This is a genomic window from Piscinibacter sp. HJYY11, from assembly GCF_016735515.1.
Classification (GTDB): Bacteria; Pseudomonadota; Gammaproteobacteria; order Burkholderiales; family Burkholderiaceae_C; genus Rhizobacter.
This window is the reverse complement of record NZ_JAERQZ010000001.1, coordinates 4,395,870-4,506,627: the sequence shown is the minus strand read 5'-3', so window position 1 is coordinate 4,506,627 and position 110,758 is coordinate 4,395,870. Positions and strand designations below refer to the sequence as shown.

108 protein-coding genes and 2 tRNA genes (1 of these 110 running past the window's edge) are annotated in these 110,758 nt (G+C 67.2%); 51 read left to right on the top strand and 59 right to left on the bottom strand.

Features of this window, described 5'->3' with window-relative positions:
- A protein-coding gene (locus tag JI745_RS21160; protein ID WP_201811503.1) for a phasin family protein crosses the window boundary here: on the top strand, positions 1 to 37 show its 3' end. The gene continues 488 nt to the left of window position 1, outside the view; only the last 37 of its 525 coding nucleotides appear in the window; its start codon lies off the left edge, out of view; the stop codon is at positions 35 to 37.
- A gap of 64 nt (positions 38 to 101) precedes the next feature.
- Here the strand turns inward: JI745_RS21160 and JI745_RS21155 are convergent, their stop codons facing one another.
- Together JI745_RS21155 and JI745_RS21150 are read right to left on the bottom strand one after the other, a co-directional pair.
- The gene (locus tag JI745_RS21155) at positions 102 to 659 is read right to left on the bottom strand and encodes a hypothetical protein (protein ID WP_201811501.1); all 558 of its coding nucleotides are present in this window, start codon (positions 657 to 659) and stop codon (positions 102 to 104) included.
- Positions 660 to 776: 117 nt separating this feature from the next.
- The gene (locus JI745_RS21150; RefSeq protein WP_201811499.1) at positions 777 to 1,262 is read right to left on the bottom strand and encodes a YqaA family protein; all 486 of its coding nucleotides are present in this window, start codon (positions 1,260 to 1,262) and stop codon (positions 777 to 779) included.
- Between the two features lie 108 nt (positions 1,263 to 1,370).
- On the opposite strand from JI745_RS21150, the gene dusB reads away from it, so the two are divergent.
- Genes dusB through ruvC form a run of 6 tightly spaced genes read left to right on the top strand, consistent with a single transcriptional unit; the run spans position 1,371 to position 6,381 of the window.
- On the top strand, positions 1,371 to 2,414 hold the full coding sequence (dusB, locus tag JI745_RS21145) for a tRNA dihydrouridine synthase DusB (RefSeq protein WP_201811497.1): 1,044 nt from the start codon (positions 1,371 to 1,373) through the stop codon (positions 2,412 to 2,414).
- Positions 2,411 to 2,647: a Fis family transcriptional regulator gene (locus JI745_RS21140; RefSeq protein ID WP_201811495.1), complete on the top strand. Its 237-nt coding sequence runs from the start codon at positions 2,411 to 2,413 to the stop codon at positions 2,645 to 2,647. Before dusB ends, JI745_RS21140 begins: the two co-directional genes overlap by 4 nt.
- Before the next feature lie 14 nt (positions 2,648 to 2,661).
- The gene (gene purH, locus JI745_RS21135) at positions 2,662 to 4,233 is read left to right on the top strand and encodes a bifunctional phosphoribosylaminoimidazolecarboxamide formyltransferase/IMP cyclohydrolase (RefSeq protein ID WP_201811493.1); all 1,572 of its coding nucleotides are present in this window, start codon (positions 2,662 to 2,664) and stop codon (positions 4,231 to 4,233) included.
- A 2-nt stretch (positions 4,234 to 4,235) separates the two neighbouring features.
- Positions 4,236 to 4,856, top strand: coding sequence for a lysophospholipid acyltransferase family protein (locus tag JI745_RS21130; protein ID WP_201811491.1), 621 nt, complete (start codon positions 4,236 to 4,238; stop codon positions 4,854 to 4,856).
- A complete protein-coding gene (locus JI745_RS21125) occupies positions 4,856 to 5,836 on the top strand; it encodes a phosphatidate cytidylyltransferase (RefSeq protein WP_236675077.1) in 981 nt (326 codons plus the stop codon). Before JI745_RS21130 ends, JI745_RS21125 begins: the two co-directional genes overlap by 1 nt.
- Positions 5,833 to 6,381: a crossover junction endodeoxyribonuclease RuvC gene (gene ruvC, locus JI745_RS21120; RefSeq protein WP_201811490.1), complete on the top strand. Its 549-nt coding sequence runs from the start codon at positions 5,833 to 5,835 to the stop codon at positions 6,379 to 6,381. Before JI745_RS21125 ends, ruvC begins: the two co-directional genes overlap by 4 nt.
- On the opposite strand, the gene JI745_RS21115 is transcribed toward ruvC, so the two are convergent.
- The 5 genes from JI745_RS21115 to JI745_RS21095 are packed head-to-tail and all read right to left on the bottom strand — an operon-like array spanning position 6,378 to position 11,922.
- Positions 6,378 to 7,166 carry an enoyl-CoA hydratase gene (locus JI745_RS21115; RefSeq protein WP_201811487.1) on the bottom strand — a complete coding sequence of 263 codons (789 nt, stop codon included), beginning with the start codon at positions 7,164 to 7,166 and terminating at the stop codon, positions 6,378 to 6,380. The genes ruvC and JI745_RS21115 overlap by 4 nt on opposite strands.
- Positions 7,163 to 8,263, bottom strand: coding sequence for a DUF3108 domain-containing protein (locus tag JI745_RS21110; RefSeq protein WP_201811485.1), 1,101 nt, complete (start codon positions 8,261 to 8,263; stop codon positions 7,163 to 7,165). The genes JI745_RS21115 and JI745_RS21110 overlap by 4 nt, the downstream gene beginning before the upstream one ends.
- The gene (locus tag JI745_RS21105; RefSeq protein WP_201811483.1) at positions 8,248 to 10,002 is read right to left on the bottom strand and encodes a M61 family metallopeptidase; all 1,755 of its coding nucleotides are present in this window, start codon (positions 10,000 to 10,002) and stop codon (positions 8,248 to 8,250) included. The genes JI745_RS21110 and JI745_RS21105 overlap by 16 nt, the downstream gene beginning before the upstream one ends.
- Positions 10,003 to 10,012: 10 nt before the next feature.
- A complete protein-coding gene (locus tag JI745_RS21100; RefSeq protein ID WP_201811481.1) occupies positions 10,013 to 10,792 on the bottom strand; it encodes a DsbC family protein in 780 nt (259 codons plus the stop codon).
- Between the two features lie 11 nt (positions 10,793 to 10,803).
- On the bottom strand, positions 10,804 to 11,922 hold the full coding sequence (locus tag JI745_RS21095) for an FAD-dependent oxidoreductase (protein ID WP_201811479.1): 1,119 nt from the start codon (positions 11,920 to 11,922) through the stop codon (positions 10,804 to 10,806).
- 128 nt (positions 11,923 to 12,050) lie between these two features.
- On the opposite strand from JI745_RS21095, the gene JI745_RS21090 reads away from it, so the two are divergent.
- The 3 genes from JI745_RS21090 to JI745_RS21080 are packed head-to-tail and all read left to right on the top strand — an operon-like array spanning position 12,051 to position 16,271.
- The gene (locus tag JI745_RS21090; protein WP_201811477.1) at positions 12,051 to 14,492 is read left to right on the top strand and encodes an AsmA family protein; all 2,442 of its coding nucleotides are present in this window, start codon (positions 12,051 to 12,053) and stop codon (positions 14,490 to 14,492) included.
- Positions 14,489 to 15,343, top strand: coding sequence for an MOSC domain-containing protein (locus JI745_RS21085; RefSeq protein WP_201811475.1), 855 nt, complete (start codon positions 14,489 to 14,491; stop codon positions 15,341 to 15,343). Before JI745_RS21090 ends, JI745_RS21085 begins: the two co-directional genes overlap by 4 nt.
- Positions 15,344 to 15,353: 10 nt before the next feature.
- Complete coding sequence (locus JI745_RS21080) at positions 15,354 to 16,271, top strand: DMT family transporter (RefSeq protein ID WP_201811473.1); 918 nt, start codon at positions 15,354 to 15,356, stop codon at positions 16,269 to 16,271.
- Here the strand turns inward: JI745_RS21080 and JI745_RS21075 are convergent.
- Positions 16,243 to 17,112, bottom strand: a complete 870-nt coding sequence (locus tag JI745_RS21075) for a pirin family protein (protein WP_201811471.1) — start codon at positions 17,110 to 17,112, stop codon at positions 16,243 to 16,245. The two genes, JI745_RS21080 and JI745_RS21075, sit on opposite strands and share 29 nt — an antisense overlap.
- An 81-nt stretch (positions 17,113 to 17,193) precedes the next feature.
- Here JI745_RS21075 and JI745_RS21070 point away from each other — a divergent pair, with 81 nt between their 5' ends.
- The 4 genes from JI745_RS21070 (at position 17,194) to rpoH (ending at position 24,601) form a co-directional block, all read left to right on the top strand.
- Entirely contained in the window at positions 17,194 to 19,065 is a 1,872-nt protein-coding gene (locus tag JI745_RS21070) for an ATP-binding protein (RefSeq protein WP_201811469.1), read from the top strand.
- Between the two features lie 68 nt (positions 19,066 to 19,133).
- A complete protein-coding gene (gene ychF, locus JI745_RS21065) occupies positions 19,134 to 20,228 on the top strand; it encodes a redox-regulated ATPase YchF (RefSeq protein ID WP_201811467.1) in 1,095 nt (364 codons plus the stop codon).
- Between the two features lie 106 nt (positions 20,229 to 20,334).
- Positions 20,335 to 23,550, top strand: coding sequence for a CHASE domain-containing protein (locus JI745_RS21060; RefSeq protein ID WP_201811465.1), 3,216 nt, complete (start codon positions 20,335 to 20,337; stop codon positions 23,548 to 23,550).
- A 127-nt stretch (positions 23,551 to 23,677) separates the two neighbouring features.
- The gene (gene rpoH, locus JI745_RS21055; protein WP_201811463.1) at positions 23,678 to 24,601 is read left to right on the top strand and encodes an RNA polymerase sigma factor RpoH; all 924 of its coding nucleotides are present in this window, start codon (positions 23,678 to 23,680) and stop codon (positions 24,599 to 24,601) included.
- Positions 24,602 to 24,648: 47 nt separating this feature from the next.
- Here rpoH and JI745_RS21050 read toward each other — a convergent pair whose 3' ends face one another.
- The 5 genes from JI745_RS21050 to JI745_RS21030 are packed head-to-tail and all read right to left on the bottom strand — an operon-like array spanning position 24,649 to position 28,706.
- Entirely contained in the window at positions 24,649 to 25,257 is a 609-nt protein-coding gene (locus JI745_RS21050; protein ID WP_201811461.1) for an SCO family protein, read from the bottom strand.
- The gene (gene cyoE, locus JI745_RS21045) at positions 25,254 to 26,165 is read right to left on the bottom strand and encodes a heme o synthase (protein ID WP_201811459.1); all 912 of its coding nucleotides are present in this window, start codon (positions 26,163 to 26,165) and stop codon (positions 25,254 to 25,256) included. Before cyoE ends, JI745_RS21050 begins: the two co-directional genes overlap by 4 nt.
- Positions 26,166 to 26,187: 22 nt before the next feature.
- Positions 26,188 to 27,300 carry a heme A synthase gene (locus tag JI745_RS21040; protein WP_201811457.1) on the bottom strand — a complete coding sequence of 371 codons (1,113 nt, stop codon included), beginning with the start codon at positions 27,298 to 27,300 and terminating at the stop codon, positions 26,188 to 26,190.
- Positions 27,301 to 27,304: 4 nt separating this feature from the next.
- Positions 27,305 to 28,003 (bottom strand): hypothetical protein, encoded by a 699-nt coding sequence (locus JI745_RS21035; protein WP_201811455.1) that lies wholly within the window; start codon positions 28,001 to 28,003, stop codon positions 27,305 to 27,307.
- Positions 27,957 to 28,706 (bottom strand): SURF1 family protein, encoded by a 750-nt coding sequence (locus JI745_RS21030; RefSeq protein WP_201811452.1) that lies wholly within the window; start codon positions 28,704 to 28,706, stop codon positions 27,957 to 27,959. Before JI745_RS21030 ends, JI745_RS21035 begins: the two co-directional genes overlap by 47 nt.
- Before the next feature lie 32 nt (positions 28,707 to 28,738).
- Here JI745_RS21030 and JI745_RS21025 point away from each other — a divergent pair, with 32 nt between their 5' ends.
- Positions 28,739 to 28,960, top strand: coding sequence for a twin transmembrane helix small protein (locus JI745_RS21025; RefSeq protein ID WP_201811451.1), 222 nt, complete (start codon positions 28,739 to 28,741; stop codon positions 28,958 to 28,960).
- Between the two features lie 69 nt (positions 28,961 to 29,029).
- Here the strand turns inward: JI745_RS21025 and JI745_RS21020 are convergent, their stop codons facing one another.
- The 7 genes from JI745_RS21020 to JI745_RS20995 form a co-directional block, all read right to left on the bottom strand.
- A complete protein-coding gene (locus JI745_RS21020) occupies positions 29,030 to 29,914 on the bottom strand; it encodes a cytochrome c oxidase subunit 3 (RefSeq protein ID WP_201811449.1) in 885 nt (294 codons plus the stop codon).
- Positions 29,915 to 29,977: 63 nt separating this feature from the next.
- A complete protein-coding gene (locus tag JI745_RS21015) occupies positions 29,978 to 30,211 on the bottom strand; it encodes a DUF2970 domain-containing protein (RefSeq protein ID WP_201811447.1) in 234 nt (77 codons plus the stop codon).
- Positions 30,208 to 30,804 carry a cytochrome c oxidase assembly protein gene (locus tag JI745_RS21010; protein ID WP_236675076.1) on the bottom strand — a complete coding sequence of 199 codons (597 nt, stop codon included), beginning with the start codon at positions 30,802 to 30,804 and terminating at the stop codon, positions 30,208 to 30,210. Before JI745_RS21010 ends, JI745_RS21015 begins: the two co-directional genes overlap by 4 nt.
- Positions 30,805 to 30,816: 12 nt before the next feature.
- Positions 30,817 to 30,927, bottom strand: coding sequence for a cytochrome oxidase small assembly protein (locus JI745_RS26515; RefSeq protein ID WP_236675075.1), 111 nt, complete (start codon positions 30,925 to 30,927; stop codon positions 30,817 to 30,819).
- Positions 30,928 to 30,945: 18 nt separating this feature from the next.
- Entirely contained in the window at positions 30,946 to 32,583 is a 1,638-nt protein-coding gene (gene ctaD, locus JI745_RS21005; RefSeq protein ID WP_201811446.1) for a cytochrome c oxidase subunit I, read from the bottom strand.
- Between the two features lie 29 nt (positions 32,584 to 32,612).
- A complete protein-coding gene (gene coxB, locus JI745_RS21000) occupies positions 32,613 to 33,797 on the bottom strand; it encodes a cytochrome c oxidase subunit II (protein WP_201812713.1) in 1,185 nt (394 codons plus the stop codon).
- Between the two features lie 235 nt (positions 33,798 to 34,032).
- Positions 34,033 to 34,944 carry a trans-aconitate 2-methyltransferase gene (locus JI745_RS20995; RefSeq protein ID WP_201811444.1) on the bottom strand — a complete coding sequence of 304 codons (912 nt, stop codon included), beginning with the start codon at positions 34,942 to 34,944 and terminating at the stop codon, positions 34,033 to 34,035.
- Between the two features lie 132 nt (positions 34,945 to 35,076).
- Here JI745_RS20995 and JI745_RS20990 point away from each other — a divergent pair, with 132 nt between their 5' ends.
- Both JI745_RS20990 and trmL read left to right on the top strand, forming a co-directional pair.
- Positions 35,077 to 35,667: a ComF family protein gene (locus tag JI745_RS20990; protein WP_310738723.1), complete on the top strand. Its 591-nt coding sequence runs from the start codon at positions 35,077 to 35,079 to the stop codon at positions 35,665 to 35,667.
- A 9-nt stretch (positions 35,668 to 35,676) separates the two neighbouring features.
- Positions 35,677 to 36,147, top strand: a complete 471-nt coding sequence (gene trmL, locus JI745_RS20985) for a tRNA (uridine(34)/cytosine(34)/5-carboxymethylaminomethyluridine(34)-2'-O)-methyltransferase TrmL (RefSeq protein ID WP_201811440.1) — start codon at positions 35,677 to 35,679, stop codon at positions 36,145 to 36,147.
- 6 nt (positions 36,148 to 36,153) lie between these two features.
- Here the strand turns inward: trmL and JI745_RS20980 are convergent, their stop codons facing one another.
- The 4 genes from JI745_RS20980 to JI745_RS20965 all read right to left on the bottom strand — a co-directional run bounded on the left by JI745_RS20980 (position 36,154) and on the right by JI745_RS20965 (position 38,369).
- Positions 36,154 to 37,143 (bottom strand): NAD(P)H-dependent glycerol-3-phosphate dehydrogenase, encoded by a 990-nt coding sequence (locus tag JI745_RS20980; protein ID WP_201811438.1) that lies wholly within the window; start codon positions 37,141 to 37,143, stop codon positions 36,154 to 36,156.
- 16 nt (positions 37,144 to 37,159) lie between these two features.
- A complete protein-coding gene (gene secB / locus JI745_RS20975) occupies positions 37,160 to 37,624 on the bottom strand; it encodes a protein-export chaperone SecB (protein ID WP_201811436.1) in 465 nt (154 codons plus the stop codon).
- Positions 37,625 to 37,712: 88 nt separating this feature from the next.
- On the bottom strand, positions 37,713 to 37,973 hold the full coding sequence (gene grxC, locus JI745_RS20970; protein ID WP_201811434.1) for a glutaredoxin 3: 261 nt from the start codon (positions 37,971 to 37,973) through the stop codon (positions 37,713 to 37,715).
- A 21-nt stretch (positions 37,974 to 37,994) separates the two neighbouring features.
- Positions 37,995 to 38,369, bottom strand: coding sequence for a rhodanese-like domain-containing protein (locus JI745_RS20965; RefSeq protein WP_201812712.1), 375 nt, complete (start codon positions 38,367 to 38,369; stop codon positions 37,995 to 37,997).
- A 164-nt stretch (positions 38,370 to 38,533) separates the two neighbouring features.
- Between JI745_RS20965 and gpmA the strand changes: the two genes are divergently transcribed.
- A complete protein-coding gene (gene gpmA / locus JI745_RS20960) occupies positions 38,534 to 39,238 on the top strand; it encodes a 2,3-diphosphoglycerate-dependent phosphoglycerate mutase (protein ID WP_201811432.1) in 705 nt (234 codons plus the stop codon).
- 9 nt (positions 39,239 to 39,247) lie between these two features.
- Here gpmA and JI745_RS20955 read toward each other — a convergent pair whose 3' ends face one another.
- The 3 genes from JI745_RS20955 to JI745_RS20945 form a co-directional block, all read right to left on the bottom strand.
- Positions 39,248 to 40,387, bottom strand: a complete 1,140-nt coding sequence (locus JI745_RS20955) for an HD-GYP domain-containing protein (RefSeq protein WP_201811430.1) — start codon at positions 40,385 to 40,387, stop codon at positions 39,248 to 39,250.
- Positions 40,388 to 40,512: 125 nt separating this feature from the next.
- Positions 40,513 to 41,901 carry an MATE family efflux transporter gene (locus JI745_RS20950; protein ID WP_201811428.1) on the bottom strand — a complete coding sequence of 463 codons (1,389 nt, stop codon included), beginning with the start codon at positions 41,899 to 41,901 and terminating at the stop codon, positions 40,513 to 40,515.
- 54 nt (positions 41,902 to 41,955) lie between these two features.
- Positions 41,956 to 42,894, bottom strand: a complete 939-nt coding sequence (locus JI745_RS20945) for an ornithine cyclodeaminase family protein (protein ID WP_201811426.1) — start codon at positions 42,892 to 42,894, stop codon at positions 41,956 to 41,958.
- A 28-nt stretch (positions 42,895 to 42,922) separates the two neighbouring features.
- Between JI745_RS20945 and JI745_RS26510 the strand changes: the two genes are divergently transcribed.
- Entirely contained in the window at positions 42,923 to 43,408 is a 486-nt protein-coding gene (locus tag JI745_RS26510; protein ID WP_310738721.1) for a pilin, read from the top strand.
- Here JI745_RS26510 and JI745_RS20935 read toward each other — a convergent pair.
- From JI745_RS20935 to JI745_RS20910, 6 genes are read right to left on the bottom strand one after another with little or no spacing between them, the layout of a single operon-like run.
- The gene (locus JI745_RS20935) at positions 43,395 to 44,135 is read right to left on the bottom strand and encodes a 1-acyl-sn-glycerol-3-phosphate acyltransferase (RefSeq protein WP_201811424.1); all 741 of its coding nucleotides are present in this window, start codon (positions 44,133 to 44,135) and stop codon (positions 43,395 to 43,397) included. The genes JI745_RS26510 and JI745_RS20935 overlap by 14 nt on opposite strands.
- A gap of 7 nt (positions 44,136 to 44,142) precedes the next feature.
- The gene (locus JI745_RS20930) at positions 44,143 to 45,438 is read right to left on the bottom strand and encodes a dihydroorotase (protein ID WP_201811422.1); all 1,296 of its coding nucleotides are present in this window, start codon (positions 45,436 to 45,438) and stop codon (positions 44,143 to 44,145) included.
- Positions 45,439 to 45,454: 16 nt separating this feature from the next.
- A complete protein-coding gene (locus JI745_RS20925; protein WP_201811420.1) occupies positions 45,455 to 46,411 on the bottom strand; it encodes an aspartate carbamoyltransferase catalytic subunit in 957 nt (318 codons plus the stop codon).
- On the bottom strand, positions 46,408 to 46,920 hold the full coding sequence (pyrR, locus tag JI745_RS20920) for a bifunctional pyr operon transcriptional regulator/uracil phosphoribosyltransferase PyrR (protein ID WP_201811418.1): 513 nt from the start codon (positions 46,918 to 46,920) through the stop codon (positions 46,408 to 46,410). The genes JI745_RS20925 and pyrR overlap by 4 nt, the downstream gene beginning before the upstream one ends.
- A 58-nt stretch (positions 46,921 to 46,978) precedes the next feature.
- Entirely contained in the window at positions 46,979 to 47,389 is a 411-nt protein-coding gene (gene ruvX / locus JI745_RS20915) for a Holliday junction resolvase RuvX (RefSeq protein WP_201811416.1), read from the bottom strand.
- Positions 47,386 to 47,973: a YqgE/AlgH family protein gene (locus JI745_RS20910; protein WP_201811414.1), complete on the bottom strand. Its 588-nt coding sequence runs from the start codon at positions 47,971 to 47,973 to the stop codon at positions 47,386 to 47,388. Before JI745_RS20910 ends, ruvX begins: the two co-directional genes overlap by 4 nt.
- Positions 47,974 to 48,008: 35 nt before the next feature.
- Between JI745_RS20910 and JI745_RS20905 the strand changes: the two genes are divergently transcribed.
- On the top strand, positions 48,009 to 49,475 hold the full coding sequence (locus tag JI745_RS20905; protein ID WP_201811412.1) for a deoxyribodipyrimidine photo-lyase: 1,467 nt from the start codon (positions 48,009 to 48,011) through the stop codon (positions 49,473 to 49,475).
- On the opposite strand, the gene JI745_RS20900 is transcribed toward JI745_RS20905, so the two are convergent.
- The 7 genes from JI745_RS20900 to JI745_RS20870 all read right to left on the bottom strand — a co-directional run bounded on the left by JI745_RS20900 (position 49,472) and on the right by JI745_RS20870 (position 60,845).
- The gene (locus JI745_RS20900) at positions 49,472 to 50,500 is read right to left on the bottom strand and encodes a GGDEF domain-containing protein (RefSeq protein ID WP_201811410.1); all 1,029 of its coding nucleotides are present in this window, start codon (positions 50,498 to 50,500) and stop codon (positions 49,472 to 49,474) included. The two genes, JI745_RS20905 and JI745_RS20900, sit on opposite strands and share 4 nt — an antisense overlap.
- A gap of 26 nt (positions 50,501 to 50,526) precedes the next feature.
- Entirely contained in the window at positions 50,527 to 56,811 is a 6,285-nt protein-coding gene (locus JI745_RS20895) for an Hpt domain-containing protein (protein ID WP_236675074.1), read from the bottom strand.
- A gap of 77 nt (positions 56,812 to 56,888) precedes the next feature.
- The gene (locus JI745_RS20890) at positions 56,889 to 59,207 is read right to left on the bottom strand and encodes a methyl-accepting chemotaxis protein (RefSeq protein ID WP_201811405.1); all 2,319 of its coding nucleotides are present in this window, start codon (positions 59,205 to 59,207) and stop codon (positions 56,889 to 56,891) included.
- Positions 59,208 to 59,266: 59 nt separating this feature from the next.
- Positions 59,267 to 59,785 (bottom strand): chemotaxis protein CheW, encoded by a 519-nt coding sequence (locus JI745_RS20885; RefSeq protein WP_201811403.1) that lies wholly within the window; start codon positions 59,783 to 59,785, stop codon positions 59,267 to 59,269.
- A 41-nt stretch (positions 59,786 to 59,826) separates the two neighbouring features.
- Positions 59,827 to 60,192: a response regulator transcription factor gene (locus JI745_RS20880; RefSeq protein ID WP_201811401.1), complete on the bottom strand. Its 366-nt coding sequence runs from the start codon at positions 60,190 to 60,192 to the stop codon at positions 59,827 to 59,829.
- 51 nt (positions 60,193 to 60,243) lie between these two features.
- Entirely contained in the window at positions 60,244 to 60,609 is a 366-nt protein-coding gene (locus JI745_RS20875) for a PleD family two-component system response regulator (protein ID WP_201812709.1), read from the bottom strand.
- A gap of 83 nt (positions 60,610 to 60,692) precedes the next feature.
- Positions 60,693 to 60,845, bottom strand: coding sequence for a rubredoxin (locus JI745_RS20870; protein WP_201812708.1), 153 nt, complete (start codon positions 60,843 to 60,845; stop codon positions 60,693 to 60,695).
- Between the two features lie 177 nt (positions 60,846 to 61,022).
- Between JI745_RS20870 and JI745_RS20865 the strand changes: the two genes are divergently transcribed.
- The gene (locus JI745_RS20865) at positions 61,023 to 61,952 is read left to right on the top strand and encodes a bifunctional hydroxymethylpyrimidine kinase/phosphomethylpyrimidine kinase (RefSeq protein ID WP_236675073.1); all 930 of its coding nucleotides are present in this window, start codon (positions 61,023 to 61,025) and stop codon (positions 61,950 to 61,952) included.
- A complete protein-coding gene (gene hemL, locus JI745_RS20860) occupies positions 61,942 to 63,231 on the top strand; it encodes a glutamate-1-semialdehyde 2,1-aminomutase (RefSeq protein WP_201811399.1) in 1,290 nt (429 codons plus the stop codon). The genes JI745_RS20865 and hemL overlap by 11 nt, the downstream gene beginning before the upstream one ends.
- On the opposite strand, the gene JI745_RS20855 is transcribed toward hemL, so the two are convergent.
- Positions 63,228 to 63,695, bottom strand: coding sequence for a DUF6152 family protein (locus JI745_RS20855; RefSeq protein ID WP_201811396.1), 468 nt, complete (start codon positions 63,693 to 63,695; stop codon positions 63,228 to 63,230). The genes hemL and JI745_RS20855 overlap by 4 nt on opposite strands.
- 19 nt (positions 63,696 to 63,714) lie before the next feature.
- Positions 63,715 to 64,131, bottom strand: a complete 417-nt coding sequence (locus tag JI745_RS20850; protein ID WP_201811394.1) for a hypothetical protein — start codon at positions 64,129 to 64,131, stop codon at positions 63,715 to 63,717.
- 52 nt (positions 64,132 to 64,183) lie between these two features.
- Between JI745_RS20850 and mpl the strand changes: the two genes are divergently transcribed.
- Entirely contained in the window at positions 64,184 to 65,536 is a 1,353-nt protein-coding gene (mpl, locus tag JI745_RS20845) for a UDP-N-acetylmuramate:L-alanyl-gamma-D-glutamyl-meso-diaminopimelate ligase (RefSeq protein ID WP_201811392.1), read from the top strand.
- On the opposite strand, the gene JI745_RS20840 is transcribed toward mpl, so the two are convergent.
- Positions 65,526 to 68,279 carry a zinc-dependent metalloprotease gene (locus JI745_RS20840; protein ID WP_201811390.1) on the bottom strand — a complete coding sequence of 918 codons (2,754 nt, stop codon included), beginning with the start codon at positions 68,277 to 68,279 and terminating at the stop codon, positions 65,526 to 65,528. The genes mpl and JI745_RS20840 overlap by 11 nt on opposite strands.
- Positions 68,280 to 68,434: 155 nt before the next feature.
- Here JI745_RS20840 and JI745_RS20835 point away from each other — a divergent pair, with 155 nt between their 5' ends.
- The 13 genes from JI745_RS20835 (at position 68,435) to JI745_RS20775 (ending at position 80,054) form a co-directional block, all read left to right on the top strand.
- Positions 68,435 to 69,025 (top strand): YqiA/YcfP family alpha/beta fold hydrolase, encoded by a 591-nt coding sequence (locus JI745_RS20835; RefSeq protein ID WP_201811388.1) that lies wholly within the window; start codon positions 68,435 to 68,437, stop codon positions 69,023 to 69,025.
- A gap of 18 nt (positions 69,026 to 69,043) precedes the next feature.
- The gene (locus JI745_RS20830; RefSeq protein WP_201811386.1) at positions 69,044 to 71,107 is read left to right on the top strand and encodes a ribonuclease catalytic domain-containing protein; all 2,064 of its coding nucleotides are present in this window, start codon (positions 69,044 to 69,046) and stop codon (positions 71,105 to 71,107) included.
- 8 nt (positions 71,108 to 71,115) lie between these two features.
- The gene (locus tag JI745_RS20825; protein WP_201811384.1) at positions 71,116 to 71,970 is read left to right on the top strand and encodes an energy transducer TonB; all 855 of its coding nucleotides are present in this window, start codon (positions 71,116 to 71,118) and stop codon (positions 71,968 to 71,970) included.
- Between the two features lie 3 nt (positions 71,971 to 71,973).
- Complete coding sequence (gene aroE, locus JI745_RS20820) at positions 71,974 to 72,807, top strand: shikimate dehydrogenase (protein WP_201811381.1); 834 nt, start codon at positions 71,974 to 71,976, stop codon at positions 72,805 to 72,807.
- Entirely contained in the window at positions 72,804 to 73,583 is a 780-nt protein-coding gene (locus JI745_RS20815) for a transglycosylase domain-containing protein (RefSeq protein WP_201811379.1), read from the top strand. The genes aroE and JI745_RS20815 overlap by 4 nt, the downstream gene beginning before the upstream one ends.
- Before the next feature lie 33 nt (positions 73,584 to 73,616).
- Positions 73,617 to 74,219, top strand: coding sequence for a hypothetical protein (locus JI745_RS20810; RefSeq protein WP_201811377.1), 603 nt, complete (start codon positions 73,617 to 73,619; stop codon positions 74,217 to 74,219).
- A complete protein-coding gene (locus tag JI745_RS20805; RefSeq protein ID WP_201811375.1) occupies positions 74,216 to 74,752 on the top strand; it encodes a TlpA disulfide reductase family protein in 537 nt (178 codons plus the stop codon). Before JI745_RS20810 ends, JI745_RS20805 begins: the two co-directional genes overlap by 4 nt.
- Positions 74,753 to 74,815: 63 nt before the next feature.
- Entirely contained in the window at positions 74,816 to 75,259 is a 444-nt protein-coding gene (gene aroQ, locus JI745_RS20800) for a type II 3-dehydroquinate dehydratase (protein ID WP_201811373.1), read from the top strand.
- A gap of 67 nt (positions 75,260 to 75,326) precedes the next feature.
- On the top strand, positions 75,327 to 75,803 hold the full coding sequence (gene accB / locus JI745_RS20795) for an acetyl-CoA carboxylase biotin carboxyl carrier protein (RefSeq protein WP_201811371.1): 477 nt from the start codon (positions 75,327 to 75,329) through the stop codon (positions 75,801 to 75,803).
- Positions 75,804 to 75,813: 10 nt separating this feature from the next.
- Positions 75,814 to 77,163 (top strand): acetyl-CoA carboxylase biotin carboxylase subunit, encoded by a 1,350-nt coding sequence (accC, locus tag JI745_RS20790; protein ID WP_201811369.1) that lies wholly within the window; start codon positions 75,814 to 75,816, stop codon positions 77,161 to 77,163.
- Positions 77,164 to 77,166: 3 nt separating this feature from the next.
- Positions 77,167 to 78,057, top strand: coding sequence for a 50S ribosomal protein L11 methyltransferase (gene prmA, locus JI745_RS20785; RefSeq protein WP_201811367.1), 891 nt, complete (start codon positions 77,167 to 77,169; stop codon positions 78,055 to 78,057).
- 22 nt (positions 78,058 to 78,079) lie between these two features.
- Positions 78,080 to 79,099 (top strand): zinc-ribbon and DUF3426 domain-containing protein, encoded by a 1,020-nt coding sequence (locus JI745_RS20780; protein WP_201811365.1) that lies wholly within the window; start codon positions 78,080 to 78,082, stop codon positions 79,097 to 79,099.
- A gap of 46 nt (positions 79,100 to 79,145) precedes the next feature.
- Positions 79,146 to 80,054, top strand: coding sequence for a carbohydrate kinase family protein (locus tag JI745_RS20775; protein WP_201811362.1), 909 nt, complete (start codon positions 79,146 to 79,148; stop codon positions 80,052 to 80,054).
- Positions 80,055 to 80,105: 51 nt separating this feature from the next.
- Here the strand turns inward: JI745_RS20775 and JI745_RS20770 are convergent, their stop codons facing one another.
- The 8 genes from JI745_RS20770 to JI745_RS20735 form a co-directional block, all read right to left on the bottom strand.
- A complete protein-coding gene (locus JI745_RS20770; RefSeq protein ID WP_201811360.1) occupies positions 80,106 to 80,576 on the bottom strand; it encodes a histone H1-like DNA-binding protein in 471 nt (156 codons plus the stop codon).
- Positions 80,577 to 80,798: 222 nt separating this feature from the next.
- Complete coding sequence (locus tag JI745_RS20765; protein ID WP_201811358.1) at positions 80,799 to 81,980, bottom strand: ribonucleotide-diphosphate reductase subunit beta; 1,182 nt, start codon at positions 81,978 to 81,980, stop codon at positions 80,799 to 80,801.
- A gap of 182 nt (positions 81,981 to 82,162) precedes the next feature.
- The gene (locus JI745_RS20760; RefSeq protein ID WP_201811356.1) at positions 82,163 to 85,072 is read right to left on the bottom strand and encodes a ribonucleoside-diphosphate reductase subunit alpha; all 2,910 of its coding nucleotides are present in this window, start codon (positions 85,070 to 85,072) and stop codon (positions 82,163 to 82,165) included.
- A gap of 525 nt (positions 85,073 to 85,597) precedes the next feature.
- Positions 85,598 to 86,188: a 1,6-anhydro-N-acetylmuramyl-L-alanine amidase AmpD gene (gene ampD / locus JI745_RS20755; RefSeq protein ID WP_201811354.1), complete on the bottom strand. Its 591-nt coding sequence runs from the start codon at positions 86,186 to 86,188 to the stop codon at positions 85,598 to 85,600.
- A complete protein-coding gene (locus tag JI745_RS20750) occupies positions 86,185 to 87,744 on the bottom strand; it encodes a sigma-54 dependent transcriptional regulator (RefSeq protein WP_201811352.1) in 1,560 nt (519 codons plus the stop codon). Before JI745_RS20750 ends, ampD begins: the two co-directional genes overlap by 4 nt.
- A gap of 2 nt (positions 87,745 to 87,746) precedes the next feature.
- Positions 87,747 to 89,618: an ATP-binding protein gene (locus JI745_RS20745; protein ID WP_236675072.1), complete on the bottom strand. Its 1,872-nt coding sequence runs from the start codon at positions 89,616 to 89,618 to the stop codon at positions 87,747 to 87,749.
- 53 nt (positions 89,619 to 89,671) lie between these two features.
- Positions 89,672 to 89,917 (bottom strand): PP0621 family protein, encoded by a 246-nt coding sequence (locus JI745_RS20740; RefSeq protein WP_201811348.1) that lies wholly within the window; start codon positions 89,915 to 89,917, stop codon positions 89,672 to 89,674.
- A gap of 12 nt (positions 89,918 to 89,929) precedes the next feature.
- On the bottom strand, positions 89,930 to 90,712 hold the full coding sequence (locus JI745_RS20735) for an inner membrane protein YpjD (RefSeq protein ID WP_236675071.1): 783 nt from the start codon (positions 90,710 to 90,712) through the stop codon (positions 89,930 to 89,932).
- 93 nt (positions 90,713 to 90,805) lie between these two features.
- On the opposite strand from JI745_RS20735, the gene ffh reads away from it, so the two are divergent.
- Together ffh and JI745_RS20725 are read left to right on the top strand one after the other, a co-directional pair.
- Entirely contained in the window at positions 90,806 to 92,215 is a 1,410-nt protein-coding gene (gene ffh / locus JI745_RS20730; protein WP_201811337.1) for a signal recognition particle protein, read from the top strand.
- On the top strand, positions 92,199 to 93,077 hold the full coding sequence (locus tag JI745_RS20725) for a DUF2726 domain-containing protein (protein ID WP_255545772.1): 879 nt from the start codon (positions 92,199 to 92,201) through the stop codon (positions 93,075 to 93,077). The genes ffh and JI745_RS20725 overlap by 17 nt, the downstream gene beginning before the upstream one ends.
- Before the next feature lie 10 nt (positions 93,078 to 93,087).
- Here the strand turns inward: JI745_RS20725 and ftsY are convergent, their stop codons facing one another.
- Positions 93,088 to 94,200, bottom strand: a complete 1,113-nt coding sequence (gene ftsY, locus JI745_RS20720) for a signal recognition particle-docking protein FtsY (RefSeq protein ID WP_201811335.1) — start codon at positions 94,198 to 94,200, stop codon at positions 93,088 to 93,090.
- A 60-nt stretch (positions 94,201 to 94,260) separates the two neighbouring features.
- On the opposite strand from ftsY, the gene JI745_RS20715 reads away from it, so the two are divergent.
- The 3 genes from JI745_RS20715 (at position 94,261) to miaB (ending at position 96,198) form a co-directional block, all read left to right on the top strand.
- A tRNA-Met gene (locus tag JI745_RS20715) sits at positions 94,261 to 94,337 on the top strand.
- Positions 94,338 to 94,441: 104 nt separating this feature from the next.
- On the top strand, positions 94,442 to 94,825 hold the full coding sequence (locus JI745_RS20710) for a hypothetical protein (protein WP_201811333.1): 384 nt from the start codon (positions 94,442 to 94,444) through the stop codon (positions 94,823 to 94,825).
- An 11-nt stretch (positions 94,826 to 94,836) separates the two neighbouring features.
- A complete protein-coding gene (miaB, locus tag JI745_RS20705; RefSeq protein WP_201811331.1) occupies positions 94,837 to 96,198 on the top strand; it encodes a tRNA (N6-isopentenyl adenosine(37)-C2)-methylthiotransferase MiaB in 1,362 nt (453 codons plus the stop codon).
- A gap of 13 nt (positions 96,199 to 96,211) precedes the next feature.
- Here miaB and JI745_RS20700 read toward each other — a convergent pair whose 3' ends face one another.
- Positions 96,212 to 96,490: a hypothetical protein gene (locus JI745_RS20700; RefSeq protein WP_201811329.1), complete on the bottom strand. Its 279-nt coding sequence runs from the start codon at positions 96,488 to 96,490 to the stop codon at positions 96,212 to 96,214.
- Positions 96,491 to 96,557: 67 nt separating this feature from the next.
- Here JI745_RS20700 and hemA point away from each other — a divergent pair, with 67 nt between their 5' ends.
- From hemA to JI745_RS20670, 6 genes are all read left to right on the top strand, one after another.
- Positions 96,558 to 97,865: a glutamyl-tRNA reductase gene (gene hemA, locus JI745_RS20695; protein WP_201811327.1), complete on the top strand. Its 1,308-nt coding sequence runs from the start codon at positions 96,558 to 96,560 to the stop codon at positions 97,863 to 97,865.
- 89 nt (positions 97,866 to 97,954) lie between these two features.
- Entirely contained in the window at positions 97,955 to 99,037 is a 1,083-nt protein-coding gene (gene prfA / locus JI745_RS20690) for a peptide chain release factor 1 (protein WP_201811326.1), read from the top strand.
- On the top strand, positions 99,037 to 99,855 hold the full coding sequence (prmC, locus tag JI745_RS20685) for a peptide chain release factor N(5)-glutamine methyltransferase (protein WP_201811324.1): 819 nt from the start codon (positions 99,037 to 99,039) through the stop codon (positions 99,853 to 99,855). The genes prfA and prmC overlap by 1 nt, the downstream gene beginning before the upstream one ends.
- 146 nt (positions 99,856 to 100,001) lie before the next feature.
- Positions 100,002 to 100,562: a hypothetical protein gene (locus JI745_RS20680; RefSeq protein WP_201811322.1), complete on the top strand. Its 561-nt coding sequence runs from the start codon at positions 100,002 to 100,004 to the stop codon at positions 100,560 to 100,562.
- Positions 100,563 to 100,661: 99 nt separating this feature from the next.
- Positions 100,662 to 100,979, top strand: a complete 318-nt coding sequence (grxD, locus tag JI745_RS20675) for a Grx4 family monothiol glutaredoxin (RefSeq protein WP_201811320.1) — start codon at positions 100,662 to 100,664, stop codon at positions 100,977 to 100,979.
- A 2-nt stretch (positions 100,980 to 100,981) separates the two neighbouring features.
- Positions 100,982 to 101,560, top strand: a complete 579-nt coding sequence (locus JI745_RS20670; RefSeq protein WP_201811318.1) for a UbiX family flavin prenyltransferase — start codon at positions 100,982 to 100,984, stop codon at positions 101,558 to 101,560.
- A gap of 9 nt (positions 101,561 to 101,569) precedes the next feature.
- Here the strand turns inward: JI745_RS20670 and JI745_RS20665 are convergent, their stop codons facing one another.
- Complete coding sequence (locus JI745_RS20665) at positions 101,570 to 102,202, bottom strand: lytic transglycosylase domain-containing protein (protein ID WP_201811316.1); 633 nt, start codon at positions 102,200 to 102,202, stop codon at positions 101,570 to 101,572.
- On the bottom strand, positions 102,199 to 103,944 hold the full coding sequence (locus JI745_RS20660) for a proline--tRNA ligase (RefSeq protein WP_201811314.1): 1,746 nt from the start codon (positions 103,942 to 103,944) through the stop codon (positions 102,199 to 102,201). Before JI745_RS20660 ends, JI745_RS20665 begins: the two co-directional genes overlap by 4 nt.
- Before the next feature lie 126 nt (positions 103,945 to 104,070).
- Between JI745_RS20660 and JI745_RS20655 the strand changes: the two genes are divergently transcribed.
- Complete coding sequence (locus JI745_RS20655; protein ID WP_201811312.1) at positions 104,071 to 104,661, top strand: RNA pyrophosphohydrolase; 591 nt, start codon at positions 104,071 to 104,073, stop codon at positions 104,659 to 104,661.
- 3 nt (positions 104,662 to 104,664) lie between these two features.
- On the opposite strand, the gene proB is transcribed toward JI745_RS20655, so the two are convergent.
- The 4 genes from proB to rplU form a co-directional block, all read right to left on the bottom strand.
- Entirely contained in the window at positions 104,665 to 105,783 is a 1,119-nt protein-coding gene (proB, locus tag JI745_RS20650; RefSeq protein ID WP_201811310.1) for a glutamate 5-kinase, read from the bottom strand.
- Positions 105,780 to 106,859, bottom strand: coding sequence for an Obg family GTPase CgtA (cgtA, locus tag JI745_RS20645; RefSeq protein ID WP_201811308.1), 1,080 nt, complete (start codon positions 106,857 to 106,859; stop codon positions 105,780 to 105,782). Before cgtA ends, proB begins: the two co-directional genes overlap by 4 nt.
- A 127-nt stretch (positions 106,860 to 106,986) precedes the next feature.
- Positions 106,987 to 107,247 (bottom strand): 50S ribosomal protein L27, encoded by a 261-nt coding sequence (gene rpmA / locus JI745_RS20640; protein WP_201811306.1) that lies wholly within the window; start codon positions 107,245 to 107,247, stop codon positions 106,987 to 106,989.
- Between the two features lie 13 nt (positions 107,248 to 107,260).
- Positions 107,261 to 107,572 (bottom strand): 50S ribosomal protein L21, encoded by a 312-nt coding sequence (gene rplU, locus JI745_RS20635; protein ID WP_201811304.1) that lies wholly within the window; start codon positions 107,570 to 107,572, stop codon positions 107,261 to 107,263.
- 243 nt (positions 107,573 to 107,815) lie between these two features.
- Here rplU and ispB point away from each other — a divergent pair, with 243 nt between their 5' ends.
- From ispB to pilB, 3 genes are all read left to right on the top strand, one after another.
- A complete protein-coding gene (ispB, locus tag JI745_RS20630; RefSeq protein ID WP_201812705.1) occupies positions 107,816 to 108,757 on the top strand; it encodes an octaprenyl diphosphate synthase in 942 nt (313 codons plus the stop codon).
- A gap of 38 nt (positions 108,758 to 108,795) precedes the next feature.
- Positions 108,796 to 108,872, top strand: a tRNA-Pro gene (locus JI745_RS20625).
- A gap of 153 nt (positions 108,873 to 109,025) precedes the next feature.
- Entirely contained in the window at positions 109,026 to 110,747 is a 1,722-nt protein-coding gene (gene pilB, locus JI745_RS20620) for a type IV-A pilus assembly ATPase PilB (RefSeq protein ID WP_404932828.1), read from the top strand.
- Positions 110,748 to 110,758: the final 11 nt, after the last annotated feature.

Below are 110,758 nucleotides of genomic sequence, written 5' to 3'. Positions count from 1 at the left end.
GCCGGCCGCCAAGAAGGCCGCCCGCAAGACGGCCTGAACACGCTGCAGCAACGACAAAGGGCGCCTCGGCGCCCTTTGTCTTTTCCGCGGCGGCGTTGCCGTCAGCGCCCGCCGGTCAGCGAGGTTTCCCAGCGTGCCCGCGCTTCCATGAAGACGGAGACGCTGGCTTCGTTCACCTGCAGCCGGCTGTTGTCGAAGTCGGTCGACTTCTTCGAGGAGGTGCCGCGCACGTCGATGCGGCCCGGCTTGGCCATCGCGGCCTTGATCTGCGCACGCAGGGCAGCGATGCCCGCTTCGGACCAGTCCGACACCAGCATCTCGAGCTGCGACAAGGCCTTGCCGAGCACATCGGCCGGCACGTCCTCCAGCGCGTGCAGGCCACCGTGCCCGAGCGCCTGCTCCACCACGCTCAGGTGCGCCAGCACCGAGCGCGAAGCCCCGTGCTGGTCGAGCACCACCTTCAGGGCCTTGAGCATGTGCGACACGTTCGCGGCGTTCTTGCCGGGGGCCTTGCCGCTCTTGCCGCTGCGGCGCGAGCCGGCCTTGCCGAGCACCTGGGTCAAGCTGGGCGGCGCGGCCTCGGACTTCTGGAACAGGCTCTTGAGCCGATCGAACCAGTTCATGCGTCTGGCGCGAGGCTGCGGGGACTTGATGGGCATGGAGACCTCTTGGTCAAGGGCGACCGTTTCATCGTGCCATGCACAAGCCACGCCGATACGACGCCATGCCGGCGAAGCGTCGACTTTCTGACAAATCGCGCGCCGCCGAACCCTCGCTCACCCGCCGTACTGCCCCGGCCACATCCACAGCAGCACCGCCGTCATCACGAGGTAGCGCCCGAACTTGCCGATCGCCATGTAGAGCACACACGGCCAAAACGGCAGCCGCATCCAACCGGCCACGCCACACAGCGGGTCTCCAAAGAGAGGCAGCCACGACATCAGGCAGGCCTTGGCACCGAACTGGCGCAGCCACGTGAGCACTCGCGCTTCGCGTGGCTCATGGTGTGCCACCTTCTCGTAGGCACGCTCCGCGCCATAGCCCATCCAGTAGGTGACCATGCCGCCAAGCGTGTTGCCGGCAGTGGCCACCAACACCGCGGGCCAGAAGAGCTCGGGGTTGAGTTTCACGAGCCCGAACACGGCGGGCTCGGAGCCCACGGGGAGCAAGGTCGCGGAGATGAAGGCAACGATGAAGACGGTGCTCAACCCGAACTGGGGCAATGCCAACAGAGACAACAACGACTCGATCCAGGCTTCCATCCCACGCATTATCTAGAGCGGGTTTTGGACACAAAGCCTGTAGGTTTCAGGGCTTATACTCTGCCTCCTTTTTGAGCAGCCCGGCCGACTCTTCATCTCTTCTCACCCATGCAGATCGGCCACATCCACCTCGCGAACAACCTGTTCGCCGCCCCGATGGCGGGCGTGACCGATCGGCCGTTCCGCCAGCTGTGCAAGCGGCTGGGCGCAGGCTACGCGGTGAGCGAGATGGTCACCTCGCGCCGCGACCTGTGGACGAGCCTCAAGACCTCGCGCCGCGCCAACCATGACGGCGAGGTCGCACCGATCGCGGTGCAGATCGCGGGCACCGAGCCGCAGATGATGGCCGAGGCCGCGGCCTACAACATCGACCGTGGCGCGCAGATCATCGACATCAACATGGGCTGCCCGGCCAAGAAGGTGTGCACGAAGTGGGCGGGCTCCGCGCTGATGCAGGACGAGCCGCTCGCCACGGCGATCATCGAAGCGGTGGTCGCCGCGTGTGCACCGCACAAGGTGCCGGTCACGCTGAAGATGCGCACCGGCTGGTGCCAGGCCGAGCGCAATGCCGTGCGGCTTGCACGCGTGGCTGAATCGGCCGGCGTTGCGATGGTCACAGTGCACGGCCGCACGCGCGAGCAAGGCTATGGCGGCCATGCCGAGTACGACACCATCGCGGCGGTGAAGGCCGCGGTCGACATTCCGGTCGTGGCCAATGGCGACATCGACAGTCCCGAGAAGGCACGCGACGTGCTCGCCGTGACGAAGGCCGACGCGATCATGGTCGGCCGCGCCGCACAGGGCCGGCCGTGGATCTTCCGCGAGATCGCGCACTTCCTCGAGACCGGCGAGCACCTGCCGGCGCCCGAGGTGCTGCAGGCCAAGACCTGGCTGCTCGAGCACCTGCACGAGCATTACGACCTCTACGGCGAATACACCGGCGTGCGCACCGCCCGCAAGCACATCGGCTGGGCCGTGCGCGCGCTGCCAGGCGGCGAAGACTTCCGCGCTTTCATGAACAAGCTGGAAACCTGCGACACGCAGGTCCAGGCGGTGACCGACTGGTTCGACCAGCTCGCCGACAAGCACCCACGGCTGCCGGCCACGAGCCACGCAGCAGACGACGACCTCCTCATCGAACAAGAAGCATGAGCAAAAAACACATAGAAGAGTGCGTGAGGGACAGCCTCGAGGCCTATTTCAAGGACCTGCGCGGCGTGGAGCCCACCGCCATGTACGACATGATCCTCAAGGTGGTTGAGAAGCCGTTGCTCGACGTGGTGATGAAACACGCCGACGGCAACCAGAGCCGCGCCGCCGAATGGCTGGGCATCAACCGCAACACGCTGCGGCGCAAGCTGCTCGACCACAAGCTCGTTAAATAAAGAAGACGCCTCTCATGCAAGCCCTGATTTCCGTTTCCGACAAGACCGGCGTGCTCGACTTCGCACGCGAGCTGAACGCGCTCGGCGTGAAGCTGCTCTCGACCGGCGGCACCGCCAAGCTGCTGGCCGACGCCGGCCTGCCCGTGACCGAGGTGGCCGACCACACCGGCTTTCCCGAGATGCTCGACGGTCGCGTGAAGACCCTGCACCCGACCATCCACGGCGGCCTGCTGGCCCGCCGCGACCTGCCCGAGCACGTGGCCGCGATCCAGAAGCACAACATCGCGCCGATCGACATCCTCTGCGTCAACCTCTACCCCTTCGAAGCCACCGTCGCCAAGCCCGGCTGCACGCTGGAAGACGCGATCGAGAACATCGACATCGGCGGCCCGGCCATGGTGCGTTCCGCTGCCAAGAACTGGAAGGACGTGGCGGTGCTCACCGATGCGTCGCAGTACGCGCAGGTGATCGCCGAGCTGAAGGCGAACAAGAGCGTGAGCAAGGAAACGAAGTTCGCCTTGTCGGTGGCGGCGTTCAACCGCATCTCGAACTACGACGCCGCGATCAGCGACTACCTGTCGTCGCTGCAGCCCGACGGCTCGCGCGCCGAGTACCCGGCGCAGAGCAACGGCCGCTTCGTCAAGCTGCAGGACCTGCGCTATGGCGAGAACCCGCACCAGACCGCCGCCTACTACCGTGACCTGAACCCAGCGCCCGGCTCGCTCGTGACCGGCAAGCAGCTGCAGGGCAAGGAGCTCTCGTACAACAACATCGCCGATGCCGATGCGGCATGGGAATGCGTGAAGTCATTCGACACGCCCGCCTGCGTGATCGTCAAGCACGCGAACCCCTGCGGCGTGGCCCTCGGCGCCAACGCGGCCGAGGCCTATGCCAAGGCCTTGAAGACCGATCCGACCTCGGCCTTTGGCGGCATCATCGCCTTCAACACGGAGGTGGATGCGTCGACCGCCGAGCACGCCACGAAATTGTTCATGGAAGTGCTGATCGCCCCGTCGTTCACGCAGGATGCACTCAACATCTTCGCCGTCAAGAAGAACGTGCGCGTGCTGCAGATCGCCTTGCCGAAGGGCGGCACCACCGCGTGGGAGCAAGGCCGCAATGCGCAGGACGTGAAGCGCATCGGTTCGGGCCTCCTGATCCAGAGCGCCGACAACCATGAGCTCAAGCTCTCCGACCTGAAGGTCGTCACCAAGACCCAGCCCACCAAGCAGCAGCTCGAAGACATGCTCTTCGCCTGGACGGTGGGCAAGTACGTGAAGAGCAACGCCATCGTCTTCTGCGCTGGCGGCATGACGCTCGGCGTGGGTGCCGGCCAGATGAGCCGGCTCGACTCGGCGCGCATCGCCGGCATCAAGGCCGAGGCCGCGGGCCTGTCGTTGAAGGGCTCGGCCGTCGCGAGCGACGCCTTCTTCCCGTTCCGCGACACGCTGGATGAGCTGGTGAAGGCCGGCGCGACCAGCGTGATCCACCCGGGCGGCAGCGTGCGCGACGAGGAAGTGATCGGCGCTGCAAACGAACATGGCATCGCCATGGTCCTGACGGGCGTGCGCCACTTCCGTCACTGAGCATGACGCTGCCCGAACTGGCAGGCCTGATCCTCGCCTTTCTCGCCCGTCTCATCACGGGCGCGCAAGGCCACTGGTACGGCAGCCCGCCCAAGGCCGAGCAGCGCATCTACTTCGCCAACCACCAGAGCCACTTCGACTGGGTGCTGATCTGGGCCTCGCTGCCGCGCGACCTGCGGGCGGTGACCCGGCCCATCGCGGCGCGCGACTACTGGACCTCCTCGCCGCTCAAGCACTGGATCACGCGCGAGATCTTCAACGCGGTCTATGTGAGCCGCGTGCGCACCGCTGACGAAGACCCGCTGGAGCCGCTGGTCGAGGCGCTGAAGAACGGCGACTCGCTGGTCATCTTCCCCGAGGGCACGCGCGGCAACAAGGGCGAGCCGCAGGCCTTCAAGGCAGGCCTGTTCCACCTGGCCGCGCAGTTCCCCGAGGTGCAGCTGATCCCGACCTGGATCGACAACGTGCAGCGCGTCATGCCCAAGGGCGAAGTGGTGCCGGTGCCCATCCTGTGCTCGGTGACCTTCGGCGCGCCGCTGCAGCTGCAGCCGGGTGAAGACAAGCGCGCCTTCCTCGCCCGCGCACGCGAGGCGGTGATGGCCTTGGCCAAGGTGGCGTCGTGATGGGCTCGAGCATCGGCCAGTGGCTCAGGGGCCTCACGATCTCGCAGCAGATCGGGCTGCTCTTCGTCATCGTCTTCGGCATCCTGTCGTTTGCCACCGCGGTGGCCTTCATGAAGTCGCTGCAGGCCACGCCCGACAAGCAGGAAGCCACCGATGCGATGTGGCGCGACATGCGCGCGCTGTGGGTCGGCACGCTGCTGTTCTGGATCTCGTGGGCCACCGGCGCCGTCGTCTCGACGCTGCTCTTCGCCATCATCTCGTTCCTGGCGCTGCGCGAGTTCATCACGCTTACGCACACGCGCCGCGGCGACCACCGCGCGTTGCTGATGGCCTTCTTCTTCGTGCTGCCGGTGCAGTACTGGCTGGCCGGCGGGCGATTCTTCGACCTCTTCAGCGTGTTCATCCCGGTGTACGCGTTCGCCGCGCTGCCGATCCTGGCCGTGTTCGGCAACGACGCCACGCGCTTCCTCGAGCGCACCGCCAAGATCCAGTGGGGCACGATGGTGTGCGTGTACGGCATGAGCCATGCACCCGCGCTGCTGCTCCTCGAGTTCCCCAACTACGAGGACCGGGGCGCCTTCCTGGTGCTCTACCTCGTGGTGGTGGTCGTCACCGCGCAGATCGCGCAGCACACGGTCAAGCGCCGCATCCGCACGCTGCCGGCCGCGCGCCACATCAGCCGCACCTTCTCGTGGCGGGCCTGGGCGCTCGGCGCGCTGGCCGCGGGCCTGGTCGGCGGGCTGCTGTACTGGATCACGCCGTTCAAGGCACCGCAGGCGATCTTCATCGGCTTCGTCGCGGGCGGCTGCGGCACGCTGGGCGAGCTGGTGATGCAGGCGCTCAAGCGCGATGCCGGCGTGCGCCACTGGGGTGGCCGTGCCACGGTGACGGGCGCGGTCGGCCTGCTCGACCGGGTCGCGCCGCTTTGTTTCGCCGCACCTGTTTTCTTCCACTCGCTTCGCTGGTACTTTGGCGCATGAGGATTCTGGGCATCGACCCCGCCCTGCGCACCACCGGCTTCGGCGTGATCGATGTCGAGGGCAGCACGCTGCACTACGTGGCCAGCGGCACCATCAAGACCGACGCCGTCGCCGTGGGCGACCTGCCCGGCCGCCTGAAGGTCATCTACGACGGCGTGCGCGAGGTGGCCTCGCGCTATGAGCCGACCTGCGCGTCGATCGAGATCGTGTTCGTCAACGTCAACCCGCAGAGCACGCTGTTGCTCGGGCAGGCGCGTGGCGCGGCGATCACCGGCCTCGTGTCGTGCAACATCGAGGTGTCGGAGTACACCGCACTGCAGATGAAGAAGGCCATCGTCGGCGCGGGCCATGCGCGCAAGGAGCAGATCCAGGAAATGGTGAAGCGCCTGCTCAAGCTGCCCGGCCTGCCGGGCAAGGACGCGGCCGATGCACTGGGCCTCGCGGTGTGCCACGCGCATGCGGCGCGTTCGTTCTCGGCCATTGAAAAGGCCACCGCCCGCACGCGCAGCACGCGAGGGCAGTTCAAGGGCGGGCGAAGCTTCTAGCGTTGCTTGAACTCAGGCTTGCGCTTGTGCAAGAAAGCGTCCATGCCTTCCTTCTGGTCCTCAGTGGCAAAAAGCGAGTGGAAGACCCGGCGCTCGAAGGTGACGCCGTCCGACAGCGGCGACTCGTAGGCGCGGTTCACGCACTCCTTGGCCATCATCACGCTCGGGCCGCTGAATTCGCAGATGGTCTGCGCGGCGGCGAGCGCCACGTCGAGGAGCTCGGCCGCCGGCACCACGCGGGAGACGAGCCCGGCGCGCTCGGCTTCGGCCGCGTCCATCATGCGGCCGGTGAGCACCAGGTCCATCGCCTTGGCCTTGCCCACCGCACGCGGCAGGCGCTGCGTGCCGCCGGCGCCGGGGATGATGCCGAGCTTGATCTCGGGCTGGCCGAACTTCGCGGTGTCGGCCGCGATGACGATGTCGCACATCATCGCGAGCTCGCAGCCGCCACCGAGCGCAAAGCCGGCCACCGCGGCGATCACGGGCTTGCGGATGCTGCGGATGGTCTCCCAGTTGCGGGTGATGTAGTCGGACTTGTAGACGTCCATGTAGCCCCACGTCGCCATCGCACTGATGTCGGCGCCGGCGGCGAAGGCCTTTTCGCTGCCGGTGACGACGATGCAGCCCACGCTGTCGTCGGCCTCGTAGGCCTTGAGGGCAGTGCCCAGCTCGTTCATCAGCGCGTCGTTGAGGGCGTTGAGCTGCTTGGGGCGGTGCAGCGTGATGAGGCCCGTTTTCAGGGCACCGCTGCCGTGCAGCTCGGTGAGGATGTTCTCGAAGGTCATGGTGGTGTTCGCGTGGAGGGGTCGGGGGCGGCCAGTTCGGGGCGCCGGTCGAGCATCAGATCGACGTAGTTCTCGGCGTCCTGGCGGATCACAAAGCGTATCGGCAAATGGCGCAGCTGCGGCGCAATCCAGAGCTCGGTGACCAGGTCTCCGCCGACCCGCGGCTCGCGGCGCGGCTTCAAGTGGTAGGACGGCACCTCGCCGAAGGGCGTGTGGAGCAACTCTTCCTTCACCACGTCGTAGACCCACGCCGACACGTTGCGCGGCATCGCCAGCACCACCTCGACCACCGCGCCCACGCGCAGGCGCTGCGGCTCGCGGTCGAAGAGGTAGGCGAGCTGCACGAACTGGCTGGCGGTGTCCTGCACGCCGGGGAGCTGCACCATCGAGTTGCCGTTGGACATCCACACCCGGCTGCCGTCGAAGCGCACGATGGCGCGATAGGGCCCGTCGAAGGCGAGGCGCGTCTCCTGCTCATAGCGATGCGGAAGCAGGCCGTCGGGCGTGATCTCGCCTTCGCTGCTCATGCGGCGCGAGGCGATGGGCGCGAAGCTCGGGCCGACCTGCACGTCCAGGTGCACCTGGTAGCGCGGGCCGGCGCGGATCCACTCCACCTGCGCCTGGCCGTGCACCTCGCCGCGCACGTGGCCGGTGAGCAGGTAGCGCAGGCGGGTGGAGACCGGCCACTCGAAGGCGGCTGGTGCGCTGGACGCCAGCTCAGGGGCGGACGCCGCGGCCACCACGGCCGGCTCGGGAGCGGTCACCTCGACAACCGAAGATGGCGAGGAAGCGGGTTCGGCAGCCGGAAGCGGTGCCGACGCCGCAGGCTCGGGCGCCGCAGGCGCCGGTGCCGGGGTGCGCCGCTGCGCCGGCGCCGCCTGCGCCACGGCGCGTGGTGCCGGCGCCGTGAAGGGCATCTCGCGCACGTAGGCGACTTCGATGCGCTGCACCTCGGGCGGCGACGACAGGTCGAATGCCGCGGCCTGCTCGGCCATCCACCCGGCCACACCGACGTGGGCCCAGCTCACCAGCAGCAGCAACCCCAGCGCCGCCCATGCACGCGGCGCCGCGAGCCGCTGTGTCAGGCGGTGAGCCATGCGCGCCGCAGCGCCATGGCCGCCGGCGGGGTCTTGTCGGCGCCGGCCAGGGTGAGCGACACCGCGCCGGCCTCGGGCGCAGGCGGCAGCGAGAGGGTGAGCGTGCGCAGCCGCTGGTCGCGCGAGACCAGCAGCTGCACGCTGCGCGCATCGGCCATGAGGCGCGGCAGCTCGTCGAGGCGTCGCAGGCGCCAGCTGTCCGCACCCAGCACCTCGTCGCCAGCGGCCAGGCCGGCCGCTTCGCCGGCGCCCCCGCGCAGCACATGCGTGACCTTGATGCCGGTGAGCGCACTCTCCGACACACGCAGGCCCAGGCGCTGCGCGACGGTGGGCGCCTGCTGGCTCCAGTCGACACCGGCGCGGGCCAGCTGCAGGCGCCACGCCGGGTCGTCGGTGCCATGCACCCAGGCCTTCAATTCCTTCTCGTACGAACGGCCGCCGACCTGCGCCAAGGCTGCCGCGATGTCGGCCTCGCTCACCGGCCCGCCCTCGCTGCGCTCCCACAGCAGGCGCATCACGTCGTCGAGCGAGCCGCGGCCTTCGTGGCGCAGCGTGAGGTCGAGCGCGAGCGCGACCAGCGAGCCCTTGGTGTAGTAGCTGATGGTGCTGTTGGGCGTGTTCTCGTCGGTGCGGTAGTACTTCACCCAGGCATCGAAGCTCGCCTGCGCCACGCTCTGCACCTGCCGGCCCGGCATGCCGAGCACGCCCGAGAGTGTCTTGGCCACGAGCTTCAGGTAGCGCGGCTCGTCGATGAGGCCGGCGCGCAGCAGCAGCAGGTCGTCGTAGTAGGAGGTGAAGCCTTCGAAGAACCACAGCAGCTCGGTGTAGTTCTCCTGCGTGTAGTCGTAGCGGGTGAACTCGCTCGGCCGCAGGCGCTTCACGTTCCAGGTGTGGAAGTACTCGTGGCTGATGAGCCCGAGCAGCGTGACGTAGCCATCGCTCAGGTCCTTCGACTCGCGGCGGCTGCGCTGCGGCAGGTCGCGCCGCGAGGCGATCAATGCGGTGCTGGCACGGTGCTCGAGGCCGCCGTAGCCATCGTCGACCGCGTTGAGCATGAAGACATAGCGCTTGAAGAAGGTCTTCTTCTTGCCGTGCCAGAAGGCGATGGCGGTCTCGCAGATGCGGCGCGCATCGGCCAGCAGTCGCTCGCCGTCGAAGTCGGGCAAGGCACCGGCGACGATGAACTCGTGCGGCACCCCGGCCGCCTTGAACTCGCCGCGCCAGAAGTCGCCCAGCTCGACCGGGTGGTCGACGAGCTCGTCGTAGTCGGCCGCTTCGTACGTGCCCTGGCCGCGCCCATCGATCTTGACGCTCGGCAGCGCAGTGCCCGCCTTCCAGCCCTTGGGCAGGGCCTTGATCTCCATGCGCTGCGGCTCGGCCTCGCGGCCGTGCACGCGCACGAAGACGCTGGTGCCGTTGAAGAACGCTCGCTGCGCATCGAGGTAGGCGGCGCGCACCGACGGGTCGAACGCGTAGACCTGGTAGCTGAGCGTCAGTGCTGCACGGCCGGTGCAGCGGGCCACCCACGTCGCCTTGTCGAGCTGCTGCAGCGGCAGCGCACGATCGCCCTGCCGGGCTGACAGGCCCGACAGGTGGCGCGCGAACTCGCGCACCAGGTAGCTGCCGGGAATCCACGCCGGCAGGCTGAAGTGCTGCTCGGCAGCCGGCTGCGGGATGGTGACGGTGACGGCGAAAAGGTGGGCGTGCGCGTCGGCGATCTCGATGCGGTAGGTGACCATCGATCGGCGATCAGTTGCTCGTCGCAGGCGGGGTGGTGGTGAGGCCGGGCTTGGTGGCCGCAGCGCTCGCGACGAGCTGCTTCTCGAGCCGCTCGGCGTCGATGGCGCCGGGGATGCGCGTGCCGTCGGTGAAGATGATCGCCGGCGTGCCGTTGATGCGGTACTTGCGCGAGAGCTCGAGGTTGCGCTCGATCGGCGTGGAGCAGGTCCCCATGTAGCGCGGCGGCGTCTTGTTTTCGAGCATCCACGACAGCCAGGTCTTGGCCTGGTCTTTCGCGCACCAGATGTTTTCCGACTTCTGCGGCGAGTCGCCGCCGAGCACCGGCAGCAGGAAGGTGTAGACGGTGACGTTCTTGATCTTCTGCAGGTCCTGCTCGAACTTCTTGCAGTAGCCACAGTTCGGGTCGGCGAAGACGGCGATCTTGCGGGCGCCGGTGCCGTTCTTCCAGACGATGGCGTCCTTCAGCGGCAGCTGGTTGAACTCGATCGCGGTGAGCTTGTTGATGCGCGCCTCGGTGAGGCTGGTGCGGGTCTTGGTGTCGATCAGGTGGCCCTGGAGCACGTGGTTGCCGCTCTCGTCGGAATACAGGATCTCGGTGCCGATGCGCACTTCGTAGAGGCCGGGGATCGGCGTCTTGGTCACCTCGTCGATGGGCGGCAGGTTGGGCAGGCGCTCGGGGAGTGTCTTGCGGATGGTGGCTTCGTCGGCGAAGGCGGCGTGCGACAACAGGGTGCCGAGGGCCACCGCGGCGGCGGTGCGGCTGGCGCGGGAAATGAGGGAGGACAACATGGGAGTCTCTTTCAGGAACCCAGCGCACGCGAGGCGAGCCAGCGCTTGAGCGGTGGAAGGTGGTTGACGAGAGTCATGCCTCGGTTGCGGAGTTCCCGCAGCGCCGGCTGCTCATGTGAAAACAAGCGCAACAAGCCATCGGTGAGCTGGCCCATCGCGATCGTGGGCGCCTGGCGCTGCCGCTCGTAGCGGCGCAGCAGGCGCGCATCGCCCAGCTCGCGCCAGGCTTCGCGTTGTGAGATGACGGTGGCGAGCGTGGCCACGTCGGCCAGGCCCAGGTTGAGGCCCTGCCCGGCGAGCGGGTGCACCACGTGGGCAGCGTCGCCGAGCAGCACCCAGCCGGGGCCGCACCAGCTGCGCGCGCGTGCCAGCATCAGCGGCCAGGCTACGCGTTCGCTGGCAAGGTGCAGCGTGCCGCAGGCGCCGCCGGTGGCCTCGTTCAAGGCCTGCTCGAAGGCGGCGGCGTCGAGTGCCATCAACTCCTGCGCACGCGCTTCCGGCATCGACCAGACCAGCGCATGTGACTGACCGGGCTGCGGGGCATCGAAGGGCAGCAGGGCCAGCACATCGGGCTGGCGGAACCACTGCCGCGCGGTGTTCGCGTGCGGCGCGTCCCCGCTCAGGCGCGCGGCGATGGCGGTGTGGCCATAGTCGTGGCGGTCCCATGTCACGCCGAGCGCTTCACGCGTGGCCGAGGCCTTGCCTTCGCAAAGGGCGGTGAGCGAGGCCTCGACCTTCTCGGTCACCTGCGTCACATGGGGCGCATAGCGCACGGCCGCGGCCATCGATTGTTCGAGCACGGGTGCATCGACGATCCACGCGAGCTCGCCGAAGCGCTGCTGCCAGGCCGAGAACTCGAGCAGGCCCGAGGCCGCATCGCCCTCGATGTGCATGTCGTAGACCGGCGTGGCCGCATGCGGGGGCAGCGCGTCCCACACCTTGAGCGACTTCAGCAGCTCGACCGACGCGGCGTTGAGCGCATAGGCCCGCACATCGACACGCGAGGCCTCACCCGACGCAGACGCGGGCTGTGACACCAATGCCACCTGGAAACCCTGGCGCGCCAGCGACAGCGCCAGGCTCTGGCCCACCACACCGGCACCCAGCACGCAGACATCGAAGCGTTTCATGGCGTTTCATTGTAGAGACGCGAATGTGGCAAGGGTCCCAGGGCAGAATCAGTTTCTTCCCCATCTCCCGATGGCTTTTCCGAGGCTACGGGACTTTTCCCACGATCCCCACAAGGGACGAGACCTGCATGACTTCTTCCTGGATGCGCAAGCTGCTGATCGGCGCAGGCGTGTTCGTGCTGCTGATCGCAGCCGTGCTGACCTACCTTGTCGCCACTTTCGACCCCAACGCCTACAAGGGCTTGGCCGTCGACTGGATGAAAACCCATCGCCAGCGCACGCTGGCGATCGACGGCCCGATCAAGCTCGCGGTGTTTCCGCGGCTGGCGGTGCAGGTCTCGGGCGTCACGCTGTCCGAGAAGAATCGGCCCGATGAATTCCTGAAGCTGGACGAGGCCGCGCTGTCGGTCGCCGTGCTGCCGCTCTTGCGCCAGCAGGTGGTGGTCGACAGCGTGCGGGCCAAGGGCCTGCGCGTGGTCTACCGGCGCGACGCGAAAGGCGGCTCCAACGTCGACGACTTCATGCAGGGCGAGCCCAAGACCGAGCCTGCGGAAAAAAGCAGCTCGCCGCTGCGCTTCGACGTGAGCAGCATCCAGCTCGACGACCTGCAATTGAGCCTGCGCGACGAGCAGGGCAAGCTCGCCGGCGACATCGCGCTTGCCTCGGTGAGCACCGGGCGTCTGGCCGATGGGGTCGAGTCGCCCGTCAAGCTCAAGGCCCGGCTGGCGCTCACCGCGCCTGTGGTGCAAGGCGAACTCGACGGCAGCACGCAGCTCAAGCTCGAGCTCGCCAACAAGGGCGTGACGCTGAACGACATGTCGCTGGCCTGGAAGGGCAAGCTGCCCGGCGCCGAGACGGTCGACGCCACGCTGCGCGGCGCGATCGCCTTCGACACCGCCAACGGCACGCTGCGCGCCGAGAAGATCGAGCTCGCCGGTGATGCGGGGCTCGGCACGCTGCGGCTCGTCAAGTCGTCGCTGGCCGTCGAGGCCTTCGCCTTCGACCCGAGCGGCCAGGCGCTGCAGCTCGGCAAGCTCCGCATCAAGCTCGGCGGCACCAGCAGCGGCCACCCGATGAACCTCAACCTCGACTGGCCTGAGCTGGTCGTCAAGCGCGACTCCTTGACGGGCAGCCCCTTGAGCGGCCAGCTGAGCCTGGCCGGGCCGACCTCCATCGATGCCAGCTTCAAGACGGCCGCGCCGAGTGGCAACTTCGAGCGCATCGTGGTGCCCAGTGTCGAGAGCACGCTGAAGGGCCGCAGCGGCCCGCGCAACGTCGAAGGCACCGTGCGCGCCACGCTGCTGCTGCAGCCGTCCAAGGGTGCCGTGGCGCTCGAAGGCCTCAACACCCAGTTGCAACTGCACGAGCCTTCGCTGCAGCCGCTGGCCCTCACGCTGCAAGGCACGGCCGACGCCTCGGCACAGGTGGCGAACTGGGCGCTCAAGGGCCAGATCAACGGCAACCCGTACACGAGCGAAGGCAAGGCCATCCTCGCGACCACGCCGACGACGCTCAACGTGGCGGCGCGCTTCGAGTCTCTCGACCTCAACCGCCTGCTGCCGCCATCGTCCACCGCAACGCCTGCGTCGGGCCCGTCGTCCGGCAGCGGCACGGCGGCCGACACGCCGGTCGACCTCTCGGCCCTGCGTTCCGTGCAAGGCAAGTTCGACGTGAAGATCGGTCAGTTCGCCTACCAGACCTACCGCATCGCCGACGTGGTGTTCGCCGCCACGATCGAAGGCGGCATGCTGCGCGTGGGCCAGCTGAGCGGCAAGGCCTGGGGCGGCAGCTTCGTCGCCAACGCCTTCGCCGATGCACGGGCCAGCCGCCTCGCGGTGGCAGGCAGCGCGAATGGCGTCAACGTCAATGCGCTCCTGAAAGACGTGGCGCAGAAAGACGTCCTCGAAGGCACGGGCCGCGTGGTGCTCGACGTCGACAGCGCCGGCCGCAGCGTCAACGAACTCAAGTCGCGCCTGCAGGGCAAGGCCGCGCTGCAGCTGCGCGACGGCGCGATCAAGGGCGTGAACCTCGCCAAGAGCCTGCGCCAGGCCAAGGCCACGCTGGGCCTCAAGGGTGGCGACGAGGTGCAGAAGGCAAGCCGCACCGAGAAGACCGACTTCTCCGAGCTCAGTGCCACGTTCGCGATCAGCGAAGGTGTGGCGCGCAGCAACGACCTCGACATGAAGAGCCCCTTCCTGCGCCTGGGCGGCGATGGCCTGCTCGACATCGGCAAGAGCCGCATCGACTACACCGCGCGTGCCACGGTCGCCTCCACCTCCAAGGGGCAGGACGGCGCCGACCTCGCCGCGCTCAAGGGCCTCACGATTCCGGTGCACCTCACCGGGCCGTTCGATGCGATGGACTGGCGCATCCGCTGGTCGGCCATCGCCGCGCAGGCGCTCAAGACCGAAGTGGGCAGCAAGCTCGAGCAGCAGGCCAAGGACCGCCTGCGCGACAAGCTCGGTCTGCCCGGTGCGGCGAGCCCGGCCAGTGGTGCCGCGAGCGGCCAGCGCCTGGAAGACGCCGCCAAGGACAAACTCAAGGACAAGCTGAAGGGGATCTTCAAGTGAGCGACCTGAACGTGGCGATCTCGGCGCTGTATGTGCACCCGATCAAGAGCTGCGCCGGCATCGGCGTGCGCGACGCGCTGCTGATCGAGACCGGGCTGGAATTCGACCGGGCCTGGATGGTGGTCGACACGCAAGGCCGCTTCATCACACAGCGCGAGCTGCCCCGCATGGCGCTCATCGTGCCCACACTCAAGCACAGTGAGCTGGTGCTGCGGGCGCCCGGCATGCTGGCGCTGCACCTCGCGCTCGATGCGGTGGAAGCGCCGACGCGCGTCACCGTCTGGAAAGACGAGGTCGCCGCCTACGACATGGGCGACCTGGCCGCGCAGTGGTTCAGCGATTTCCTCGGCCAGAAATGCCGCCTGGCCCGCTTCGACCCCGAGCAGAAGCGGCTGTCGAACAAGCAGTGGACTGGTGACCTCGACGCCGAGAACGCCTTCAGCGACGGCTACCCGGTGCTCGTGAGCTCCGACGCCTCGCTCGCCGACCTGAACGAACGCCTCGTCAAGCGCGGCGCCGCGCCCGTCGAGATGAACCGCTTCCGGCCCAACATCGTGCTGTCGGGGCTCGACGCCTTCGGCGAGGACCACCTCGACGAGATCCGCTTCGACACGCCCGAAGGCGAGGTGGTGCTCAAGCTCGTGAAGCCCTGCTCGCGCTGCACCATCCCGAGCGTCGACCCGGCCACCGGCGTGCAAGGCCACGAGCCGGGCGACACGCTGAGCACCTTCCGGGCCGACGCGCGGCTCGATGGCGCGATCACCTTCGCGATGAACGCGGTGATCGTCAAGGGCATCGAGTGCGGGCTGCGTGTGGGGCAGGCGGGGACGGCGAGCTACCGCTTCGACTGAGCGCTGCCGCATGCAGCGCCTGCCGGTCTCCGTTCTCTTCACCGTGTGCGTGCTCGTCTGGAGCACGACCTGGTACGCCATCACCTTCCAGATCGGAGGCAGCACCCCGGAGCTCGGCGTGGCCTTGCGCTTCATGCTGGCGGGGGCGTGCGTGCTCGCATGGCGCGCGGCGCGAGGCGAAACCCTGCGCTTCAACGGCCGTGCGCACCTGTGGTTTGCCCTGCAGGGTGTGTTTCTCTACGGCGTGTCGTACATCTGCGTGTACCACGCCGAGCGCTACCTGCCCTCGGGCGTGGTGGCCGTCGGCTACTCGGCCTCGCCACTGGCGGGCGGCATCGGCGCGGCATGGTTCTTCGGCACGCCGCTCACGAGACGCTTCATCCTCGGCGCCGTCCTGGGCCTGGCGGGCGTCGCCCTCATCTTCTGGCCCGAATTCGGCAAGACCCACGTCGGCGGCAACACCATGCTCGGCGTGGTGTTCACCGCCGGCTCGGTGTTCCTGTCGACCATCGGCAGCCTGCTCGCCAGCCGCAACGGCGCACGGGGCCTGTCGATGTGGCCGAGCCTCGGCTTCGGCATGCTCTATGGCGGCGCGGCGGTGCTGCTGATCGCGCTGCTGAGCGGCCAGGCGTTCGCCCTGCCCAGCACCGCCTCATGGTGGATTGCATTGCTCTACCTGGCACTTGCCGGCTCGGTGCTGTCGTTCGCGTGCTACCTGACGCTGCTCGAGCGCCTGGGCGCTGGCCCGGCCGGCACCATCGGCGTGATGACGCCCATCCTCGCGCTGGTGATCTCGACGCTCTTCGAGGGCTACCGGCCCGACGCACTCGCCGGCGTGGGCGTGCTGCTGGCGGTGGCCGGCAACGTGCTCATCCTGCGCAAGCCGGCCACGCCTTCGGTCAGGGCCGCTTCTCGGGCAGCGGAATGAATTCGGTCTCGCCGGGCACCTTCGGAAAGCGCTGAGCGGCCCAGTCGTCGGCGGCCTGCACGATGCGCTCCTTTCGGCTGGAGACGAAGTTCCACCACATGTGGCGGTGGCCGAGCGGCTCGCCGCCGACCATCACCACCCGCGCCGCTTGCGGGGCGCTGAGCGTGGGGGTCACGCCTTCGGGCAACACCACCATCGTGGCCGCCGGCACCGGCTGGCCGTCGAGCTCGACACCCTGGTCGATGGCGTAGAGCGCGCGTTCACGGGCCGCCGCCGGCAGCGGCAGCGAGGCACCGGCGCGCAGCTGCAGGTCGACATACAGCGTGGGCGACAAGGTCGGCACCGGCGAGCGCAGGCCGAAAGCCTCGCCGATCATCACGCGCACGCTCACGCCGGGCAGCTCGGTCGACGGGATGTCCGACGCCGGCGTGTGCGAGAACGAGGGCTCGTCTTCCTCGCGCTCCGCGGGAACGGCGCACCACAGCTGCAGGCCATGGCTGCGACGGTCCACCGTGCGCAGGTCGTCGGGCGTGCGCTCCGAATGCACGATGCCGCGCCCGGCGGTCATCCAGTTGATGGCGCCGGGCTCGATGCGCTGCACGACGCCGGTGCTGTCGCGGTGCATCATCGCGCCCTCGAAGAGGTAGGTCACGGTCGCGAGGCCGATGTGCGGATGGGGCCGCACGTCGTGGTTGTCGCTCGGGTGGGCGGTGATCGGACCGAAGTGGTCGAAAAACAGGAAGGGGCCCACCGCCTGGCGCTGGGCGGCGGGCAACACGCGGCGCACGGTGAAGCCACCACCCAGGTCTTTGGTGTGAGGGCGGAGCTGGAGCAGGTCCATCGGGATTCCTCGTGATCTTGTATCCAAAGGGCAGGTGGCCTCGATAATAGGCCGCACCACCTGCCCTTTGCTGTGCCCGCCATGCGCAAGGACCCGCACCAGGCTTCCAACTCCCCCGCTGCGAGACCTGGCACGCCCAACATCACGCTGGTGGCACGTGGCACGGCGCTGTGGCTCTTCATCCTCATCGCGGCCAGCGTCTTGCTGGTGTGGTGGACCGAGACCGCCCTCGGCCAGATCGCCCACCAGGACCGCTACGCCTACCCCCTGATCATCGTGTGCCTGCTGGGCCTCGCCGCGCTGGTGCACTGGCGTGGCCGCTACCTGGTGCTCGCGCAAGGCCTGGGCTCGCTCATGCTGAGCCTCTACTTCATCGGCAGCGTGAGCTACATGCTGCTGGTGGCGCAGAACTTCAACACCTACGCCGCTGCGTCGATGTCGTACTGGCTGGTGGGTGTGCACCTGCTGGTCTATGCGACCTGGCCGCTGTGGCGCGCGTTGTTCCTGTGCCTCACGGTCCTCACGCTCACTTCGCTGCCGGCGGTCGTCGTGCACCTGCGCGACGGCAACCCGCCGGAGTGGAACAACACCATCTGGCCGCTGGTGGTGAACGGCTTCTTCGCGCAGCTCTTCGTGATCGGCGCACTCTTCGGCATCGCACGCCAGCTGCGCAAGCTGTCGGTGCTGGCGCCACCGGTCGACTCCAATGTCGACGACCCGACGAGCCAGCCGCTCACTGTCGACGACGTGGTGACCCGCCGCATGCGCGACCTCGAGTCGGCGCGCGACCAGGCCGAGCAGGCCTCGCAGGCCAAGTCGCGCTTCCTTGCGGTGATGAGCCACGAGCTGCGCACGCCGCTGCACGGGGTGCTCGGCGCGGCCGACCTGCTGCGCGATCCCTCGCTCGCCGAGCCCAACCGGCGCGAGCTGGTGGAGACGGTCCGCCGCGGCGGCACGCACCTGCTGCATCTGATCAACGACGTGCTCGACCTCTCGCGCATCGAGGCCGGGCGGCTGGAGCTGCTCAACGAGCCCTTCGAGCTGCGCGCCTGCATCGGGCGTGTGCTGGAGACCATCGAACCGCAGGCCTCGGCCAAGTCATTGCAGTGCCGCGTGGCGGTGGAAGACAGCGTGCCGGCCTGGCTGCGGGGCGACGAGTTCCGCCTCAAGCAGATCCTCATCAACCTGCTCGGCAATGCGGTGAAGTTCACCGACACCGGGCACGTGAGCCTCGCGCTGCGCTACGAGCCGATCGTCAAGCAGGTGCACATCCACATCGAAGACACCGGCATCGGCATCGAGCGCTCGCACCAGCCGCTGGTGTTCGACGCCTTCCACCAGGCCGACAGCGGCGACACCCGCCGCCATGCCGGCAGCGGCCTGGGGCTCGCCATCACGCGGCAGCTCGTCGGGCTGATGCACGGCACCCTGGCCTTGCAGAGCGAGCCGGGCATCGGAACGCGCGTCACGCTGCGGTTGCCGCTGCCGCCCACCGAAACGCCCAACCTGCCGCCGGTCGTGAACTCGGCGCTGGCCCCGCTGTCGGGTGGCCTCGCCGGGCTGCGCGTGCTGCTGGTGGACGACGACGCCGTCAACACCATGATCGCCACGCAGATGCTGGAGACGGCCTCCATCGAGGTCCACACCGCCAGCTCGGGCGTGGAAGCGCTCAACCAGCTCACCCGCGGCGGCTTCGACCTGGTGCTGATGGACTGGCGCATGCCCGACATGGACGGCCTGGAAGCCACCCGCCGCCTGCGCGCCGGCGAAGCGGGCGAAGCCGCACGCCAGCTGCCGGTGGTGGGGCTCACCGCCAACGCCTACGCCGAAGACCGCGCCGCCTGCCTGGAGGCGGGCATGGACGAGGTGCTGGTGAAGCCGGTCGGCCGCATGCGCCTCCTGCAGACGGTGCAGCAGGCGCTGGAAGCCCGGGCTGCGGCGGCCCACCACTAGCCCGGAACTAAAATCCCGCCCCTGCCCCGCGCTCCTCGCGCGGCGCCCCACTTTTCGCCCTGCACACCATGAGCCTCAAATGCGGCATCGTGGGCCTGCCCAACGTCGGCAAGTCCACCCTCTTCAATGCGCTGACCAAAGCCGGCATTGCGGCCGAGAACTACCCCTTCTGCACCATCGAGCCCAACGTGGGCGTGGTGGAGCTGCCCGACCCGCGCCTGCAGAAGCTGGCCGAGATCGTGAAGCCCGAGCGCATCGTGCCGGCGATCGTCGAGTTCGTCGACATCGCGGGCCTGGTGGCCGGCGCGTCCAAGGGCGAAGGCCTCGGCAACCAGTTCCTCGCGCACATCCGCGAGACCGATGCCATCGTCAACGTGGTGCGCTGCTTCGACGACGAGAACGTGATCCACGTGGCCGGCAAGGTCGACCCGATCGCCGACATCGAGGTCATCCAGACCGAGCTCTGCCTGGCCGACCTCGGCACGGTGGAAAAGACGCTGCAGCGCTCGCTGAAGGCCGCCAAGTCGGGCAACGACAAGGAAGCCGCCAAGCTCGTGGCGGTGCTGCAGAAGTGCCAGGCCGCGCTCGACGAAGCCAAGCCGGTGCGCAGCATCGCCTTCAGCAAGGAAGAGCTGGTGGTGCTGAAGCCGCTGTGCCTCATCACCGCCAAGCCGGCCATGTTCGTCGGCAACGTCGACGAGCACGGCTTCGAGAACAACCCCTACCTCGACCGCCTGCGCACCTACGCCGAGAGCCAGAAGGCGCCGGTGGTGGCCATCTGCGCCAAGACCGAGGCCGAGATGGCCGAGATGAGCGATGAAGACAAGGAGATCTTCCTCGCCGACATGGGCCAGAGCGAGCCGGGCCTGAACCGGCTGATCCGCGCCGCCTTCAGCCTGCTGGGCCTGCAGACCTACTTCACCGCCGGCGTGAAGGAAGTGCGTGCCTGGACCATCCACATCGGCGACACCGCCCCGCAGGCCGCCGGCGTGATCCACACCGATTTCGAGCGCGGCTTCATCCGCGCCCAGACGATCGGGTATGACGACTTCGTCGCCTACAAGGGCGAACAGGGGGCCAAGGACGCCGGCAAGATGCGCGCCGAAGGCAAGGAATACGTCGTCAAGGATGGCGACGTGATGAACTTCCTGTTCAACGTCTGACCCGCCCGTTTGGCCGCAAATCCGGGCGGTTGGCACCCTCGCTTGCCGCATGCCGGCGCGGGGCTCTGGGTGGTAGGCTCGGCCGCAACCGTGACCTGCGGCCTTCATGCGCCGCACCCCCCACGCCAGTGAACGCCCGATGACGCCTGCAGCGCCTTTTCGACCAACGCCCCACTGGCCGCTCGCGCTGGTCGGCACGGCGCTGGCCTATGGCATCGCGGGCTGGATGGCGCTGTGGCTGGCCATTCCGCCGGGCTACGCCTCCCCCCTGTACCCCGCCGCCGGCATTGCGCTCGCGAGCGTCCTGACCTTCGGCTGGCGCATGCTGGCCGGCGTGGCGCTGGGCTCGCTGTCCATCAACATGCTGATGGCCTTGCAGCATGGCGAGGCGACGCTCGGCCCCTTGGTCCTCGCGCCGCTGTGCATGGCGCTCGGCGCCACGCTGCAGGCGTGGGTGGGCGCCTTGCTGGTGAGGCGCTTCGCCAGCCATCCGCTCACCCTGAGCGAGCCGCACGACATCCTCGTCTTCTTCGGGCTGGGCGCCGTGGCCTCCTGCACCGTGAGCGCGACCGTTGGCGTGCTCACGATGTACCTCTTCCTCGGGCACCCGGCCGACACCCTCTGGTTCACCTGGTGCGTGTGGGCCTCGGGTGACACGCTCGGTGTGCTGATCGGCGCGCCGGCCGTGCTCACGCTCATCGGCCAGCCGCGCAGCGAATGGGTGTCGCGGCGCTGGACCGTCGGCTTCACGCTCGTCGTGGCCACCGTGTTGACCGCCCTCGGTGTGAAGCAGATCGCCCGCTGGGCCGACGCCCGCATGCTGGCGAGCTTCGAGCGCGACGCGGTGCATGCGTCGTCGAGCCTGGCGGCCCGGATGCAGTATCCGCTGCATGCGCTGGAGGCGATCCGTGGCGTCTTCCTCGCCTCCGACAGCGTGACGCGCGATGAGATGCGCCGCGCGACCATGGCCTGGCTCACGCCCGGGTCGCAGTTGCAAGCCATGGGCTGGGCCGAGCTGATGATGAGGCCCGAAGCGGCTGCCTACGAGGCGCAGGTGCGGGCCACCGACTTCCCGGCGTTCACCGTCTTCGACCGCAAGGACAGCGGCTCGATCGCCGACGACCGGCTCGCGGTCATGCGCTACATCGAGCCCTACGAGGTCAACGCGGGCGCCCTCGGCGTCAACATCCGCTCGATCCCCGAAGCGCGCGCAGCCGTCGACGCCGCCGTGCGCACCGACAGCCCGGCCGCCACCGCCGGCTTCCGTGCCACGCAGAACCTGGGCGACGAAACCATCGTCGTCATCTACCAGGCCCTGTACCGCGGGCTGCCCACGACCGTGAGCGAGCGCACCAGCGCCGCGCGTGGCATCGTCTTCGTCACCTTGCGCATGGATGCGGCGCTCGCGTCGTTCCGCTCCAGCCTGCCGCACTACCTGAAGGTCTGCATCGTCGACACCGACCCCGTCGCCACGCGCCGCCGCCTGGCCGGCCCCGCCGGTTGCGAAACGGTGCAGAACGACCTGCTGCATGTGCGGCCGCTGGCTTTCGCCGGGCGACAGTGGGACCTGCGCATCTCGGCCCTGCGCAGCGAGATGCCCGACTTGCGCGAGCTCGATGCACTGCTCTTCTCGCTGGTCGGCCTGCTCGCCACCGCGATGCTGGGCGCCCTGCTGCTCACCGTGACCGGCCGCACCCGCCGCATCGAGGCCGCGGTGCAGGACCGCACCGCCGCCTTGCAGCGCGAGATCGCCGAGCGCGAGCGCACCGAGGTCGACCTGCGCGAGAGCGAGCAGCGCTTCCGCAACATCCTCAACAACGTGCCCATCGGCGTGGTCTACACCGACCTTCAGGGCCATGTTCAGCAGGTCAACCCCCGCTTCTGCGAGCTCACGGGCTACAGCGCCGACGAGCTGATGGGCATGGACCTGGCCACGCTCACCCACCCCGAAGACCGGCCGCAGCACATCGAGCTCTCAGCGCAGCTGGTGCGTGGCGACATCCCCATGTACCGCCGCCAGGCCCGCTACCTCACGCGCGACAGGCGCATGGTGTGGGCCCAGTCGGTGGGCACGCTGCTGCGCGACGCGCAGGGCGCGCCCTACCGCATCGTCGGCGTGGTGGAAGACATCACCGAGCACCTGCGGCTCGCCGAGGCGGAGCGCGCTCGAGAGATCGCCGAGGCGGCCAACCTGGCCAAGAGCGAGTTCCTTTCGCGCATGAGCCACGAGCTGCGCACGCCGCTCAACGCGATGCTGGGCTTTGCGCAGCTGCTCGAGCTCGACCAGAACCACCCGCTGCCCGCGGCGCAGCGGCCCTGGGTGGCGCAGATCCAGGGCGCCGGCTGGCACCTGCTGGACATGATCAACGACGTGCTGGACCTGTCGCGCATCGAGTCGGGCACGCTCAACCTGCAGCCCGACCGGCTGGACCTGCGCGAGGTCATCGCGAGCGCCCTGCCGCTCGTCGAGCAGGACGCCCGGCGCCGCAACATCCAGGTCACGCAAGACGTGCCGGACGACGCCGCACGTGTCATCGGCGACAGCACCCGCGTCAAGCAGATCCTGATCAACCTGCTGTCCAACGCCGTCAAGTACAACAGCGACGGCGGCCGCATCCACATCACGGCGCGCTGCGTCCAGATCGACGTGATCGAGATCGTGGTGTCCGACACCGGGCTCGGCATGACGTCGCAGCAGCTCGAGCAGCTCTTCCAGCCCTTCAACCGCCTGGGCCGCGAACGCTCGGGCATGGAAGGCACGGGCATCGGGCTCGTCATCAGCCAGCGCCTGGCCGAGCTGATGGGGGGTGCGCTGCGGGCCCGCAGTATGGCCGGCGCCGGCTCGTCGTTCATACTGACCCTGCCCCGTGCCGACCGGCCCGACACCGCGCCGGGGCCGCTCGATGCCTTGAACGAAGGCTCCACCACCTACCACCAGCGGCGCGTGCACTACGTCGAAGACAACGAGACCAACGTCGAGGTGATGCGCGGCATCCTGCTGCGCCGGCCGCAGGTGCACTTCAGCGTCTCCGTCACGGGCCTGGATGGCCTGGCGGCCATCCGCACCCAGCGGCCGGACCTGGTGCTGCTCGACATGCACCTGCCCGACATCGACGGGCTGGAGTTGCTGCGCCATCTGAAGTCAGATGCCTCCACGGCGGAAATTCCCGTGGTGGTGGTCTCGGCCGACGCCCTGGCCTCGCAGATCGAGGGGGCGATGCAGGCGGGGGCCTTCCACTACCTCACCAAGCCGGTCAGCGTGGCCGAGTTGCTGTCGGTGGTCGATTCGGTGCTGGAAGGGGCTGAGACCAGATTTGGCTAGCACGGACTTGGACCATTAGAAGAGTATTCACTCACATACAGCCATGCAATCGCCGCGATCAGCACTCTCAATCATCGAGTGCTAATATCTGCGGAACGAACTCCACTGGAGGGTGTCTGAGATGTCCATGAACGCTTCCACCGCATCTGCTCTGACCGTCCGGGACCCGTGGTCGCTGGTGCCGTCGCTCGGCAACCTCGACGCGTACATCTCGGCCGTGAACCGCATCCCCCTGCTCACGCAGGAGGAAGAACACACCCACGCCCGCAAGCTGCGCGAGCACGGTGACGTCGAGTCCGCCGGGAAGCTGGTGCTCTCGCACCTGCGCCTGGTGGTGTCGATCTCGCGCCAGTACCTCGGCTATGGACTGCCCCACGGGGACCTGATCCAGGAAGGCAACGTCGGCCTGATGAAAGCCGTCAAGCGCTTCGACCCCGACCAGGGCGTGCGCCTGGTGAGCTACGCCATGCATTGGATCAAGGCCGAGATCCACGAGTACATCCTGCGCAACTGGCGCATGGTGAAGGTGGCCACGACCAAGGCCCAGCGCAAGCTGTTCTTCAACCTGCGCTCGATGAAGCAGAGCCTGAAGGAAGAGTCGGTCGACGGCGCCACCCACCGCAGCACCCTGACGCAGGGCGAGGCGGACACGGTGGCCGAGCGCCTGAACGTGAAGCGCGAGGAAGTGCTGGAGATGGAAACCCGCATGTCCGGCGGCGACGTGGCGCTGGAGCCGCAGTCCGACGACGGGGAAGAAAGCTATGCGCCCATCGCCTACCTCGCCGACGACAGCACCGAACCCACGCGCGTGATCGAGAGCCACCGCCGCGACTGGCTGGCCAGCGACGGCATTGCCCAGGCGCTCGACGCGCTCGACGCTCGCAGCCGCCGCATCGTCGAGGAGCGCTGGCTCAAGGTCAACGACGACAGCTCCGGCGGCATGACGCTGCACGACCTGGCGAGCGAATACGGCGTCAGCGCCGAGCGCATCCGCCAGATCGAAGTGGCGGCGATGAAGAAGATGCGCAAGGCGCTGGCACAAGACGCCTGAGCGTCCGAAGCCCATGCAAAACGGCCCCTCGGGGCCGTTTTTATTTGTCACGCGTTGTGGAGCAGGGCCTTGATGTCGGCCGTCAGGTTGGCAGTGCCGTCCTTGTCGCCATATCGGGTGAAGAGCCTCAGCCGGCCCGTGGCGTCGAAGATGTACGAGCCGGCGGTGTGGTCCATCGTGTAGCTGCCTTCGGCCTTGCCGGGCACCTTCGAGTAGTACACGCGGAAATCCTTCGCGGCGGCCGCTGTCTGCTCGGGCGTGCCGCGCAGCGCGATGAAGCTCGGGTCGAAGCCCTGCATGTAGGCCTTGAGGCGCTCGGGCGTGTCGCGCTCGGGGTCGACGGAGATGAAGACGCCCTGCACCTTGTCGCCGTCGGCTCCCAGGGCCTTCTTGACCTGCGCCAGCTCGGCCATCGTCGTGGGGCACACGTCGGGGCATTGGGTGTAGCCGAAGAACACGACCGTCACCTTGCCCTTGAAGTCGGCCAGGGTGCGGGTCTTGCCGTCCTGGTCGGGCAGCGAGAGCGCCTTGCCATAGTCGGCGCCGGTGATGTCGATGGCCTTGAAACTGGGCTTGCCGCCGGCGAGCTTGTCGCAGCCGGCCAGCAGAGCGCCTGATGCAAGGGCGGCGAGGAGGGTGAGTCGACGGGTGGTCACAGCAGCGGGGCCAGGTAGTGGTCGAGCAGCAAGGCCGCGAACAGCAGCGACAGGTGCACGATCGAGAATCGGAAGGTGCTGCGGGCGAGCGCATCGGAGTAGTTGCGCCACAGCCGCCATGCATAGCCGATGAAACCGGCGCCGAGCAGCACGGCCGACACCAGGTAGACCACGCCGCTCATGCCGAAGACGAAGGGCAAAAGCGTCGCGGCGAAGAGCACGAAGGTGTAGAGCAGCACCTGCAGCCGCGTGAACTCGTTGCCGTGGGTCACGGGCAGCATCGGCAGGCCGGCCCGCCGGTAGTCTTCGACGCGGTAGAGGGCGAGCGCCCAGAAGTGCGGCGGCGTCCACAGGAAGATGATGAGGCACAGCATCAGCGCCTCGGGGCCTACGTCGCCTCGCATCGCGGCCCAGCCGAGCACCGGCGGCATCGCGCCCGACGCGCCGCCGATCACGATGTTCTGCGGGGTCAGCGGCTTCAGCACCACGGTGTAGATCACGGCGTAGCCCACGAAGGTGGCGAAGGTCAGCCACATGGTCAGCGGGTTGACCAGCCAGTACAGCAGCGCGCTGCCAATGGCGCACAACACAGCCGAGAAGACGAGCGCCTGCGTGTTCGTGAGTTCGCCCTTGGCGGTGGGGCGCCAGGCGGTACGGGCCATCTTGGCGTCGATGTGCTGCTCGACCAGGCAGTTGAACGCGGCCGCGGCCGCCGCCACCAGCCAAATGCCGGCGGTGGCCGGCAGCACCAGGCGCCAGTCGGGCACCCCCGGCACGGCCAGCAGCATGCCGATCACGGCACAGAAGACGATGAGCTGCACCACGCGCGGCTTGGTCAGCGCGTAGAACTGGCGGGCCACCGACAGGTGCGAGGCGGCGGGTGCGGGGGGGCTGAGGGTTTCGGGCATGGCAGGCGGGGAATCGGCGATTTTACGAGGCGAGCCCCGCCTGACGGGCGCGCACCACCACCACCGATATCACGGTGATGAGCACCGCGGCGCCCGTGGTGTGGGCCAGCGCGGCGACGAGCGGCCAGCCGAGCACCACGTTGCTCAGGCCGCTCAGGAACTGCCACGCCGCCAGCGCCAGCAAGGCGACGGCAAAACGGCGGTGGGCCGGGCCACCGGCCTGGCGCAGGCCCCATGACACGAGCAACATCAGCGTCAGCACGATGAAGGCGCCCACACGGTGCGTGACGTGGATCGCCGTGAGCGCTGCAAACGGCAGGTAGCCGCCGGACTTGCCGGCGCCGAGCTCGCGCGCGATGGTGAAGCCGTGCTCGAAATCCATGGCCGGCCACCACTCGCCCTGGCAGGTGGGGAAATCACGGCACGCGAGCACCGCGTAATTCGTGCTGACCCAGCCCCCGAGCGCGATCTGCACCACGGTCAGCAGCGCCAGCGCCCAGACGCCGCCATGCAGCGCGCGCGACAAGGCCAGCGGCTTGCGCTCGTAGGCCTCGCCCTGCACCGCGAGCAGCACCAGCAGGCCCATGCCGCCCAGCAGGTGCAGCGTGACGATGGCGGGATACAGCTTCATGGTCACCGTGAGCGCACCGAATGCCCCCTGCAGGCAGACCCACACCAGCGTCACCGTGGCCCACCACGGCGACAGGGCCGCATCGCCACGCCGGTGCGCGCGCCAGCTGCCGATCGCCAGCGCGATGATGAGCACGCCCACACCCGTGGCGAGGTAGCGGTGCACCATCTCCACCCAGGCCTTGCCGTGCGTGACCGGGCCGGTGGGCATCGCGGTCTGGGCGGCCTGGATGTCGGCATGCGCGCCGAGCGGACTCGCGGCCCCATAGCACCCTGGCCAATCGGGGCAGCCGAGGCCTGAGTCGGTAAGGCGCGTGAAGGCGCCGAAGACCACCAGGTCGAAGGTGAGGAAGAGCGTGAGCCAGGTCAAGGCGCGCAGGCGCACCGCGGGAGGGTCATGCCGATGCCGCCACCAGTTCCACAGCAGCGGCCCGCCCCCGAGCAGCAGGCCCACCAGGGCCAGCCAGAGCACGGGAGAGAAGTTGTAGAGGGTCGGCGTGGCCACGCTGTCAGCGCCCGGCGTTGTCCCACGAGGACGAGGCGCGCAGCAGCTTGTCGAGATCGCGTTTCAGCTTGGCGGCGTCGGGGTTCGGCGGCACCCGCATCATCCAGTTGCCCAAGGGGTCGACGATGTAGAAGTGATCTTCCAGCTGCCGGCCTGCCGCCGGAGCCAACCATTTCGAGAGCGCCTCTCGCGGCACCGACAGCACGGTCGCGGCCCCGGCCGCCTGCATGGCCTGCACCGTCTCCGCACGGGCCGGCACGCCGTCGTGCACCAGCCAGACCTTGTCGAGCCGGTCCTTCTCGCGACCGAGTGTTTCGCGCAGCTGGCGCTGCAGCCAGAGGCGCTTCTCGCAGCCTTCGTCGCACGCACCGCCTGCCACCGTCACCAGCAACCACTGGCCCTTGAGCGACGCGGGCGAGACCGGCTTGCCCTGCACGTCCATCAATGTCAGATCGGCCGGCATCGGGCGCTGCGGCTGGACGAGCTCGCTGTAGTTGGTGCGCCCCTCGGGCCGGATCACGAAATAGGTGACGTACGACGCGATCACCGGCGCGGCGCAGACCAGCAGCACCAGCAGCATCTTCAGCCGGCCGCTCGACGTTCGCTTGTCGTCGAGCGACGGCGTGGGCATCGAGTGCACCGTGAAGCTGAAGGCTTCACCGGCGTCGCTGGAAGCGGGGGCGGAGGACTTGGAACCAGACATACAAACCTGCAATCAAGGCGCACAGACCGAACCACTGGAACGCGTAGCCGTAGTGCTTGTGAACATCGGCCGCGGGACGCGGCCATTGGCGCGACAGGCCATCGCGCACAGGTGCGGCCTCGTCGCTCTGCAAGACCGTCCACGGCCGAAGCGTCACACCCAGCTCGCGCGAATGTTCGGCGAGCACGAGATTCTGCCGGATCGGCCCTGAGGCCGCGGCGCCGGGCGCAAAGTCGTAGAGCCGCGCCGGCGGAGGCGCGAGACGGCCCGTCACCTCGACGAGGCCTGAAGGCGTCGGCACCGCTGGAACCCGCGTGCGGTCCTGCACGTCGCGCGGCACCCAGCCGCGTTGAACCAGCACCGCGTCGCCCGGCGACAGCAGCAGCGGCGTCATCACGAAGAAGCCGGGCCGGCCGTTCATCTGCCGGTTGTCGAGGAACACGGTCGCACCCTGCTTCCACTCCCCACGCAGCACCACCGGCCGATGATGTTCGGCCTGGGCCAGCGTTTCGCTGGGGGGCAAGCTGTCCATGCGCAGCGGCGGCAACGTGCCGCGCGTGTCGAGCGCCGTCTGCAGCGCTTCCTTCTGCGCTGCGCGATTGAGCTGCCAGACGCCGAGCCGCGCGGTCGCGCCCATGCCCACGAGCGTGGCCACGAGCACGATCACCGCGCGGCGGCGGGGGTCAGCCAGCCAGCCGGCCATGCGCCAATCTCTGAAGGGGATAATCCCCGGCCATGAAGTACTTCATCGCTGCAGCGCTCGTGCTCATCATCGGGGCGCTCGCCTCCGCCGGCGTGTTCCTGATGCGCGATGGTCGCGACGGCAAGCCCAAGACCTCGAACATGATGCGTGCGCTGGCAGTGCGCGTCGGGCTGTCGGTGCTGCTGTTCCTGTGCATCCTGCTCGCCTACAAGATGGGCTGGATCCGGCCCACGGGGATTCCGATCGAGCGCTGAGGTTCCATCTGGTCTCCAATGCAAAAGAGCGCCGCGAGGCGCTCTTTTGACGTTCGGGTCGAGGCCAGCTCAGAGCCAGTACACCACGACGTAGAGGCCGAGCCACACCACGTCCACGAAGTGCCAGTACCAGGCCGCGCCTTCGAAGCCGAAGTGGCGCTGCGGGGTGAAGTGGCCCTTGTGCAGACGCAGCGTGATGAAGAGCAGCATCAGCGCGCCCACGCAGACATGGAAGCCGTGGAAGCCGGTCAGCATGTAGAAGGTCGAACCGTAGACGCCCGAGTTGAGCTTCAGGTTCAGGTCCTGGTACGCATGCATGTACTCGTAGGCCTGGAAGCCGAGGAAGGTGACGCCCAGCAGCACCGTGATCCACATCCAAAGGATCGTCTTGCTGCGGTTGCCGGCGATCAGCGCGTGGTGCGCGATGGTCAGCGTGACGCCCGAGGTCAGCAGCAGCGCGGTGTTGATGGTCGGAATCGGCCACGGGCCCATCACCGAGAACGGCTCCACCGTCCCTGCGGGTGCGGCGGTGGCGCCGGCCACGCTGCTCGGCCAGAAGGCCTTGAAGTCGGGCCACAGGATCGCGTTCTCCAGGCTGCCGAGGCTCGGCACCGAGTGGACGCGCGCCCAGTACAGCGCGCCGAAGAAGGCGCCGAAGAACATCACTTCCGAGAAGATGAACCAGCTCATGCTCCAGCGGTACGACACGTCGATGCGGTCGCTGTAGAGGCCGCCTTCGCTTTCGCGGATGGCGTCACCGAACCACTGCTTGAGCACGAAGGCCCACCACAGCAGGCCGAAGAGCACGAGGTACGCGCCCCAGCCGTGGCCGTTGATCCACTGGCCCGCCCCGAGGATCACCATGAACAGGCCGATCGAGGCCATCACGGGGTGCCGAGAAGGCGCGGGGATGAAGTAGTGAGGGGTTTGCCCCGGGGTTGTCGCTGCCGACATGGTTTCTCCTACGGATCGGATCTCTAGTGAATCTTGAACTCTTCTTGAGCGTGGCCCAGGCCCTCAGGCCGCAACCCCGCTCGACAACACCCAGCGCACGATCAACACCAGCACCACGATGAACACCACCGCGGCGATCACGCCCGCGATGATCACGTGGACCGGGTTCAGCTGCGCCATGTCCTTCTCATGCTCGGCGGACTTGCGCACGCCGAAAAAAGACCAGCCCACTGCACGCAGCGTCTGGCCGAACGAACCTTTGCGCTTGACCGCGTCTTTCAGACCATCGGACGTCATGACTGCGGCTCCTGCGACGTGGCCTGCACCGCCACCTTGCCGCCGATCTCGAAGAAGGTGTACGACAGGGTGATGGTCTTCACGTCCTTCGGCAGCTTCGGGTCGATCACGAACACCACCGGCCACTGGCGCGACTCGCCGGGCTTCAGGGTGTATTCGTTGAAGCAGAAGCATTCGAGCTTGTTGAAGTGCGGCGTGGCCTGCTTGGGCGCGTAGCTCGGGATCGCCTGTGCCGCCATCGTGCGGTTCTGGATGTTCCTGAACTCGTACATCACGGTGGTCAGCTCACCGGGATGCACTTCCACATAACGCTTGGCAGGCTTGAAGTCCCAGGGGCCGCGCGCGTTGGCATCGAACTCCACCGTGACGGTGCGCGAGGTGTCGACCTGCGTGTTGGCCGGCGTCGCCTTCGAGTGGCCCGGCACCAGCTTCTCCGACACCGACAACACGTTGATGCCGAGCGCCGTGCAGATCGCCCGGTACATCGGCACCAGCGCGTAGCCGAAGCCGAACATCAGCAAGGCCACGACCGCCAGCTTGCCCACCATGCGGCGGTTGTCGAGCAACAGCGACGAACGACGGCCCTTCGTCATGTCAGCGGTCCTTCAGCCACCGAGAAGCACCATGCGAACCATGAAGCCGATGAAGAAGATGAGCGCCACCGAGCCCAGGATCAGGCCCAGCCGGCGGTTGCTCTTTTTCTGCTCAGGCGTCATGGCGGCGTCCCGTGGCGATCAGCCGATCACCTTGGTGGCCGAAGCGTTCAGCTTCGGGGGGTGCTCGAAGGTGTGGAAGGGCGCCGGCGACGGCACTTCCCACTCCAGGCCTTCAGCGGCTTCCCACGGCTTCTGCGGTGCCGGCTCGCCCTTGCCGCGCATGGCAGGCAGCACAATGAAGAGCAGGAAGTACACCTGCATCAGACCGAAGCCGAAGGCACCGACGGTCGCCAGCGCGTTGAAGTCGGCGAACTGCATCGGGTAGTCGGCATAGCGGCGCGGCATGCCGGCAAGACCCAGGAAGTGCATCGGGAAGAAGGTGACGTTGAAGAAGATCAACGAGCCCCAGAAGTGGATCTTGCCGCGCGTCTCGGAGTACATGACGCCGGTCCACTTGGGCGCCCAGTAGTAGTAGCCGGCGAACATCGCGTACAGCGAGCCGGCAACCAGCACGTAGTGGAAGTGCGCCACGACGTAGTAGGTGTCCTGCAGCTGGATGTCGATCGGTGCCACCGACAGGATCAGGCCGGTGAAGCCGCCCATCGTGAACACGAAGATGAAGCCCACCGCGAAGAGCATCGGCGTCTCGAAAGTCATCGAGCCGCGCCACATCGTCGCGATCCAGTTGAACACCTTCACGCCCGTGGGGATGGCGATCAGCATGGTCGCGTACATGAAGAAGAGCTGGCCCGTGACTGGCATGCCGGTCGTGAACATGTGGTGCGCCCACACGATGAACGACAGGATGGCAATTGACGAGGTGGCGTAAACCATCGAGGTGTAGCCGAACAGGCGCTTGCGGGCGAAGGCCGGCACGATGTGGCTCACGATGCCGAAGGCCGGCAGGATCATGATGTACACCTCGGGGTGACCGAAGAACCAGAAGATGTGCTGGTACATGATCGGGTCGCCGCCGCCTGCGGGGTTGAAGAAGGCGGTGCCGAAGTGGCGGTCGGTCAGCGTCATCGTGATGGCGCCGGCGAGCACCGGCATCACGGCGATCAGCAGGTAGGCGGTGATGAGCCAGGTCCAGCAGAACATCGGCATCTTCATCAGCGTCATGCCGGGGGCGCGCATGTTGAGGATGGTCACGATGATGTTGATCGAGCCCATGATCGACGAGGCGCCGAGGATGTGCATCGCGAAGATGCCGGCGTCCATCGAGGGGCCCATCTGCAGCGTGAGCGGCGCGTAGAGCGTCCAGCCGGCGGCGGGGGCGCCACCGGGCATGAAGAACGAGGCCACGAGCATGATGCCGGCCGGGATCAGCAGCCAGAAGCTCAGGTTGTTCATCCGCGCGAAGGCCATGTCGGCCGCGCCGATCTGCAGCGGGATCATCCAGTTCGCGAAGCCCACGAACGCCGGCATGATCGCGCCGAACACCATGATCAGCCCGTGCATGGTCGTGAACTGGTTGAAGAGCTGCGGGTTCACCACCTGCAGCCCGGGCTGGAACAGCTCGGCGCGGATCAGGAGCGCCAGCACGCCGCCGAACAGGAACATCGTGAAGCTGAACAGCAGGTACAGCGTGCCGATGTCCTTGTGGTTGGTGGCGAACACCCAACGGCGCCAGCCGTGCGGATGGTGGTCGTCATGGGCACGGTCATCGTGGCCATGGCCGGCCGCGTGGCCGTGGGGATCGAGTACAGCACTCATGTGTCTTCCTTTGGGACGCGGTTGTCGGATTACTTGCGGGCGGCGGTGACGTCGGCCGGCTGAACGATCTGGCCGGTCTTGTTGGACCAGGCGTTCTTCGTGTAGGTCGCCACGGCGGCAAGGTCGGTGTCGCTGAGCTGCCTCCAGGGCGGCATCGCACCGTTGGCGGCGCCATTCAACAGGATCGCGAGCTGCTTGTTCTTGTCAGCGTCGAGCACGATGGGCGAAGCATCGAGCGGCTTGATGGGACCGGCGCCCTTGCCTGTGGGCTGGTGGCAGGCCGCGCAGTTGGCGGCGTAGACCTTCTCGCCGCGGGCGGCCAGCTCGGGCAGCGCCCAGACCTTGGTCGGGTCGTCGGCCTTGGCCGCGATTTCCTTCATCTTGCCCTCGACCCACTTGGTGTAGTCGGCCTGCGACAGGACCTTCACGTGGATCGGCATGTAGGCGTGTTCCTTGCCGCACAGCTCGGCGCACTGGCCGTAGAAGTCGCCGGTCTTCTCGGCACGGAACCAGGTGTCGCGCACGAAGCCGGGGATCGCATCCTGCTTGATGCCGAAGGCCGGCACCATGAAGGCGTGGATCACGTCGGTGGCGGTGGTGATGATGCGGATCTTCTTGTCGACAGGCACCACGAGCGGGTTGTCGACCTTGAGCAGGTAGTCGTCGCCGGCCGGCTTGCCCGAATCGGACATCTCGCGGTGCGCGACATCGAGCGTGGAGAGGAAGCCGATGCCCTCGCCTTCGCCCTTCAGGTAGTCATAGCCCCACTTCCACTGGATGCCGGTGGCCTTGATGGTGATGTCGGCGGAGCTCGTGTCCTTCATCGCGACGACGGCCTTGGTGGCGGGCAGCGCCATGAAGATCACGATGATGAAGGGGACGACCGTCCAGGCGATCTCGACCTTCACGCTCTCATGGAAGTTGGACGCCTTGGCGCCCTTGGACTTGCGGTGCTTGAAGATCGAATAGAACATGACGCCGAAGACGGCGACGAAGATCACCAGGCAGACGATCAGCATGAAGTTGTGCAACCACTGCTGCTCCGCCGCGATCTTGGTGACCGGGGGATGCAGGTCCAGCTGGTTCACTGCAGGACCGCCGGGCAGGCTGTTGACGGCCATCGCGGCCGTGGTGGTCAGCGCGGTACATGCTGCCACGCAGGTTTGCCCCGCCCTCCGCGCAAAAGACTGCCACAGTGATTTCGTCGCGTTCATCATGGTCGTTTCAGTTTTCAAGAATCACATCGAAGCGGGCTCGCGCGCCTGCCATCCATCGACGACGGGCCTGGTCGTCGAGGCGTTGCATGGATGGAAGTCGAGGCGAGAGGCTTGTCGCCGGCAGCCAGCGGGACACCCCGAGAGCCTGACAGCGCGCAAGTACCCCCGGGCGGACCTGCATTTTTCAAGCCCGCGAGTTTAACGCAGGCGCTTGAGGTGCCTCAAACCGAACTCACCCTCTGGACGACTTGCCGCGCACCATGGCACGCATGTCCTCGACCGAGACGCGCGTCTCGGCAGCCAGCGGCGCGCGCGGCGCGGCCTTGAAGGCATGCCCGTAGGCGATCTCGAAGTCCAGGTAGATCCGCCCGTCAGGTCTCGCCAGGGCCCGCAGCGCGTCGTGCAGCCGCGCCCGCCAGCGTGGCGTGCGCCAGCCGGCAAAACGCTGCGGCGACGCATTGGCACCGAGGGCGCGCAGCTCGTTCAGCAGGGCTTCGGGGCTGTCCCAGCTGAGGGTGAGCACCTCCTGGTCCATCACCGGGTCGGCAAAGCCGGCCTGCACCAGCATGTCGCCCAGGTCGTGCATGTCGACGAAGTCGGCCAGCGGCGGGCCCCAGCCCTGGAGGACATGCAGCTCGTGCAGCGCGCGCAGGCTGCCAGGGCCGAGGCAGGAGAACATCACGAAGCCTTCGGCCGCGAGCAGGCGCTGCCACTGCGCCATCAGCGCCGAGGGGTCGACGACGGCGTGCAACATCATGTTGGCCCAGAGGAGTTGCACGCTCGATGGCGCCACGTCCTGCGGCGCCACGAGCGCGACCGACGGCCCGCGCCAGCGGCGCGCCGACCACCATGGCGCCGCCGTGGCGTGTCGGCTGCGCTCTTGCAAGGCAGCAGTGGGCTCGACCGCCAGATGACGCGCTTCCGGGTAGGCCTTCAGCAGCAGCTCGGTACTCGCTCCGCCAAACGCCCACCAGTCCAGCACCACCTCCGGCTTGACGCGGATGAACTCGAGCCGCTCGGCCATGCGCCGCGCCACTTCGGCATGCAGCCAGGGCGCTTCAGGAGAGCGCGCGAGCCGGCGCAACCAGGCGCTGACGCTCGCCGGGTCGAGCTGTCGCGCGGTCGAGGCTGAGGGCGTGCTCATGAGGTGGGGCAGTATATTGAGCCAATGCTTTTCAGCCGTCTGCTCCAGCCTTTGCCCAGCTTGTGCGCGGTGTGCCGCGGCTGGGGCGATGGGGCCGTGTGCGCCAGCTGCGTCGCCCGCTATGCCCGGGACGTGCCTCGCTGCGAACGCTGCGCCTTGCAGGTGCCGCCGGGAGTGTCCGTGTGCGGCGCCTGCATCCAGCACCCACCACCGTTCGACGCCGCCCGCACCGGTCTCGACTACGGGCACCCCTGGTCAACGCTCATCGCGCGCTTCAAGTTCCATGAAGCCCTCGACCTTGCCGAGGCACTGGTGGCGCCCTTGCTCAACGCCCTGCAACGGACCGACGCCCCCTTGCCGGACCTGCTGCTGCCCGTCCCGTTGAGCACGCAACGGCTGCGCGAGCGCGGCTACAACCAGGCCTGGGAAGCCACGCGCCGTCTCGCCCGCGGCCTCGGCCTGCCGTGCGACGCCCGCCTGCTGCTGCGCGTGAAGGACAGCCCGCACCAGCTCGACCTGCCACCCGACGAGCGCGCGGCCAACGTGCGCGGTGTTTTTGCCGTGGAGCCCTTGCGCCGCGCCGAGCTGCAAGGGCGCTACGTCGCCATCGTCGACGACGTGCTGACCACTGGCGCCACCTGCGCCGAACTCGCCCGCGTGCTGAAGCAGGCCGGCGCCCGGCGTGTGGACGCCTGGGCCCTTGCCCGCACGCCTCGCGACTGACCCTTTCCCATGTTCAACATCGTCCTCGTCCATCCGGAAATCCCGCCCAACACCGGCAACGTGATCCGCCTCGCTGCCAACACCGGCTGCGCCCTTCACCTGATCGAACCTCTTGGGTTTTCGATGGACGACCGGCTGCTGCGGCGTGCCGGCCTCGACTACCACGAGTACGCCCCGGTGCAACGCCACGCGTCATGGCAGGCCTTCCTCGACACCGCCCAGCCCGATCGGCAACACCTGTTCGCGTTCACCACGCGCGGCAGCCAGCCGTTCGCGCAGGTGCCGTGGCGCGCGGGAGACTGGTTCGTCTTCGGATCGGAGACCGCCGGCCTCGCCCCGGAACTGCGCGAGACATTCCCTGCCGCCCAGCGTGTGCGCCTGCCGATGCGGCCGGAACAGCGCAGCCTCAACCTGAGCAATGCGGTGGCGGTGACGGTGTTCGAAGCCTGGCGCCAGAACGGCTACCAGGGCGGGGCCTGATCGAGGTCAGGCCCCTTCACGCCGCGCGTCGCGCGACATCAGTTCCTGGATGGCCTGCGGTGGGCGCAGCCGGCCTTCGAGCACCCGCACCACCGCTTCGGTGATGGGCATGTCCACACCACCCGCCTGCGCCCGCTTGAGCACGGTGGCCGCGCAAGCCACCCCTTCGGCCACATGCCCGAGCTCCTGCAGAATCTGCGGCAGCGGCAGGCCTTGCGCCAGCAGCAGGCCGACCTTGCGGTTGCGTGAGAGGTCGCCGGTGGCCGTCAGCACCAGGTCGCCGAGCCCGCTCAGGCCCATGAAGGTTTCGACGCGCGCGCCCAGGGCAAGCCCGAGCCGCGTCATCTCCGCGAGGCCCCGCGTGATCAGCGCTGCACGCGCGTTGAGACCCAGCTGCAGGCCATCGGCGATGCCGGTCGCGATCGCCATCACGTTCTTGACCGCGCCGCCCACCTCGACGCCGATCGGGTCGTTCGACGCGTAGATGCGCATCGCGTCGGAGTGGAAGGCCTCGACGGCCTGGCGGCAGAGCGCATCGTCCTGGCTCGCGACCACGAGCGCGACGGGCTGACCCCGCGCCACCTCGAGCGCAAAGCTCGGGCCGGACAGGATGCCGACCTGCGCAGCACTCGGCCGCACCGCACGCGCGATCTCGTGGCCGAGCAGGCCGCTGCCTTCTTCAAACCCCTTGCACAACCACAGCACGCCGGGCGCATCGGCCGGCAGGCGTTGCAGCATCTCGCGCAGGCCGGCCATCGGCGTGGCCACCACGATGAGGCCACCGCGGGCGTGCGCCAGCGCAGCGTTGAAATCGGCCGTGAGCTGCAATGCCGCCGGCAGCGGCACGCTTGGCAGGTAGCGAACGTTCTCGCGCGCCGCCTGCATCTGCTGGCACTGCGCCGCGTCGCGCACCCACAGCAGCGTGCCGTGGCGCGCGGCCGTGCTCGCGGCCACGGCCGTGCCCCACGCGCCGGCGCCGAGCACGGTCAGGTTCATCGTGCGACGATGACGCTCAGTTCAGGTTGGCGCCAGCGGCCTGGCCTTCGGCCTGCTGTTGCTGCTGGGCTTCGTACATGGCCTGGAAGTTCACTTCGGCCAGCACCACCGGCGGGAAGCCGGCGCGCGTGCACACATCGGAGACGATGGCGCGCAGATACGGGTAGACGATCTGCGGGCAGGCGATGCCGATGATGGGCTGCAGCTGCTCGTCGGGGATGTTGCGGATCTCGAAGATGCCCGCCTGCTTGGCCTCGACCAGGAACAAGGTCTTGTCCTTGACGGTGGTGGTCACGGTCGCGGTCACCGAGACTTCGTAGACACCATCGGCCACCGGCTGGGCGGCCAGGTTCAGGTTGATGTCGACCTGCGGCTGGGCCTGCTCGAGCAGGATCTGCGGCGAGTTCGGTTGCTCGAGCGACAAGTCCTTCAGGTACACGCGCTGGATCTGGAACACGGGAGCGTTGTTGTCGTCGGCCATGGGAGTCTCGCTGGGTAAAGGAAGAAGGAGCAGATCCGCCCGTTCAAAGGCGGAGCCGGCGATTATGTTCCAGCGCTGATGACGTTCTTCAGCTGCCTTGCAGCAGGGGCATGAGCCCGCCACGCTGGTCGAGCGCGATGAGGTCGTCGCAGCCGCCCACGTGGGTATCGCCGATGAAGATCTGCGGCACCGTGCGGCGGCCGGTGATCTCCATCATGGTGGCGCGTTGCGATGGGTCGAGGTCGACCCGCACTTCATCGATCTCGGCCACGCCCCGCTGCTTGAGCAAGGCCTTGGCACGGATGCAGAACGGGCACACCAGCGTCGTGAACATCTTGACGGGCTGCATGAACGAAACCTCCTGTGGTGGTCAGGCGGATTTCTCGACCGGCAGGTTGGCCTCGCGCCAGGCACGCAGTCCGCCGGCAAGAGGCCGGGCCTTCTCGAAACCCAGCTTCTTCAAGATACCCGCTGCGCGCGAAGCGCGTGCGCCGGTCGGACACACCACCACCACCGGCAAGGCCTTGTTCTTCGGCAGGTCGGTGCTGGTTTCCAGGCTGCCGAAAGGGACGTTCTTCGAGCCACCGGCATGGCCGGCCGCGAATTCGGCGGGCTCGCTCACGTCGACCAGCACCGCACGCTCGCGGTTGATGAGTTGCACCGCCTCGGCGGGGGTCACAGCGCCATTGCCGCCGCCGCCACGCAGGCGCGGCCACATCAAGAGGCCTCCGGAGACGATCGCCATCGCGATCAGCAGCAGGTTCTCGGGGTTGAGGAAGAAGTTCACGTGATGTTCGCGGGCGGGTCGGCCACGGCGTTGAGGCAAACGCGAATTATAGAATTCGGCCCCTCGCCGCCAGGCTTCGTCTGCTTCGCCCGGCTCCACCTCTTCATCCCACTGCTCGCGCCATGTACAAACTCGTGCTCATCCGCCACGGCGAATCGACCTGGAACCTGGAAAACCGCTTCACCGGATGGGTCGACGTGGACCTCACCCCCACCGGCGTCGCCCAGGCCCAGCAGGCCGGCCGCACGCTGAAGGCCCACGGCTACGACTTCGACGTGGCCTACACCTCGGTGCTCAAGCGCGCCATCTGGACGCTCTGGCACACGCTCGACCAGATGGACCGCACCTGGCTGCCGGTGGTGCACCAGTGGCGCCTGAACGAGCGGCACTACGGCGGCCTGCAAGGCCTCAACAAGGCCGAGACCGCCAAGCAATACGGCGACGAGCAGGTGCTGATCTGGCGCCGCAGCTACGACACACCGCCGCCGCCGCTCGCCGCCGATGCCCCGCTCAGCCAGCGCAACGACATCCGCTACGCGAAGCTCAAGCCGGAAGAGATTCCGCTGACCGAATGCCTGAAGGACACCGTGGCACGCGTGCTGCCGGTGTGGAACGACTCCATCGCGCCGGCCATCAAGTCGGGCAAGCGCGTGGTGATCGCCGCGCACGGCAACAGCATCCGCGCGCTGGTGAAGTACCTGAGCAACATCGGCGACGACGAGATCGTGGGCGTCAACATCCCCAACGGCACGCCGCTCGTGTACGAGCTCGATGCCGACCTCAAGCCGATCAAGCCCTACTACTACCTCGAAGAGAAGAAGGCCTGATCAGGCGCATCAGGCCGGCAGGCCGTAGAGCCGCTCCGGCGGCACACGGTCGAGCACCGACTTGTCGGCCACGAAGCCGGTGATCGCGTGCTCGGCACGGCTGGTGTCGCGGCGCACGATGTTGAGCACCGGCACGCCGGTGCGGTCGGTGATGCTGGCGGCGATCGGCGTGTTGGCACTCGCGGTGCGACGGATCACCACCGCCAGCTCGCCGGTCTTGAGCTTCACCAGCTCGCCCGGCGGGTAGATCCCGAATTCCTTGATGATGGCCATCGCCATCGCACCGCCGCCATCGGTCTTGTAGAGGTCGCGTGCAGCCTCCTGCGCATGCAACGGCTTGCGGATGGCCTTTGGGCTGATCTTGGCCATGAAGACGTCCGCGTACTTGAGTGCCTTGGCCATCTCGCTCATCTCGGTGAGCCCGCGCGGGTAGCCCTTGCCGTCGTTCCACTCGTGGTGCTGCTCCACCGCTGTGAGCCACTCTTCATCGGTGATGCCCACCTCGCGCAGCATGCGGGCGCTCTCCAGCGGGTGCTCGTGCAGCACGGCACGCTGCTCGGCCAGCATCGGCACGCCTTGTGCGGCCAGGCGGCCTTGCAGTTCGAAGACCGACATGTTCATCGTCAGCGCCGCCTTCACGAGCGTCAGGCAACGTTCGCGCGGCCAGCCCATGCGCTGCGCCATCAGGAAGCACATCATCCCGGTGTAGATCGCATGGCTCAGGCCGTAGATGGAGAGCTTGCGGGTGTCCTGCCGCACGGCGAGGAAGATCCCCACATCGGCATCCTTCTCGGTGAGCAGCGCGAGGTGCTGCGCCAGCTCGTCGATGCGTGCCTCGAACTGCTTCGGCTCGTCGGCAATGCCCTTGACGATGCGCTCCAGGCGCCAGCGCAGCTGGTCCCACAGGCCGAAGACGCTGGTCGGCCGTGTTTCCACCGGCTCGGGCCGGGCGCCGTTGATCGCCGCCATGGCCGCCTTGGCGTCTTCACCTTCGACCATCGCACCGTGTGCCATCAGTGCGGCGAGCTGCTCATCGTTCTCGATGATGGCGCCACGCGCCAGCAACAGGTTGCCTTCGGCATCGCGCACTTCCACGAGCGATGGCATGCCGAACTGCACCAGGTGCCGATCCATCTTGACCAGTGCCATGAGGTACCTCCGCTATGAGCCGAATGTAGGCCTGCGACGCGGCAGGAAACAGCCAAATAAAGGCGCTTTTCTGCTGATTTTTTCAGCAGACGTCGGGCGCGCAGGCCCCGGCTGCCGACAAATGCTCAGTTGAGCAGGCGGTGACGCGTCCACGCGGTGCCGCGCATGCGCTTGCGAAAAAGGATGTTGCGCACGATCCAGTCGGCAAACATGCCCAGCCACACGCCGATCACGCCCAGCCCGAAGACGATGCCGAGCAGGTAGCCGGCGCCGATGCGAAGTCCCCACATCGTGGAGCTGCCGACCACCAGGCCGTAGCGCGTGTCGCCTGCGCCGCGCAGGCCCGCCGGCAGCACCCACGAGCCCGCCCAGGCCGGCATGAACACGCAGCTGAGCGCGATCAGCCACGCCGCCTGCGCCGTCACCTCGGCGTTGTTGCCGAAGAGCCCCGCCAGCCACCACGAGAACGGCAGCACGATCGCCGCCAGCGTCGACAGCGACCAGTTGGCGCTGCGGATCACACGCCGCAGCACCAGCTGCGCCGCCTTCACCCGCCCGGCCCCGAGCCGCATGCCCACGAGCGTGGTGGCCGCCACGCCGAGCGCGGTGCCGGGTGTGTTGACGAAGTTGCTGACGTAGAAGGCGATGAAGTTGGCCGCCATCGCCGTGGTGCCCAGCCCCACCACGATCATCTGCGTGACGATCTTGCCGAGGTGGAAGAACGAGGACTCCAGCGCCGCCGGCCAGCCCACCTTCAGGACGGACCGCATGAATTCCCGGCGCACCGGCCAGCCGCCCACATGCTCTGCGCCCCGCTTGAGCGTGGGCCACAGCGCCAGCAGCACCAGGGCCACACCGCCACAGCGCGCAAGCAGCAAGGCCGCGCCGGCACCGTTCACGCTGCCGTTCTCGCCGCGCATGAAGATCGCGGCCATGACGATCTGCGACGCCGCCATCACCACTTGCACGCGCATCGCGGTGTCGGTGCGCGCCATGCCGCGCAGCACGCCGCAGCTGGTGAGCACGATGGACGTCGCCATGCCGGCGACGATGACCCAGCGGAAGTAGCGATCGGCCTGCACCTTCACCGCCTCTTCGGCCCCGGGCAGCACCATCGCGATCCAGAGCCCGCGGGTGTTCCACAGCAGCAGCGCCACCAGCGTGCCCGCCACGAGGGCCAGTGCGATGGCGCTGAACGCGACCGAACGCAGGTCACCTCGGCGGCCCGCTCCCACGCAATGGGCCACTGTCACCGTGGCACCGATGGCCAGGCCGCCGTAGATCGCGATCAAGAGGAAGTTGAGCGCGTCCATCATGCCGATGGCCGCGACAGACGCCGGCCCGAGATGGCTCGCCATCGCCATCACCACCGTGCCGGTGAGCACGAGCGCGAATTCCTGCAGCAGCACCGGCCCCGCCAGTGCCCACACGCCGCGCGGCCGCGCGAAGCGGCGGCGGATCTGGAAACGCAGCCAGCGCCAACGGCCGCTGGTGGTGAACGAAGGAGGGCTCAAGGGGTGAAACGATTCAGTGCCGCCGACGATAACCCGCCCAGGAGGGGGCTGCTGTCACCTGCGAGAACCGTTTGCCGACTCCACCACGAGCACCGCCGCGGCCAGGTCTTCCAGCGCCGAGCCGACCGACTTGAAGACCGTGCGTTCCTGCACGCTGGTGCGGCCGGGGGCTTCGCCGCGGCTCAGCGCTGCGAGCGTCGGGCCTCCAGCAGACAGCACCCCACGCGCCACCGGCCCGAGCAGTTCGCCGCTCTTGCGCCACGCCTCGGCATCGTCCACCGCCACGGTGGCACCGCGGAAGCAGTCGTCATCGGCCTCGCGCATCGCCGGGGTGAAGCTGCCGATGAGGTCGAGGTGGCTGCCCGCACGCAGCCAGGCGCCCTGCACCACCGGCTCGGTGGCGAGCGTGGCGCAGCTCACGACATCGGCCCAGCCGACGGCAGCCTGCAGGTCGGCCGCGGCGTGCGCCGGCAGCCCTTGTGCCCGCCACTGCGCAGCCAGGGCTTCGGCCGCCTCGGCGCGTCGCGCCCACACCTGCACCTCGTCGATGGGCAACACGCTGCGGTAGGCCGCCGGCAGCCGCTCTGCCACACGGCCCGCCCCCACGACGAGCAGTCGCCGCGCATCGGGCCGCGCCATGAACGACGCGCCCAGCGCCGCAGTCGCCGCGGTGCGGCAGGCGGTGAGCTCGCTGCCGTCGATGAAGGCGAGCGGCACGCCGGTGTCGGCGTCGTGCAGCAGGTAGGTGGCATGCAGCCCCGGCAAGCCACGCGCGGCATTGGCCGGCGCGATGTTGATCGTCTTGAGGCCGAAGTAGCGGCCGGGCAACCACGCCGGCATGATCAGCACCGTCATGTCGGCGTGCGTGCCGGGGATGGTGTGCACATGGCGCGGCGGCATCTCGCAGCCGGTGCGAAACATTTCCCGCAGCGCCGGCACCAGGGCCTCGAAGCCGAGCGCTGCGCGGGTCGAGGCGGCGTCGAAGGTCTGCATCGGGCGGACTGTGACACACTGCCCCGCCATGCACCCTCTAGACCGACGCTCCGGCTTCACGCTCATCGAAGTGCTGATCGTGATGGCCATCCTGGCCATCCTCGCGCTGATGGCGGTGCCCAGCCTGCAAGGCAAGTACATCCGCGAGAACATCGCCGAAGGCGTGACGCTGGCCAAGCTGGCCAAGGACCACGTGAGCGCCGTGTGGGCCACCACCAAGACCCTGCCCTCCGACAACGCGACCGCCGGCCTGCCGGCCGCCGACAAGATCGTCAACAACATGGTGAAGTCGGTGACCGTCGAAGGCGGTGCCATCCACATCGTCTTCGGCAACCGGGCCAACGGAGCGCTGCAGGGCAAGACCTTGACGCTGCTGCCGGCCGTCGTGGAAGACGCCCCGGTGGTGCCGGTCGCGTGGGTGTGCGGGCATGCGAAGGCGCCCGAGAAGATGAAGCTCGTCGGCGCCAACCGCACCGACATCGAGCGCCGTCACCTGCCGATCAACTGCCTCTGAAGCCGAGCGCGGCGCCGATCTCGCCGCGCACCCGCTCCGACAGGTCGCGCCGGTCCTGCCCGGCCGAGGCGATGGGCGCGAGCTGGTGAACCTGCACCCGCAGGCCGCGGGCGCCCACCACCTTCCACAAGGACTCGGCCAGGGTCGAATCGCCCACCCACACCACCGCCTGGCTCGGCGCGCTGTCGGCGTCGACATAGCGCAAGGCGATGGGCTGCAGCAGCGCGTCGGTCGAGATCGCGGCCTGCAGCAGGTTGGCGTGGAAGGGCAGCAGCGTGGTGCCATCGCCCGTGGTGCCCTCGGGAAACATCGCGATGGTGTCGCCCTGCTTCAGCGCGGCGGCGATCTGGTGCACCACGCGCAACGCATCGCGCTTGCGCTCGCGCTCGATGAAGAGCGTGCCGCCGCAGCCCACCAGCCAGCCGAGCACCGGCCAGTGCTTCACGTCGGCCTTGGAGACGAAGCGTGCCGGGTGCACCGCGTTGATGGCCAGGATGTCGAGCCACGAGATGTGGTTGGCCACGAGCAGCACGGGGCCGTCGTGGGAGCGGCCATGGCCCTCGACCGTCAAACCCAGCGCACGTGCCACCTGGCCGCACCAGCGGCCCGTCTGCGCGAGCCGCTGGGCCGGGCTCGAGAACGGGAAGATGAAGGCGCAGCGCAGCACGGCGAGCACGAGCAGCCCGCCCACGCGGGCCAGCCGCCACAGCGCGATGACGGCGCGCACGGCCGCCTCAGGCCGCTTCGTGGGCCACGCTGCCGGCCACGAGCGTGTACTTCACGCTGCCCGGCAGCTCGTAGCCGGCGAACGGCGAGTGCTTGCCCTGGCTCTTCAAGGCCTGCGGCCGCACCGTCCAGTGGGTCTTCGGATCGAAGACGCACACGTCGGCCACACCGCCTTCGACCAGCCGGCCGGCGCTCGAAGCCAGCGAGCCCAGCGCATCGCCCAGCACCCGCACCGGCTCGGAGGTCACCTTGGCCAGCGCCTTCGCGAGGCCGAGCTTCTGCTCGTCGCCCCACTTGAGCGCGAGGCTGAGCAGCAGCTCCAGGCCGGTGGCGCCGGGCTCGGCTTCGGCGAACGGCAGGTTCTTCGCGTCTTCGTCGACCGGCGTGTGGTCGCTGACCAGCGCATCGATGGTGCCGTCGACCAGGCCGGCGCGGATCGCATCCCGGTCGCGCTGCTGGCGCAGCGGCGGCGTGAGCCGCATGTCGGCGTTGAAGTAGCCGATGTCGACGTCGGTCAGGTGCAGGTGGTTCACGCTCACGTCGCAGGTGACCGGCAGGCCTTCCGCCTTGGCGGCACGCACGAGCGCGATGCCGGCCGCGCTGCTCAGGCGGCACAGGTGCACGCGGGCACCCGTCACGCGCATCAGCTCGAAGATGGTGTGCAGCGCGATGGTCTCGGCGATCACGGGCACGCCCGAGAGGCCCAGTCGCGTGGCGAGGGGGCCGCTGGCGGCCACGCCCTTGCCGAGATGGGCGTCCTGCGGGCGCAGCCACACGCAGTAGCCGAAGGTCGAGGCGTATTGCAGCGCACGCTGCAGCACCATGGTGTCGGCCAGCGGCACGTCGGCCTGCGAGAAGCCGACGCAGCCGGCTTCGGTCAGCTCGGCCATCTCGGTGAGCACCTCGCCGGCCAGGCCGCGCGTCAGCGCGCCCAACGGGTAGAGGTGCGACTGGTTGAGGTTGCGCGCGCGGAACTTGAGCATCTCGACGAGGCCGGGCTCGTCGAGCGCGGGGTCGGTGTCGGGCGGGCAGACGAGGCTCGTCACGCCACCGGCGACTGCCGCCGCCATCTCCGACTCGAGCATGCCTTCGTGCTCGTGGCCCGGCTCGCGCAAGCGCGCGGCGAGGTCGACCAGGCCCGGCGCGACGACGAGGCCGCTTGCGTCGAGGGTGCGCGCAGGCTTGAAGTCGGGGTTGACCTTGCCCAGGGTCACGATGCGGCCGGCCGCGATGGCCACGTCACCGGTTTCGTCGCGGCCCGAGGCGGGGTCGACGATGCGACCGTTCTTGATCAACAGTTTCATCTTGTCGAGCGCTCCCTCAGGCGTTGTTGCCGGCGATCGTGGACATGACCGCCATGCGCACCGCGATGCCGAAGGTGACCTGCGGCAGGATCACGCTCTGCTTGCCATCGGCCACCGACGAATCGATCTCCACACCGCGGTTGATCGGGCCCGGGTGCATCACGATCGCATCGGGCTTGGCGTGGGCCAGCTTCTCCTGCGTGAGGCCGTAGTTCTTGAAGAACTCGCCGGCACTCGGCAGCATGGCGCCGCTCATGCGCTCGTTCTGCAGGCGCAGCATGATGACCACGTCGGCGCCGCGGATCCCCTCGGCCATGTCGTGGCACACCCGCACGCCCATCTCCTTCAGGTCGCCGGGCACCAGCGTCTTCGGGCCCACGGCGCGGATGTCGGGCACGCCCAGCGTGGCCAGCGCGTTGATGTCGGAACGCGCCACGCGCGAGTGCACGATGTCGCCGACGATCGCCACGCTCAGCTTGGTGAAGTCCTGCTTGTAGTGGCGGATCGTGTACATGTCGAGCAGGCCCTGCGTCGGGTGCGCATGCCGGCCGTCGCCCGCGTTGACCACGTGCACGTGCGGCGCGCAGTGCTGGGCGATGAGGTACGGCGCCCCGCTCTCGCTGTGGCGCACGACGAACATGTCGGCGTGCATGGCCGACAGGTTGGCGATGGTGTCGAGCAGGCTCTCACCCTTGGCGGCGCTCGACTTCGCGATGTCGAGGTTGATCACATCGGCCGAGAGGCGCTTGGCCGCGATCTCGAAGGTGGTGCGCGTGCGGGTGCTGTTCTCGAAGAAGAGGTTGAAGACGCTCTTGCCGCGCAAGAGGGGCACCTTCTTCACCTCGCGGTCGTTCACGCTGAGGAAGGTGCCGGCGGTGTCGAGGATGTGGTGGATCACCGCCCGCGGCAGGCCTTCGATGGAGAGCAGGTGGATCAGCTCGCCGTGCTTGTTGAGTTGCGGGTTGCGCGTCACGAACCCTCTCCCTTCTTCTCCTGGATGTCGAAACTGAAGCGCCCGTCGTCGTCGCGCGCCAGGCGCAGGCGCGAGGCCTTGGGCAAGGCGATGCGGGCGGCGGCATAGGCCGGCTGGATCGGCAGCTCGCGGCCGCCACGGTCGACCAGCACCGCGAGCGTGACGCTCGCCGGACGGCCGAAGTCGAAGAGCTCGTTGATCACGGCCCGCGTGGTGCGGCCGGTGTAGAGCACGTCGTCGATCAGCACGATCGGCTTGCCTTCGATCTCGAACGGCAGCTTGGTCGGGTCGGCGCTGGACAGGCCCCGCGAAGAGAAGTCGTCGCGGTGCAGGGCGCTCGAGATCACGCCCGGCTCGCCGGCAAGCTTCAGGTCGCGCTGCAGGCGCTCGGCCAGCCAGGCGCCGCCGGACCAGATGCCGACCAGCACGGCGTCGGGTTGCAGCAGAGTGCGTACGCCGCTCAGCAAGTCACCGTACAAGGCCTCGGCGTCGAGATGCAATGTGCTCATTGAGGAACCTCCGTGCGTTGCACTGCGGTGTGAGCCCCTTCGGGCGGCCGGGCGTGGCTCATGGCAAGTCTTTCAAGAACTGCTCCAGGATGATCGCGGCCGAGGCCGCATCGACGTCGCTCGCGCCGTGGGCATGGGCCTCGGTGGTGCTGTAGCGCTCGTCCACCTCGTGCACCGGCAGCCTGAAGCGGCCGTGCAGCTGGCGGGCGAAGCGCTGCGCGCGGGCGGTATTGTCATGCGGTGCGCCGTCGGGGTGGTAGGGCACGCCGACCACCAGCGCCTCGGGCTGCCACTCCTGGATGAGCGCTCCGAGCGCGGCGAAACGGGCATCCCCTTCGGCGGCGACGGTCTTCAGGGGCGTGGCGGTGCGCGTGAGGGTGTTGCCGCTGGCCACGCCCACGCGCTTGGTACCGAAATCGAAAGCGAGAAAGGAGCGAGGAGAGATGGGAGGCAGAGCCTGCTGGCTCATGCGTGCCCCGCCTCTTGGCTCAGCATGCGCGGGTCGATGCCCAAGAGCGACAGCGCCTTGTCGTAGCGCTGCTCGACCGGCGTGTCGAAGATGATGCCGGGCTCGGCGCTGACGGTGATCCAGCCGTTGCGGCCGATCTCTTCTTCGAGCTGGCCGGCGCTCCAGCCGCTGTAGCCGAGGGTGACGAGGATCTTCTTCGGGCCAGCGCCGTGCGAGAGGGCTTCCAGCACGTCCTTGCTGGTCGTCATCTCCAGGCCGCCCGGGATCTGCAGCGAGGAGTTGTAGTGACCGCCATCCTCGCCATCGCCGCCCAGGCGCTCGTGCAGCACGAAGCCGCGCTCGGTCTGCACCGGCCCGCCGAAGTAGACCGGCTCGTTGGCCAGGTCGGCACGATCCAGCGTGAGCTCGACCTTCTCGAACAGGTTCTTCAGCTTGATGTCGATCGGCTTGTTGATCACGAGGCCGAGCGCGCCCTTGTCGGTGTGCTCGCACATGTAGACCACCGCACCGGCAAAGGTCTCGTCGGCCATGCCGGGCATGGCGATCAGGAACTGGTTGGTGAGGTTGATGGACGAGCCGGCCATGCGCGCGATTTTATTCCTGCGGCAAACTCGGCCCGATGGAAAAGGTCTTGGATGCCGCACTCGTCTGGTTTCGTCGCGACCTGCGGAGCAGCGACCACGCCGCTCTCTTCCACGCTTTGAAAGCTGCGCGCAAGGTGTGGTGCGCCTTTGTGTTCGACAGCGCCATCCTCGACCCGCTGCCCCGCGCCGACCGCCGGGTCGAGTTCATCCGCGACAGCCTGCAGGCGCTCGACGCTGCGCTCCGGCAACACCAGCCGGAAGCAGGCTTGATCGTGCGGCACGGGCAGGCGGTGGACGAGCTGCCCAAGCTCGCCAAGACCCTGAACGTGCAGGCGGTCTACGCCAACCATGACGACGAGCCCGATGCGCTGGCGCGCGACGCCCGTGTGCGCGGTGCGTTGGCCGACCTCGGCATCTCGCTGCACACCAGCAAGGACCATGTGGTCTTCGAGCGCCAGGAGGTTCTCACGGGCAGCGGCTCGCCGTACAGCGTGTTCACGCCGTACAAGAACGCCTGGTTGAAGAAGGTGGAGCCGTTCTACGTGAGCGCCTACCCCGTGGAGAAGTACGCCAGCAGCCTGGCGCCGGTGCCCGACGGTCTCGAGGCTGGCGTGCCCACGCTGCGAGAGATCGGCTTCGAACGCACCAACCTGCACGAGATGAAGCTCGGCATCGGCGAAGCCGGCGCGCAAGAGATGCTGGCCGACTTCCTGCTCCGCATCGACCGCTACGACACCGCCCGCGACTTCCCCGCGGTCAAAGGGCCGAGCTACCTGTCGGCGCACCTGCGTTTCGGCACCGTGTCGATCCGCCAGCTCGCGCGCGAGGCTGCGAGCCGCATGCACCACGGCTCGCGCGGAGCGGCGGTGTGGCTGTCGGAACTCGTCTGGCGTGACTTCTACCACCAGGTGCTGCACCACCACCCCCACGTCGTGGGCGCGAGCTTCAAGCCCGAGTACGACGCGATCAAGTGGGAGCACGGCAAGCACGCCGATGCCCTCTTCGCCGCCTGGTGCGAGGGCCGGACCGGCTACCCGCTGGTCGACGCCGCCATGGCGCAGATCAACCAGTCCGGCTACATGCACAACCGCCTGCGCATGGTGGTGGCGAGCTTCCTGGTGAAGGACCTCGGCATCGACTGGCGCTGGGGCGAGCGCTATTTCGCCGAGAAGCTCAACGACTACGACCTGGCCGCCAACAACGGCGGCTGGCAGTGGGCCGCCTCGACCGGCTGCGATGCGCAGCCCTACTTCCGCATCTTCAACCCGGTGAGCCAGAGCGAGAAGTTTGATGGCAGCGGCAAGTTCATCCGGCGCTACCTGCCGGCGCTGGCGAGACTTTCAGACAAGGCGATCCATGCACCGTGGTTGGCGAGGCCGATCGAGCTGGCGGACGCGGGCGTGCGGCTGGGCCACGACTACCCGGAGCCCATCGTGATGCACGACGAAGCTCGTGCGAAGACGCTCGAACGCTATGCCGTCGTGAAGACCAGGAGCCGCTAGAACAGCTCGACGTCGCCGATCTTCGACTCGTCTTCCAAGTCACCACGGGCGACCAACTCGGCGTGGCTTTGCACCTGGTTGCGGCCGTGGCTCTTGGCGAAATACACCGCCTTGTCAGCACGCTCGAAGGCAGCGCTCGGCGTGTCGCCCGGCTTCACTTCAGTGAAGCCGATGCTGATGGTGATCTGACCCACCTGCGGGAAGGGGTAGCTCGCGGTGTTGCTGCGCATGCGCTCGAGTGCGAGCGCGGCGTCCTGCTCGTTGGCGCAGCGCATCAGCACGACGAACTCCTCGCCACCGAAGCGATACAGCCGGTCGTGGAAGCGGAAGCTGCTGCGCATCAGGCGCGACAGCAGCAGCAGCACCTCGTCGCCGATGAGGTGGCCGTAGTTGTCGTTGACCGACTTGAAATGGTCGATGTCGATCACGCCCAGCCAGTGGCGGTGGCTGGCCGTCGGAAGCCGGCGGCCGTCGGCGGCCATCGGGATGCCCGTGGGCTCGTTCGTCGCCTTGAGGAAGCTCTCGTCGAAGGTCTTGCGGTTGAGCAGGCCGGTGAGCGTGTCGCGCTCGCTGTAGTCGAGCAGCGCCTGGAAGTTGCGATAGATGCGCAGGATGCTGCCCACCAGCCGGCGCGATTCGTCGGAAAGCGGGTCGAGCGTTTCGATCTCCATCACGCCCACGACCTCGCGGTCGGTGCTGACGGGGAAGAGGCTCAAGGAGTGGCGGCCCGGCACCGTGACGACCGTGGCCTGGCCCTTCATGGCCTGCAGCCGCTCGGGATAGAGGCCGAGCGGAGGCAGGCTCTCGATTTCGGCCCAGACCGGGTCGGCGGTGGCCACGGCATCGTTCTCGCCGAGGCGTGCCCGGGTGATCCAGCGCTCGTTGCCGGCGTCGCCCACTGCGCGGTAGATCGTGACCACGCGCGGGCGCAGCAGGTCGCGCAGCGCGCCCACGAGCGTCACATCGAGGATGTCACGGTCACGAAAGCCAGTGAGCTCTGCGAGGTGGTCGACCAGTTCCGACATGGCGACAGAAGCTCACCGGAGCCGGCTCACACCGGCGTGGGCATGGCCGTGTAACGGCCGATCAGGGCGAGCAGGTCTTCTTCCGAATACGGCTTGCCGAGGTAGTGGTCGACGCCCAGCTCCGCCGCGTAGTCGCGGTGCTTCTGCGCGATGCGCGAGGTGATCATGATCACCGGCAGCGCGCGCAGGCGGGTGTCACCGCGGATGTTGCGCACGAGGTCGAAGCCGTCCATGCGCGGCATTTCGATGTCGCTCAGCACGACCTGCGGCAGCTCGTCGGCCAGGCACTCCAGCGCTTCGATGCCGTCCTTGGCAAGCGTCACGCGGTAGCCTTCGCGCACCAGCAGGCGCTGCGTGACGCGGCGCACGGTGAGCGAATCGTCGACCACCAGCACCAGCGGCGCGGCCTGCACCGCTTGCTCTTCCACCGTCGGCGCGACCGGCTGGTTGGGCGAGCGCAGCGCGGCGACGGTCGCGGCGCGCGCGCTTTCGCCGAACAGCGTGGCCAGCGCCACCGGGTTGTAGATCAGCGCCACGGCGCCGGAGGCCAGCAGCGTCATGCCGGCAAGACCCGGCAGGCGCGACAACTGCGGCCCGAGGTTCTTCACCACCACTTCCTGCGTGCCCAGCACTTCGTCGACGTGCAGTGCGATGCGCTGCTGCGCCGAGCGCACCACCACCACCGGGCGGGTGCGGCCGACCGGCTCCTGGCTCACGGCGCTTTCCTGCAGCAGCGAGCCGAACCAGAAGAAGAGCAGCGAACGCTCGCCGAGGGTGTAGGTGCCCTGGGCGTAGGCGTCTTCCAGTTCCTTGGCGCTGGCGCGCCGCACGATCTCGATCAGCGTGGCCGGCAGGGCCACCACGGTCGAGCCGGAGCGCACCATCACCACCTGCGTCACGGCCGTGGTCAGCGGCAGCACCAGCTTGAAGCTCGTGCCCTGACCGGCGGCGGTCGCGGTCTCGATGCGGCCGCCCATCGCGTTGACTTCGGAGCGCACCACGTCCATGCCGACACCACGGCCGGCAAGTTCGGTCACGGTCTCGGCGGTCGAGAAGCCCGGCGTGAAGATCAGGTTGGCCAGGTCGCCGGCGCTGTGCTCTTCGTTCGCGTTGAGCAGGCCCATCGCCAGCCCCTTGTCGCGGATGCGGGCGAGGTTGAGGCCGGCGCCGTCGTCGCGGAACTCCACCGCGACTTCGTTGCCTTCCTGGTGCAGGGCCACGACGATGTTGCCGGTCGCGTCCTTGCCGGCGCCTGCACGAGCGTCAGGCGATTCGATGCCGTGCGTCACGCAGTTGCGCAGCAGGTGCTCGAAAGCGGGCGTCATGCGGTCGAGCACGCCACGGTCAATTTCGATCGAGCCACCGACGATGTCCAGTCGCACCTGCTTGCCGGTTTCCTTGGCGGCCTGGCGCACCACGCGGTAGAGGCGGTCGGACGACGATTCGAACTCCACCATGCGGGTGCGGAGCAGGTCGTCCTGCAGGTCGCGCGTGAGGCGGGCCTGCGAGGCAAGTTCGTCCTCGGTCGTTTCCAGCGTGCGGGTCAGCGTGCGCTGCACCGTGGCCACGTCGTTCACCGACTCGGCCATCATGCGGGTCAGTTCCTGGAAGCGGGTGAAACGGTCCGACTCGAGCGGGTCGAACGCTTCGTGCGCTGCCTTGGCGGCTTCCTGACGCGAGATCATCTGCGTTTCCGCCTGGAACTCGATGTCGCGCAATTGAAGGCGCAGACGCTCCAGGTTGTCGGTCAGGTCGCCCAGCGAATTGCGCATGTTGCCGACTTCCGACTCGATGCGCGAACGGGTGATGGAGACCTCACCGGCTTGATTGACCAGGCGTTCGAGCAGCGGGCCGCGCACGCGAACCGCAGCGTTGGAGGCGGCGACACCGCGGTCGCCAGTCGCCTTGGCCGCCGGATCGGCTTCCACGTTGCCGGTGAAGCGCGACCAATCGATGTCGCGCGAGGGCGCTGCAGCGGCCTCGCCGGCAGGTGCCACGCGAGGCGCGGACACGGGTTGCTCCGGTGCCACCTCGGGCTCGGACACCCCCAGCGGCTCGGCCAGCGGCGGCGTCTCGATCACGGCCAACGACGGCAGCACGGGTGCGACCACCGGCTGCACCAGCGGCACCACCGGCGGCGGTGCGACCGGCTCATCGGAGAACGTGGCGTGCAGGGAGTCTTCGGCTTCTGCGTAGGCTTGCGCATCGCGCGAACGCAGGGCCTCGAACACGGCGGACAGCGCGTCGGAGCGCGCGTGCAGTGCATCGACGTCCGCGGTGGTCACGGTGCTTTGCGCCAGCAGGTGCTCGATGGCGGTTTCCAGCCGGTGCGCCATTTCACCCAGGCGCATGGCACCGGCCAGGCGGGCACCGCCCTTCAGCGTGTGCAGCGTGCGCATGCAAGCGGCGGCCGGGCCGTTGTCGGTCGGTCGGCGGGCCCACTCGCGCAGCTTGCCGTCGAGCTGGGGCAGCAGTTCCTCGGCCTCTTCCTCGAAGATCGGGAAGAGCTCGGCATCGACCGCGTCGACCGCGTCGATGTCGTCTTCGCCGTCCAGCGCATCGGCGCGCACGGGGGCGGCACGCGCGGTGTCTTCCACCGGCAGCGGCGCGAGCGCCTTGAATTCAGCCTGGCCGAGAGAGCCGACGTTGGTGTCCAGGCCACCAAAGGTGCTGTCGACATGCGCGACGAGGGCATCGTCGGCGTGTTCGACCAGCGGGGCCGGGCGGGAGACACGGGCCGGCGGCGCCGCGACCGGCTCGGGCGCGATGACCGGCTCTTCCACCAGCGCGACCGGCTCGATCACTTCGGGCGCGGCGGCTTCGGCGGCGTTGGCCGCTTCGAGGCGGCGCGCCGAGCTGATCTCGTGATCGGCGAGGCGCTGCAGCAGCTCGGGCGCAACCGGCTTCAGGAAACCGGCGGCAAACTGGTGCAGCAAGCGGCGCACTTCTTCCGATGCATCGACGAAGAGACGGGCCTCTTCGGGCGTGCCCGAGCCGATGGCCTGCGAGCGCATCAGCGCGTGCTCGACCAGGCGCGCCAGGTGCGACAGGTCGGCGAAGCCCACCGTCGCCGAGTTGCCGGCCAGCGAGTGGGCGAGCGCAATGGGCACCTCGCCCACCGGGCGATGCAGCTCCATCGCCCACTCGGCCACTTCGGTGGTCAGGCGGCGCGACAGCTCGTCGGCTTCGTTGAGGTAGATGTTGAAGAGCGGAATGCTGATGCGCAGGTCGCCGACCACCTTGACCTGGTCGTCGTCGGCTTGTGCCGGCGCTTCAGGAGCGGCTTCGGCCTGCTCTGCCACCACGGGCACGGTCACTTCCGGCAGGCTCACCTCCGGCACCGTCACCTCGGGAAGGCTCACCTCGGGTGCGACAGCCGGGGCCGGCTCGATGACCTCGGGCGCGTCGCTCGCAAACAGCTTGTCGTCCAGCTCCAGCTCGATCAGCTCGACCGAATCGGCGGCCGGCAGCGGCTCGGCCGCGGGGCGGGGCTCGATGACGGTCTGCTCGTCGAAGCTGTCCGGCAGCTCCAGCGAGCGAAGCTCAATACCGGGCGCCGGAGTCGCGGCCACCGGGGCCGCGTGCGGTTTTGGGTCGTCGAACGATCCCAGGTCGAGGTCGAACGACACCTCGGGCAAGGCAGGGGCAGCCACGGGTGCGGCCGGCGCCGGCGCCGCGGCCGCCTTGAGCTCCAGGTCTTTCTCGCTCGGGAGGTCGACCGGGAACGAGAGCGACACCATCTGCAGGTCGTTGGCCGGCGACGCGGCAATCGCGGGGATCGGCTCGCCACGGCCCAGCGCATCGGCCGCGGCCTTGACCGGTGCCGACGTGAAACCGGCAGGGTTCTGGCGCGAGATCGCTTCCACCCACTCGGCGAAGTAGTCGAGCGTGCTGGTGGTGAAGCCGAGCAGGCTCGGGTCAGCGGCCTTCTGGTCGGCCAGCCAGCTGTTGTAGACCTGCTCGCAGGCCCAGCCGGCTTCGCCGAATTCCTTCAGGCCCACCATCCGCGAGCTGCCCTTCAGCGTGTGGAAGGCACGGCGCACGGTTGTGAGCTGCTCGATGTTGGCCGGCGAATGGGCCAGCGCACCGAGCGCGGTCTTGGCGGTGTCGATGACCTCGCGCGCTTCCTCGAGGAAGATCTCGCGCATCTCGGGGTCGTCGCCCAGGTCGGTCGCCATGCTGGTGGGCGCGGGCGACAGAGGCGGCGGGGGCGGCGCCTTGGCCACGACGACCGGCGCTTCGTCGAGCGGAATCGGGCCGCTGGCGGTGTGGACGAAATCGGCGAGCTTGTCGGACAGTTCCTCGCGCACCGCCGCCACTTCCTCGGGGCTGCTGGCGTGCTCGATCGCTTCCTTGGCTTCTTCGACGGTGGCGAGCAGCTCGGGCTGGTCGGCCGCCTTGGCTTCCTGCGACAGGTGGTCGAGGTCGCGCGCCACTTCGTCGAGGGGCACACGGTCGCTCACGGCCGCGAAAGCCAGCGACTGGGCCTGCTCGATCAGGCGCGGCTCCACAGGCGCCGGGGCAGCGGGGACCACAAGGTTGGTGGCCTGGCGCGCCGCGGCGCTGCGGCCCATCAGCGGGCTCAGGGTGCCGGCTTGGGCGTCGTAAACGAACAGCGACTTGGCCACCTGAGGCTGCACGCTGAGCATGTCGATCAGGAAGCCCAAGGCGCCGAGGTTGCTGGCCAGGCGATCGAAGGTGCCCGACTGCACGACCTGCTGCGGGTCGACTTCGGTGGCGAGCAAGCCATCGACGTCGTCGCGCATGCGCAGCACCGCGTGCGCGGCCTGGTCCATGCCCAGCACCGACAGCACGCCGCGCATCGACGACAGCAGCTGCGGCACCGGTGCGAGCGCGGGGCGGTCGGCCGGGTTGCGGAAGAACTGGTCGATGTGTTTTTCGGCTTCCGACAGGGAGGCGCGCAGCTCCTGCACCACGCTGCCCATGGTCTGGCGGTCGGAGACGCGGCGGTACAGCTCCTCCATCCACGCTTCGAGCGGGTCGGGGGTGTGGCCGGCGCGGACCGAGGCGATGCGCTGCGCCAGTCGGGCGACGCGCTTGCCTTCATCGGGGTCGTCGAAGTCGCCGTCTTCCAGCGACGCTTCGAGGTAGAGCACGCTGGTCGCGACTTCCATCGCGAGCGGCGGCTGAGGCGCAGCGCCCGACTGCTGGGTCTGGGCGATGGCGTTCTGCAGCTCGTCGGCGAGCATCTCGCCGTTGGGGTACAGGCGCTTGAGCGAATCACCGACCAGCGAGAACTGTTCGGAAAGACCGCCCAGGCGATGCATCTCGCCACCTGCCACGCCGGACCACGCGTCCTTGGCACTCGACACGCGCTTGCGTGCCTGCGCGATCACCGCGGGGTCGAAACGTCCGAGGCGGTTGATCTCGTAATCGGCCGGCACATGCTGCGCAAGGCCATAGGCTTGGCGCGCGGCGGCGAGGCGCGGCGCCTTGCGGCCATCACCCGGCGATGCGCTCTGGGCGCAGAAGAAGAGCATGTCCTGCGCGAGGCGCTCCGACACGTCGGCACCGCCGCGCTCGAAGGCACGCAGCTGGGCCAGCAGCCGCGAGGCCACGCGCTTGCTGTAGACATCGGGCTTCAGCAGGCCGGCGGCCTGGCTTTCGAAGAAGGCGGCGGCCAGCTTCCACTGCGTGGCCGCCGGCAGGCTGGAGGCTCCCAGGCCCAGGCCAGCGCACAGGTCGCTCAGCGCACTGGCGGCCTTCGGGTTGTTGCCGCGCAGGAGCGGCAGCAACTGCTTCTCGAAGTCGTCATGCGCCTGCTGGTCGAGCGCGCGCGGGGTGACGCTCGAATCCTTGCCGAGGTCGAGCCAGCGCCAGTCGTGGTTCCACAGGTCGGCGGGGTGCACCCGCTCTGCGCCGGCCAGCGCCTGCACGGCCTGGTAGCGCGGGAAGAGCGCGAGCGACGAGACCGGCTTGCCCGACAGCATGCGCTGCAGGTAGTCGAGCAGGGCGAACGAGGCGAGCTCGATCGCGTCGACATCGGCTTCGGTGATCTTCTCGGGCTTGGCGACGAAACGCTGCACCGCAGCCTCGCTCGCGCGCAGCACCACGGCCACCGAGGGCAGGCCCACGAGTTCGAGGGCACCGACGCCCTGGTGGATCTGCTGGCGCGCGGTGCGCAGCACGGCGGGGTCGACGGCGTCGACGTCGGAGCCGCTCATGGACTCCGATTCCTTGACGAACCGACGCAAGGCCTTGTGGGCGTTGTCGAGCGAGCGCCGAAGCTCCTCGTGGACCCACGCCAGGGCACTCAGGTCGTCGCTCATCTCGCTCATGGTCTCGCTCATCGTCGCGTGGCTTTCCATCCGTGCCTAGTGTCCGAGTCTGCTGCCGTGGCCGAAGCCACGGCGCTGTCTTCGTGCGATCAGCTGATCTTGAACCGTGCGACCGACTGCTTCAGTTCTTCAGCAGTACGGGACAACTCACGCACCATCTGGGCGGTCGAGCGGGTACCTTCACCGGTCTGCTCGGTCACCGCGAAGATGTGCTGGATGTTGGCAGCCACGACGTTCGCAGATTCGGCTTCCCGAGACGCCTGTGAGGAGATCTGCTGAATCAGGTCGGCAAGCTGGCGTGACACGCGGTCGATGTCGCCCAGTGCGCTACCGGCCGCGTCAGACAGTCGGGTTCCTTCCACCACACCCTGCGTGGAACGTTCCATGGCGCCCACCGCGTCTTGCGTGTCGGTCTGAATGGTCTTCACCAGCGCCGCGATCTGGCGGGTTGCATCGCCGGAGCGTTCTGCAAGCCGCTGCACTTCTTCCGCAACCACCGAGAAGCCTCGGCCAGCTTCACCGGCAGACGCTGCCTGGATGGCGGCGTTCAGTGCCAGCACGTTCGTCTGTTCCGTAATGTCCGAAATCAGTTCGGTGATTTCACCAATCTCCTGCGACGACTCGCCGAGTCGCTTGATCCGCTTGGAGGTTTCCTGGATCTGGTCGCGGATGGAGTTCATACCGCCGATCGTGTTCTGCACCGCGGTCAGACCGGTTTCAGCAGCTTGCAGCGACTGGCGCGCCACCTGGGCCGTCTGTTGTGCTTGTGCCGACACTTCGTTGATTCGGTTTGCCATCTGGAGCACCGACTCGCCGGTTTCGCGAATCTCGCGCAGCTGTTCGTCGGAGGCGGCCAGCAGTTCGGTCGACGTGGCTTCCACCTGCTGCGTGGTCTCGGTCACGCGACCCACCGTGCCCTGCACCTGCGACACCAGGGTTCGAAGTTCTTCCACCGTGTAGTTCACCGAGTCGGCAATAGCGCCGGTGATGTCCTCGGTCACGGTGGCCTGTTGGGTCAAGTCACCTTCAGCAACCGTCTGCAGTTCGTTCATCAATCGCAGAATGGCGGCCTGGTTGGCGTCGTTCACGCGCTTGGCTTCCTGCTCCTGGCGTTCGGCTTCCAGCTGCTGCGACTTCGCCACCTGGGCTCGCTGTGCCTGATCGCTCACGTACAAGCGCACCAAGCCGTAACCGCCGATCGCGATCATCGCGGCGAAGAGGCCGATCACCACCACGGCGATGGCGCTGAAGCCGGTCACGACACCGAGCTGCTCCTGCACGGTTTCGAGGCCTTTGCGCAGCGGCTCGCTGTCCTGAATGATCGAGGCCTGCGCTTCGCGGGCGGACACGAGACCTTGCAGGTTGCCCAGAATCGAGCCGGCTTCTGCGCGGGTCTCTTCGTATTGCTTCAGCAGGGCCTGCAGACGCTCCTTGGTCTGCGGGTCTTTCGTGCCCGGCAGGCGCAACTCCTGGTTGCCGTTGAGCAGGCCATCGGCGATTTCACGGAAGGAGTTCAAGTCCTTGCCCAGCAGGAACACGGCTTCCGGTGACACGCCTTCCATGGTCAGGAATTCGTTGGCCGACTTGCCGATGCGCTGCGTCAGCATCACGAGCTGGCCGACGGCCGAGAGTTCGGCCGGCGAGGCTTCCTGCTGGAGCTTGAGCGACGACACCGTCTCGGCGATTTCCAGCAGGTCGGACGACTGGCGGTTGATGGTACGAAGCGCCTTGCCCACCTGCGTCAGGATCTTCTGCTGACCCATCACGGTGTTGGCGTTCTTTTCGGCGCGGTCGACCAGCGGCACCATCGGCGCCAGGACCTCCTGCACCGAGGAAGGCGCCACATCGAGGCCGCCTTCACCCTTGGCGAGACCACGCACGCTCTTGGCCAGCACTTCGGTGGATTCCTTCACCTCGGGGAAGGCCGATGCCGAACCGATCAGTGCCTGCGACACCGACTTGGCGAGACGCTGCGACTGCATCAGCGCCTGACCGGAAGCGGCCACCTGCGCTGCGCCCTTCGACGCGGAGTTGAACGAGTACAGCGTCATGCCGATCAGGCCCAGGAGGCCGACCGCCACCAGGCCGAGCAGCACACGCTGCTGGGTGGCCACGGGCTGCTTGCCGATGATCGGCAGGCCTGTGGTGTTGGCCTCATCGCCCATGCCTGCCGGCAGGCGGGTTTCGGAGAAGTCGGCAATCTCGGACGGCGCGGCCTCGGTGATGATGGACGAATCCATGTGGGCCGTGCGCGTGGGCGCCTCGCTGGCGGTCGCGGTGCTCGCGCCATCCAGCGTGGTCCGGTCCAGCGTCATGACGTCGTCGAGAGGAATGACGGGGTTGTCGCCATCCAGGGAATTGGAGTCCCGACCCTTGCCAAAACTTTTGATCTTGTCCAGGAAGCTCATATGTTCCTCGTTCCGTCGTGTCTCAAAGTGACTGTCAGAAGGTTGAAGCGCCCAACGCTTCAGCCCGCGATTCTCAAAAATGCCGACTCGTTCGCCAGCGCCGCGAGGTTCAGCTCGCGCCACAGGCGGTTGTTCTCATCCCGGTACGGTGCGCCGACGAAGGCTGGCTTGGCCTGGCCGTCGTCGTGCTCGCGCTTGAGCTGCTCCAGGCTGCGCAGGCCGGAGAGCCGGTCCACCATCAGCGCGGAGTTAATGTTCAGGTCGTTGTTGAAGGCGACGAACCACGACTGCTCGCGCGCAACCTCGTTGCCGCGGATGCCCAGGAAGCCGGCCAGATCGACCACGCCGTGCAGCTTGCCGCGCAGGTTGGCCACGCCGAGGAACCAACGGCTCGTGTAGGGCACCGGCACGGCCGGCGCAAACGGAAAGATTTCGCCCGCTTCCTGCAGCGGGAACAGGAACCCATGGCCCGCACACTCCACGGCCAACCAGGATCTCCCGCGCTCTTGCGACTGAGCCGCCTTCAGCCTTTCGGCGAGGCGGCTTTGCAGTTCGCGTAGTGCTTCCTTATTGGCCATTCACACCTGCCTGCATGACGTGGAGGGTTGGGTCGGGAAGTTCAGTCGAACGCCTTGATCTTGGCCACCAGCTCGTCGGCATCGACGGGCTTGACGATGTAGTCGCGTGCGCCCTGGCGCATGCCCCAGACCTTGTCGGTTTCCTGGTTCTTGCTCGTGCACATGATCACCGGCACATCGGTGAAACGCGGATCGCGGGTGATAGCGCGGGTGAGCTGGAAGCCGTTCTGCCCCGGCATGACGACGTCCATCAGGATCAGGTCGGGCTTGTCTTCACCCAGCCGGCGCATCGCGTCTTCGCCGTCTTCGGCGGTGCGCACCGAATAGCCGCGCTTGGTCAGCAGTTCGGACAGGAAATGCAACTCGGTCTTCGAGTCGTCCACCAACAGGATTTTCTTGATCGCCATGCTCGCTACTCCATCTGGGCCCGCGCGTCGATGCGCCAGCCATCATTCATCTCATTCGACCCGGCGGTGCTGCTCCACCGCTTGCAACAACTGGTCTTTCGTGAAGGGTTTGGTCAAATAGGCTTCCGAGCCCACCATCCGACCGCGGGCCTTGTCGAACAGGCCGTCCTTCGACGACAGCATGATCACCGGCACCGATGAAAATTTCGGGTTGCGCTTGATGATGGCGCAGGTCTGGTAGCCATCGAGGCGCGGCATCAGGATGTCGCAGAAGATCAGATCAGGCGCGTGGTCGTTGACCTTCGACAGGGCATCGAAACCGTCTTCGGCCAGCAGGACCTGATACCCACCCTGCTTCAGGAAAATCTCTGCGCTGCGGCGAATCGTGTTGCTGTCGTCGATAACCAGCACCTTCATGCCAGCAGGGGCGTCATTGCTCACCAGGAGGTCTCCTCAACGGCTGTGGGTCGACTGTTTGATCATCCAATAGGGCCCGGATGTCAGATCTGGACCATCTCGAAATCTTCTTTGCGAGCGCCACACTCCGGACAAGTCCAGTTCATGGGCACTGACTCCCAGGGCGTCCCCGGTGCAATCCCGTGATCAGGATCGCCAGCCGATTCGTCGTATATCCAACCGCATATCAGACACATCCAAGTACGTGTCACGCTGGCGTCTTTACTCACGTTAGTTCTTAATCGCTCACTACAATGAAAAACGATTGTAGCCACGCAAAAAGCCGAAAAGGCGTTAGTTTGTGGGCACATACGCCACATTCCTCACATATTTCTAGAAGTGCTGGCAAACCCTGAATTCCCGATGAACGCCCCATGACGAACGACGCGACTGCCACGGAAACCAGCACCGACAACCCACACGACGCCCCGGCGCCGGCCTGTGTGATGAGCTTCAACGCCAGTGACCCGAGCGGCGCGGGCGGCTTGGCCGGCGACGTGGTCACCATCGCCGCCATGGGCGCACATGCCCTGCCCGTCGTGACAGCAGTCGTGCTGCGGGATACCGCCGAAGTGTTCGATCACACTGCACTCGATGCGGACGTGCTGGTCGAGCAAGCTCGCAGCATCCTGGAAGACGTGACCATCTCCGCCTGGAAGGTCGGCTTCCTCGGCACGGCCGAAAGCGTGAGCGCCGTGGCCGAAGTGCTCTCCGATTACCCCGAAGTGCCGCTCGTCGCCTACATGCCGAACCTGTCGTGGGTGGACGAGGACGACCAGGCCGCCTACCTCGACGCCTTCCGCGAGCTGGTGCTGCCGCAGACCGAGGTGCTGGTCGGCAGCCACCAGACGCTGACCGACTTCCTGCTGCCTGAGTGGAGTGGCGACCGCCCGGCCTCGCCGCGCGAGCTGGCCGTTGCCGCCGCCCAGCACGGCGCGCGGTTCGTGCTCGTCACGAGCGTGCCGTTGCCCGACCAGTTCCTCGACAACGTGCTGGCCTCGCCGCAGGGCGCGATCACCGGCGAGAAGTTCGAGCGCTTCGAGGTGAGCTTCGTCGGCGCGGGCGACACCCTCTCCGCCGCGCTGGCCGCGCTGCTGGCCTCCGGCAGCGAGCTGCACGCCGCGGTGGGCGAATCGCTGTCCTTCCTGGACCAGGCGCTCGACGCCGGTTTCCGCCCCGGCATGGGCAACGTGATCCCCGACCGCTTCTTCTGGGCGCTGCCGCCCGCCGAAGAAGGCGCGGAAGGCGGCCCCGAGGCCGACGAGGGCGACCAAAGCCCGAAGGATCCCCGCCATGTCCACTAACGCCCAGCTGTTCGAACGCGCCCAGCGCGTCATTCCCGGCGGCGTCAACTCGCCGGTGCGCGCCTTCCGCGCGGTCGGCGGCACGCCGCGTTTCATCAGCCGTGCGCTGGGCCCCTACATCTTCGATGCCGAGGGCAAGCGCTACATCGACTACATCGGCTCCTGGGGGCCGATGATCCTCGGCCACGGCCACCCCGAGGTGCTCGAGGCGGTGCAGAAGGCCGCCCTCGAAGGCTTCTCCTTCGGCGCCCCGACCGAGCGTGAAGTCGAGCTGGCGGAAGAGATCCTGAAGCTCGTGCCGAGCCTGGAGCAGGTGCGGCTCGTGAGCTCCGGCACCGAAGCGGCGATGAGCGCCATTCGCCTCGCCCGAGGGGCCACCGGCCGCCACAAGATCATCAAGTTCGAAGGCTGCTACCACGGCCATGCCGATGCCCTGCTGGTGAAGGCCGGCTCGGGCCTCGCCACCTTCGGCAACCCGACCAGCGCCGGCGTGCCGCCCGAGGTGGTGCAGCACACGCTGGTGCTCGAATACAACAACGTCGCCGAGCTCGAAGAAGCCTTCAAGCTGCACGGCGCCGACCTTGCCTGCGTGATGATCGAGCCGATCGCCGGCAACATGAATTTCGTGCGCGCGAGCATCCCGTTCATGACACGCCTGCGCGAGCTGTGCACGCAGCACGGCGCGCTGCTGGTGTTCGACGAGGTGATGACCGGCTTCCGCGTGGCGCTCGGCGGCGCGCAGAGCCTGTACGCCAAGGCCATCGCCGGCTTCGCACCCGACATGAGCGTCTTCGGCAAGGTAATCGGGGGCGGCATGCCGCTGGCGGCCTTCGGCGGCAAGCGTGCGGTGATGGAAAAGCTGGCCCCGCTCGGCCCGGTCTACCAGGCCGGCACGCTGTCGGGCAACCCAGTGGCCACGGCCTGCGGCCTGGCCACGCTCAAGCAGATCCAGAAACCCGGCTTCTTCGACGCGCTGGCTGAGCGCACGCGTACGCTGGTTCAGGGCCTGGACGCCGCCGCCCAATCGGCCGGCGTGCCCTTCGCGAGCGACTGCGAGGGCGGCATGTTCGGCTTCTTCTTTGGCGCCTCACTGCCGCAGAACTACCCGGCCGTGATGGCGACCGACAAGGAGCGCTTCAACCGCTTCTTCCACGCCATGCTCGACCGCGGCGTGTACCTAGCGCCGGCCTTGTACGAAGCCGGCTTCGTCAGCTCGGCGCACAGCGCCGCGGACATCGCGGCCACCGTCAACGCCGCGCGCGAGGCGCTGAAAGCCTAGGCCGGCGAGGACCGCAAGGCGTACGCCTTGCCGTCGACGAAGAGATATTCCACCCGCGCGATCGCCTCGCCTTTCTCACCCGGGAAGGTGTAGGCGACCACCGAAAGTGGCGTGCCGGGCTTGATCTCAGCCACCTGCCAGGCCTGCATGCGTGACAAGGGGGCGAGCTCCAGCTCCCAGCGCTTGTCGGTCCGTGTGGGCAGGACCGTCTTGGCCAGGATGCTCGGCGCATCCACCGCGGCAGACTGGGGCGGCACGGCCCGTTTAGCCAAGTCCCCCGGCAGTTTCAACGGGGAGGCGAGCTCGAGCTCCACCTCGGCGTGCGGGTTGCGCCAGGCCACCTTGGCGGCCTTCCCTTCCAGGTAGATCGGCCGGTCGGCATCGAAGTTGCTCCAGCCGTGATGGGCCCACGTCGGCAAGGTCCAGACACCCGCACCAGCCACCAGGATCAGACGTCGTTGCATGGAGGTCTCCAGCGTGTTGTCACACATAGGCGATGAAACGGCCGCAGGCTACGACAAGCAGCCAAAGCCCCATCGACAGCGCGGTCTGCCGGCGGGCCACGCGGTCGAGCTTGTCGAGCCCACCCCGCAGGTGAAAGGCCGCGGCGTTCGCACCCGCCGCGATGACCAGCACCGCTTTCAGCCACAGCGCCCGGTTGGCCTGCAGCTCGATCCACTGGCTGGCGAGCATCACGGCACCGCTCACCGCCGCCAGCCCAAACCCGGCGAGCGCGATGCCCAACGCCAGCTTCGCGAGCGGCCGCACCGGCAGGCTCGTCTGAGCGCCCCACACCCGCATCTCGAACAGCACGAGGTTGCCCACCAGCAGCGCCACGCCGACGAGGTGCAGCGTCTCCAGCGCCGGGTAGGCCCAGGGGTGGGTGGCGATCCAGTTCATGCAGAGGGATTGTGAGGTCGTCGACATGACATCGACTCCTAGAATCGCGCCCATGCACATTCACATCCTCGGCATCTGCGGCACCTTCATGGGCGGTCTTGCGGCCCTTGCACGCGAAGCCGGCCACACCGTCACCGGCTGCGACGCCGGCGTCTACCCGCCGATGAGCGACCAGCTGCGCGCCCTCGGCATCGAGCTCATCGAAGGCTACGGCGCCGACCAGCTCAAGCTCAATCCCGACCTCTACGTCATCGGCAACGTGGTCTCGCGCGGCAACCCGCTGGTCGAAGCCGTCCTCGATGCCGGCGCGCCCTACACCAGTGGCCCGCTGTGGCTGGCCGAGAACGTGCTGCAAGGCCGCCACGTGCTGGCGGTCGCCGGCACGCACGGCAAGACGACCACCACCTCGATGCTCGCGTGGATGCTCGAAAAGGCAGGGCTCGAACCCGGCTTTCTGGTCGGCGGCGTGCCGCAGAACTTCGGCGTCTCCGCGCGCCTCGGCAAGGGCAAGGCCTTCGTCATCGAAGCCGACGAGTACGACACCGCCTTCTTCGACAAGCGCAGCAAGTTCGTGCATTACCGGCCGCGCACCGCGATCCTCAACAACCTCGAATACGACCACGCCGACATCTTTCCCGACGTCGCCGCGATCGAGACCCAGTTCCACCACCTCGTGCGCACGGTGCCGCCGTCGGGCCGGCTCGTGGTCAACGCACGCGAGGAGACGCTGCAGCACGTGCTGGAGCGCGGCTGCTGGAGCGAGGTCGTGCGCTTCGGCACACGCAAGGAAACGCCAGGCGCGCTGCGCGCGCGTGGCGAGCCACATGCCTTCGACGTGCTGCGCGGCAGCCTGAAGATCGCACGTGTCGACTGGCAGCTGCTCGGGGAACACAACCAGCTCAACGCGCTGGCCGCGATCGCCGCCGCCGAGCACATCGGCGTGTCACCCGAAGTCGCAGGCCAGGCGCTCGGCTCGTTCGAGAACGTGCGCCGCCGGCTCGAGCTGCGCGGTGAGGCCGGCCAGGTCAAGGTCTACGACGACTTCGCGCACCACCCGACCGCGATCCGCACCACCATCAACGGCCTGCGCCGCAAGGTGGGCATGGACCGCATCCTCGCGGTCTTCGAGCCGCGCTCCAACACGATGAAGCTGGGCGCCATGAAAGCCCAGCTGCCGTGGGCGCTGGAAGAAGCCGACCTGTCGTTCTGCCACCAGGCGAACCTGGGCTGGGATGCGCGCGAGGCGCTCGCCCCGATGGGCGACAAGGCCATCGTGGCCGACACCATCGAGGCCCTCGTCGCCGCCGTGCGCCGTGCCGCGAAGCCGGGGGACCATGTGCTCTGCATGAGCAACGGCGGCTTCGGCGGCATCCACACCAAGCTGCTGACGGCCCTCAGCTCCTGATCATCGAGGCGCGCAGCGCTTCGGTGAGTTGAGACAGGCTGTCCTGCAGGTGAGCGCGGCTCTCAACTGACAGCTTGCCGTTGGTGGAGGCCCGCTTGAGCTGCGTCTGCAGCTCCACCGCCTGCATGCGCATCAGGCTCAGTGCATCCGGCGGCAACGCGGCCGAGCCGCGCACCAGCAGATTCTGCACACGCTTCAGGTGCTCGCGCTGCAGGTTGCGTCGCAGGCGGTCGATCTCACGGCCGCTCTTGAGCTCGCTCCACACCGCGCCCTGCAGCGTGTCGTACACCTCGGCGAGCGAGATGATGTTGCGCTTGTTCGCATCGGGCACGTAGGACGGGAGGTCCAGCAGACGCGACGCCGTGCCGGGGCTCAATAGCCTGTCCATCGCCACCGTCTGCACCGACAGCACGGCCGCCGGGATGTTCACCGGGCCGCCACGGTCCCACTCGTTGTAGTCGGGCGAGAGGCTCGCGATGAACTGCGGCTTGAAGCGGAAGCTGTCGGCGTTGAACACCCCATCGGCCAGGAACTTGAGCGCCTCGCGCTGCTTGGCCGGCTCGACCGGCCGGTAGGCCGCACGCTGCGTGGTGCCCGGCAGGTCGCGCACCGTGTGCATGCCGCCCACGTACTTGCCGACGAGTTCGCTCGCCCGGCCCAACTGGCGGAAGCCGCTCAGCAGCACCCGGCGCTGGCGCACGGCCTCGTCGCCCGGCTGCGCACCACGCTCCTGCACGCGCTGCCACAGCTCGCGCGAGAGCTGCAGGCGGCGCACGTAGTAGGCGAGCGGGTCGTCGCCGAGGTCGAAGCGGTTCACCAGCGGGTCGATGCCGTCGTTGCCGGGGATGCCGCCGGCATCGGCATCGTCGGCATAGGCCAGCAGCGGGTCGGTGCTGCGCGAGGCGATGCGCGCAAGCTCCGCCGCTTCGTCCGCCGGCGCGATCGGCTTGTAGGCGTATTCGATCGCCCAGTAGTCGTAAGGGCCGAGCGTGGTGTTGTTCATCGCGCCCTGCTTCTCGCCGCGCAGCGCGATGTTGTAGGCGTTGTAGTCCATCACCGAGCCGGAGATGCCGTTCTTCTCGGTGTAGTCCTTGTCTTGCAGCTTGTCGCGCGCGACGACGGTCGAGCCCTTGAAGTTGTGCTTGAGGCCAAGCGTGTGGCCCACCTCGTGCATCACCGTGTCCTTGATGACGGCCTGCACGAAGGCTTCGGCCTCGGGGCTGTCGGGGGCGATGTCGCCACGCGCCTCGAGCAGGTCGAGCGCGAAGTTCATCTCGGCGGCGTTCTCGTGCGCATAGTTGCAGTACGCATCGTGCGCATGGCCCGCATGCCCGAGGCTGTTCGCCCTGGGCACGTCTTCGGCGACGAAGCGGCGCGCGCTGCGGCCGAACACGTCGCTCATGCCGATGTCGGCATCGATGATCTCGCCGGTGCGCGGGTCGGCATGGTGCGGGCCGACCGCAAAGCCGACGTCGGCGCCGACGAACCAGCGGATGGACGCATGCCGCGCATCCATGTTGTCCCACTCGGCGTCATCGGGCTGCTGGCGCACGACGATGGCGTTCTTGAAGCCGATCTTTTCGAAGGCCTTGTTCCACTCGAGCACGCCTGCCTCGACGGCCTTGCGGTACTGCGGCGGGATGTTCCTGTCGAGCCAGTAGACGATCGGCTGCTTAGGCTCGGAAAGCGCGGCCTGCGGCTCACGCTTCTCCAGGCGCCAGCGGCTGACGTGGTGCACACGCGGGTTGGCCTTGAGGTCGGTGCCGAGGTCGGTGACGACGCTGAAGAAATGGCCGAGCCGCGGGTCGGTCCTGCGCGGCGCCATCGGCGTGTCGGGCAGCTTGGTGAAGCTGTAGACGAAGCCGACGAACATGCTGCGCGCATCGGGCGTGGCCGAGGGCGGCGGCGGCGTGGGCACCGGGCTCGGGGTGAGCGGCGGCGCCGGGATGCGCGAGGTGGAGAAGTGCACACGCGCGTTGACGGTGGTCATCTCGTCGCTCACGCGCGTCTTCTCGAAGAAGGAGTTGCCGCGGTCCAGCGAGTACGGCATGCGGAAGGCCGCTTCGATGCGCGTGGAATAGCCCGGGATGTCGGTGAGCAGGAAGCCGGCATCGATCAGCACCGACTTGCGCTGCGGGTGCGGCGCGCTTGCGATGGCGGCCGAGCCGAGCAGGCTGTGCGAGAAGCCCTGCTCCACCGCGGCCTTCATCGCCGGCGTGCTGCTGATGAAGCTGTTGTTGAGCGCGATCAGCTGCATCTGGCTGGTGCCGATCTTGCGGAAGGTCGCCAGCCAAGACGGCCCCATCTGGCTCGCATAGAGGCCGCGCTCGCCCACCGAACCGGCCACGTTGACCGACAGCAGGAAAGGCTGGTCGAGCCGCTCGGTGGGGATCTCGAGCCAGATACGGTCGTCCTTGCGCCAGATGGGCACGAAGCCGGCCTGCTGGGTGGCGCCCTTGATGACCTCGTCGAAGGGCCGCGGTGCCCCCGGCTCGGGGCGCGGCGGCGTGGTGCCGGCCACGCCCGAAGCCGCTGCCGAGGCAGCCGCGGCGGCGGCCGGTGCCGGCGGCGTGGCGCCCCCCACCGGCGCCGGCACGGCGCGGCTGTTGGCTTTCTCGAGCGGCGTGGGCTTGGCGGTCGCGCTCGTCGTGGGTGCAGGCGTGGCACAGGCCTGCAACATCAGCGACACGGCGAGGGCCAGCCCCAGCGGGCGAAGCGAGAAACCAGCGGCGAATGCGTTCACGAAGAATCCTTGTGAAGAACGAGCTTGCGCAGGCCAGTTTAGGCCGGCCGACAACCCGCGGCACGGGCCGAGATTGTGGAGTCGGGCACACTGAGCGGCCCCGCCTCCTGACTCGCGGCGACTCGCTTCGAGCCGACCGCGCCGGCACGGTTCCCATGACACCCACCCATCTGTTGTATCTGCACGGTTTTCGCTCGTCGCCACGGTCGGCCAAGGCCACGCGCATGGCCGAGTGGGTGCGCGAGCACGCGCCCCGCCTCACCTGGTGGTGCCCGCAGCTGCCGCCCTCGCCGCGCGAAGCGGTGCAGCTGCTCGAGCATGGCGTGAGCCGCTGGCCGCTCGACCGCATGGCCATCGTCGGCAGCTCGCTCGGCGGCTTCTATGCCACCGTGATGGCCGAGCGGCTGGGCTGCAAGGCGGTGCTGCTCAACCCCGCCGTCGATCCGGCGCGCGACCTCGCGCGCCACATCGGCGAGACGACCGCCTGGCACAGCGACGACCGCTTCTTCTTTCGCCCGGAGTATGTCGACGAGCTGCGCCAGATGACACCCGGACGGCTGGCCCACCCGGCCTCGTATTTCGCGGTGATCGCAACAGGCGACGAGGTGCTGAGCTGGCGCGAGATGAGCGATCGGTACCGGGGCGGCCACCTGCGCATCGTCGAGGGCAGCGACCACGCGCTGTCGGACTTCGACGAGCACCTGCCGCATCTGTTGCATTTCCTTGAACTGGGACCGTCCCCGTGAGCGACGACAATCCGGGCCATGTACGCATTGTTTGATGACGCCGGGAAGTTCCACGCCGGCCGCGTGATGTCCGAAGCCGACACCTCGATGCAGATTGAGCTCGACTCCGGCAAGCGCGTGAAAGTGAAATCCGCCAACGTGCTGCTGAGATTCGAGCAGCCCACCCCCGCCCAGCTGCTGGCCGAAGGCCAGCGCCTCGCGCAAGACATCGACCTCGACCTTGCGTGGGAATTCGCGCCCGACAGCGACTTCGGCTTTGCGGACCTGGCGCGCGATTACTTCAACGACAAGGCCACGCCCGCGCAGCAGGCGGCGGCGCTTTTCCGACTCTTCGAAGCGCCGCACTACTTCCGCCGGCTCGGCAAGGGCCAGTTCAAGAAGGCGCCGGAAGAGATCGTGAAAGCCGCGTTGCTCGGCATCGAGCGCAAGAAGCAGCTCGCCGCGCAGATCGACGCCTGGGCGCAGGAGCTGGTGGCCGGCCAGTGCCCGGCCCCCGTGCGCGAGCAGCTCTACAAGATCCTTTTCAAGCCCGACAAGAACGCGGCCGAGTACAAGGCCGTGGTCGAAGCGTCGAGGCTGTCGCACACCGCACCGCTCGACCTGCTGAAGGCCGCCGGCGCGATCGACTCGCCCTACCAGTTCCACTGGAAGCGCTTCCTCTTCGAGAACTTCCCCAAGGGCACGGCTTTCCCGGCGCTCAGCGCACCCGAGATCAAGGACAAGCTGCCGCTTGCCGGCGTGCAGGCCTTCTCGATCGACGATTCACAGACCACCGAGATCGATGATGCACTGTCGGTGCAAGGCCTGGGCACGGGCACGGTGGTGTTCGGCATCCACATCGCCGCGCCGGGCCTGGCGATCACGCCGGAAGGTGCGGTCGACAAGGTCGCGCGCGATCGGCTGTCGACCGTCTACATGCCGGGCTACAAGCTCACGATGCTGCCCGACGAGGTGGTGCAGACCTACACGCTGATGGAAGGGCGCGAGTGCCCGGCGGTGTCGCTCTACGTGAGCTACGACGAAGCCACGCTCGCCGTGAAGGGCAGCGAGACGAAGCTCGAGCGTGTGCCCATCGTGGCCAACTTGCGCCACGACCAGCTCGATGCGGTGATCACCGAAGCAAGCCTGACCGGCGAGGCGCCAGCCGACTACCCGCACGCCGCCGAGCTGGCCTTCGCCTTCCGCCTGGCCCGGCACCTGAAGGCCGCACGCGAAGTGGTGCGCGGCAAGCCCGAGAACTTCAACCGGCCCGACTACAACTTCCGTCTCGAAGGCAACGACGGTCGCGAGCCGCAGGGCGACGAGACCGTGCTCATCAGCACGCGCACCCGCGGTGCCCCGCTCGACCTGATCGTGGCCGAGGCCATGATCCTTGCCAACAGCACCTGGGGCGGCTGGCTGCACGAGCTGGGCGTGCCCGGCATCTACCGCAGCCAGGCCAGCATGGCACCCGGCGTGAAGGTGCGCATGGGGACCAAGGCCGCACCGCACGCCGGCATGGGCGTGGCGCAGTACACCTGGGCCACCTCGCCGCTGCGCCGTTATGTCGACCTCGTGAACCAGTGGCAGATCATCGCGTGCGCCCGGCATGGCCGCACCGCCGCGCTCGCCGCGCCCTTCAAGCCGAAGGATGCAGCGCTTTTCTCCATCATCTCGAGCTTCGATGCGGCCTACACCGCCTACAACGGCTACCAGTCGGGCATCGAGCGCTACTGGACGCTGCAGTACCTGGCGCAACACGGGCTGCAGGAGCTCGACGCCGCCGTGATGAAGGATGGCCTGGTGCGCGCCGAGACCCTGCCGCTCGTCTTCAAGGCGGTGGGCGCCGAGCGCCTGCCGCGCGGCGCGCTCGTTCGGGTGCGCGTCACCGGCACCGACCTGCTCACGCTCGACGTGCATGCCAACGTGCTGCAGCGCCTGGACGACCCGTCGACCCGGTCCGATGATGCGGTGATCGAAGACGCCGAGATCGAGGACGCGGAAGCCACCGCCGGCCCGCTCACGTTGGCCATCGATGTGCAAGGGGATGCAACCGAGGAACAACCCACCGCGACCGCGGTAGCATCGTCGCCCTCTGTCTGACCTTGTCCATGGCCAAGTTCTCGGTCCTCCAGGTTTCGCTCGGTGTGTCGGTCGTCGTGCACGCCGCACTGCTGGCCTGGCCGGCCGTGGACCCCGAGGGTTTCACCCGCGCGTTTCAAGACACGCCGCTGGAAGTGATCCTCGTCAATGCGCGCTCGAACGAAAGGCCGACCAAGGCCCAGGCCATCGCCCAGCACAACCTGGCAGGTGGCGGCGAGTTCGACCAGGGCCGCGCCACCTCGCCGCTGCCGAGTGCTGCCGTCACCGAGATCGGCGATGCCGCGCAAGACACGCGCAAGCAGATCGAGGAGCTGCAGGAAGCCCAGCAGCAGCTGCTGGCCAACATCAAGCGTGAACTCGCCGCACTGCCCCAGCCCGACCCCAAGCGCGACAGCGGCAATCCCAAGGAACGCGCGCAGGAAGAACACCGCCGCCAGCTGCTCCAGATGGTGGCCGAGATCGAAAAGCGCATCCGCGAGGAAAACGCGCGGCCCAAGAAGAAATTCATCAGCCCGGGCACGGTGGGCGAGGTCTACGCCGTCTACTACGACCAGCTTCGCCGCAAGGTCGAAGAGCGGGGCACGCGCAACTTCCCCACGCACCAGGGCAAGCCGCTGCACGGCGAGCTGACGATGGTGATCGTCGTCGACGCCGCCGGCCGCGTGCTCGAAACGAAGATCGACAAACCCTCCGGCTCGACCATCCTCGACAAGCGGGCCGTGTCCATCGTGCTCGCCGCGGCGCCCTACGGCGCCTTCACCAGCGCCATGCGCAAGCAGGCCGACCAGCTCGTCATCACGACACGATTCCGGTTCACCAAGGGCGAAGCGCTGGAAACCACCCTCAGTTCCACGAGCCGATAGCCGATGGACCGTTACGTCGTCGCCGGCAACCCGGTCGAGCACAGCCAGTCCCCGTTCATCCACGCCCAGTTCGCCCAGGCGACCGGCCAGCCCGTGGCCTATGACCGGCTGCTGTGCCCGCTCGATGGCTTCGAGGCCACGGTGCAGGCCTTCGCCGACGGCGGCGGTCGCGGCTGCAACGTGACGGTGCCGTTCAAGACCGACGCCTACCGCCTGGCCAGGCGCCGCAGCCCGCGCGCCACGCTGGCCGAAGCAGCCAACGTGCTGCGTTTCGATGCCGAAGGCTGGTACGCCGACAACAGCGATGGCATCGGCCTCGTGCGCGACATCGAGCGCAACGCCGGCGTGAAGCTGCAAGGCCGGCGGGTGTTGCTGGTGGGCGCCGGCGGTGCGGCGGCCGGGGCGCTCGGGCCGCTGATCGAGGCCGGGCCGCAGGAGATCGTGGTGGCCAACCGCAGCGTCGACAAGGCCGAGGCGCTGGTGCGGCGGCATGCCGAGCTCGCCTATGCCCACGGCGTGACGCTCTCGGCAAGCCGCCTCGATTCAGCGGGCAAGGCCTTCGACGTGGTCGTCAACGCCACCGCGACCAGCCTGCAAGGCGCTGCCATCCCGGTCTCGCCGAAGGTGCTCAGCCCAGGCGGCCTGGCGCTCGACATGATGTACGGCCCTGCGGCCGCAGGGTTCATGCAGTGGGCCACCCAACACGGCGCAAAAGCACGTGACGGCCTGGGCATGCTGGTCGAACAGGCGGCCGAGGCCTTCCACATCTGGCGCGGCGTCACACCGGAGACCGCGCCGGTGCTCGCAGCGCTGCGCGCGCGCCTGGCCGCGACATGAAAAGCACCCTCGCCCACCTGCTGCGCATCGTCGGCCTGGTCGTGCTGTGCGGCCTGTCGCTGCAGATCTATTTCCTCGTGCGCATCGCGATGATGAATGTCGTCGACCCGCAGTCCACCACCTTCCAGCGCTCGGAGATGCGCCGCATCGTCGCCGAGCAGCACCAGCTCCTCTGGAGCCAGCAGTGGATGGACGGCGACCGCATCTCCGACCACCTGAAGCGCGCCGTGATCGCGTCCGAAGACGCCGGCTTCGCCGAACACAGCGGCGTGGAGTGGGAAGCGCTCGAAAAGGCGTGGGAGAAAAACCTGCGCGCCGAAGCCCAGGCCGAGCGCATCAACGAACGCCAGGCCAAGCAGGCCGCGCGCAGCAACCGGCCGCCGCCGGAGAAACCCAAGGCCACGGCCAAGATCGTCGGCGGCTCCACGATCACGCAGCAGCTGGCGAAGAACCTCTTCCTCAGCGGCGAGCGCAACTTCCTGCGCAAGGGGCAGGAATTCGTCATCACCTTCATGCTCGAAGGCGCACTCTCCAAGCGGCGCATCCTCGAGATCTACCTGAACAACGTGGAGTGGGGCGAAGGCCTCTTCGGCGCGCAGGCCGCGGCGCGCCACTACTTCCACGTCAACGCCGACAAGCTCGGTCCCTACCCCGCAGCGCGGCTGGCGGTGATGCTGCCGGCCCCCAAGCGCTTCGAGAAACGGCCGAACTCGGCCTACGTGATGGGCCGTGCCAGCACCGTGGTCGCCCGCATGGGGGCTGTGGAATTGCCGTGAGGCGGCATTCCTCGGCTTCCTAGAATCCACCGCATGGGCACCCCACTCAGCGCCGAAGTGGCCAGCACGGCCGCGCGCCTCATCGTCGAAGAAGGCATGGAATACGGCCCGGCCAAGCGCCGTGCGGCCAAGCTGCTCGGCCGCGGCAGCGTGCGGGCGGTCGACCTGCCGGGCAACGACGAGGTGGAAGACGAGGTGCGCTCGTACATCGAGCTCTTCTGCGCCGACACCCAGCCGGGCGAACTGCTCGCCATGCGCAAGGTGGCCCTGCTCTGGATGGAGCGCCTGCAAGACTTGCGGCCTCACCTCACCGGCGCCGTCTGGCGCGGCACGGCGACCCGCCTGTCCAGCGTGCACCTGCAGCTCTACTGCGACGACTCGAAGCAGGCTGAGCTGACCTTCATCGACAAGCGCGTCGACTACGACGTCGGCACGATCAGCGGCCCGCGCGGCGAGCCGATCGACGTGCTGACCGTCAGCAGCATGAGCCCCGAGCTAGGCGAGCCGGTCACCGTGCACATGAGCATCCTCGACCACGACGACCTGCGCGGCGCGCTGAAGCCCGACGGGCGCGGCCAGTCCGAGCGGGGCGACCTCGCAGCGCTGCGCCGGCTGCTGGACGACAGCGCCCCATGAACCGCCGCAATGCCCTGCTCACCGGCGGTGTGGGGGTCGTTGCGGCCGCCGGCGGTGCGGGCTGGGCCTGGTGGCGCCACCGCGAAACGGAGGCCGACGCCGGTGCCGAGCAGGCCGTCTGGCGTGAGCGCTTCGAACGGCCGGAAGGTGGCGAGCTTTCGATGGCCAGCTTGCGCGGCCAGCCGGTGGTGCTCAATTTCTGGGCGACCTGGTGCGCGCCCTGCGTGAAGGAAATGCCGCTCCTCGACGCCTTCTATAAAGAGCACAAGGCCAAAGGCTGGCACGTGGTCGGCCTGGCGATCGACAGCCCGACGCCTGTGCGCGAATTTCTCGGCAAGCTGCCAATCACGTTTCCGATCGGTCTGGCCGGGCTGAACGGCGTGGACCTGAGCCGCAACCTGGGCAACCCGAGCGGCGCACTGCCCTTCAGCGTCGCCTTCGATCGCCAAGGCAAGGCCGTCTTCCGCAAACTCGGGCTTCTCAAGCCGGAAGACCTGGCGATTTGGGCTGAAAAGTTCGCCTCAGGGCAATAATTTGGCTTCCTGCGCGGATCAGCGCTCAAAAACGCGTAAAGTCCGGCCTTCGCTTTTGAAGCCATGAAGATCCTCGTCCTGCACGGCCCCAACCTCAATCTGCTCGGCACCCGCGAGCCAGCAGTCTATGGCTCGACGACTTTGGATCAGATCAACGCAGAACTCGCGAAGATCGCCTCCGATGCCGGGTCGTCCCTCGAAAGCTTCCAGAGCAACCACGAGGGCGCGCTGATCGACCGTGTTCAGGCCACACGGCTCGACGGCACCGACTTCGTGATCATCAACCCAGGCGCCTTCACGCACACCAGCGTGGCCTTGCGTGATGCGTTCGCGGGTGTCGCGATCCCGTTCATCGAAGTGCACCTGTCGAATGTGCACCGTCGCGAGCCATTCCGCCACCATTCTTATTTTTCCGATCTCGCCGAAGGCGTGATCGTCGGGCTGGGCGCCGATGGATACCGCCTGGCCCTGGGCCATGCGCTCAAGCGCGGCCCCAAGAAGGCCTAGGGCCTGACCCGGCACGTCGCCCTCGCTGGCGATCGGCCGCCCCATAACGACAGGAGTTGGAGAACACATGGACCTGCGCAAACTGAAGACGCTGATCGACTTGGTGTCTGAATCGAACATCTCCGAGCTTGAGATCACTGAAGCCGATGGCAAGGTGCGCATCGTCAAGAGCGACCCGGCCGCCGTGGCCGTGGCCGCCCAGCCGGTGGTCTACCAGGCGGCGCCCCCGCAGGTCGCAGCCGCCGCACCGGTGGCGGCCGCAGCGCCGGTCGCCGCGCCGGCCCCCGAAGCTGCCCCTGCCGCCCCGACCGGCCACATCGTCAAGTCGCCGATGGTCGGCACCTTCTACGGTGCGGCCAGCCCTGGCGCCAAGCCCTTCGCCACGGTCGGCACGGTGGTCAAGGAAGGCGACCCGATCTGCATCATCGAAGCGATGAAGATCATGAACGAGATCGAGGCCGACAAGGCCGGCACGGTGACGCAGGTGCTGGCACAGAACGGCCAGGCCGTGGAATTCGGGCAGCCCTTGTTCGTCATCGAATAAGGCGCGGGCCATGTTCAAGAAAATTCTCATCGCCAACCGAGGCGAGATCGCACTGCGCATCCAGCGCGCGTGCCGGGAGATGGGCGTCAAGTCGGTCGTCGTCTACTCTGAAGCCGACCGCGACGCGAAATACGTGAAGCTCGCCGACGAGGCCGTGTGCATCGGCCCGGCCGCCTCGGCCCAGAGCTACCTCAACATGCCGGCGATCATCTCGACCGCCGAGGTGACCGACGCCGAAGCCATTCACCCCGGCTACGGCTTCCTGTCCGAGAACGCCGACTTCGCCGAACGTGTGGAGCAAAGCGGCTTCACCTTCATCGGCCCGACGCCCGAGTCGATCCGCATCATGGGCGACAAGGTCTCGGCCAAGCAGGCCATGATCAAGTCGGGCGTGCCCTGCGTGCCCGGCTCGGAAGGCGCGCTGCCCGACGACCCGAAGGAGATCGTCAAGATCGGCCGTGCGGTGGGCTACCCGGTGATCATCAAGGCCGCCGGCGGCGGCGGTGGCCGCGGCATGCGCGTGGTGCACACAGAAGCCGCGCTGCTGCACGCGGTGCAGACCACCAAGGCCGAAGCGGGCGCCGCCTTCGGCAACCCGGCGGTCTACATGGAGAAATTCCTCGAGAACCCGCGCCACATCGAGATCCAGGTGCTGGCCGACGAGCACAAGAACGCCGTCTGGCTGGGCGAGCGTGACTGCTCCATGCAGCGCCGTCACCAGAAGATCATCGAGGAAGCGCCGGCGCCGGGCATCCCGCGCCGCGTGATCGAGCGCATCGGCGAGCGCTGCGCCGCCGCCTGCAAGAAGATCGGCTACCGCGGTGCCGGCACCTTCGAGTTCCTGTACGAGAACGGCGAGTTCTACTTCATCGAGATGAACACCCGCGTGCAGGTGGAGCACCCGGTGACCGAGCTCGTGACCGGCGTCGACATCGTGCAGATGCAGATCCGCGTGGCCGCCGGCGAGAAGCTGCCCTTCACGCAGCGGCAGATCCAGATGCGCGGCCACGCCATCGAGTGCCGCGTGAACGCCGAAGACCCGTACAAGTTCACCCCCTCGCCCGGCCGCATCACGACCTGGCACGCGCCGGGCGGGCCCGGTGTGCGGGTCGACTCGCATGCGTACACCAACTACTTCGTGCCGCCGAACTACGACTCGATGATCGGCAAGATCATCACCCACGGCGACACACGCGACCAGGCACTCGCGCGCATGCGCATCGCACTGTCGGAGACGGTGGTCGAGGGCATCCTCACCAACATCCCGCTGCATCGCGAGCTGATGGCCGACGCGAAGTTCATCGAGGGTGGAACCAGCATCCATTACCTCGAGGGCTGGATGTCGCACCACAAGCGCTGAGCAATGCTGGAGCTGCTGCTCGTCGTACCTGAAGCGCTGGTGGAGCCCGTCTCCGATGCGCTGATGGACGAGCTGGAGGCGCTGTCGGTCTCGGTGGAAGACGCCGACGCCGACACCGCCCATGAGCAGGCGCTCTTCGGCGAGCCCGGCATGCCGGCGCCGCGTGGCGGCTGGCAACGCTCGGTGGTGAAGGCGCTCTTCGAGCGTGAAGAGACCGCCACCGATGCCGCCACGTTGTTGCTGGCGCAAGACTGGGCGCAAGGCGTCCACGTGCAGTCGCTGCAGGCGGTGCCCGATGAAGACTGGGTGCGGCTCACGCAGTCGCAGTTTTCGCCGGTGTCCATCACGCGCGACTTCTGGATCGTGCCGACCTGGCACGAGCCGCCCGCCGAAGCGAAGCGCTTCATCCGCCTCGACCCCGGCCTCGCCTTCGGCACCGGCACACATCCCACGACCCGCATGTGCCTGCGCTGGACGGCGCAGCACGCGACAGCCTGGCCTCGCGTGCTCGACTACGGCTGCGGCTCGGGCATCCTTGCCATCGGTGCGGCGCTGCATGGCGCTCAGCTGATCGACGCGGTCGACATCGATCCGGCCGCCGTGGTGTCGACGAAAGCCAATGCCAGCGCGAACCAGGTGACGCTGCAGGCCGGCCTGCCCGATGCGGCGAAGGGCGAGTACGACCTCGTGCTGGCCAACATCCTCGCCACACCGCTGAAGCTGCTGGCGCCTTTGTTGTGCGGACACGTCAAGCCAGGCGGACACTTGGTGCTCGCCGGCATCCTCGAACGCCAGGCGGAAGAGCTGAAGGAGGCCTACGCCCCCTGGGTGGCGCTGGACGTCAGCGACACCGAGGACGGGTGGATCCTGATGACGGCACAACGGCGCGCATGAATCGGCATGGCATGATTTCGCCATGAGCCTGGCCACTCGTTGCATCAACTGCGGCACCGTCTTCCGAGTCGTTCAAGACCAGCTCAAGGTATCCGAAGGCTGGGTGCGCTGCGGCCGCTGCAACGAGGTCTTCAACGCGATCGAGGGGCTGTTCGACCTGGAGCGCGACGCCCCACCCAACTGGAAACCGCCCCCTGCACCGCCGGCCCCACCGGCCGCCTCCGTCGCTGCGTCGTACGACCCGCAGTCCGAGCCGCCCGACGACGACGATGTCTTCCAGCTCAGCGACAACGACCGCATCCACTCGCGCTTCTTCCAGCCCGAGCAGGCTGACGTCGACCAGACGCCGGCGCAATCGGTCAAGAGCCGCGACAAGCGCGACTTCGCCGAAGCGCGTTTCAACGAAGCCTTGCTCGACGACCAGCCGCTCGAATCCGAACGGCGGCGAAAGGCGTCAGGGGGCGGCACTGGCATTCCCCGCTCGTCGGTGAAGTCGGCGCGGGCCCAGCTTGAAGCCGCACGCCGCGGCCCGGGCTTCGTGCAGGAGGCCAAGCAGCGCGAGCGCTGGCGCAGCCCCGCGATGCGCGTGCTGCTCAGCGTGCTGTTCCTGCTGCTCGCGGCCGTCCTGCTCGGCCAGGCCGGCTTTCACTTCCGCGACCTCTGGGCCGCCCGATGGCCAGCCACGCGGCCGGCGCTCGCCATGGGTTGCGAGTGGCTCGGCTGCCAGTTGCAGCCGCCCCGCCGCATCGACGACGTGGTGGTCGACAGCAGCACCCTGTCGCCCGCGCCGGGCGGCAATGGCTATCGGCTCTCGCTCGTGCTGCGCAACCGCGGCACGATGACCCTGTCCATGCCCTGGATCGACCTCGAGCTCACCGACTCGGCGGAGCAGCTGCTCGCCCGCAAGGCACTTGCTCCCGCGGACTTCCGCGTCAACCCGCCGGTGCTCGCGCCGGGCAGCGAGGCGACCTTGCAGCTGGTGTTCTCTTCATCGGATCCTCGCCGCGTCAACGGCTACACGGTCGAGGCCTTCTACCCCTGACGGCCCGACCGGCATTCCCCTTTTCACCCCCTTCCGGAGTTCACCCATGTCTGCACTCATCTGCGGCTCGCTCGCCTTCGACACGATCACCACCTTCCCGGGGCGCTTCGCCGAGCAGATCCTGCCGGAGCAGGTGCACATCCTGAACGTGTCGTTCCTCGTGCCCACGCTGCGCCGCGAGTTCGGCGGCTGCGCCGGCAACATCGCCTACACGCTGCGCCAGCTAGGTGGTGAGCCGCTGGTGATGGCCGCCGTGGGCGCCGACGGGCAGGACTACCTGGCGCGCTTCAAGGCCTGGGGCGCGAGCACGGAGTTCGTGCGGACGATCAGCGAGACCTACACCGCTCAGGCCATCATCATCACCGACCAGGACAACAACCAGATCACTGCTTTCCACCCGGGCGCCATGCAGTCGGCTCACCTGACGACCGTGCCCGCCGGCCGGAAAGACATCGCGATCGGCATCGTCGCCCCCGACGGACGCGACGCGATGCTGCAGCACGCCGAGCAGTTCGCGAAGGCCGGCGTGCCGTTCATCTTCGACCCCGGCCAGGGCCTGCCGATGTTCAACGGTGACGAGCTCAACGCCTTCGTGCAGCAGGCGACCTGGGTCGCGGTGAACGACTACGAAGGCCGCATGCTGTGCGAGCGCACCGGCAAGTCGCTGGAGCAACTGTCGAACTCACACCTGAAGGGCGTGATCGTCACGCTCGGCGCCGATGGCTGCGAGGTCTGGCAGAAGGGCCAGCGCACGCATGTCGCGGGCGTGAAGGCGGCCGAGGTGGTCGACCCGACGGGCTGCGGCGATGCCTTCCGCGGCGCCCTGCTGTACGGCCTGGAGCGCGGCTGGGAGCTCACGCGGTGCGTCGAGCTCGGCAACCGCATCGGTGCGCTCAAGATCGCCTGCCGCGGCGGGCAGAACCACGTCATCGACCGCGGCGCGCTGGGGCTCTGACCCATAAAAAAACCCGGCCGGAGCCGGGTTTCGTCGAGAGACCTCGTCGCCTCAGGGCTTGGCGCCCGTCGGGAAAGGCCATGCAGCAGCGGGGCTGAGCGCAGTCTTGGCCGCCGGAGCTGCTGCAGCGGGCTTCGCAGCAGCAGGGGCAGCAGGCGCGGCAGCGGCCTTCTTCGCAGCAGGCTTCTTGGCCTTCTTCGCAGCAGGCTTCTTCGCAGCCTTCTTCGCAGCAGGCTTCTTCGCAGCGGCCTTCTTCGCAGCCGGCTTCTTGGCAGCAGCCTTCTTCGCAGCAGGCTTCTTCGCAGCGGCCTTCTTGGCTGCCGGCTTCTTCGCTGCAGCCTTCTTGGCTGCCGGCTTCTTGGCCGCAACCTTCTTGGCTGCCGGCTTCTTAGCCGCGGCCTTCTTGGCTGCCGGCTTCTTGGCGGCGGCCTTCTTGGCTGCCGGCTTCTTCGCTGCGGCCTTCTTCGCCGCGGGCTTCTTGGCTGCGGCCTTCTTGGCGGCAGGTTTCTTTGCAGTTGCCATTACATTTCTCCTTGATCAAGTTGAAAAAGCACTGCGTTGCCCCGACGACGTGTCGACACTCCGCAGCTATTCACCGTCCGAAAGTCTGCCCAGGAGGGGCGCCCCGATCCGGTGAATGGGGTTGCGACGCACTGCTCACCGCTTCTGTGTCGGTGAATCGAATGCATCGCGAATCTTGATCTGCCACTACGACCTGCCGCGCTTGCTGCTACCGGTAGAACGTCAATCCCACGAGAGCGCGCCACCCGATTGGTACTCGATGACGCGCGTCTCGAAGAAGTTGCGTTCCTTCTTCAGGTCAATCATTTCGCTCATCCATGGGAACGGGTTTTCCTCGTTCGGGAAGAGCTCTTCCAAACCGATCTGCGTGGCCCGCCGGTTGGCGATGTAACGCAGATAACCTTTGAACATCGATGCGTTGAGGCCCAGCACGCCGCGCGGCATGGTGTCTTCAGCGTAGCGATATTCCAACTCAACTGCTTTCATGAAAAGAGCCCGGATTTCGGCCTTGAATTCGGCCGTCCACAAATGCGGGTTCTCCAACTTGATCTGGTTGATGAGGTCGATGCCGAAGTTGCAGTGCATCGACTCGTCTCGCAGGATGTACTGGTACTGCTCGGCGGCGCCGGTCATCTTGTTCTGGCGGCCGAGCGCGAGGATCTGCGTGAAGCCGACGTAGAAGAAGAGCCCTTCCATCAGGCAGGCGAAGACGATCAGCGACTTGAGCAGCGTCTGGTCGTTGGCCGGGGTGCCGGTGTGGAAGTTGGCGTCCATGATCGCGTTGATGAACGGGATCAGGAATTCGTCCTTGTCGCGGATCGACTTGACTTCGTTGTAGGCGTTGAAGATCTCGCTTTCGTCGAGACCCAGCGACTCCACGATGTACTGATACGCGTGGGTGTGGATCGCTTCTTCGAAGGCCTGGCGCAGCAGGAACTGGCGGCACTCGGGCGCGGTGATGTGCCGGTAGGTGCCGAGCACGATGTTGTTGGCGGCCAGCGAATCGGCGGTGACGAAGAAGCCGAGGTTGCGCTTGATGATGCGACGCTCGTCTTCGGTCAGACCGTTCGGGTCTTTCCAGAGCGCGATGTCGCGCGACATGTTCACTTCCTGCGGCATCCAGTGGTTGGCGCAGGTGGCGAGGTACTTCTCCCAGGCCCACTTGTACTTGAAGGGGACGAGCTGGTTGACGTCGGTCTTGCCGTTGATGATGCGCTTGTCGGCGGCCTTCACCCGATGGGTGTCGGCAGTGTTCAGCGAAGCGGAAACGGTAGCGGCGACAGGGGCAACGGAATCTGCGAAGACCGGAGACGACACGGCCACACGCGCTTGAACGGGGAGGCTCTGCGCGGGGTTCGTCTTGTGATTGCTCGAGGGCTTAAGGTCTTCTTCCCAAACCAACATGGTGGATTTCCTGTGCGGTTGAATTATCGGAGTGTTGTGTCTAAACACCAAGCACTTATTGACATTGCGGCCGCTTCGCTGTTGCTGTGTCGCATCGATATTCGATGCTGCACAGCAACTCGCGAAGCGTTGATGAGCACGACACGAGATGCATCGCGTCGCCCATCAGAGCACTCATCACGTCACTGACAGGCCTCACACGTCGGGTCGTCGATCGCGCAGAACTTCACATCGGTCGCGGGCTCCGCATCGACGCTCAATGCAGCCGGCATTGCAGTGACTGGCGCGGCGATCATCGAGGAAGAAGCACCGCTCGACACCGCGTTCAGCTGGCCTGCTTTCACCGTCGACTTCTCGGTCTGCGAAGCGCTGATCGTGCGCAGGTAGTAGGTGGTCTTGAGGCCACGCACCCACGCCAGCTTGTACGTCTCGTCGAGCTTCTTGCCCGAGGCGCCGGCCATGTAGATGTTGAGCGACTGAGCCTGGTCGATCCACTTCTGGCGACGTGCCGCGGCCTCGACCAGCCACTGCGTCTCGATCTCGAAGGCGGTGGCGTAGAGGTCCTTCAGGTCCTCGGGCACACGGTCGATGCGGCGCAGCGAGCCGTCGAAGTGCTTGAGGTCCATGACCATCACGTCGTCCCAGAGGTTGAGCTTCTTCAGGTCGCGCACGAGGTACTCGTTGACGACGGTGAACTCACCCGACAGGTTCGACTTGACCGAAAGGTTGCCGAAGCTCGGCTCGATCGAGGCACTGACGCCGATGATGTTGGAGATGGTCGCCGTCGGGGCGATGGCCACGCAGTTGGAGTTGCGCATGCCGTGCTCGCTGATGCGGCTGCGCAGCAGGCTCCAGTCGAGGCTGGTGCTGCGGTCCACGTCGACGTAGCCGCCACGCTGCTCGGCCAGCAGTTCCAGCGAGTCGAGCGGGAGGATGCCGCGGTCCCACAGCGAGCCGCGGTAGCTGGAATAGCGGCCACGCTCCTGCGCCAGTTCGGTCGAGGCCCAGTAGGCGTAGTAGCAGACGGCTTCCATCGAGCGGTCGGCGAACTCCACCGCCTCTTGCGAAGCGTAGGGGGTGCGCAGCTCATACAGCGCGTCCTGGAAGCCCATGATCCCCAGGCCGACCGGGCGGTGGCGCAGGTTGGAGTCGCGAGCCTTCTTGACGGCGTAGTAGTTGATGTCGATCACGTTGTCGAGCATGCGCATCGCGGTCGCGACCGTCTTCTTCAGCTTGGCGTGGTCGATGACCTTGCGGCCGTCCGGGCCGTCCTTCAGGTGATGGACGAGGTTGACCGAGCCCAGGTTGCAGACGGCGATCTCGCTCTCGTTGGTGTTGAGCGTGATCTCGGTGCAGAGATTGCTGCTGTGCACCACGCCCGCATGCTGCTGGGGTGAGCGCACGTTGCAGGCGTCCTTGAAGGTGATCCAGGGGTGGCCGGTCTCGAACAGCATCGAGAGCATGCGGCGCCACAGGTCCTTGGCCGGCATCTTCTTGAAGAGCTTGATCTCGCCGCGGGCGGCCTTGGCCTCGTAGGCGGTGTAGGCCTCTTCGAAGGCCTTGCCGAACTTGTCGTGCAGGTCGGGGCAGGTGGACGGCGAGAAGAGCGTCCAGTCGCCTCCTTCCATCACGCGGCGCATGAACAGGTCGGGAATCCAGTTCGCCGTGTTCATGTCGTGGGTGCGGCGGCGGTCGTCGCCGGTGTTCTTTCGCAGCTCCAGGAACTCCTCGATGTCGAGGTGCCAGCTCTCGAGGTAGGCGCAGACGGCGCCCTTGCGCTTGCCACCCTGGTTCACGGCCACGGCGGTGTCGTTGACCACCTTCAGGAACGGCACGACACCCTGGCTCTTGCCGTTGGTGCCCTTGATGTGCGAGCCGAGGGCGCGCACGTTGGTCCAGTCATTGCCCAGGCCGCCGGCGAACTTGGACAGCAGCGCGTTTTCCTTCAGCGCTTCATAGATGCCGTCGAGGTCGTCGGCCACGGTCGTCAGGTAGCAGCTCGACAGCTGCGAGCGGTGCGTGCCCGAGTTGAAGAGCGTCGGCGTGCTCGACATGAAGTCGAAGGTCGACAGCACTTCGTAGAACTCGATGGCGCGGGCTTCGCGGTCAATCTCGTTCAGCGCCAGGCCCATGGCGACGCGCATGTAGAAGGCCTGCGGCATCTCGATGCGCACGTCGTTGACGTGCAGGAAGTAGCGGTCGTACAGGGTCTGCAGGCCCAGGTAGTCGAACTGCAGGTCGCGGTCGGCCTTGAGCGCGGCGCCCAGCTTGGCCAGGTCGTACTGCATCAGCTTTTCGTCGAGCAGCTCGGCCTGCACGCCCTTCTTGATGAAGGTCGGGAAGTACTCGGCGTAGCGGGTCTGCATCTCGGACTGAAGCAGCTCCTCGCCGATGATTTCCTTGCGGATGGTGTGCAGCAGCAGGCGCGCGGTGGCACGGGTGTAGCCCGGGTCCTTCTCGATCAGGGTGCGGGCGGCCAGGATGGCGGCCTTGTGCACTTCGTCGATGGGCACGCCGTCGTACAGGTTGCGCTTGGTCTCGGCCAGGATGGGCTCGGGCTTCACGTCGGCGCCCAGGCCTTCGCAGGCGGACTCGACCAGCGTCTGCAGGCGGCCCATGTCGAGCGGCACACGCTGGCCGCCGTCGGTCACGAAGAGAGCGGGCTCGGCGGCGACGGCCGGCGCGCCCTGCTTGGCACGCTCCTGCGAACGGCGCTCGCGGTAGAGCACGTAGGCGCGGGCCACTTCATGGTGGCCCCCGCGCATCAGGCCGAGCTCGACGTGGTCTTGCACGTCTTCAATGTGGAAGGTGCCGCCGCCCGGGCGCGAGCGCAGCAAAGCGCGCACCACCGACTCGGTCAGGCCATCGACCGTCTCGCGCACGCTGGCCGACGCGGCACCTTGCGTGCCATGCACGGCCAGGAAGGCCTTCATCAGCGCGACCGCGATCTTGTTGGGCTCGAACGAGACGACCGCACCGTTGCGGCGAATGATCTGGTAGCCCTGGTAGGCCGACACGGCGGCACCGGACGGTGCAGAGCCGGTACGCGGAGCGACGATCGCGCCGGCAGTGGGAGTGGATACGGTTTGCATGGTGTTTCCTGTCGTCATGTCGGTTCGATGAAGTTCGATCTCGTGCGCTCGGCGCAGGCTTGTGGCCTCAGCAGCAAAAGCTGCGGCCCACCTCGTGGAGACGGGGGAGCGGGAACGTCGGATGAGAAGAGCGGGTAAGAACGAAGCGCGCTACGGCGAGCGCCTGGCTTTCTTGGCCCTTGCACCTTGCCGGTCGTTGTGCAGCGCTGCGTTGCGCAGCGAGCCCTGGGAACGGGGCGATGGTGTTGGGCATGTGCGTGTGTTTCTGGAACAGAAGGATAACACGAAGGGACACTATATCTAGGGCTCCAGCCACCTTCAAGCACTAGGGATAGCGTCTTACCCTAAGAGGGGAAATACAGTCGCGCACACCCTCGCGCAGCGCTGCGGACTGCACGGCGCGCAATCGCCCGTGGCTGCGGCGTCGACACGCACACACGACGCAACGGCGCGGGGTGCAGGCGCATTTCGGCAGGCATCGCGCACAGTGCAAGGCTGCACTTCACGCACGGCGCGAGCACCTCCTCAAATTGAAGGAGCGCCGTTTTCGGGAAAGTACCGAGCGGGCCAACCGAGCAGCGCTTTCAGGTGCACCCAGTCGAAGCCAGGCCCGGGGTCCTGCTTGCGCCCGGGTGCCACGTGCTCGTGGCCTGCCACCCACCGCAGCGGGTAGTCGCGCGCGAGGCGCTGCAGGAGCATCGCGAGCGTCTCGTACTGAGCGTGCTCGAACGTCTCGCCTTCCAGGCCTTCGAGCTCGATGCCGATCGAGTAGTCGTTGCAGTTCTCGCGGCCTTGCCACACCGACCGGCCGGCATGCCAGGCGCGGTCTTCGCATGAGACGAACTGCATCAGCTCGCCGTCGCGCCGCAGCACGAAATGCGACGACACCTCCAGGCCGCGGATCTGCTGGAAGTACGGGTGTGTATCCCAGTCGAGGCGGTTGGTGAAGAGGCGTTCGATCTCGTCACCACCATAGACGCCTGGCGGCAGGCTGATCGAATGGATCAACGCCAAGTCGATGTCGACGCCAGACGGCCTCGGGCCGAAGTTGGGAGAGGGGCAGGCCCGGGCCTCGTCGAGCCAACCCTTGCGGGCGGGCTGCGAGGTCGGCGTCATGTGTCGTCGCCGCGCTCGGTGTCGGGCGCTTCGGGTTCGCCGCCGACATGCACCCCGAGGCGGGCCATGCGGTAGCGCATCTGCCGCAGCGACAGGCCAAGGCTTGCGCCGGCCGCTGTGCGGTTGTAGCGATAGCGTTCGAGGGCGCGCTCGAGCACATCGCGCTCCACCTCGTCGAGGTAGGCCGCAAGGTCGGTGGGCAGCGGGGCGGGCGCGGGCGCCTGCGTGGGCACCGGCACGGCGGGTGCGGTGGCGAGCGACAAGGCCGCCGGCGGTGAGACCGCGTCCGGCATGTCGAGCGACAGGTCCAGCACGCCCAGGTCGGACACGTCGATGTCTTCGCCCCCAGAGAAGGCCACGGCGCGGTGCAGCAGATTCTCGAGCTCGCGCACATTGCCGGGGAAGCTGTAGCGCGCGAGGTGGGCCAACGCCTCGCGCGTCAGGTGCGGCGGCGGCCACACGCCGGCGTCGCGCGAGATGCGCTCGAGCACACGCTCGCAGATGGCGGGCAGGTCTTCCAGGCGCTCGCGCAGCGGCGGCACGCGGATCTGGATGACGTTGAGGCGGTAATAAAGATCCTGGCGGAAGCGGCTGGCCTGCACCTCGGCGCCCAGGTCCTTGTGGGTCGCACTCAGCAGCCGCACGTTGACCGCCTGCTCGCTGACCGCGCCGACCGGGCGCACCGAGCGCTCCTGGATGGCCCGCAGGAGCTTGCTTTGCATGGCCAGCGGCAGGTCGCCGATCTCGTCGAGGAACAGCGTGCCGCCATTGGCCGCCTGGAAGAAGCCCTCTCGGTCATCGGCCGCGCCGGTGAACGCGCCCTTGCGGTAGCCGAAGAACTCGGCCTCCAGCAGGTGCTCGGGAATGGCACTGCAGTTGACCGCGATGAAGGGCTGCGCCCCACGTGCGCTCACCTCGTGGATGGCACGCGCCACAAGTTCCTTGCCGGTGCCCGACTCGCCGTTGACCAGCACCGGCGCCATGCTGCGCGCGACCTTGTCGACCAGCGCGCGCACCTGCTGCATGGCCGGCGACTGCCCCGCCATGCGGCCCATGGCCTGGCTCGCTGGCGACGCGGCCACTGCCGCCCCTGTGGCCACCGCACGCGCTTCGCCAGAAGGCGCAGCCCCATGATGGGTCGACGGCAGGTTCGACGGCACCACCGTCGGTGAGCTGGCCGGCGCACGCCCGAGGGCCGAGGCCACCACCGAGCGGAACTGCTTCAGGTCCACCGGCTTGGTGAGGTAGTCGTAGGCGCCCGCCTTCAGCGCCTCGACGGCGTTTTCTGCCGAGCCGTAGGCGGTGATCACGATGGCCTTCTCGCGCCGGCCGCTCTCTTCCAGGCGGCGCAGCAGGTCGAGGCCGGTGCCATCGGGCAGGCGCATGTCGGTGATGACGGCGCTGTAGGTGCGGTCCTTCAGGTGCAGCCAGGCGTCTTCGACCGTGCCGGCGGTCTCGACGTCGTAGCCCTCGCGCAGCAGGGTCAGCTCGTACAGCGTGCGCAGGTCCGGCTCGTCGTCGACGACCAGCAGGCTGAAATGCGAGGGAGAGGACATCGTCATGACGACAATTGCAATCGGGCTTCGGCGGCAACGTTCTCGGGCAAGGCCTCGCGGCGCATCGCGACCGAGAACTCGTTGCGGTTGCTTTCGACGGCGCTGCGCAGCCGGTAGTCGATGCGGGCGCCGTAGCGCTCGCAAAGTTCGCGGCAAATATACAAGCCCAGGCCGGTGCCTCTGCTGCGTGTGGAGAAGAAGGGCTCGAAGAGGTAGCGCTCCACCTCCGGCGGGATGGGGTCGCCGTCGCTCGCCACGCTCATCACCGCATGCGTCTCGTCGCGCACGTAGAGCCGCAGCATCACCGCACCCGGCCGCTTGGTCGCGTGGCGGCAGCCGTTGTCGAGCAGGTTGACGAGCACGCGGCGCAGGTGGTCGGCATCGAAGAGCACGCCCACCGGCTCGTCGGGCAACTTGACCTGCAGCACGCTCTGGTCGCCGAGCACCACGCCGTTGGTGCGCGCCCATTCGGAGCAGACCGCGGCGATGAGCGAGGCCGCATCGATCGGGCCGATCGCGCGCACGTCGCTGGGCGCCACCTCCATCACGTCGTCGACGATACGCTTCAGGCGCTCGACGTTGTCGGTCACCATGCGGGTGAGCTGGCGCTGCGAAGGCGTGGTCGCGTCTTCCGCCATCAGCGCATTCGCTTGAGAGATGGCAGCGAGCGGATTGCGGATCTCGTGCGCGATGCCGGCAGAGATGCGGCCCATCGCGGCCAGCTTCTCCTGCCGCGTGCGGGCCTGCATGCTGCGCACGTCTTCGAGGAAGAGCACGCACAGCTCCTCGGTGGCCTGCGGTTCGCGGCGGCGCGTGAAGCGCATGCGCACGCGCAGGGTTCGTGCGGGAGCGCTTTCGAAGTTGAGCACGACGTCGCGGCCCGCTTCCGGCCAGGCCGCTTCGGCAAAGGCCCGCTCCACTGCGGCGACGAGGCTGCCCCAGGCCTCCACGTTGCGCATCTGGAAGGGCGCCTCGCGGCACATGCCTTCGGGCGCGAGCAGCAGCCGGGCCGCCGGGTTGGCGGCGCGCACCCGGCCGCGCCGGTCGACCACCAGGACGCCTTCCTGCATCTCCTCGATCACCAGGCGGTTGAGCTGCGCCTGCTGGCGCGCGAGTTCCAGGCTGCCCTTGGCCGTGAGCTCCTCGCGCGCGAGGCGACCCGCCAGCTCGCCGGCCAGCAGGGTGATGACGAAGAAGCCGCTGCCGGCGAGTCCCGCCTGGGTCATCAGCAGCGTCAATTCGCCACCCAGCACCACGCCCCAGGCCGCGATCCCGAGCAGGGCGAGCGTCACGACCGCCGCGGTCGCCAGCGCCATCGTGCGCGGCGTCAGCACACCGGCCATCAGCACCGGCAGCACCAGCAGGGCCACGTAGTTGAGCGTGGCTGACGGCGACAGCAGGTGCAAGGCCGTGAAGCACACGATGTCGACGCCGATGGTGGCCAGCCATTGCCGGCTGCCCATCTTCGACAGCGCCTTTGCGGCAGAACGACGCAGCCGCGGCAGGATCCAGGTCGACACCGCCAGCGTCGCGTAGACCATGCTGACGATCAGCACGGTCAGCGGCGGCCGCACGCCGAAAAAACCCGTCAGCGCCACGGTGGCGATCAGCGCGACACCGAGCGCCGCACGGGCCGCGATGAACGCACCATAGATGCGCTGGAAGGCGGTCTGCCCCGAGCCGATGATGCGCCGTGCCTGGCGGGTCAGGAAGCGCGAGTCGGCTTCGTTGTGACCCATCGCGGCCCAGTTGCCGTCGTAGCGCGACTCGTCTTCCGCCGACGGCACCTCACCGCGCAGCTGGGTATCACCGTCAACCCCCAGTGCGCCGAACCAGGATTCATCCACCGGCCTCGGCTTGGGGGTGCCGGCCATGCGGCGTCGCTCGGCAGCACGCCGCTCGCCACTGCTGCGCGACGTGCCCGCCATCAGTTGCCCCGCTGGCTCTCGAACGCGCCGCGGTGCGCCTCGCTGCAAAACACGCCGCCACGCCCTGGCAGTGCCTCGCTGCGCGGCAGGTGCATGCCGCATTGCGTGCAGCTGACCATGTCTTCGGGCAAGGCCGGCGCCGGCGGCGGCGTGGCGCCCGGCTGTGGTGGCAGCTTCGGCTTGCGCAGCGTGCGCATCAGCCAGAGGGTCCCCAGCACCACGGCGAGCAGCAGGATGTATTTCATGTTGGAAGTGACTCAGGCAATCGGCCGCTTCAGCAGCACTTCGAGCACGAAACGCGATCCCGCGTAGGCCAGCAACAGCAGCAGCACGCCCGCATACAGCCCCCTCACGGCGCGGCGCCCACGCCAGCCGAAGGCCTGTCGCCCGGTCAGGAGGCTCGCGAACACCAGCCAGGCGAGTACCGAAAAGACCGACTTGTGGTCCCAGCGCCAAGGGTTCGAGAACCACCAGCCGAGCACCAACGTGGCGGTCAGCAAGGCAAAGCCGGCGGTGACGAACTGGAAGGTGAGGCGCTCGAGGCGCAGCAAGGGCATGCCGGCCCCTGTGGTGGTCTTCAGGCGCATCTGGCGCTCGGCCCGGTCGAGCATCACGGCATGGAGGACGGCTGCCCCGAAGAGCCCATACGACGCGATGCCGAGTACCCAGTGCAGCGGTGCCCAGTGAGAGGCGGCCTGAGGGCGGAACTCCCCTGGGAACACCATCGCCAAGGCGACGGCCACCAGGCCCAGGCCCGCGAGCGTGCGTCGCACACCGGGCAACGGCACCCAGCGGCTCTCGACGGCATAGACCGCCACCACCAGCCACAAGGTGGCCGACAGCGCCGGCGCAAAACCGAAGCGGGCACCGGAGACGGCGCTGCCGATGCCAGCCATGTCGATCGCGGTCGCCGCGCCGTGCGCCAGCCAGCCGGCGAACAGCAGGCGATGAGGCCACGGGCCCGACGATTCGTCACGCCACAGCACCGCCGCGGCATAGGCAACGAGTGCCAGCACACTCGGCACCCACAGTGCGAACATGGCCGGAGCGTTGGCCGCTCCCGAGGAGCCCGACGATAAAATCATCGGCACAGTGTACTTTCGGGTGCCCGGTTCTCGCGCACTCCCCTCCCCATGGCTTCAGCCCTCACCGACCGTCTGAGTCGTCTCGTCAAGACGATGCGCGGCCAGGCCCGCATCACCGAAAGCAACGTGCAGGACATGCTGCGCGAAGTGCGCATGGCCTTGCTCGAGGCCGACGTCGCGCTGCCGGTGGTGCGCGATTTCATCGCCCGCGTGAAGGAGAAGGCGCTCGGTGCCGAGGTCGTGGGCTCGCTCACGCCGGGGCAGGCGCTGGTGGGCATCGTCAACAAGGAACTCGCCGCGACGATGGGCGAGGTCGATCCCGCCACCGGCGCCGTGAAGCCGCCGGCCGACATCAACCTCGCGGCCCAGCCGCCGGCGGTGATCCTGATGGCGGGCCTGCAGGGCGCCGGCAAGACGACCACGACGGCGAAGCTCGCGAAGCATCTGATAGAGAAGCGCAAGAAGAAGGTGCTGACGGTCTCGGCCGACGTCTACCGCCCCGCGGCCATCGAACAGCTGAAGACGGTGAGCAAGCAGGCCGGCGCGGAATGGTTCCCCTCCACCGCCACCGACAAGCCCGTCGCCATCGCCAACGCCGCCCTCGACCACGCGAGGCGTCACTATTTCGACGTGCTGCTGGTCGACACCGCTGGCCGCCTGGCGATCGACGAAGCCCTGATGAAGGAGATCGCCGAGTTGCACGCGGCGGTGAAGCCGGTCGAGACGCTCTTCGTCGTCGATGCCATGCAGGGCCAGGACGCGATCAACACCGCCAAGGCCTTCAAGGAAGCGCTGCCGCTTACCGGCATCGTGCTCACCAAGACCGACGGTGACTCGCGTGGCGGTGCCGCCCTGTCGGTACGGCAGATCACCGGTGCGCCGATCAAGTTTGCCGGTGTCAGCGAGAAGATCGATGGTCTGGAAGTCTTCGACGCGCAGCGGCACGCCGGCCGCGTGCTCGGCATGGGTGACATCGTGGCTCTCGTCGAGGAGGTGCAGAAGGGCGTCGACGTCGCCGCCGCGCAGAAGCTGGCCGACAAGCTCAAGTCGGGCGACAGCTTCGACCTCAACGACTTCCTGGCGCAGATCAGCCAGATGAAGAAGATGGGCGGCCTTTCCGGCCTGGTGGACAAGCTGCCGTCGCAGCTGACGGGCGGCAAGACCGCCAACATCGGCCAAGCCGACATGGACCGCGCCGAGCGCGACGTGCGCCGCATGGAAGGCATCATCAATTCGATGACACCGCTGGAGCGCCGCAAGCCCGAGCTACTGAAAGCCACCCGCAAGCGCCGCATTGCCGCCGGTGCCGGCGTGCAGGTGCAAGACGTCAACCGCCTGCTCAACCAGTTCGAGCAGATGCAGGGCATGATGAAGAAGATGAAGGGCGGCGGCCTGATGAAGATGATGAAGCGCATGGGCGGCATGAAGGGCATGGGAGGCCCTGGCGGCCTGCGCTGAACCTCGCGGTGGCCAGCCCGCCGCTGGTGCACCGCAACATGCCTGGGTTGACCACGTCCGGCCGGACAGATATGGTCAGTGTTCGCGGAACACAGGTAGTCAAAACATGGACACGTTGGTGATCGTCGGCGGGCTATTGGTGCTCGCAGCCTTGGGTTGGGTGTGGTGGCAGAAGCGCGCCAAGCCAGCTGACGAGAGCAAGAGCCGTCGCAGCAACAAGGCTCGCTCGATGGAAGGACTGGACACCTTGATGTCGTGGCAGCCGCAAGCCACCCGTGTGATGACCACCCCCGAACGCAAGGCCTACGCCGCGCTGCGGGCCGGGTTGCCCGAGCACATCATCCTGGCGCAGGTGCCGCTGGCCCGCTTCCTCAAGGTGCCGACCCGGCACTCCTATTCGGAATGGCTGCGCCGCGTGGGCGTGCTATGCGGCGACCTGGTGGTGTGCGACAGCATGTCGCAGGTGATCGCCATCGTCGACATCCGCGCCCCCGAGTCGCAGGAAAACGAGAGCACGCGGCAGCGGCATGCGCGCATGGACCGCGTCTTGAAGGCCGCCGAGATTCCGCTGCATGTGTGGCGCGAGGATGCCATTCCCAACGCTGTCGGCGCTCGCAATGCCGTCCTCGGCATGCCGGTAGAAGCGCCAGCGGCAGCGCCGGTTGCCGCGGCGACGATGCGCCCCGCGACCCCGAGCCGCGCACCGGCTGTCGACCGCATCCCGGCTGCGGCGGTGATCGACGACGACGGCATGGAGCAGCACGATCCGCCCTCGTCCACCTGGTTCGACGAGATGGACTCAGCGGCAGCCCCCTTGCAGCCTCCCACCCCGCAGCGGGGTGGCGGCCCCTCGATTCGCTGATACCGGCTGATCAGCTCAGCAGGGCCTGCGCGAATTCGCGCGCCTCGAAGGTCTGCAGGTCTTCGAGCTTCTCGCCCACGCCGATGAAATAAACCGGGATCGGCCGCTCGCGGGCGATCGCGGCCAGCACGCCGCCCTTGGCCGTGCCGTCGAGCTTGGTGACGATGAGGCCGGTGAGTTGCAAGGCATCGTCGAAGGCCTTCACCTGCGACAAGGCGTTCTGGCCGGTGTTGCCGTCGACCACCAGCAGCACCTCGTGCGGCGCGTCGCCTTGGGCCTTGCCGATCACCCGCTTGATCTTCTTCAGCTCATCCATCAGGTGAGCCTGCGTGGTGAGACGGCCGGCGGTGTCGGCGATGACCACGTCACAGCCGCGCGACTTGCCGGCCACCACCGCGTCGAAACTCACCGCGGCCGGATCGCCGCTTTCCTGGCTGACGATCTCGACCGCCTGCCGCGCACCGGGAATGTCGGCGCGTTCGGCCCACACGGCCAGTTGCTCACGCGCTGCGGCGCGGAAGGTGTCGGCCGCCGCCAGCAGCACCTTCTGCCCGTTGTCGGCCAGATGGCGCGTGAGCTTGCCGACGCTCGTCGTCTTGCCCGCTCCGTTCACGCCGACAACCATCATCACGGTCGGCTGGTGACGGCCGACCTCGAGCCCCTTCTCCAGCGGGCGAAGCAGGTCGCTGATGGCGTCGGCTAGGAGGCCCTTGACGGCGGCAGGGTCGGTTGCGCGCGCTTCCTTCACCCGGCGCTTGAGGTCGTTCAACAGGAACTCGGTGGCCTTGACACCCGCGTCGGCCATGAGCAAGGCCTCTTCCAGATCCTCGTAGAGCGCGTCGTCGATCTGCGTCCCGGTGAAGACACGCGTGATGCTCGAGCCCGTCTTGCGCAAACCACCGCGCAGCTTGTCGAGCCAGCTGGCTCGCTCTTCCGGGGCAGGTGCGGGAGCAGGTACGGGCATCGCAGTGGGCGGCTGCGGCACCTCAGAAGCGGGAGCTGGCGCCGTGCCACGCAACCTGTCAAGCCAACTTGCACGCTCTGGAGCAGGAGATGGCTCTGCCGCGGGCGCGGGCGACGGTGCCTCGGCAGCCGCCGGCTTTTTCTTGAAGAAGCTGAACATGGATGGGAGAGTGCGCAGGTGACAGAGGCCCTGCGAGTGATGGCTATAATGCGCGGCTCAGGCGCTTTAGCTCAGTCGGTTAGAGCGACGGAATCATAATCCGCAGGTCCGGGGTTCGAATCCCTGAAGCGCCACCAAATCAGCTCTACCCTGCGGCTCCCGGTCAACGTGACCCGGAGCCGTTGTCTTTGGTGGGCCAGGCTCCCACAATCCATTCCTCCACAGCCACTGGATCAAAACCATGTACCGCTGTCTTGCCGTCGCCACTGCCGCGATCGTGTTCGCTTCGTCCGCTTCCGCCCAGGTGCAGCGCAACTTCCCGCAGAACGCCTTGCGCGGCGTCATCACCTTCGGTGCGCCGCCGCAACTCCTGCTCAACGGCAAGACTGCACAGTTGGCGCCCGGGGCGCGCATCCGAGGCCTCGACAACATGCTCGTGATGTCGGGGGCCGTGATGAACCTCAAGGCCACCGTCAACTACACCTTCGAGGACACCACCGGCCTCATCAAGGATGTGTGGCTCCTGCGCCCCGAAGAAATTGCCCGCAAGCCCTGGCCCGAGACGCCGGCGGAAGCCCAGAAGTGGCAGTTCGATCCGGCCGCCCAGGCCTGGATCAAGCCCTGAGGAGGCTCGCCATGCAGAGCCCGACCCCGAAGAAGGTCTTCATCAAGACCTTCGGGTGCCAGATGAACGAGTACGACTCGGACAAGATGGCCGATGTGCTGCACGCCGCCGAAGGCTACGAGTCGACGGATGACGTCGAGCAAGCCGATCTCATCCTCTTCAACACCTGCTCGGTGCGCGAGAAGGCGCAGGAGAAGGTCTTCAGCGACCTCGGCCGCGTCAAGCACCTGAAGGCCAAGGGGACGCTCATCGGCGTGGGCGGCTGCGTCGCGAGCCAGGAAGGCGCGGCCATCATCGAGCGCGCTCCCTACGTCGACGTGGTGTTCGGTCCGCAGACGCTGCACCGACTGCCGCAGATGCTGGCGCAGCGCCGCCACGAGCGCCGCCCGCAGGTCGACATCAGCTTCCCCGAGATCGAGAAGTTCGACAACCTGCCGCCGGCGCGTGTCGAGGGCGCGACCGCCTTCGTCTCGATCATGGAAGGCTGCTCCAAGTACTGCAGCTACTGCGTGGTGCCCTACACCCGCGGCGAGGAGGTGTCGCGCCCCTTCGACGACGTGCTGGTCGAAGTGGCCGGTCTTGCCGACCAGGGTGTAAAGGAAGTGACACTGCTCGGGCAGAACGTCAATGCCTACCGCGGCAAGATGGGCGACACGAGCGAGATTGCCGACTTCGCGTTGCTCATCGAGTATGTGGCCGAGATCCCCGGCATCGAGCGCATTCGCTACACCACGAGCCACCCCAACGAGTTCTCGCAGCGCCTGATCGATGCCTACGGCCGCGTGCCGCAACTCGTGAACCATGTGCACCTGCCGGTGCAGCACGGCAGCGACCGCATCCTCATGGCGATGAAGCGCGGCTACACCGCGATGGAGTTCAAGAGCACCGTGCGCAAGCTGCGCGCCGTGCGGCCGAACATCAGCCTCTCGAGCGACTTCATCGTGGGCTTCCCCGGCGAGACCGAAGACGACTTCGCCAAGATGATGAAACTCATCGAGGACGTCGGCTTCGACAGCAGCTTCAGCTTCGTCTTCAGCCCACGCCCCGGCACACCGGCCGCCGCGCTGCATGACGACACGCCGCAAGAGGTGAAGCTCAAGCGCCTGCAGCACCTGCAAGCGGTGATCGAGGCGAACCAGCGCCGCATCGGTCAGGCGATGGTTGGCACGGTGCAGAAGATCCTGGTCGAAGGCCCGTCGCGCAAGGATGCCAACGAGCTGATGGGCCGCACCGAGTGCAACCGCATCGTCAACTTCAAAGGCCAGCCGCGCTTGATCGGACAACTGATCGACGTAACGATCACCGAGGCCTACCCGCACTCGCTGCGGGCCGAGGTGGCCACGCGGGAAAGTGCGGCGCTGGCGGAGGCTTGAGCCGGCTGACTGCCTAGCGGCGTTCCTTCCAGCCGGCCCACCACAGGGCCAGGGCGCAGGCGAACACCATGGCGCCATAGGTGCTCATCTTGCCGTCCTGCCCATGCCAGAGCAGGCCGGCGATGAGCACCAGCGCCGAAGCGGGCACCGCCCAAGCCACCATGCGCCAGCCCGACACGCCTTTCAGCTCGCGCCACCAGAACAGCTTGGCGCCCCACGCCGCCACGACGCCCACCCCGACCGCCGGAGCGAAAAAATTCAACAAATGCCACAGCGCATCCAAGGCGCCCATTGCGTCATGCTCCAGGTCTGACGGGCGACAACCCGCGAAATAGCTCGAAATTTTATAATTCGCGCACATGAGCGTTTTCACCCTCGGCCTGAACCACACGACGGCCCCGCTGGATCTGCGGGGCCGCTTTGCGTTCACGCTCGAGCAGCTGGCGCCGACGCTGCAGGAATTCCGCGAACGCGTCACGGGCAAGGGCAATGGCCCCGAAGTCGCCCTGCTCTCCACCTGCAACCGGACCGAGCTGTATTGCGCCGCCGAGCCGGCGCTCGTCACTCCGGCCGTCGACTGGCTGGCCGCCCGCGGTGGCGTGCACAGCCAGGAGCTGATGCACCACGCCTACGTGCTCGAAGGCGGCGCCGCAGCGCGCCATGCCTTCCGCGTGGCCAGCGGCCTGGATTCGATGGTGCTGGGCGAGCCGCAGATCCTGGGCCAGATGAAACAGGCGGTGCGCGAAGCCAGCACGGCCGGAACGCTTGGCACCACGCTGCACCAGATGTTCCAGCGCTCCTTCGCCGTGGCGAAGGATGTGCGCACCTCCACCGAGATTGGTGCCCACTCCATCAGCATGGCCGCCGCCGCGGTGCGACTGGCTTCCCGGCTCTTCGAAGACCTGCGCGACACCAGGGTCCTCTTCGTCGGCGCCGGCGAAATGATCGAGCTGGTCGCCACGCACTTTGCCGCCCGCCAGCCCAAGGCCATGGCCGTGGCCAACCGCACGCTGGAGCGCGGCGAGAAGCTCGCCAGCCGCTTCGGCGCAGAAGCGCTGCGCCTGGCCGACCTGCCCTCGCGCCTGTCGGAGTTCGACGCGGTGATCTCCTGCACCGCGAGCTCGCTGCCGATCATCGGCCTGGGCGCCGTCGAGCGCGCCATCAAGGCCCGCAAGCACCGCCCGATGTTCATGGTCGACCTGGCCGTGCCGCGCGACGTCGAGCCCGAAGTGGCCCGCCTGTCCGACGTCTACCTCTACACCGTCGACGACCTGTCGGCCCTGGTGCAAAGCGCCGGGGAAAAGCGTCAGGCCGCGGTGCAGCAGGCCGAGGCCATCATCGAAAGCGGCGTACAGAGCTTCGTGCACTGGCTGGGCCAGCGCGATGCCGTGCCGCTGATCCAGGCCCTGAACGCGCAGGCGAACGACTGGCGCGCCGCCGAGATCGCACGTGCTCGCAAGCTGCTCGCCAAGGGGGAAGACGTCGAGGCCGTGCTGGAAGCACTCTCGCGCGGCCTCACGCAGAAGATGCTGCACGGCGCGCTGGCCGAGCTGCACGCCGCCGACGATGCCCACCGCCCGGCCCTGGCGCAGACCGTGTCGCGCCTGTTCCTGCGTGGCAGCGCCCACGATCCGTTCGACGACAAACCGCTCGACCCCAAGCGTTAGCGACGCTGCGCCCGCCGCCCTGGTGGAGCGCCTGCCTGCCCCGTGATCCGCGGGCACCCGCTCCGACCCCTCCCGCTTCCGGAGCCCTCATGAAAGACACCCTGCGCCAGCAATTCGAACGCCTCGCGATGCGGCTGGCCGAACTGAACGCCACGCTCGCCGACCCCACGATCGCGAGCGACATGAACCGCTTCCGCGCCCTCACCCGCGAGCACGCCGAGGTCGAGTCGCTGGTGCAGCGCTTTCGCCACTATGAGCAGCGCGAGCGCGACCTCGCATCGGCGCGCGAGATGCTGGCCGATCCCGAACTGACCGAGATGGCGCAGGAAGAGATCACCAGCGCCGAAGCCGACCTCACGCGCCTGCACGGCGAGCTGCAGACGGCCCTGCTGCCGCGCGACCCCGACGACGGCCGCAACGCCTTCGTCGAAATCCGCGCCGGCACCGGCGGCGACGAATCCGCCCTTTTCGCCGCAGACCTGTTGCGCATGTACCTCCGCTACGTGGAGCGCCAGGGCTGGCGCAGCGAGGTGATGTCGGAAAACAGTTCGGATCTTGGTGGCTACAAGGAGGTGGTGCTGCGCATCGAAGGCGAAGATGTCTACGCACGACTCAAGTTCGAATCGGGCGGCCACCGCGTGCAACGCGTGCCGGCCACGGAGGCGCAGGGTCGCATCCACACCAGTGCCTGCACGGTCGCGGTGATGCCGGAGCCTGACGCGGCCGAAGAGATCCAGCTCAACCCGGCCGACCTGCGCATCGACACCTTCCGCGCGAGCGGCGCCGGCGGCCAGCACGTGAACAAGACCGACAGCGCGATCCGCGTCACCCACCTGCCGACCGGCCTCGTCGCCGAATGCCAGGACGACCGCTCGCAGCACCGCAACAAGGCCAAGGCCCTCGCGGTGCTGGCCGCGCGCCTGCGCGAGAAGGACCGCAGCGAACGCGCCGCCAAGGAGGCTGCCACCCGCAAGGGCCTGATTGGCAGCGGCGACCGCAGCGATCGCATCCGCACCTACAACTTCCCGCAGGGCCGCCTCACCGACCACCGCATCAACCTCACGCTCTACAAGCTCGGCGCCATCATGGAAGGCGAGCTCGACGATGTGATCGGCGCGCTGCAAGCGGCGCGTGCCGCCGAGCAACTGGCAGAGCTGGAAGGGCGCGGGTGATGACCCGCATCGCCGATGCGCTGGCACACGCCCGCGCCCTCAGGGTCGACCGGCTCGACGCGCAGCTGCTGCTCGAGCACGTGCTGCAACGCCCGCGCAGCTGGTTGCTGGCGCACGATGAGGTGTCGCTGACCGAGTCGCAGGCGTCCAACGTGGCGGCCTTGCTGCAGCGCCGCGCCCAGGGGGAGCCACTCGCCTACCTGACCGGCGAGAAGGAATTCCACGGGCTCATGTTGCAGGTCACGCCCGACGTGCTGATCCCGCGTCCCGATACCGAAACGCTCGTCGACTGGGCCCTGGCGCTGCTGCAGGGTGGCCCTCTGGAGCCCCGCGTGCTGGACCTCGGCACCGGCAGCGGTGCCATCGCGCTGGCCCTGAAGCATCGCCATCCCTCGGCCACGGTCACGGCCATAGACACCAGCGATGCGGCGCTGTCGGTCGCAGAAGCCAATGCGCAGCGCCTGGGTCTCGACATCCGGTTCGTGCTGGGAAGCTGGTGGAGCGGCGCGAAGAACCAGCAGTTCGACCTCGTCGTCAGCAATCCGCCGTACATCGCATTGGGCGACAAGCACCTGCCTGCGCTAAGACACGAGCCGGAACTTGCGCTGACTTCCGGTGTCGATGGCCTCGATGCCTTGCGCGCCATCGTTTCCGACGCGCCAGCCCATCTCGCCAGCTCGGGATGGCTGTTGCTCGAGCATGGCCATGACCAGTCGCAGCACGTGCGTGCGCTACTTCTGGCAGCGGGCTTTGCGAACGTCCAGACGCGGGAAGATTTGGCAGGAATCGGCCGCTGCACCGGGGGGCAGTGGCGCTGAGCAGACAGCCTCCGCTCGAGTGTTGCGGCATTGCCGCACATCTCCCAGTTCGAGCCTCCTCCAAATGGACTAAGAAGCTACCCACGCCCCGCCAAGCGGCGTAGCATGACCTTCACTTTCACGGCATTGCCTTCAGAGACCTTTTCATGCGTTCCCTCTCCTTCCGCTGGCTCGCCGCACTGACCCTGTCGCTCGGGGTCATGGCCGCGCACGCCGGCGATGGAACGAGCCCGCAAAGCCACGCGCAAGCCTGGGAAGGTCTCAAGGCCCGCCTGTCCATCGGCACCACTGCTCCCGCGCGAAGCGAGCTTGTGGGCGATGCCGAGCAACAACGGGTCAACACCGTCAGCCTCATGGGCGACTACTACCTGAGCCGCCCATGGCTCGGCACATCGGGTGGCTGGCGTGCCACCAGCGGCGTGCTGCTCGGTTCACGCAGTTCCGTCTGGAGCAGCCCCTCGTTGCTGGATCGCCGCACCGCCGGCGATGGCACCGAAGCAGGGACGCAGCCCTATCTCGGCCTTGGCTACACCGGCTGGTCGAGCAAGGGCGGCTGGGGCCTGTCGGCCGACTTGGGCCTGATGGGCCTGCCGCGCTCGGGCACGCGTTTTGGCAAGGGCGCCATCGGCTCGTCCAGCCTCGACGACACGGTGCGCGACCTCCGGTTTGCCCCCCTCCTGCAGGTCAGCGTTTCCTATTCGTTCTGACTTGCGTGGGCTTGCGCGGGCACGGGCTCGGGCCTGCGCCGTTTGCCGTATAACCTCGCCTATCCCCATTTGATTTGCCGGCGCAAGCCGGCCACGACCATGAGCGACGTTCAACAACGCATCGACGACCTCGTCAAGTCCAACCGCGTGGTGCTTTTCATGAAGGGCACGGCGCAGTTCCCGCAGTGCGGCTTCTCCGGCCGCGCGGTGCAGATCCTCAAGTCCTGTGGCGTCAACGACCTCAAGACCTTCAACGTGCTGGAAGACGAGGGTGTGCGCCAGGGCATCAAGGAATACGCCAACTGGCCGACCATTCCGCAGCTCTACGTCAACGGCGAATTCATCGGCGGCTCCGACATCATGATGGAGATGTACCAGGCCGGTGAGCTGCAACAGGTCCTGGGTGCCCAGGCCTGACTTTGGCCACCTCCTCTGTCTCTGGCCGTGTCGTCGTCGGCATCACCGGCGCCACCGGCGCGGTGTACGGGCAGAGGCTGCTGCAACGCCTGAAAGCGGCCGGGCGGGAAACCCACCTCGTCATCAGCCCGGCCGGCGTGCTCAACGCCCACCATGAACTGGGCCTCGACCGGAAGGCGCTGGAGGCACTGGCGCACACCGCCTACAACCCGGCAGACGTGGGCGCGGCCATCGCCAGCGGTTCGTTTCCCGTCGAGAGCATGGTCGTCGCGCCCTGTTCGATGAGGACGCTCGCGGCGATTGCGCACGGCCTGTCCGACAACCTCATCAGCCGCGCTGCCGACGTCACGCTCAAGGAACGCCGCCGGCTGGTGCTGCTCGCGCGCGAAACGCCCTACAACCTCGCGCACCTGCGCAACATGACCGCGGTGACGGAGATGGGCGGCATCGTCTTCCCGCCCCTGCCGGCGTTCTACCACCGCCCTGCCACGCTCGACGAGGTGATCGACGACTCCGTGGAGCGGGTGCTCGCCCTGCTCGGGGTCCACGAGGCACAGCCCAAGCCCTGGGCGGGGCTCTGAGCCGCTCGCTCAGGCGGGCTTGAAGGTCCAGGCCTTGCGGGCACCGAACACGAGGTTCGGGTACTCCGGCCTGCCTCGGCTGCCGTTGTAGCGGCCGAGCGCCATGTAGAGATCACCCCGCTCGCGGTCGAGGTAGTGGCGCAGGATCACGCAACCGAAGCGCAGGTTGGTCTGCATGTGGAAAAGCCGCGCCACGTCGCCCTCTCCGATCAGCCGCGCCCAGAACGGCATCACCTGCATGTAGCCCCGCGCCCCGACACGGCTGATGGCGTACTTGCGAAAGCCACTTTCCACCTGGATCAACGCGAGCACCAGCGACTGCTCCAGCCCTGCGCGGGTGCTCTCGTACCAGACGGTCTCGAGGAACTCCACGCGGGCGACATGCTCGGCCTTGCGCTTTTTCAGGCGGTTGCTCATCTCACCCAGCCACTTCAGGTAGACGAGGCGTTCTTCGATGTTGTCGAAGACCGGCTTGGGCGGCGCACGGTTGGCAATGGCTGCCGACAGCGCCGAACGCACGGCGTCGGCCAGCGGCTCCTCGACTTGTGCCCCCGCGTGCGCAGCCGGCGCAAAGGCCTGCAATGCAGGCCAGGCCGCCGCGGCGAGCAGATGTCGCCGGCCCAGCCCGCTCGTCACGCTCATGCCGAGAGCCGGCCTTTCAGGAAGGCGCCCACCTCGGCCGCAGCCACCGCCGTGGCCTGCGCATCGCGGCGACCCTGGTATTCGACCTTGCCTTCCTTCAAGCCTCGGTCCGACAGCACCACCCGGTGCGGCACGCCGATCAGTTCCCAGTCGGCAAACATGGCGCCTGGGCGCTCGCCGCGGTCGTCGAGCATCACGTCGACACCTTGCGCCTGCAGTTCGTCGTGCAGGCGATCGGCGGCGGCCTTGACCTCGGCCGAACGGTCGTAGCCGATCGGGCACAGCACCACGCTGAACGGCGCCATCGACACCGGCCAGATGATCCCGCGATCATCATGGCTCTGCTCGATGGCGGCGCCAAGCAATCGCGTGACACCAATGCCGTAGCAACCCATCTCGAGCAGCTGCGGCTTGCCGTTTTCGTCGAGGTAGGTGGCGTTCATCGCCTTCGAGTACTTGGTGCCGAGGTAGAACACATGGCCCACCTCGATGCCGCGCTGCATCGCGAGCACGCCCTTGCCGTCGGGCGAGGGATCGCCTTCGACGACGTTGCGGATGTCGGCCACCACGCTGGGCTCGGGCAGGTCACGGCCCCAGTTGGCGCCGGTGAAGTGGAAGTCAGCTTCGTTGGCGCCGCAGACGAAATCGCTCATCGCAGCGACAGTGCGGTCGGCCACGACGCGCACCGGCTTCTTCACGCCGATCGGGCCGAGATAGCCCGGCCTGCAGCCGAAGTGCGCCTCGATTTCGGCCACCGTGGCGAAGCGGTAGCCTTCCTTCAGACCTTCGATCTTGCCGGCCTTGACCTCATTGAGGCTGTGGTCGCCACGCACGAGCAGCAGCCACACCGTCGTCTTCACGATCTCGTCGGCCTCGTTCTTTTCATCCGTGGCCAGCACCAGCGACTTCACCGTCTGCGACAAGGGCAGGTTGAGCAGCTGGGCCACGTCCTCGCAAGTGCTCTTGCCCGGCGTCGGCGTCTTGACGAGGGCCTGGCTTGCAGCGCCACGCTGGGCGATGAGCGGCAGCGCCTCGGCCAGCTCCACGTTGGCCGCGTAGTCGGAATCGGGGCAATACGCGATGGCGTCTTCGCCGGTGTCGGCGATGACCTGGAACTCGTGCGAGCGGTCACCCCCGATGGCGCCGGTGTCGGCGGCCACGGCACGGAACACGAGGCCCATGCGCTCGAAGATGCGCACGTAGGCCGCATACATCGCGTCGTAGCTCTTGCCGGCGGCCGCCACGTCCCGGTCGAAGGAGTAGGCATCCTTCATCGTGAACTCGCGCCCACGCATCACGCCAAAGCGCGGGCGGCGCTCGTCGCGGAACTTGGTCTGGATGTGATAAAAATTTTTCGGCAGCATGCGGTAGCTGCGCAGCTCCTGGCGAGCGATGTCGGTGATGACCTCTTCGGACGTCGGCTGGATGATGAAATCACGGTCGTGCCGGTCTTTCACACGCAGCAACTCGGGGCCCATCTTCTGGAATCGGCCAGTTTCCTGCCACAGCTCGGCAGGCTGCACGACCGGCATCAAGAGCTCGACGGCACCGGCGCGGTTCATTTCCTCGCGGATGATGTTTTCAACCTTGCGAATCACCCGCAAACCCATCGGCATGTAGTTGTAGATGCCCGCGCCCAGACGTTTGATCAGGCCGGCCCGCATCATCAGTTTGTGGCTGGTGACCTCGGCGTCGGCAGGCGCTTCCTTGAGCGTGGAAATGAAAAACTGAGAAGCTTTCATGAGCGGGAAACTGGGGAAGAGGCGGGGGAAGCGGAGGCTTGCACGGCAGGGCTGGGGAAACCCGCGGGGTCACTTCCCGCAAAGCCAGTGCAATAATGAATTCAATTAAAGAATTTGAGGTTGATTATGCTCGACCGAGAAGGGTTCAGACCCAACGTCGGCATCATTCTGCTCAATACGAAGAACCAGGTTTTCTGGGGCAAGCGCATCCGCACCCACTCCTGGCAGTTCCCGCAAGGGGGCATCAAATACGGCGAAACGCCTGAGCAGGCGATGTTCCGCGAGCTCCACGAAGAAGTGGGGTTGTCGCCCGAACACGTTCGCATCGTCGCGCGCACTCGTGATTGGTTGCGGTATGAAGTGCCGGAGCATTTCATTCGACGCGACGCCCGCGGCCACTACCGCGGACAGAAGCAGATCTGGTTTCTGCTGCAGCTGATGGGCCGCGACAGCGACATGAACCTGCGCGCCACCGATCACCCGGAGTTCGACGCCTGGCGCTGGAACGACTATTGGGTGCCGCTCGACCTCGTGATCGAGTTCAAGCGTGACGTGTACCAGATGGCACTCACCGAGTTGGCGCGCTTCCTGCCTCGCAACAACCACCACAACCGCTATCTGCGCTCAGGCATGCGGCCACACCACCGCGATGACGCGGGCAGCACCAACACGACACCGCTTGACGAGAGCGGGCCTCCCGAACCGGCGTCGTCCTGAGCGTCAAGCCAACACCAAGTTGTCGCGGTGAATCATCTCCGGTTCGCCGGTGAAGCCCAGCAGCCGCTCGAACTCGCTGGAAGGCTTGCGCGCGATCAAGCGAGCCTCAGAGCTGGCGTAGTTCGCCAGGCCTCGCGCGATCTCGTTGCCTGCCTTGTCTCGCACGGCGATCACGTCGCCCCGCACAAACTCACCCTGCACCTCGACCATGCCGATGGGCAGCAGGCTCTTGCCTTCGTCTCGCAGCTTGGCGACAGCGCCATCGTCGATCACCACCGCACCGCGGAACTGCAGGTGATCGGCCATCCACTGCTTGCGCGCCGCCAGCTTGGCGGTCGATGCGGTCAGCGCGGTGCCGATCGCCTCGCCGGCGGCCAGACGCAACAGCACATCAGGCTCACGGCCCCATGCGATGACTGTGGAAGCCCCGCTGCTTGCGGCGCGCTTGGCAGCCAGCACCTTGGTGATCATGCCGCCGCGGCCGATGCTCGAGCCTGCACCACCGGCCATGCGTTCCAACTCCGGCGTACCGGCTTCGGCCTCATCAATGAAGCGTGCGCTCGGGTCCTTGCGCGGATCGGCTGAATACAGGCCCTTCTGGTCGGTGAGGATGACCAGTGCATCAGCTTCGACAAGGTTGGCCACCAACGCACCCAGTGTGTCGTTGTCCCCGAACTTGATCTCGTCGTTGACGACCGTGTCGTTCTCGTTGATGACCGGCACGACCTTCAAGCGCAACAGCGTCAGGAGTGTGGAGCGCGCATTCAGGTAACGCTCGCGGTCGGCCAAGTCCGCATGGGTCAGCAGCACTTGGGCACTGCCCATGTCATATTGGCGCAGTTGGGTCTCGTAGATCTGGGCCAGCCCCATCTGCCCGACGGCTGCAGCCGCCTGCAGCTCATGGATCTCCTTGGGCCGTGTTGCCCAGCCCAGGCGCTTCATGCCTTCGGCCACCGCGCCGCTCGACACCATCACCACCTCGCGCCCCTGTGCAGCCAGCGCCGCCATCTGGCGGCACCAGTTGCCGATGGCCTGGGCATCGAGCCCGCGGCCTTCGTTGGTCACCAAGCTGGAGCCGACCTTGATGACGATGCGTTTGGCGTTCTTGAGGGCGTCGGTCATGGCGATTGCTCGAGGTCTCGATGGGGATCGGCGAAACGCGGGTCGGGATCGTCGGGAACCACGTTCTTCAGCTTCGAGACGTGCTGGTAGATCGCCTGCACCATGTGTTCGCAACCTTCACGCGTCAAAGCGGAAATCTGGAACACCGGACCCTTCCACTTGAAGCGCTTCACGAAGTCTTTGACCCGACGCTCGCGATCTTCGATCGGCACCATGTCCAGCTTGTTGAGCACCAGCCAGCGCGGCTTGTCGTAAAGGGACTGGTCGTACTTCTTGAGCTCCGAGACGATACCTCTGGCCTGAGCAACGGGGTCGATGCTGTCATCGAAAGGAGCCATGTCGACCACATGGAGCAGCAGATGTGTGCGCTGCAAATGGCGCAAGAACAGATGCCCCAACCCAGCCCCCTCCGACGCACCTTCGATCAGGCCGGGGATGTCGGCAACCACGAAGCTCTGCTCCGCAGCCACACGCACGACACCCAGATTGGGATGCAGCGTGGTGAAGGGATAGTCGGCAATCTTGGGTCGCGCATTCGAGATCGCGGCGATCAGCGTGGACTTGCCAGCATTCGGCAGCCCCAGGAGACCTACATCAGCCAGCACGCGCAACTCGAGCTTCAACTTGCGATGCTCACCCGGCCAGCCGGGGGTCTTTTGCCGAGGAGCACGGTTGGTGCTGGTCTTGAAATGCAAATTGCCGAAACCGCCGTCGCCGCCCTTGGCGAGGAGCACCTTCTCATCCGGCACCAGCAACTCGGCGATCACGTTCCCCGTGTCGAGGTCGGTGATGATGGTGCCCATCGGCATGCGCAGCACGATGTCGTCGGCTGCCGCACCGTATTGGTCGGAACCGCGCCCGTTTTCACCGTTGCGCGCCTCATGCCGTCGCGCGTAGCGAAAGTCGATCAGCGTGTTGAGATTTCGGTCACCCACGGCAAACACGCTTCCACCACGCCCGCCGTCGCCTCCATTGGGGCCGCCGAAGGGCAGGAACTTTTCCCGGCGAAAGCTCATGCAGCCGTTGCCGCCATTGCCGGCCGCCACGTCGATGGTGGCTTCGTCAACGAATTTCATGACTGAACAATCCGGTCTTACACAGGCACCGACGGTAACGGAGCGCTGCAACTGGCGCAAAAGATGCGCAAAAACAAAAGCCCCGGCGAACCGGGGCTCATGTGAGCCTGGCCTCGATGCGGAGGTCTCAGCCCAGTTCTTTCACGCTCACCGTCTGCCGGTTGCGCGGGCCCTTGACGGCGAAGCTCACTTCCCCATCAACCAGCGCGAAGAGCGTGTGGTCCTTGCCGGTGCCGACGTTGGCGCCGGCATGGAACTTGGTACCGCGCTGACGCACGATGATCGAGCCGGCCGGAACAGCCTGACCACCGAACACCTTGACGCCGAGCATCTTCGGTTGTGAATCACGGCCGTTCCGGGTGGAACCGCCGCCTTTTTTCTGTGCCATGGTTTGACTCCTTTCAGGCGTTCACTGCACTGATCTCAAGCTCGGTGAAGGTCTGGCGATGACCTTGCCGCTTTTGATAGTGCTTGCGGCGACGCATCTTGAAGATGCGCACCTTGTCGTGCTTGCCCTGCGCCACAACCGTGGCCTTGACGCTTGCGCCGGAAACCAAGGGAGTCCCGACCTTCAGTTCTGCGCCGCTGCCGACTGCTAGAACTTGGTCGATCGTGATCTCTTGGCCAACGTCCGCAGCAATCTGTTCTACCTTGATCTTTTCGCCTGCAGCAACCTTGTATTGCTTGCCGCCGGTTTTTATGACCGCGTACATATCAGCCCTTTCATGAATTGCCCGGCACAAAAAGCCAAGCACCTCACGCAAAACGTGAAGCCCGCCAGTGTATCACGGGAGCGGCGAAATGTCGAAGGCATCCCCCGGTGCGGAAGCGCCGCCAAACGCGCTCAAAGGCAACCGATGGCCGCAAGAGCTGCCTTCCTATAATCAGTCGAACCCCTGCCCGCCGTGCTACCCCACGCTCCCATCTTGACCTCAGACGCCGACCCGATCCGCCTCATGGCGCCCGAGATGAAAGAGGTCGATGCGGTGATCCAGCAGCGCCTGGCATCAGACGTGGTCCTGATCAATCAGATTTCGCACTACATCATCAGTGCAGGGGGCAAGCGCATTCGACCCATGCTGGTGTTGCTGTTTGCCAACGCGCTGGGGTTTCGCGGTAGGGAGCGCTTTGAACTCGCAGCGATCGTGGAGTTCATTCATACCGCAACGTTGCTGCACGACGACGTGGTCGACGAATCGGCACTCAGGCGCGGGCGCGCCACCGCTAATGCCTTGTTCGGCAATGCGGCCAGCGTCCTGGTTGGCGATTTTTTGTATTCCCGGGCCTTCCAGATGATGGTGTCCGTTGACCGGCTGCGGGTACTGGACGTACTGGCAGACGCCACGAACGTGATTGCGGAAGGGGAGGTCCTGCAACTCATGAACATGCACGACCCAGACTTGGCAGTGGATGACTACCTCAAGGTGATCCGCTTCAAGACTGCCAAGTTGTTTGAAGCCAGTGCGCGCCTGGGCGCTGTTCTCGCCCACGCCGAACCTGAAACAGAAGAGGCTTGCGCTGCCTATGGTCGGCACTTGGGCACCGCATTCCAGCTTGTCGACGATCTGCTGGATTACGAAGGCTCGACGAACGAACTTGGCAAGAACGTCGGAGACGACTTGCGCGAGGGCAAGCCCACCCTTCCTTTACTGATCGCCATGGAGCGGGCTTCGGAGAATGACCGACTGACCATTCGTCACGCGATCGAGCAAGGCGAGGTCAGCCGGCTTTCCGAAATTGTCAACATCGTGCGTCAGACCGGCGCTCTCGAGGCAACGCGTGACGCAGCTCGCGCAGAAGCGGAGAAGGCCCAACGAAATCTCGCGCCGCTGCCCCAGACGAAGTACTCGGAAGCTCTGCTAGAATTTTGCGTTCGGTCGGTTGAGCGTTCGTCTTGATCTGATCGGCCAAAGCGGGCCTTCTCAAGGCCCTTTTTCGGGGTGTAGCTTAGCCTGGTAGAGCGCTACGTTCGGGACGTAGAGGCCGGAGGTTCGAATCCTCTCACCCCGACCAGATTTCCTTCCCACCGAAGCAATTTGTTGCAGCGCTCCCCGCAGCGAGTCGTGACTTCTTGCCGCAGCTGCGTAGCGCTCAGGTTTACAGCACCAGGTAGATCGGCGATCATCAATTGATGTTGCCATCGTGACGTAACGCACACCTCTGCCTGTGGATACCCTTGCCGACGCTCCTCAATCCGCACTGTCTGGTGTTGCGCGGGTTCTTGTGCATGCGGGCAAGCTGAACGCCAAGACGGCGGAAGACCTCGTCAAGTCGTCTAAGGAGAAAAAGTCCAGCTTTCTGTCGGCTGTGCTCGCCGCAGGCGCACTGACTCCCGCCGAACTTGCGCACACGCTGTCGAGCGCCCTGGCCTTGCCGCTGCTGGATTTGAATGCGATCGATCCGCAGCGCCTGCCCCGCGCCATCATTGATGCAAAGCTGGCCGCTCAATATCAGATCGTTGTTCTTGGAAAACGGGGGAACCGGCTCTTCATTGGCGGCGCCGACCCGACGGACCAGGAAGCGGGTGAGCGCATCAAGTTCGCCACGCAGCTGTCACCCGAGTGGGTCATCGTCGAGCACGACAAGCTCGCGAAGATGCTGGAAGGCTCCGGCGTCAGTGCCAGCGAGTCACTCGACAATATCGTCGGCGGAGATTTCGAGTTCGACGTCTCGGACGACGACGTCACTGCCAGCACCGAAACCCAGGAAGTCACGGCAGACGTCGAGGACGCACCCGTCGTTCGTTTCCTGCAGAAGATGCTGATCGACGCGATCAACGCGCGAGCCTCCGACCTCCACTTCGAGCCCTACGAGTACCACTACCGCGTCCGCTTTCGGATTGACGGCGAACTGCGCGAAATCACCCAGCCGCCGATTGCCATCAAGGACAAGCTGGCGTCTCGTATCAAGGTGATCTCGAGACTCGACATCGCCGAAAAGCGGGTACCGCAAGACGGCCGCATGAAGCTGAAATTCGGCAACAAGGCGATCGACTTCCGGGTCAGCACCCTGCCGACGCTGTTTGGCGAAAAGATCGTCATTCGTATCCTGGACCCGTCGAGCGCCAAGCTCGGCATCGAGGCGCTCGGCTACGAGAAGATCGAGAAGGAGCGCCTGCTGGCCTGTATCGCTCGACCTTACGGAATGATCTTGGTCACCGGTCCGACCGGTAGCGGCAAGACCGTGTCGCTCTACACCTGCCTGAACATCCTGAACCAACCGGGCGTCAACATCTCCACGGTCGAGGACCCGGCGGAAATCAACCTGCCTGGCATCAACCAGGTCAATGTGAACGACAAGGCCGGCTTGAGCTTTTCGGCCGCCCTGAAGTCATTTCTGCGCCAGGATCCGGACATCATCATGGTGGGCGAGATCCGGGACCTCGAGACCGCGGATATCGCGATCAAGGCAGCGCAGACAGGCCACATGGTGATGTCGACGCTTCACACCAACGATGCGCCAACCACCCTCACTCGCTTGCTGAACATGGGCGTCGCGCCCTTCAACATTGCGTCGAGCGTCTTGCTGATCACCGCCCAGCGTCTGGCCAGACGCCTTTGCGAAGCTTGCAAGGCGCCAGCCGACTATCCTCGAGAGGCATTGCTGAAGGCTGGTTACACCGAAGGCGACCTGGACGGCAGTTGGAAGCCGTACCGTGCCGTCGGCTGCTCTGCATGCAGCAACGGCTACAAAGGCCGTGTCGGCATTTACCAAGTGATGCCCGTCAGCGAGGAAATTCAGCGCATCATCTTGGCGGAAGGAACTGCCATGGACATCGCTGAACAAGCCGCACGTGACAACGTCCGTGATCTGCGGCAGTCCGGGTTGGTCAAGGTGCGAGCCGGCTTCACGACGCTCGAAGAAGTCATCTCGGTGACCAACGAATAGCCGGCCGCTCC

Bases quoted from the DNA above. Each gene is read 5' to 3' on its own strand.
- ftsY (WP_201811335.1), bottom strand. From the start codon at position 94,200: ATGTTCAGCTTCTTCAAGAAAAAGCCGGCGGCTGCCGAGGCACCGTCG.
- JI745_RS21015 (WP_201811447.1), bottom strand. From the start codon at position 30,211: ATGACGTCCGATGGTCTGAAAGACGCGGTCAAGCGCAAAGGTTCGTTC.
- JI745_RS21140 (WP_201811495.1), top strand. From the start codon at position 2,411: ATGAGCAAAAAACACATAGAAGAGTGCGTGAGGGACAGCCTCGAGGCC.
- ispB (WP_201812705.1), top strand. From the start codon at position 107,816: ATGGCGCCCGAGATGAAAGAGGTCGATGCGGTGATCCAGCAGCGCCTG.
- JI745_RS21125 (WP_236675077.1), top strand. From the start codon at position 4,856: ATGGGCTCGAGCATCGGCCAGTGGCTCAGGGGCCTCACGATCTCGCAG.
- JI745_RS20885 (WP_201811403.1), bottom strand. From the start codon at position 59,785: ATGGCCAATAAGGAAGCACTACGCGAACTGCAAAGCCGCCTCGCCGAA.
- JI745_RS20890 (WP_201811405.1), bottom strand. From the start codon at position 59,207: ATGAGCTTCCTGGACAAGATCAAAAGTTTTGGCAAGGGTCGGGACTCC.
- accC (WP_201811369.1), top strand. From the start codon at position 75,814: ATGTTCAAGAAAATTCTCATCGCCAACCGAGGCGAGATCGCACTGCGC.
- JI745_RS20865 (WP_236675073.1), top strand. From the start codon at position 61,023: ATGACGAACGACGCGACTGCCACGGAAACCAGCACCGACAACCCACAC.
- JI745_RS20760 (WP_201811356.1), bottom strand. From the start codon at position 85,072: ATGCAAACCGTATCCACTCCCACTGCCGGCGCGATCGTCGCTCCGCGT.
- JI745_RS20830 (WP_201811386.1), top strand. From the start codon at position 69,044: ATGTACGCATTGTTTGATGACGCCGGGAAGTTCCACGCCGGCCGCGTG.
- cyoE (WP_201811459.1), bottom strand. From the start codon at position 26,165: ATGCCCGAAACCCTCAGCCCCCCCGCACCCGCCGCCTCGCACCTGTCG.
- hemA (WP_201811327.1), top strand. From the start codon at position 96,558: ATGAGCGTTTTCACCCTCGGCCTGAACCACACGACGGCCCCGCTGGAT.
- JI745_RS20745 (WP_236675072.1), bottom strand. From the start codon at position 89,618: ATGGCCGGCACCCCCAAGCCGAGGCCGGTGGATGAATCCTGGTTCGGC.
- prmA (WP_201811367.1), top strand. From the start codon at position 77,167: ATGCTGGAGCTGCTGCTCGTCGTACCTGAAGCGCTGGTGGAGCCCGTC.
- ffh (WP_201811337.1), top strand. From the start codon at position 90,806: ATGGCTTCAGCCCTCACCGACCGTCTGAGTCGTCTCGTCAAGACGATG.
- gpmA (WP_201811432.1), top strand. From the start codon at position 38,534: ATGTACAAACTCGTGCTCATCCGCCACGGCGAATCGACCTGGAACCTG.
- grxC (WP_201811434.1), bottom strand. From the start codon at position 37,973: ATGCAGCCCGTCAAGATGTTCACGACGCTGGTGTGCCCGTTCTGCATC.
- JI745_RS20750 (WP_201811352.1), bottom strand. From the start codon at position 87,744: ATGTCCTCTCCCTCGCATTTCAGCCTGCTGGTCGTCGACGACGAGCCG.
- JI745_RS20775 (WP_201811362.1), top strand. From the start codon at position 79,146: ATGTCTGCACTCATCTGCGGCTCGCTCGCCTTCGACACGATCACCACC.
- ctaD (WP_201811446.1), bottom strand. From the start codon at position 32,583: ATGAGTGCTGTACTCGATCCCCACGGCCACGCGGCCGGCCATGGCCAC.
- hemL (WP_201811399.1), top strand. From the start codon at position 61,942: ATGTCCACTAACGCCCAGCTGTTCGAACGCGCCCAGCGCGTCATTCCC.
- mpl (WP_201811392.1), top strand. From the start codon at position 64,184: ATGCACATTCACATCCTCGGCATCTGCGGCACCTTCATGGGCGGTCTT.
- JI745_RS21100 (WP_201811481.1), bottom strand. From the start codon at position 10,792: ATGTTGTCCTCCCTCATTTCCCGCGCCAGCCGCACCGCCGCCGCGGTG.
- JI745_RS21110 (WP_201811485.1), bottom strand. From the start codon at position 8,263: ATGGCTCACCGCCTGACACAGCGGCTCGCGGCGCCGCGTGCATGGGCG.
- accB (WP_201811371.1), top strand. From the start codon at position 75,327: ATGGACCTGCGCAAACTGAAGACGCTGATCGACTTGGTGTCTGAATCG.
- dusB (WP_201811497.1), top strand. From the start codon at position 1,371: ATGCAGATCGGCCACATCCACCTCGCGAACAACCTGTTCGCCGCCCCG.
- ampD (WP_201811354.1), bottom strand. From the start codon at position 86,188: ATGACGCCGACCTCGCAGCCCGCCCGCAAGGGTTGGCTCGACGAGGCC.
- JI745_RS20855 (WP_201811396.1), bottom strand. From the start codon at position 63,695: ATGCAACGACGTCTGATCCTGGTGGCTGGTGCGGGTGTCTGGACCTTG.
- purH (WP_201811493.1), top strand. From the start codon at position 2,662: ATGCAAGCCCTGATTTCCGTTTCCGACAAGACCGGCGTGCTCGACTTC.
- aroQ (WP_201811373.1), top strand. From the start codon at position 74,816: ATGAAGATCCTCGTCCTGCACGGCCCCAACCTCAATCTGCTCGGCACC.
- JI745_RS21035 (WP_201811455.1), bottom strand. From the start codon at position 28,003: ATGTCTGGTTCCAAGTCCTCCGCCCCCGCTTCCAGCGACGCCGGTGAA.
- rpoH (WP_201811463.1), top strand. From the start codon at position 23,678: ATGAACGCTTCCACCGCATCTGCTCTGACCGTCCGGGACCCGTGGTCG.
- JI745_RS21080 (WP_201811473.1), top strand. From the start codon at position 15,354: ATGCAGCGCCTGCCGGTCTCCGTTCTCTTCACCGTGTGCGTGCTCGTC.
- JI745_RS20930 (WP_201811422.1), bottom strand. From the start codon at position 45,438: ATGAAACTGTTGATCAAGAACGGTCGCATCGTCGACCCCGCCTCGGGC.
- JI745_RS20980 (WP_201811438.1), bottom strand. From the start codon at position 37,143: ATGAACCTGACCGTGCTCGGCGCCGGCGCGTGGGGCACGGCCGTGGCC.
- JI745_RS20770 (WP_201811360.1), bottom strand. From the start codon at position 80,576: ATGGCAACTGCAAAGAAACCTGCCGCCAAGAAGGCCGCAGCCAAGAAG.
- JI745_RS20910 (WP_201811414.1), bottom strand. From the start codon at position 47,973: ATGGCCGGCTCGTCCATCAACCTCACCAACCAGTTCCTGATCGCCATG.
- JI745_RS20665 (WP_201811316.1), bottom strand. From the start codon at position 102,202: ATGAGCGTGACGAGCGGGCTGGGCCGGCGACATCTGCTCGCCGCGGCG.
- JI745_RS21130 (WP_201811491.1), top strand. From the start codon at position 4,236: ATGACGCTGCCCGAACTGGCAGGCCTGATCCTCGCCTTTCTCGCCCGT.
- JI745_RS21010 (WP_236675076.1), bottom strand. From the start codon at position 30,804: ATGACGAAGGGCCGTCGTTCGTCGCTGTTGCTCGACAACCGCCGCATG.
- grxD (WP_201811320.1), top strand. From the start codon at position 100,662: ATGAGCGACGTTCAACAACGCATCGACGACCTCGTCAAGTCCAACCGC.
- coxB (WP_201812713.1), bottom strand. From the start codon at position 33,797: ATGAACGCGACGAAATCACTGTGGCAGTCTTTTGCGCGGAGGGCGGGG.
- prmC (WP_201811324.1), top strand. From the start codon at position 99,037: ATGACCCGCATCGCCGATGCGCTGGCACACGCCCGCGCCCTCAGGGTC.
- JI745_RS20995 (WP_201811444.1), bottom strand. From the start codon at position 34,944: ATGAGCACGCCCTCAGCCTCGACCGCGCGACAGCTCGACCCGGCGAGC.
- JI745_RS21020 (WP_201811449.1), bottom strand. From the start codon at position 29,914: ATGTCGGCAGCGACAACCCCGGGGCAAACCCCTCACTACTTCATCCCC.
- JI745_RS20660 (WP_201811314.1), bottom strand. From the start codon at position 103,944: ATGAAAGCTTCTCAGTTTTTCATTTCCACGCTCAAGGAAGCGCCTGCC.
- JI745_RS20905 (WP_201811412.1), top strand. From the start codon at position 48,009: ATGGAAAAGGTCTTGGATGCCGCACTCGTCTGGTTTCGTCGCGACCTG.
- JI745_RS26510 (WP_310738721.1), top strand. From the start codon at position 42,923: ATGCACCCTCTAGACCGACGCTCCGGCTTCACGCTCATCGAAGTGCTG.
- aroE (WP_201811381.1), top strand. From the start codon at position 71,974: ATGGACCGTTACGTCGTCGCCGGCAACCCGGTCGAGCACAGCCAGTCC.
- JI745_RS21030 (WP_201811452.1), bottom strand. From the start codon at position 28,706: ATGGCCGGCTGGCTGGCTGACCCCCGCCGCCGCGCGGTGATCGTGCTC.
- JI745_RS20810 (WP_201811377.1), top strand. From the start codon at position 73,617: ATGGGCACCCCACTCAGCGCCGAAGTGGCCAGCACGGCCGCGCGCCTC.
- JI745_RS21060 (WP_201811465.1), top strand. From the start codon at position 20,335: ATGCGCCGCACCCCCCACGCCAGTGAACGCCCGATGACGCCTGCAGCG.
- JI745_RS20815 (WP_201811379.1), top strand. From the start codon at position 72,804: ATGAAAAGCACCCTCGCCCACCTGCTGCGCATCGTCGGCCTGGTCGTG.
- JI745_RS20875 (WP_201812709.1), bottom strand. From the start codon at position 60,609: ATGAAGGTGCTGGTTATCGACGACAGCAACACGATTCGCCGCAGCGCA.
- JI745_RS20710 (WP_201811333.1), top strand. From the start codon at position 94,442: ATGTACCGCTGTCTTGCCGTCGCCACTGCCGCGATCGTGTTCGCTTCG.
- miaB (WP_201811331.1), top strand. From the start codon at position 94,837: ATGCAGAGCCCGACCCCGAAGAAGGTCTTCATCAAGACCTTCGGGTGC.
- rpmA (WP_201811306.1), bottom strand. From the start codon at position 107,247: ATGGCACAGAAAAAAGGCGGCGGTTCCACCCGGAACGGCCGTGATTCA.
- JI745_RS20765 (WP_201811358.1), bottom strand. From the start codon at position 81,980: ATGTTGGTTTGGGAAGAAGACCTTAAGCCCTCGAGCAATCACAAGACG.
- JI745_RS20835 (WP_201811388.1), top strand. From the start codon at position 68,435: ATGACACCCACCCATCTGTTGTATCTGCACGGTTTTCGCTCGTCGCCA.
- JI745_RS20895 (WP_236675074.1), bottom strand. From the start codon at position 56,811: ATGAGCGAGACCATGAGCGAGATGAGCGACGACCTGAGTGCCCTGGCG.
- JI745_RS20850 (WP_201811394.1), bottom strand. From the start codon at position 64,131: ATGAACTGGATCGCCACCCACCCCTGGGCCTACCCGGCGCTGGAGACG.
- JI745_RS20780 (WP_201811365.1), top strand. From the start codon at position 78,080: ATGAGCCTGGCCACTCGTTGCATCAACTGCGGCACCGTCTTCCGAGTC.
- JI745_RS20700 (WP_201811329.1), bottom strand. From the start codon at position 96,490: ATGGGCGCCTTGGATGCGCTGTGGCATTTGTTGAATTTTTTCGCTCCG.
- JI745_RS20880 (WP_201811401.1), bottom strand. From the start codon at position 60,192: ATGGCGATCAAGAAAATCCTGTTGGTGGACGACTCGAAGACCGAGTTG.
- JI745_RS20680 (WP_201811322.1), top strand. From the start codon at position 100,002: ATGCGTTCCCTCTCCTTCCGCTGGCTCGCCGCACTGACCCTGTCGCTC.
- JI745_RS21025 (WP_201811451.1), top strand. From the start codon at position 28,739: ATGAAGTACTTCATCGCTGCAGCGCTCGTGCTCATCATCGGGGCGCTC.
- JI745_RS20965 (WP_201812712.1), bottom strand. From the start codon at position 38,369: ATGGCGATCGTCTCCGGAGGCCTCTTGATGTGGCCGCGCCTGCGTGGC.
- JI745_RS20825 (WP_201811384.1), top strand. From the start codon at position 71,116: ATGGCCAAGTTCTCGGTCCTCCAGGTTTCGCTCGGTGTGTCGGTCGTC.
- JI745_RS20805 (WP_201811375.1), top strand. From the start codon at position 74,216: ATGAACCGCCGCAATGCCCTGCTCACCGGCGGTGTGGGGGTCGTTGCG.
- prfA (WP_201811326.1), top strand. From the start codon at position 97,955: ATGAAAGACACCCTGCGCCAGCAATTCGAACGCCTCGCGATGCGGCTG.
- ruvC (WP_201811490.1), top strand. From the start codon at position 5,833: ATGAGGATTCTGGGCATCGACCCCGCCCTGCGCACCACCGGCTTCGGC.
- rplU (WP_201811304.1), bottom strand. From the start codon at position 107,572: ATGTACGCGGTCATAAAAACCGGCGGCAAGCAATACAAGGTTGCTGCA.
- trmL (WP_201811440.1), top strand. From the start codon at position 35,677: ATGTTCAACATCGTCCTCGTCCATCCGGAAATCCCGCCCAACACCGGC.
- JI745_RS20870 (WP_201812708.1), bottom strand. From the start codon at position 60,845: ATGTGTCTGATATGCGGTTGGATATACGACGAATCGGCTGGCGATCCT.
- cgtA (WP_201811308.1), bottom strand. From the start codon at position 106,859: ATGAAATTCGTTGACGAAGCCACCATCGACGTGGCGGCCGGCAATGGC.
- JI745_RS21150 (WP_201811499.1), bottom strand. From the start codon at position 1,262: ATGGAAGCCTGGATCGAGTCGTTGTTGTCTCTGTTGGCATTGCCCCAG.
- JI745_RS20740 (WP_201811348.1), bottom strand. From the start codon at position 89,917: ATGAAATACATCCTGCTGCTCGCCGTGGTGCTGGGGACCCTCTGGCTG.
- JI745_RS21090 (WP_201811477.1), top strand. From the start codon at position 12,051: ATGACTTCTTCCTGGATGCGCAAGCTGCTGATCGGCGCAGGCGTGTTC.
- JI745_RS20955 (WP_201811430.1), bottom strand. From the start codon at position 40,387: ATGGCACTGGTCAAGATGGATCGGCACCTGGTGCAGTTCGGCATGCCA.
- JI745_RS26515 (WP_236675075.1), bottom strand. From the start codon at position 30,927: ATGACGCCTGAGCAGAAAAAGAGCAACCGCCGGCTGGGCCTGATCCTG.
- JI745_RS21075 (WP_201811471.1), bottom strand. From the start codon at position 17,112: ATGGACCTGCTCCAGCTCCGCCCTCACACCAAAGACCTGGGTGGTGGC.
- JI745_RS20900 (WP_201811410.1), bottom strand. From the start codon at position 50,500: ATGTCGGAACTGGTCGACCACCTCGCAGAGCTCACTGGCTTTCGTGAC.
- JI745_RS21115 (WP_201811487.1), bottom strand. From the start codon at position 7,166: ATGACCTTCGAGAACATCCTCACCGAGCTGCACGGCAGCGGTGCCCTG.
- ychF (WP_201811467.1), top strand. From the start codon at position 19,134: ATGAGCCTCAAATGCGGCATCGTGGGCCTGCCCAACGTCGGCAAGTCC.
- JI745_RS21105 (WP_201811483.1), bottom strand. From the start codon at position 10,002: ATGGTCACCTACCGCATCGAGATCGCCGACGCGCACGCCCACCTTTTC.
- JI745_RS21070 (WP_201811469.1), top strand. From the start codon at position 17,194: ATGCGCAAGGACCCGCACCAGGCTTCCAACTCCCCCGCTGCGAGACCT.
- JI745_RS21155 (WP_201811501.1), bottom strand. From the start codon at position 659: ATGCCCATCAAGTCCCCGCAGCCTCGCGCCAGACGCATGAACTGGTTC.
- JI745_RS20945 (WP_201811426.1), bottom strand. From the start codon at position 42,894: ATGCAGACCTTCGACGCCGCCTCGACCCGCGCAGCGCTCGGCTTCGAG.
- JI745_RS20735 (WP_236675071.1), bottom strand. From the start codon at position 90,712: ATGTTCGCACTGTGGGTGCCGAGTGTGCTGGCACTCGTTGCCTATGCC.
- JI745_RS21095 (WP_201811479.1), bottom strand. From the start codon at position 11,922: ATGAAACGCTTCGATGTCTGCGTGCTGGGTGCCGGTGTGGTGGGCCAG.
- proB (WP_201811310.1), bottom strand. From the start codon at position 105,783: ATGACCGACGCCCTCAAGAACGCCAAACGCATCGTCATCAAGGTCGGC.
- ruvX (WP_201811416.1), bottom strand. From the start codon at position 47,389: ATGAGCCAGCAGGCTCTGCCTCCCATCTCTCCTCGCTCCTTTCTCGCT.
- JI745_RS20655 (WP_201811312.1), top strand. From the start codon at position 104,071: ATGCTCGACCGAGAAGGGTTCAGACCCAACGTCGGCATCATTCTGCTC.
- secB (WP_201811436.1), bottom strand. From the start codon at position 37,624: ATGGCCGACGACAACAACGCTCCCGTGTTCCAGATCCAGCGCGTGTAC.
- pyrR (WP_201811418.1), bottom strand. From the start codon at position 46,920: ATGAGCACATTGCATCTCGACGCCGAGGCCTTGTACGGTGACTTGCTG.